Here is a 115,343-nt window from a genome sequence, read left to right on the forward strand (position 1 = left end):
GTTTGCTTTTCTAATATCGTTTGATGAATTGGTGGTCACTATTTTCTTGGCAGGACCAACAACCAAAACATTGCCTGTTAAGATGTGGGAAGATCTTCGAACCCAGGTGAATCCAACTATTGCAGCCATTTCATCTATTTTGATTATTAGTATAGTTACTATTTATATTCTTCAGGTATGGTTGTCAGAGCGGGCGACCAAAGCAAAAGCCCAATAGGGATAAAATAGAGATATAAATACTGGGAGTGAATTGATTGTTTAAAAAAGTAGTTTTGGCAGGAATTCTATCAACCTTAGCTATATTTACCGCTGCTTGTGGAAGTAGCGGAACGGAAAGCTCTGGAACAGAGGGTGGCAAGAAGGAGACACTGGTCGTTGTTGACTGGGGCGGGGCTGTAACAGAAGCAAGAAAAGATACCATTTTTAAACCGTTTGAAGAAAAGTTTGATGTAAAAATAGAAGTTGAGTCGCCTACCGATTATGGAAAATTTAAGGCAATGGTTGAAGGCGGAAATGTAAATTGGGACGTGGTAAACGTTGATACATTTTGGGGAGAGCAGGCAGGAAAACAGGGACTTGTTGAGCCGATTGATTACGAGGTTGTCGATAAAGAAGACATCCTCACAGAAATGGCCAATGAATATTCTGTCGGAGCTGAAATGTATTCATCTGTGATCGCCTACAGCACAGATGCCTTCTCAGAAGACAACCATCCTAAAACGTGGGAGGATTTTTGGAATGTAGATAAATTTCCAGGGGCTAGAGGGCTTTACAACTCAGCTTATGAAACTCTGGAAATTGCCTTGCTTGCAGATGGTGTAAAACCTGAAGACCTTTATCCTCTGGATGTCGATCGGGCATTTGAGAGCCTGGACAAATTGGCAGCCAAAACAGAAATAGTATGGTGGGATGCAGGAGCGCAGCCTGTTGAACTTCTTTCCACTGGAACCGTAACGATTTCCACGGCTTGGAATGGCCGAATTACAGAAGCCAAGAAAGATAACGCACCTGTAGATCTTCATTATAACCAGGCTACTTTGGCAAGTGAATCCTGGGCGGTTCCAAAAGGGAGCAAAAACAAAGACTTGGCAATGGAGTTCATCAATTTTGCCACTACCGCGGAGGTTCAGGCAGCTTTCTCCGAGACCATAGACTATTCGCCGGTAAACCAGAAAGCGATTGAATTATTGCCAACAGAAGTCCAGGAAAGGCTTGGCCAGTCTCCGGAATTAGCAAAAACTCAAGTAATTATGGACCCTGTATATTGGGCTGAACACTATGATGAAATCAGCGAAAGACTGCAGGAATGGCACCTTAAACAGTAATGGGCGGTTGTATAGAATCTCTTAGTCTGAACTCGTCTAGTTAAAGGGAGGTCAGGCTAACAGCTACATGTAGGGGGGATTTTTATGGATGCAGACGTGGGTGTAATTGGTTTGGGATCTATGGGCAGCATGGCTTTATGGCAGATTGCTAAGAAGGGTGTCTCTGTTATAGGGTTTGAGCAATTTGGAATTGGGCATGACTACTCTGCCGCAGGCGGTGAGTCCAGGATTTTTCGGACCGCATACGGAGAAGGAGCGGAATATGTACCCATCTTGAAGGAAGCCTATAGGCTGTGGAGAGAACTGGAACAGGAATCAGGAAACACTCTGCTCCATTTAACTGGTGCCTTGATGATAGGAGAACCCGACACTCCATTTATGTCTAATGTATTAAATAGTATTCAAACATTTGATTTAGAACATGAAATACTTAATGAAGAGCAATGGAAAAGGCGATACCCGCAACACCGTCTTCTTCCTGGCGAGATGATGATATTAGATAAGCTGGCAGGAGGGCTACGGCCCGAACTGGCGGTAGTATCTGCAGTTAAACGGGCAGAAGAGTTGGGAGCAAAGGTTTATAGCCATTGCCGAGTGGAGAGCATTAGTAATTCAGGAAGTACAGTAAAGGTCTTAGCAAACGGAAAGGAATATCAATTTGGAAAAGTGGTGATTGCTACAGGCCCGTGGACAGGTGTCTTCTTGTCAAATGACAAACGTCAGGTTCACGCTAAGAGATTAGTCATGGGGTGGTTCGCAGCCAAGGATATTAAGAGGTTTCAGCGAAATAACTTTCCCGTTTACATAAGAGAATCGGGAGAAGATAAATTTTATGGCACACCGACATTTGAGGGAAGTATGGTGAAAGCAGCTGTATACCATGATTTTGGCGCTGTTGACCATCCTGATGAGCTAGAGCGTAAAATGATGCCGGATGATCTCGGAATTTTGCGTGAAACTGTACAAAAATACCTGCCGGACCTTTATCCCGAGCCTGTCAGGATAGGCGTTTATATGGATGGTTTTACTGCGGATGAGCATGCTTTTGTTGGCAGTATTGATGAAGAAGACCGTGTGGTTCTTCTGGGAGGGTTTTCAGGGCATGGCTTTAAGATGGCATCCGCTATGGGGAAAATCGCTGCAGACTTATCGCAGGATGGGAAAACGGAATTTCAATTAGGCCATCTTTCCCCAAAAAGGTTTCTTAAAAAGAATCCTGTGTAAAGGTGAGTAAGAGTAAAAAAGAACCTATGGGCAACAAAGTTCATTATTTTTGTACTGAATAGGCAAGAGAAATGTCTGAGGAGCTTTAGCCCTGTTCTATGGGTTAAAGCTCTTTAATCAAGAAGCAGTCTGATCATTTGGACGGATGTTTACTCTAAAAGCGGGAGGAATTGGATTGGGTAAAAAATTATCATTAGAAGACTATGTTTATATTGAGTTAAAAAGAGCTATATTCAATAGGCAAATTCCGTTAAATACACAGCTAAATGAGGAGTTGCTATCAGAGGCCTTTAACGTTAGCAGGACACCCATTCGTTCAGTATTAAAAAGAATGCAGCACGAAAAAATTATCCAAATCATTCCCCGCAAAGGAGCATATATTAATCAGCCAACCTTTCAAGAAATAGAAAACGTCTTTCAATTAAGAATCCTTATAGAAAAAGAAGCTATTAAGATTGCATGCAGTGAAGCAACGGATAAGCAGTTGAATGCTTTAATAGAATTGACTTACGAGGAGGAAGAATTATTTAGAAGCGGTGAGTATGCGGATGGATTAAGGGTTACTTCAGAGTTTCATCAGAGTTTGATAAAACTTACAAAAAATGATTTAATGATCGAGTATAGCCAGGAATTAATCAATATAACGAATATTTATTTGGTTTTTCATGAAACCGCAAAAAAAGAGAGTCCTCGTTCTCCAGAAGAGCATAGAGAGATTGTTAGAGCGATTCAAATGAGAAATGAAAAAGAAGCGCTGAGATTGTTCGATCAGCATATTAAAAGTATCAAAGATAATCTTAATAGAAATAAAAGCGAAAATACCGTTGAATTTGATAAAATATTCAAGCCATACAGTAAACAACCATAGGCACTTGGATTGTTGAGCCTGTGCACGGGAATAATGAGCAAAATAAGGGGGGCCTCTTCATTTGAAGGTATCCTTGCAGACTGCCAATAACCCCTTTAAAAATGTGGTTATCTCCGTTTAACGTTCATCCTTTGATTTCCACATGCAGTAAAGAGGCATTGGCTATAGTAAATATTAAATTTATAAAAACCCCTGCATTTGCAGTAGCATTAAAGTTAGTCTAGTGTCTGTTTAAACGTTCTCCTAGAGTATTGCCTTTTGGAGGAATGTCCTTTGCTTCTGCTCTTTTATCGACTTTTTCAAGGCTGGATTGTACAAATCGTGCGCCGATCCAACGTAATGGCTCGGGTTCCCATTTCCTCGAGGTATGCTGGACCATTGGTAATTCCGTAAGGGGATTTCTCTTTTCATTAATAAGTTGGCTTAATATCCTTCCGGCCAGATTTGTGGTTGAAACCCCTTGCCCGCCATAGCCCCATGCACCGGCAATTTTTGTTTGTGTGTCGTATACAAAATTTGGTGTCCAATCGCGCGTAATCCCCAGCGGCCCTCCCCAGGAATGAGTGAATTTAATATTTGAAAGAGACGGAAACCATTTTTTCACCATCTCTTGTAACATGTCATGAGTCGGTTTGTAGAAGTCAAATTCATCTTTTATTTTGGAAGCATAACGATAAGGCTGACCCCTTCCACCAAAAAGAATTCTTCCATCCGCTGTCTTTTGTAAATAATCTACAGAAAGACGAGTAGATCCTACTGTCTCACGTCCTTCCCATCCTATTGATTGCCACTGTTCCTCAGTCAAAGGTTCCGTTAATGTAATTAATGAATACACAGGGATTAACTGACGGCGAAAATTTGAGATTTGGCTTAAATATGCTTCTCCGGCTAAAACTACTGCCACATTTGCCTTCACCGTTCCATTTGCTGTAACAAGTTCGGGTGATTTCCCCATGCTCCCTTTTTTAACTTGCAGTACTTCGGTCTGCTCAAAGATGTTTACTCCGCGATCCTCTAAAATTTTTGCTAAATGTCTTACGAGCTTTCCCGGATTTAAGACAGCTGAATTTTTAGTGAATACACTCCCTTTGGCTCCGGCAATACGAATTCGCTTCTCAGTTTCATCTTTATTTAAATACTCTAATTCGCTTTTTAACCCCAGATTTTCATATAAAGAAATTGTTTCTTCGAGTGCAGGGAGCCCATAATTGCCCAATGCAATTCCCAACGAGCCCCCTTTTTCCCAGTCGGCATCTATATTTTCTTTTAGAATAATATGCTCTACCTCCGAAACAGTATCTGACATAGCTTGGAACAACTCGCGCGTCTTATCCTTGCCATATCGTTCGATTGCAACGGCTGGGCTGATAGAAAGCTTGGGAGAACACCATCCACCATTTCGTCCGGATGCCCCGAAGCCAGATATCTCTTTTTCTAAGATAGTGATGGATAGTGATGGATTATTGTCCAATAAATAATATGCAGTCCACAGTCCGGTAAATCCAGCCCCAAGTATGGCCACGTCTGTTTTAATGGAGTCATTAAGCGAGGGACGAGGTGATAATCGCTCTTCACATGTCTCCAACCAATAACTTTTTGAATGATAATAGGGGGTTTTAGCATTCTCGTTCATAGGAACACCTCCATTAAATTTTAAAGTTCAATCAATAAAGTTATGAATCTAATTCTGTATCTCATGTGATGCTAGTTTTTCTTTGTATACATAAAATAAAAAATACAATGAATACACAAACCATTTTAAAGCGCTTTCACAAAAGTTGTCAATAATTTTAAAATTTTAAATCAAATCCTGTAAATCTTACAGTATCAACCCTTTTGACTTTAAATTTTCCAGTGTCAGTTCGCTCAACACTTCAAAATAAACACATGGAGGTTAATCGGAATATTGACATGAAGTATACCTTGTTGTTATTATGTAACCGTATACATGCTGAATATTCAAAAATATAAAAAGGAGAATTAAGGGAGGGAGTCTATGAAAGCCGCTGTGTTTTATGGACCAGGTATTCCGATAACGGTAGAAGATGTAGATATACGACCACCCGGACCTGGAGAAGTGCTTGTTAAAATCCATTATAGTGGAATATGTCACAGTGATTATCGTGTTTTGACAGGGGATTGGGAATATCCGATGCCGAAGGTCCTAGGACATGAAGGGGCAGGTACGATAGAAAAAATTGGGGCAAATGTGACAGATTTAAAAGTTGGAGACCACGTTATTTTATCCTGGATTCCAAGCTGTAAAAAATGTTACCACTGTGTTTCGGGAAGGCCCAATTTGTGTGAATCGTACAAAACTAAAATAGAGTCGCATATCTCGCTAAATGGCAAACCTGTTTATCCAGAGTTCCGAGTAGGATCTTTTGCTGAATATGCAGTTGTTCCGGAATCCGGAGCGATTAAAATACGCGACGATATGCCGCTGGATAAGGCCTGCCTAATTGGATGCAGTGTCATGACTGGGGTAGGATCGGTGATTAATACTGCAAAAGTGGAACCTGGTTCTTCTGTTCTTGTTGTCGGTTGTGGAGGTGTTGGACTTTCGATCGTTCAAGGGGCGGCCCTAACTTCTGCAGGCAAAATAATCGTTGCTGACCTAAATGAAGATAAGCTTGAGAAAGCGATTGAATTTGGAGCAACACACGCCATTCATTCAGGAAGACATGACTTGTTAACAGAAGTAATGAGAATAACTGATAATGTGGGCGTGGATTATGCTTTTGAAGCCATAGGCCATGTTAAAACAATTGAATTGGCATATGAGACGATTAGGACAGGCGGCACAGCGGTAATTGTTGGTCAGGCAGCTTCTGGACAGACGGTATCTATTGATCCGTTTGAAATGTCGGACCGCGAAAAAAAGTTAATTGGATGCAATTATGGTTCGGCAAGGCCAGAAATAGACTTCTCCAGGTTAGTTGACTTATACATGATGAGAAAATTGGATGTAGATTCAATGATCTCCCATGTCATTAGTTTGGGAGACATAAATGAAGCTTTTGAGAGAATGGGAAAGGGTGAAGGACTGCGCACAATTATTAAAATAGTGTGAAACTATAACTGGTAATCTATTAAAATCATAAAAAACATTTGCCGCTTTTAAAAAAAGTGATGTAGAAAAAGGTGAAAAAAATGACAATACAAACGAAAAGGCAATACAAAATTTATATCAACGGAGAATGGACGGAAAGTATAGAAGGCCAATACGGTAATGTAGTAAACCCCGCTACAGAAGAAATAATCGCGGACATCCCCCTATGTGGGGAGGGTGATGTAGATAAGGCAGTAGAGGCTGCAGGAAATGCATTTAAAACATGGAAGGATACAACTCCTAAAGAGAGAAGTTTAGTGCTATTAAAATTAGCAGAAGCAGTCGAAGAAAATATCGACCGCTTTGCTCTTTTAGAGTCAAAGAATGTTGGCAAACCCGTTGATGTCGCAAAAAGTGATGTAAATGGCTTTATTGATATTCTTCGCTTTTATTCAGGTGCAGCAAGGAACCTTCAGGGATTAAGCACAGGGGAATACCTTGAAAACCACACAAGCATGATTAGACGGGAGCCTGTTGGTGTAGTAGCTTCGATTACACCATGGAATTATCCGCTTGCCATGGCTGGGTGGAAGATTGGCCCCGCGCTTGCAGCAGGTAATACAGTAGTCTTGAAACCTTCTGAGCTCACGCCGTTAACAACCCTTTTATTAGCAGAAATAAGTGATGGGATTTTACCTCCTGGCGTATTGAACGTTGTTACGGGTTACGGTGAAATTGTTGGAGCTGCCTTATCCAAACATAAGAAGGTTCAAATGATCTCCCTGACAGGGAGTGTGCGGGCAGGTATGGCAGTTGCTCGTGAAGCAGCTCAAACGTTAAAGAAGGTACACTTGGAGCTTGGCGGTAAAGCCCCGGTTCTCATTTTTGATGATGCGGATATTTCAAAAGCAGCAGCTGGAATCAAAACTGGAGCCTTCTATAACAGCGGCCAAGATTGCACAGCAGCTACACGCTTGTATGTTTCGGAAAAAATATACGATCAATTTATTGATGAGCTTGTTTCATCCGTCCAGAACATTAATGTAGGAGACCCTATGGAACCAGGGGTGGAGATGGGGCCGCTAGTATCCAAAGCGCACCGCGAAAGGGTCCATGGATTTGTTGAACGTGCAAAGAAAAATCTTAATGTCCAAGTATTAACAGGGGGCGAAGAACTCAATCAACGGGGCTTTTATTATAAACCGACAGTGATTACGGGGGTTAAGCAGTCAGATGAAATTGTTCAGGAAGAAGTATTTGGTCCCATAATTACAGTGATACCATTCTCAAATGATGAAGAAGCAATCGAAAAGGCTAACGATTGTAAATATGGATTAGCAGCATCAGTTTGGACAAGCAGCATTGACCGGGCTATGAACATGACCAAACAATTGGACTTTGGAGCGGTATGGACAAATACCCATTTATCCATCGTTAGCGAAATGCCGCATGGAGGCTCAAAATTCTCAGGATACGGAAACGATCAATCCATATATTCCCTTGAAGAATATACAAATATTAAACATGCTATGATTAAATTTCAGTAATTGGATAAGGAATAATCTTAAACTTCCTTGTAATGAGGCTTAAATATCCATCGGCTGGGCATCAGCAAATAAGTCCGTTTGCAATATAGCCTTAACCGATGGACTTATTTTATGATCAATTAATTCATCTTTAAAATGGACGATGTGTTAATGTATATAGGCTGTTTTTTAACTATTTGTATAACTTTTCCCTTATCAACGAATGTTATAATGCAGATAAATTTATCTGAAAATATATTCTATTTAAAAAGTAGGGGGGTTAATTAACCTAATAGAGAAAAAGTAAGGTATATAATTCAGAGTGATCAAAAGTGTTTTCGCAAAATGCCTAATAACGAGATACAGAAATCTCATTAGAAAATTAAAGTGAAGGGGAGAATTCTATGCTTAGAAAAGGTTCCATTATTGGTTTATTCTTAATTATAGCATTAGTTTTATCAGCCTGCGCCGGTGGAGCAAGTGAATCTGGTGGAAAAAAGTCTTCAAATGACACCCTTGTTGTTGTTGACTGGGGAGGAGCTATTACCGAGGCAAGGAAGAAATCCATTTTTGAGCCTTTTGAAAAAGAGTTTGGCGTTAAAATCCAAGTCGAATCCCCGACAGACTATGGAAAGTTTAAAGCAATGGTTGAAGGTGGAAATGTAACATGGGATGTTGTAAATGTAGGTAACTTGTGGGGAGCACAAGCAATTGACCAAGACCTCTTTGAACCGATTGACTATGACATAGTCAATAAAGAAAATGTAAAAACTGAATTAGCAAAGGAATTCTATGTAGGAGCAGAAATGTATTCAACTGCTATTTCATACAGCACTGAACAGTTTTCAGAGAATGACCATCCTACAACGTGGGCAGACTTTTGGGATGTTGAAAAATACCCTGGTGCACGCGGGTTATGGAAAATGCCATATGAAGCCATGGAGGTAGCACTGCTGGCTGATGGTGTAAAACCGGAAGAACTGTATCCGCTTGATATAGACCGGGCCTTTAAGAGTCTTGAAAAATTAAAGGCAAAAACCGAGATTGTTTGGTGGGATGCGGGAGCACAGCCTGTTGAATTACTGTCCAGTGGTACTGTCACAGTCTCTACCGCGTGGAATGGAAGAATAACTACTGCAAAGAATGATGGGGCACCAGTGGACATTGAATATAATCAAGCTTTATTGAACAGTGAATCTTGGTCGGTGCCAAAAGGGGCTAAAAATAAGGAATTAGCCATGGAATTTATTAATTTTGCAACAAAGGCGGAGGTCCAGGCAGAGTTTTCTAAGTCCATTGATTACTCTCCTGTTAATGAAAAGGCGATTGAACTATTACCTGAAGATGTAAAAAATCGACTGGGCCAATCACCAGAACTTGCGGAAAAGCAAGTCTTAGTGAACGAAGAGTTTTGGGCTGAAAATTTTGATGAAGTCAATGAGAGATTTCAGGAGTGGCTGTTAAAACAATAACAATCTTGTTATTGAGGGAGACACCTAAAGTATTGAAAGGGAGTGGGAGGTTTCCCATTGATTGACTGTACTAATAAAGTTTAGGTATAGCTGATTGCATGAATCTGTTGTGCTTGATCGGAGACATAACTCCTCCATGGGATAGGATTGTCAAATGTTGACACTGGAAATAAACTGTTTAGGCCAGGTGTTTTAAGTCAATTAGAGAAAAGGTTTTTTGATAAGTTAAAAAGTAAGAGGCTAAATAAGGACATGATTGTTCCTTATTTAGCCTCTTTTTTTGTCCATGTGCTCTACCAGTATTCGATGAATATCTATTAAGTTACAGAGGATGCAATGCAAATACCAGATTAGACCACCAATAAACAGAAGAATTTAATAAAGTAAACATAGGTCATTATTTTTATTAGAAGTTCAAGAAGGTCTGCGTAAAACCTATATTTAAAATATCGTTCTTCAGAGATGATCTCTTTTAACACATAATCCACAAGGGACTTACTTTTATACAGTTTTTAACAGAGAAATATCCTAAAGTGGCTACTATTCCAGGTGCTTGAAAGGCTTCCCCAGGTCTCTGTTACCACCCCTTTGAGATGTCAGTGAATGTATGACACATCAAGATTTTAGGAAAATCCCAAAACGGATCTACCACTTGTTTCGTCCCCTCTGATCACCTTTAGATTAAGCAAACAGATTATTATACGACAAACAAATTGCAATTGTCAATCGTAAATTTGCAATAATTTAGATTATATGATACTCTATAGTTAGAACAGTTTTGAAACAGTATTTGATAACCGTGCACAATTTCTTTTGGATAGAATTTGAGTACGGTTTTTTTATGTGAAAACTTATTTTCGTTTTATTTGGTCAAAATGTTGATTGAAAGTGGAATAATAGGTATCAAAATAAATACCTAAATATTTTAAATAGGAGAGTGGGTTAGTGAATTTAATTAATAAAGAAGTAACTCATAAAGTCTTTGGTGAAGGAAATATCGTGGATCATAATGGAGCTGTCATCACCATTGATTTTAATGAGGATATAAAAAAATTCGTTTACCCTGATGCTTTTGGAAAATTTATCACACTAAATGACCGGAATGTTGCAAAATCTTTGAAGAAAATCCTTTTGAAAAGGGAAATGGAAGAAGAAGCACTTGAGAGGAAACGTAAAGAAGAAAAAGAGCGGCAGGTGCTTGAACAGCAGCGTAGGGAAAAGCTGAAGAACCATAGAATTCATGAAAGCTCACAAATTGTTTTCTGGCTGGACGAAGAAGAGCAGCAGAATGTATTTACCGACTGGCAAGTATTTACTGGCCAGGTTCAAAGCGGAAAAAATAAGGGTCAGCTAAACAGAGCAGCTCGTTTGCGTCCGAACAGCGCAGGTCTTCTGACTGCTAGAAAATCGGATCAACCAGAAACAGAAAGACAGATCCTCGGCCTCTATATGGTAAGTGAAACGTTTTCCGGCGATCTTAGCGATGATGGAATCGTCCCGGCCCATCCGGAATTTAGAATTGAGCTCACGGACCAAGAAGCAGAGAAAATGCTTTTCTGGAATTATTATTCCAATAAGAACTATCCTCATCGAACCACATGGAATACTGGTAAATATCGTTATTATGATAATGTTTGGACCGCTCAAATCCTAAAAGACATCATTGCATTAAAAACGGATGAAGAGGAAATCAAAGAAGCTAAAAACTTTCTGGAATACTTCTGCCAGATGAATGTCCTTGACATGGATAACATCCCAGAGGCGAACGGAGCTTTAAAGCAATAATAATCAGATGACATATAGGGCCAATTCACATGATCCGAAAACACAGATTTCCTTCTGCTTAGGAAATGATTAAACTTTTGTGTTGTTTGAACATCTCTATTTCACAATCTGGCCCGTTTGATGAAGAGCGCATCAACAATAATTTAAAAAGAAATCTTTTAATCACCATTCTTAAATTCAGCTCAGGGCAATTTTCTTATTCTGAGTTTTAACACACTTATTCAACTTTTGGGCGGTAGTTTTTATGTCTAAGGGATTTTATTTATAGAAAATTTTACAGCCCGGAAAATCAGCAAAAACTGATTTTCCGGGCTGTTTTTATTATTAAAGAAAGTTTGAAATTTGACTTGGACTTGTCGACTAAGGTTGCGCGCTTTGCGCTTTTCTTATGCCAGTCCTACTTTTTCACGCTTGGTGCTGCCTGGCAATGGTTCGTCAGAGATGAACTTCTTCAACACATTCTCCGTAAGCTTGGAGATGTTGTTGTCATAGTTGTTATGGGACAAGCTGCCGCAGTATGAGATGGAGCTGGTGGAGAAAACAGCGCCTCCGTTTGGTGTCGGATAATAAACCATGTCGGCTCTTACCCTTGGGTTTTCATCTCCGGCCATACCAGGAACGTTAAAGTACAGTTCTTCAGCTACCGGCATGTAGACGCTCGAATGGTCTTCTGAAGACGCAATGATAACGGCGTGCGGCGGAGTTCCGAGTTCATTGTCGTAGATGTCGAGTTCAAGCCCGGCAGCTCCGCCTCCGACTAGGCCGAAGTCGCCAATTTTCTCATCCTCAATGCCTTCAAAGATCCATGATACGCTCGGATCTTGGCTGTCTTCCGTCCTGCGGAAGTAAGAGGAAATTTCGAAGCCTTGGGCTACATAGCCTGTGCCGCCGATTTTTTGCGGGGCACGTCCTCTATGTTTCCAGATGGTGCCGAATTCACCTGTCAAACTTAAGTGTACTTCTCCCGGCCATGCTTTCCACGCATTGTTCCCGAAGTTTTTCCGAACTTCCATGATACTTGGATTGTTTGGATCAAATGTAACGATCCAGTAGAAACCATTAGACCCCATATACATGAAGCGTCCACCATTTGCCTGGAAGTCCTCGACAGCATCCATCATCGGTCCGGAATAGTATTCAGGATGGGATCCTGTTAGGGCAACATTATATTGGTTCAGTAAGTCTGCTCCCTCAAAATGTACATCCTGGTCCGTCACGACATCAAACTTGAAACCTTTTTCAGTTAGCCAGTCGACCAAGTGGAGGTCCGCGTTAAACTGCCACAATGACGGCGACAGCGTATGGCGGTATTTAGGCCTCATGTTCAAAATCGGACGCAGGTTGGAGGAGAAGCAGACACCGGTTCCATCGTTATGGAAATCGTATGTGGAAAGTCCGTATTCGGCGTGCTCTCCAAGGTACATGTCATCTTGTTGGACAACCGGAGCCCTTCCAAACATGACCTGCGCCAGCGGAACATCCTGGAATCGGTTATTTGCGTAGGCCAGGTAGCTTGCCGTTGGCATGATCAGTACAGCTTTTGCTGTCGGTTTTCCTTTTTTCGGTCGGACGAAGAATGTGATATAGTCCTCATCGTCACCGGAAACTACATGTGCAGCATATACGCCGCTCGGCAGGTCATCAGGAATCGTCCATTCAAAGTCCACATCCCAGCCGGCATCTGTCAGATCGTCGTCATGGAAGTGGATCGCTCCATATTGTTCAGGGGCATGGACAAAATTATGCTCCTCGGAGGTCCAGTTATATCCTGTTACTGCCCGAGTTGGCATATTGACTGTTTCCCCGTGGATCTGATTAGGGGACGTGTCAAAGACTCTCCTAATATCATCAAAGCCCTTTTTTGAGATGCCTTTGGAAAAATTCCAAGCTGCTGCAACGTTGGCACCGGAAGGATTTTCGATCCATGCTTCCATTTCCTCTTTGGACAATGCTGTGCTAGCTACTCTTGGTCTGTCGATTTTGCCGTTGTAGCGTTTGATCGCTTTGAACTTCCCGTCAACCTGTTTGTCAATCAAGCTGGCGATAATGAAGGGGGTACCATTGTCTGCCTCTGGCTCGATGTCAATTTGCTTTTCTACGCTGGCATTGTGCTCTTCAATTCCATAGGCAAGTGAAAACTTACCGTTTGTTTTTGTCACTCGCGCTTCTTGGAAAACAGTCACTTTCCTGGTCGCTGCATCAAAGGATGCGCCGACAAAGAACCATGCACCATAGATTAATGGTTTCCCCGTGCTGACCTTTTCCACATTGCCGTCCTGGTCCCCAATCCATAGAGAGATGCAGCCTTCCTTATCAATAAACAGCCCGTACCCTTTGTTTCCCTTAGGGTCCCATTTTGATAAAATTGCCTGTTCTCCGAGGTCTGGAGTGGTTGACAAAATCATCGCCTGCAATGAAAAGCTTTCAAGGCTCTGCAATGCAGGGTGATCGTCAAACTTTATGTACGATCCCATATGAATCTCTTGTTTTTTGCCATTATATTCTCTATTAACTTTCGCATTCACTTTTTCTACCTTAAATCCGGGGCCTTCCGGGTTTGTGTCCCCATGGATCAACCGAACGATCTCTGTCCGATATTTTCCGTTCTCACTGTTCACCATGAATTTTAGATTCTGTCCCGGCTGAACACTCATTTTATCCGTATAACCGTTAATAGCCATTAAGCATTACCCCCTAAAGCATTGTGATTTTCATCCACTAAACCAAATTTTCGCAGGCGTCTTAAAAATAGTGCATGCTCAGCGGCTTCCCGGCTGTCAAAAGTTTCATCATCAAAGACCTCATATTGGACGCCTCTGCCTCCTGGATGGCGGCCCAGGCACCACTTCTTATGTGGCTCCAGATTAATGATTAAATATTTGCCTTCAATTTCTTCATGATGCCTTCTAAGGTAATTAAGGACTTTGAGCAGGTGGGCGCTGTGTTTCCCCACGGGAGTACGTCGATGTTCCTCAATTAACTCCTCGGTGACAAGCGGCTTGATGTTGTTTTCAAGAATAAACTTGTCTTTCTCCAAATACACCTTCTGTGCTTGTTCATTGACAATCATTTAATGGCCTCCTTTAGAAATTTCTGACAAATTTGAGTTTATCATGTATTTTGTGGATGTCAGTAATGTATCGTCCCCTATTTTTCTTGTAGATTTTACATGATTTTCCATAAAAGTAAGTTTACTTCCTTAATTCGATAGAGAAAGAAGTATAAACATGATAGATCCGTTGGTAATATGTCATACAGTTTCTTTCAATTGGACCATTATTTTATATTTTATTGTGTGGGTAATAGGCTGGATTGAATGGAAATTCGAGGGGAATTTACAAGTTGGATGGAGAAAGCCTAGGAGAACATTCCATCCCATTATAAGAATTTGACGCTATAGTGATTGGCCAAAGGCTAGAGGAGAATTAATTTTAACGCAGCGATAAGTACTGAATTTTATAATCTTGACCCACTTGATAAAAGCGTTTTGATGGAATTTCAGGGAATTATTTAATTGAATATTTTATTAGATTTATAAATTTTAAAAATAAAAAAACAAAAAAGTATTGAAACTACAAAAAGAGTATAGTATATTAATCCTCATACCGGTTGAACTGGTTCCACCACTTCCACCACCTTAAGATTTCAAAATATAAATTTTTTGCAAGCGTTATCAATGAGTTGAAAAGCAACTAAGATTCAACAATTACAATAGACAAAGGTGATCATATGACAGGCGGTAACAGTCTTTTTAATAGCGTGATTTTGGATATTGAAGAAAAGATAAACAACGGAGAACTTAAAGAAGGTGATAAATTACCTTCGGAGAGAGAGTTAACACGGGCTTACGAAATTAGTAGACATGGAGTGAGACAAGCCTTAACAGTCCTCAAGGAAAAGGGGCTAATTAAGATCACACCTGGAAAAGGCGCCTATATTACTTCTTACAATGAAGATATTTTAACGGAGTCGTTCAAGAGAGTTGTTCAAAAATATGATTCTACTATTGAAGAGATTTTAGAGGTGAGAGAGGAACTTGAATTATCGGTAATCTCTAAAGCCATTTCAAAGGCAACACAAAAAGATATAGATGAGCTTATCGGAATTTGTAAAGAAATGGATCAGGTCATTGATGTAAGCGGATTCTTAGAGTCGGATTTAAAGTTCCATAAAGCTTTGGCTGATTCCACCCAAAATCGAATCCTTGCTGCGTTAGTTCATTCCTTTTTTGAAATGACTGAGGAATCCCCATTTTTATTAACGAAGTATACAAGCAACTTTTTGGATATCGTTACTACCGCACAGAAGCAGCACTGGATAATGATTGAAGCTTTAGAAACACGCAATTTGGATTTGGCTATACAAACAATGACAGAGCATATGGAATTGTTTAAAGAGGAAGTTGATCTTTTAAAGCTTAACAATATTAACTTTAAGGAGGTGAGGTAATCGCAGGCAAGAAACTGTTTTTATTCTAATGAAAGGAGGAACTTTTCGTAATGGAGAAAAAACTTCCTATATTTCATCCGGGTATACCGGCGGTCATTAGTATTATTTTTGCTTTAATAACTGGTATTGTTTGTGCAAAATGGCTCTCTACTATAATGAACCTGTAATTTGGAGGGATGGACGTGAAACCACCGTTAAAATTTGCCTTATATTCTACCTTGTACATTTCTGAAGAAGGAATTTGGGAATATGAGATTTATGAAAAATTAAAGGGGCATTATAACCCGCGAGCATTAAGTAAATTAAGATCAATCCTACTAGAATTACATAATAAGAGCTGGACAGATGAAGTTGATGCGGAGGTTTATGGAGAGACCATTTTTAGAAAATATAAATTACAAGAGCGACATAGGGAATTTGTAGAGTATCAATTATCACCTCTTAAAATCGTAAAGGAATTAGGGCTAGATTCCATCAATGAAAAAGGAGGGGTGAGTCATGAACGCGCATTCGCTAGATCAAATTAAATTAACACAAGAGTCCAGAAAAGTTAGAATCGGCATGGTTTATGCTGCGCTGGGTGCACCTATGCTTGGACTGGCTTTTGGGTTTGCTGGATTAGCTGGCGCCCTGCATCCCTTTGATATGGCATATCCGACAGGTCCGCTGACATTTCAATTTTTTGAGTATATGTTCGGGGTTTTGACGATTTTCATTTATTCATTTGTAGTGGGAACTGCAAAAGATAATTTCAGAATCTTTAGATCGAAAATTTCCTGGTATGGTGTTTTTATGGCAATGACAGGTATGATTGGAGACTTTTTGTTTTTCGCGTCTGCGGCAATTGTCGGTGGCGCAATAGCGGGCCCTCTAGCCGGGCTGTTCGGATTCTGGGGAGCGGTAGTCACATCCATCGTATATAGGGAAAAAATTATGCAAAAATGGACCTTGGTCGGGGTAGCCTTTATTGTCATTGGAATTTGGGTAGCTTCAGGGGGTATGTCGTTAGCAGCTCCTGCGGGTGTTTCATCTACGGCAATTCTTATTGGCGCAGGTATGGGACTGCTTGCAGCAATAATATATGGTATTGAAAGTTTTGCCATAGCGGCAGGTTCAGATATGATGCCTGAAGAAAGTTCCCTATTTTGGCGGGCAGGATGGGCGCTAGTTGGAGCAATCATTCTGAACTTTGCAATTATGCCAAAATTCACCGATATTGCAAGTGTTATGTTTAAAGATCCAATGTGGTGGTCATATGCGGCTGTTACTGGAGGAGCTTGGGGTATCTTTATGATAGTTTCCCTCTATATAGGTATTAATACGGCAGGCACTGTAGGCGGCGGTTTACTTGCGAGCACAGGATTTGTTTGGACAACTTTCCTATCCATGACTATTTATGGGGGTAAATGGAGTACATCTTTAATGCTTGGAAGTCTAATTTTATTCCTTGGGATTGGAGTAATGCTTTTAAGGCCAGCCAAACTAATTGCTAAATTACGAAGTTGAGTGTGTATAGAAAGGGGTCAAATAAATGGATCAATTAAAAGATGAATATTTACAGCTTACAAAAAGTGAGCATAAATATCTGGCTGTAGGAGTAATTCTAAGTTCCATGGTTTTTGTAATTCCCTTTATTATTATCATTGCAAATGGCTGGTGGGAACCACTAGGCTCAGATGCGGCCGGCTGGAAATGGGTAATTACTTCAATCATATTATTATCACTTATTTATGTTGCCTTGCTGTTTGATAAGTTTTATCGAAGGCATTGATAAATATATAGGATTGTTTGTATAAGAATATTTACTAGTTTATGAGGGAGGAACATCGATGAGTAATTATATCAGCGGTATTGATGTAGGGGGTACATTTACTGACTTTGTTTCATTTGATCAGGAAACAAAGGAAGTGAAGGTTTGGAAAAATTTAACGACTCCTGGCGAGCCAATCAATGGAGTTTTAACTGGTTTAGAAGAATTTGAAAATGTGCAGGATATTGAGCAAATCCGTCATGGTACAACAATCGCTACAAATGCCATTTTAGAAAGAAAAGGAGCAGAAATTGCTTATATAACCACAAAAGGCTTTAGAGACGTTCCTTTTATCCAACGGGCTAATAGAAAGTCGCATTATGATTTAAGCTGGATTAAGCCTAAACCGCTTGTGAAGCGCCGGAATTGCTTTGAGATTGATGAGCGTTTGACGCATAAAGGCGAAACGCTGGCCAAAATTGATGAGAATGAAGTCAAGCAAGTGGCCGAAGAGATCAAGGCAAGAGGAAATATAGAAGCTGTGGCTATTAGTACACTCTTTTCCTACGTAGACCCAAAACATGAAGAAAAGTTAAGGAGTTTGTTAGAGGAATACTTGCCTGGTATGCCAATCTCTATTTCATATGATGTACTTCCGAAGTGGAAGGAATATGAGAGAGCAAGTACTGTCATTGCAGATGCTTACATTAAACCAATTGTTTCATCCTATTTAAAGCAATTAAGTGAGCGCTTTCGAGAAAAAGACATTACCAATAATATCGGAATTATGAAGTCTAATGGAGGCATTATGACTTTAGCTGCTACTGGACAAGCACCGATAAATACCGCTGTATCCGGGCCTACAGGAGGTGTTGTAGGAGCAAAGAGAATTGCGGAACAATGCAATATTGATCATCTGGTTACCCTAGATATGGGGGGCACCAGTACGGATGTTGCCATCATCGAAAACGGAAATGAAGAGCTCACAACTAACTTTGAAATTGAATGGGGCGTTCCTATTCAGGTACCAATGATTGATATTAGAACGATTGGTGCAGGTGGAGGAAGTATCGCTTGGATAGATAATGGCGGCATGCTGAACGTTGGGCCGGAAAGTGCAGGTGCTGATCCTGGACCTGTTTGCTATGGAAGAGGTGGAGAAAATCCAACGGTTACTGATGCCAACCTTATTTTGGGAAGGCTAAGTCCGGATAACTTCCTTGGCGGATCGATGGAGATTGATTATGAAGCGGCATATCAAGCTTTGGAGAGATTGGGTAAGAAACTGAACATGTCGGCCGAAGAGACAGCGAGCGCTATTATCAAAATTGCCAACAACAGCATGGTGGGGGCACTAAGGATGGTATTGGTAGAAGAAGGTCATGATCCAAGGGACTTCACATTGATGAACTTTGGCGGCGCAGGCCCATTGCATGCATGTGATCTGATGGAAATTGCAGAAATACCAAAAGCTGTGATTCCTATGCATCCCGGACAATTTTCTGCCGTTGGCTTCATGTATTCGGATGCACGTGTTGATCTCCAGAGAACTGTTCAAATGACATCAAGCAAGTTTGATATAGACAGGGCGAATGAAGTATTCCAGCAGTTAAAGGAAACGGGAATTAACGACTTATCTTCCCAGGGTTATACAGATAACTATAATATTATTACTTCTATTGAGATGCGTTATCTTGGCCAAAACTATGAGTTGGATGTTCCGTTTAACGAAGAAGAGATTAATGAAGAGAACGTCCAGCAAATATGGAATACATTCCATGAAATGCACGACGAGAGATTCGGCTTCAAAATTGATGGTGAGGCAATGGAAGTTGTTACATTCAAGGTAACCATCATTTGTAAAACAGAGAAACCTGCAGGGAAGAATATTGAAAAAGCAAATGGCAGCCAAGCTGTACCAAAAGATGAGCGTCTGGTCCACTTTGATCAAGAGTCTCTTATGACGGCTATATACGACCGGGACACTCTTTTGGACGGGCATGAAATCTATGGACCGGCTATTGTTGAGGAAAATGCTTCTTCTACGATTGTAGGACCACAGCATAAATTAACGGTTGATTCGTTCGGAAATATGCACATCGAAAAAAGATAGGAGTGGCTAACAACATGGATGTAGTATCAGTCAATATCATTAACTCTTCAATGGTATCAATCTGCCGTGAGATGGGTATTACGCTAATGAAAACCTCGTATTCTACTATTTTTAATGAGGCGCTGGATTTCACTTGCGGGCTCGCCAATGCGAAAGGGGAACTTATCGCGGTTGCGGACTATTGTCCGGCAATGATCGGCGGTATGCCTACTTTGATAGAAAACTGTATTAAAGAAATTCCTGCAACAGAAATGAAACCAGGCGATGTTATTCTACATAACGACCCTTATAGAGGAGGGCTGCATCTTCCCGAACACACAGTGTTTAAGCCGATTTTTATTGATGGTGAAGTTGTTGCTTATGCTGTTGCAATCGGCCACTTGGCTGAAGTCGGCGGAATGACCCCTGGAGGATTTGCAGGAGAAGCAACAGAAATATTCCAGGAAGGCCTTAGATTGCCGCCTGTCAAGATCGTAGAACAAGGAAAAGATAACGAGGCAGTATGGAAAATTATGCTTGCCAACGTTAGAACACCTAGATATAACTTTGGAGATTTAAAAGCTCTTATCAGTGCTGCTAATCTGGGTGAGCAAAGGCTGGAAGCCCTGATCAATAAGTATGGAAAAGACTTCTTCATGAAAACAGTGGACGACCTAATGGATTATTCTGAGCGCCGCATGCGTGCAGAAATAAGAGAAATTCCAAACGGTTTATACCAATTCGAAGACTACGTTGAAAACGACGGGATCGAGGATAAAGTTTTTACCATCAAAGCGAATGTATATGTGGAAAATGAAGAAGTGGTCATTGATTATGAAGGGACCTCCCCTCAGGCAAGAGGTCCAATCAACGCAACATATGGAGTGGCCAAGTCAGCTGCCTATAACGCGATGTTGAACTTGACGGATGCTTCCATTCCGAAAAACTCCGGCTGTTTCAGACCCATTCATGTCGTGGCACCGCCGGGAACAGTCGTAAACGTAGACTATCCTGCACCAGAGGTAGGAGGAAATACGGAAACTCACCCAAGAATTGCATTTGCAGTGCTTGGAGCATTCTCTAAAGCTGTTCCGGAAAAGGTCATTGCCTGTGAAGGTGGTACTCATATTAACTTTGTTTTTGGCGGGTATCATGAGGATTATGAAGAATATTACGTATGTTACGACCTAGAAGCCGTTGGTTGGGGAGCTCGCCCTTATGCTGATGGGAACGATATGGTTGACTCGATCAATGGAAACTGCCGTACAACACCGGTAGAAGTATTTGAAACTAGATTCCCTTGGCTTATAGAATCGTTCCATCTAAATCAAGATTCCGGTGGTGCAGGGAAATTCCGTGGCGGCCTGGGTGCTGAGAAGATATTAAAGTGTAATGCGGACTTAATCACTGTAAGCCAAATGACAGATCGCCATCATATTGCTCCTTACGGATTATTTGAAGGAGAAGAAGGCGGGTTCGGAGCTACATTGATTAAGAAAAATGGAGAAGATGAGTGGAAAGATGTTGTTGAAGCTTATGGAAAGGTCTCCTCAAGTAAATTTTCAAATATCCCAATCAGACGTGGAGACAGAGTGAAAATTGTCACACCTGGCGGCGGTGGATACGGTTCACCGAGTGAGAGAGATAGAGACATGATCATGGAAGATGTACTGGATGGATTTATATCCAAGAAAGCAGCAGAAACAATCTATTAAAGATTTAGGAGGGCTGTTCTGATGAAGTTTTCAAGTAACGGTTATTATGTAGAGAAGTACGAAAAATGTTCTGTCTGTGGAAAACTTGTATATGAGGAACGAATTGAAAAATTAAACATAAAAGAGGAACTAGCATTATTCTGCTCAGATTGGTGTGTTGATTGGGAAAAGAAAAGAGAGAAAATTAAAGCGGAAGCTATTGCTCTGTCAAAATAGTTAAAAGTTATTTGAGAATACAAAAAAGCGAGGGTCTAGAGACTCTCGCTTTTTTGGGTTTTGGTTCCTTTTAATAAAAGGACCTGCAATATTCTTTGTGGGTCCCTGCGTTAAATCAGTTGGTTAAATACTTGATTGAACGGGAAAAACATTTCGCTCGGGTTGTTTTCTCAAATCAGCAAGTTAAATGTAGTCTCCATATATACTCATTGATCCATTAATCCTTACGCATAAGAATAGCATCTACCCGACTGGATAGATGCTATTATGATTATTCTTTATTCAATGGTATGTCCATAGTGTTTGCATACTCTTCTACTTCTGGTGACATCATCTCTACAACTGATGCTTCCATGACTACATCTGCCATTGGTTCATCATCATTAGGCTGAAATTTGCTAATGTCAACTTCGTACATCGCAATTTTTTTGTCATTCAAAATAATATTGATGCCGACTTTGTCAGCCCCTTTGATTGCAGGCTGGTGCAAAAAGTCATACGTTTGAGTTGTCGCATGCTGAAATGCCAGCCCAGGTTGTAGATTATCATTCATTCTAATGATCAGTGATACATAATTATTTATGTCAATAGCGTCCGTTACTTCCACACTCTTTGAGTACTCATACATACTGGTATCAATGCTCGAATCTTCTTCTTTGGGTCCATCTTTTGGTTGTTCCTTATCTTCCTTTTTTGGCTGCTCTTTCTCTTCTTGTTTTACATCTTCTTTAGGCTCTTCCTTCTCTGGTGCAGCTGTTTCATCACCGCATGCTGATAAAAAAAGCATAGCAGCTGCTAGTAATAAAAATAGCTTCTTCAAAATATATTCCCCCTAAAAAATAGTTGCAGGTAACATTGTCTAATATTTGGTAGTAGTTTTCAATAGAAAAGGTGCGCCACATTACAGCAACTCTATTTTTCTTAGTAGTTTTTTCATCCCGAAACTTAGAATAATAAGTAGAAGTGCAAAGCAATATCCAAGAAAGAGGAGAACTTGTAGAGCGTTTGTTGTGCCTGCCATTTCCATAAATAGATGGGGCGCACGTGCAGCAATCCTTTTTCAAAAGGTATGAAACCGCATGATTGTGAGATTCTAAATGATGGTTCAAACAGCATGGTTATATTAAAATCAAGCCATACGGTTAATCTTGAATAATTTAAAAGGAGTGAGGACTGTGCCTGATAAGAAAATTACGGAACCAGACCACACAGCAGTTCGAGTTGCGTTGTGGCGGGCTTTGCACGTTCAGGTCGATTCACCGCCGCATGTGCTGGAAGACGAGGTCGGCCTGCGGCTTGCGGATCTGGATGATGGCTGGCGCGAACGCCCGGACATGGACCCGGAGTTTACGAGTAGCTTTCGGGCTTCGATCGTGGCCCGTGCCCGTTTCATCGAGGATTTGGTTGTGGAGCAGGTCGGCCGTGGCGTCATGCAATATGTCATTCTTGGTGCCGGCCTCGACACCTTCGCCCAGCGCCGGCCGGAGGTTGCCTCCAATATGCAAATCTTTGAGGTTGACCAGCCCGGCACGCAGGCCTGGAAGCGGCAGCGGCTGATCGATCTTGGCTTTGACATCCCTCAGTGGCTGCATCTCGTCCCGGTCGATTTCGAGGCGGACGAGTCTTGGTTGGAACAGCTGAAGGCCGCCGGCTTTGATGCGGGGCGTCCGGCTGTCGTGGCTTCAACCGGTGTCACCCAGTATCTCACGAAAGATGCGGTCGCGGCCACTTTGCGAGAGGTGGCGGGACTCGCACCTGGCTCCACGCTGGCCATGACGTTCATTCTACCACCGGAGCTTGTTCAATCTGAGCTGCGTCCGGGAATGGAAGCGTCAAGGAAGGGAGCGAAAGAAGGCGGAACACCTTTCGTCAGCTTCTTCACGCCGCAGGAAATGCTAGATATGGCGCGGGAGGCAGGTTTTAAGGAGGCCCGGCATGTGTCCGCAGCGGATCTGAACAAGCGCTATTTCACTGGCCGGACAGATGGTCTGCGGCTGCTGAGCGGAGAGGAGTTCCTGGTAGCGACTACCTAAAAGTGCATACTTATGAACAAAGCGGCAGGCCAAGGCCTGCCGTTCCTATTTTAACAGCACCGAAAACATCTCCCGCTTAGTCGTCAAGTTCAATCCTCTTCACTCCACATACTTTTTACCGGCTTTTGGTTTAGATACGACTCAAATTTCGTTGCAAACATCGTCTTCGGTATTGTAAACATCACTGCTTGTTTTTAGATTTATTAATGGCAAAGACCCAACCAAATATGCCACCTACAGCAATTCCAAATATGATTTTTGAAGCCATATTATCAAACAAAAGAAAACCAACGATTGTCATCATTACAATAAATATAAAAAACCAATACCAATTTACTTTCCTCATTTACTCCGCCACATCCTTAATAAAACCAATACCCTTTATGATTTTTGACCAACTTTATTCAGCAATAGCGCCCGATTCTGGAATAAGTTCATGTGATTGCTCCCTAGTAGAATGACAGATAGAGCTCCCACGACGTTTAATGAAAGCCTGAAGGAGGTATTAGTAGAGTTCAACTAACGCCTTCAATCACTATTAGCATTTGACTCTTTCACAATTTGCTTTAAGTATCCTTTAGGAATAGATTCAGTCATTAAGATATTCCTCGTAACTGACTGATCCTCTGTTGTTCTAATTTCAAGCAGCATCATATCCTTTGAACTAAGTTTGTATGGCTCATGGATGATAATATCTACTGTACTTCCTTGCGTAAGTCTATGGGGGAAAAAAACTTCCCTATTATTTTGTTCGAAGGAAATCGTTGCTACACTATCATAATGACCAATTGAATCAATTGTTACATCTTTCTCGGATGTATACGTATAGCGAAGTGTATTGCCATTCTTTGTCGTATTAACTGCCTCGTTATTCATCATGAGAACAAGTATTGTTTCAATTGGGGAATAGTTATCAAATGAAATTTGTACAGGCAACGCACGACCTTCAAGGGAAAGAAAGTAAGCAAGTTGGTCATCTGTTAGTTCAACTACGTCTTCTCGTAGCTCATAGCCATTTTGTACTGCCAATACTTTTGTAAAATTAGTTTCCATATCCCAATTTCCGTTCGTTCGGGGGGGATAAAAACCTTTTGTGCCATGTCCAACTTCCATTACATACGTTTCATCATCTTGATCAACTATATATGAAACTGCTAGTGTTTTAGTTACTTCTTCAAATTGAACGGACATCACAATGGGTTTTTCTAACCTTGCTTTAGGCCAAACAAAATATATAACCACCCCAATTACAACCACTAAAGTAATTATCCATTTCTTCATCTGTTTTTTCATTCCCCCATTATTGTTTATATTTTATTCTGTTGTTCAATTATATGGCTCGCTAAAATTAGGGTGGTGTTCCTTCCGTTAAAGCGCCCTATTCTGGAAGAGGGTCTCAGAATAGCTTATTAAAGAAAATCCCTCAGTAGTTGAACAAAGATTTATTTCCTTTAAGAGAAAAAAAGTAAAAAACTCCACCGATCATCCAAAAAGGTTCCCAGAAAATTAACCTCCAAAAAGTTGCATATGAATCTAAATCAAAGTCTAAAATATTAAACTTACTTAATGTAATTGTAATGAAATTAAGAAATCCATATAAGAACAATAAGGAGCCTACGATTTTTGCAACGAAATAAAGAATTTTGGTTATTATAGGCTTCTTCCATTGAACAAGAAGTATTAACAATAATATTAACCCAAGTAATTTAATAAAACCGGTCAGCCAAACAATCATAATAAACGAGGGGGAAGGGTTTTGGGACATCTCATAAATAGACCCTCCTAGAGATCTAACACCAAGTAAGCCACCCATTGCCCAATAAAAGCTCATACCTGAAAAAATAATAGTCCAAACAATACCCAAAGCTATGAACCAATAATTCCTTTGCATTGGAAAACACTCCCCTAAATGGCTGTTAAACATAAAGAAAAGGCATAATTCCTGAATACCACAACTGGATTGAAGAAGAATATAATAAATTAAAAAAGGAGTTAAAAGCACTTAACGAAAAGAAGATTGATGAAGCGTTACAAATACTCGAAGAAAAGTTTAATCAAAATGTACCAGGAGATTCCTAAATATAGGAGTCTCTTTTTTACGGAATCACTCACTCGGAATGGAAAGGCCTTTTCTTAGACGGCACACATCAAGATGATTGGAACAATCACGTGCCATCTGCCGCCGAGGTTCTCGATATCCGCTCGTAAATGTTAGATACGGTTGAAGCCCAGCCTCGATTTGTCACTTGGCATGAAGGTATCTACCTCGGCATCATCGAATCATTGATCATTCCACTCAAGGAAAAGTAAATTTATCTAGAACAATGTCGTATATTCCTTTCTTATCGGAGCAAATGTTAGATGGCCTAAGTATAATATTCTCCTCTGCTTATATCATTTGTTGTACCACTAAACAGCTTCTTTAAATTAAGTATATTTCTTCACAATCTTATTAGATCTAACTTATTCCACAATTTGGCCCTAAAATGAAAAATAAGCGCTTATCCTTGTTCGAGGATAGCGCCCGATTGTTGAATATCGTTATTGAAGTAAAGCGCCCATTAGTGCAATAATTTTTTGTTTAAAAATATACCAAGATCGTCAATCTAAATATAAAGGAATCAGATAGCCTAAAATTTATTAATCACCATCTGGGATAACATAATGCTTGACTCCGCGCTCTTTTCCATTTGTAGCGATTGCACCTTCTGGAAGGGTTTTCCTAATGAAGACATCACTTGTAACAGGGGTACCATTTAAATCCGTTGTACCTTCAGGTAGAAAATCCATCTGTAAAAATGCGCCCTTTATAATCGGCTTACCATTTGGATTAACTTTTGCAGCTTCTAATTCTTCTAGAGTTACTGCTCCTGCACCACTTGGCTTTTTCTCAACATAACAATAATGCGCGAACGAGGGAGAAGCAAAAGATAAAAATAAAACAGAGGTTAATAATACTTTTTTAATCATTTAGCTCAGCTCCTAATATGGAAAATTTGCATTAACAAGTTAATTATAGTTCTTTCTAGGGAACGAAACAATGCTTAATAAAGAACAAATACCAACAGATTTTTAGTTTAAAAAGATTTCTAATGCCTTTCGGTCATTGATTTTCGTCCTTTACTTTATTAAGCAAATCTGCCAGTTAGTGACATAAGGATTTTTAAACAACATTATTATTTTTTAATGACTTTATTGTAAATTAAACAACTTTATTATCTCCGTACAATAGCGTCAGGAAAATTCCGAATTTACAACGTTAAGGGAGTTTCAATATTAAAAAACCTAATTTTTCAGCAAAAAATGAGAAATTAGGTTTTTCATTAATAGAAAAAGACTTATAAGTATTTATCACTAATCACTTTCATATGGTGTAACTCGTGCCCGACAATGCCATATGCAATGGTACCTACTGAAACTGGGCTGTTCATTACGGTTCCATTACGAACCCACGCTGCATCATCAATGGTTGAAATAAGGCTTAACGTGTTGGAGCGTACCGTGTCTAAACCAACTAGTAACTGCTCCCAGGATAATTTGTTGAAGTTTGCCGCAGAAACGTATTGATCCTGATCCATTGCTGGGAGTGGTGCACTTTCATTTCGTGCAATGGCAAGCATTCGATACGACATCACACGTTCCGAGTCGGTCATATGCCCAATCACTTCTTTTAAAGTCCATTTCCCTGGTGCGTACGCCTTCCTTGCTGACTCCTCTGATACGCTGCTTAAGAGGGTAATGGTCTTAGTTCGTTGCTTACTAAGTATTTCTTCAATATCTCCATCTGGCACAAGACTAACATACCTATCATGCTCTGGATTTTCAATAAATAATGGTCGTGGACGCACAAGAATCCTCCTCATCGGAATAGTTAAGTATGGTTCTAGGCTAATATTCGACTGTCAAAAAGATATTTCCTTTATTTTTGACATTTAATTTCATTACCGCAAAATAATTGCAAATTAAACAACTTTATTATCTCTGTACAACTGATTTATGCAGTTAACATAAGATAATAATGGATTAATTCATTTTTTATTCCACTAACCTGCCCGTTAGCTTAAGTACAGTTTTTCACAATCTCCACTTTCCTATAAAAAGTTATTGCATTAAATGGCCCGTTTGTTGAATCAGTATAATTTTAAAATTATGTTTGAATATTAGTGTATAATATGGTTTTTTTAAAAAAAGTGATTCATAAAAATTAATAAACATACTGCCAAAACATACATTACCTAAATGCTAGATACACTGATTCTCTAGATTCGTCTCCGTTAATAAGAATAAAGTTTCCAAGTAACGAAAAAGAACAGGATGCTCTAACCATCCTGTTCCGACTCTTTAATCATTAATATAAAAGATTCTCGTTTCCCTTGTAACTTTTCCGGCATTGTTTGCTGCTTCAAAGGTGACAACATGGAATCGTTCTTTTAAGCCTTCATTTAGCGCCAATGAAATAGTAGATGTTTCATGGTCAAAAGCAGGTGTATATGGGATGCCGTCAACAATTACTCTTAGGCTATTTTCATCAGCTTTTGCCCCATTATCTGCGGCAACCTTTGCTGTAAGGACCGGCGTTCTGTCCTGAATGATTTCACCCATTTCATATGTTGGAGTGATTGTAAGTCCTGTGCCGACATTCGCAGGATCATGCTCAGCTGCCTTCTCTACTTCCTTCAAGACACGGAGCATATTTTTTCCAAGGATTTTTTCTATGTCCTGCTTTGTGTAGCCTCTATTCACTAATTCCTCTGTTAATTTTGGCAAGTGGGATACATCCGGGAGATCCTCTGGCAGGGTGGCGCCGTCATAATCTGAACCGAGCCCGACATGATCGATGCCAATCAGTTTCACAACGTGGTCAATATGATCGACAACGTCTGCAATATAAGTGTTAGGTTTGTTTGTCAAAAATGCTGGATAGAATACGATGTTGATGACACCACCATTTTCTTTCAGAGCCTTCAATTGGTCATCTGAAAGGTTTCGCTGGTGGTCTTTTAAGGCTTTAACACCTGAATGGGAGGCTATAATAGGCGCGTCGGAAACTTGAATGACATCCCAAAATGTACCTTCGGCCATATGGGATACATCGATCACCATTCCCAAACGATTCATTTCCCTTGCAACGTTAGCTCCAAGCTCCGTTAAGCCGCCTTCTGAAGGGGTTCTGTTTGGATCATTGTATTGTCTGTTGGCTCCTTCACCAAGGGCATTGGAATAGTTCCAGTTAAAGCCGATCGATGTAACGCCCAGGTCCCGATATTGATGCAAAAGCTCAATCGCATTTTCTTCATCCATAGAATAGGCACCTTCTATTGTTGGGACAGCGGCTATTTTACCAGCATGGACTGTTTTTTCAATTTCCTTTAAAGAAGATGAAATTTTAAAGGTGTCAGGATTGTTTTTCTCCGTCCAATATAACGCATTGATTAAGGCAAGCGTCCGGCTGATGCTTCGAGGGGTATTATTATAGTATCCGGATGTATAGGCAGCAAAGAAAGGAACGTTTACACCTCCTGCCTGAAGTTTCGGTATGTCAACCTCAAAGGGTGTACCATTTCCGATATCCACCTTTGGAAGCCAAGTGCTAGAATCAACAACATTGCTCATGGTGTCGCTATGGCCGTCCGTGATGATAGAATTAAAATGTATTTCTTCTGGCGATGCGGGTTTAGCCAAGGCTGAAGTAGAGTAAGAGAGGACAAAAAGAACTGTCAGTACAAGGTAAAACAGTTTTTTCTTCAAAATAGTTCCTCCTTTTACATATATTACAAATAATTATACTATTCCGACTTAAGGTTTTATATAGGGCGAAATATTGGATTATTAAAATGATGTTAATAGTCGAAACGGATCAGGGACAGGAAGGATATTTTTCATAGTGGGGTGAGAATGTACCGGCATTCGTCAATCTTATGTAATTTAATAGGGGGTAATTTTTCATAGAGTTGGAGGAAAAAAAATAAATTGAATGATACTAGTTATAAGGACGTGTAAGAAACACTTTGCCTTTTACTGATTTTGCTTTGAAATTTGGGGCGAGGGAAGTGACCGCCAAGTCGTCATGTCCAGTCGCCACTGCCATGAAGGATTCTAAAAAGTGAAGGGGCTGAGTTCCGATCCTCAGCCCCTTTTTTACTCTCCTTTAAATGCTCTTTGATCAAATCTTCTTCAAAATCTTCTATTGTAAATTATCACCCGCAGCCTTTGAACACAGATCATGTGGCTTTTGCCGCAGGAAATTATGGAGCTGAGAGAGCAGGCCGAAAACAGTCATGAAGTGTGGGCTTTACAGCGTGTGGATGAGGGCTGGACATACGGTAAAAAACGGGATGACCAGCAAAAGCATCATCCGAATTTGCTTCCTTATTCACAATTAAAAGAAGATGAGAAAGACTATGTTAGAAATACAGCGATGGAAACATTAAAAACGGTCATATCATTGGGGTATGAGATTAGGAGAAGGTAGAAACATAGATGCATGACAAAGCCGCTTATTATTTTCAAAAAGATAGGTGACATGTCAGGGAGCATGCCATACAGAGGTTACCATTGTACAAGGCTTTCCAGAAAGTCAATTTTGACTGAATTTACGGAAAGCCTTTTTGGCTTATTCTAGAAGTAAACAATGTTGGAACCCTTAATATAGCACCCATTTGACCATTAGTATTCATCCTGTTTTGTCGGAAATTGCGTTCGGAATATTTTGCTAATTATCTAACGGTCTGTTACTCTTAAGAGGAGTTATTTTTGCTCTCTTTCGGATTGAGAAGAGTTTTTGGTTTTCGTCTAAGGTATTTGAGCAAGGTAAAGTTAAGTGGTTTAATGCTGACAAGGGTTTTGGATTTATCGAGCAGGAAGCGGGAGATGACGTATTCGTACATTTCTCAGCAATCCAAGGCGAAGGTTTCAAATCTTTAGACGAAGGTCAAAGTGTAACTTTTGATGTTGAACAAGGACAGCGTGGCCCGCAAGCTACAAACGTTCAAAAAGTTTACTGATTGAAACTGGCAGGCCCTGTTACGGGGTCTGTTTTTTTGTGCATCATTTTATCTATTTCGCCTAAACGAATCATTGAGAAAAACATAAACCCTTGACCTTCGATTCGGTCATCGTCTTTTTTCATATTATGGACCATCATCATTATTATTCAGCTAATCGGCAAATTGATTTCGCTCCGTAAACGATTTATCAATATTTTATTTTCTTCACCGATCCTATATCGGATAGAACGATTCCTACAATGGATTTCCTTTGTGAGATACTCATTTTAGGAAGCTATTTCAGGGTCTTGGGGTAGTAGAGTAGACCTTGAGACTCCGATAAACGCTTTTAGCTGGATTCAAACAGAATTAAGCAGCCCAAAAAACAACAAGTCTGATTTTTTGGGCTTGCATAAATGGAAAAAGTGATACTTCTTCGGCAGAATGTCCACTTTATAAAGTGACAATTTATTCTAGGAGCAAACTCAGTGAGTTGTATAGTTGTCTCTAGCGCTAAACCACTTTATTGGTACTTTGCTCCAAGGGCACATTCAATTTGTTTTCCGAAGTGTTGACGATCACAGCTGCTGAAGCATCGCCCGTAACGTTGACAGAAGTCCTGAACATATCCAAGAAACGGTCTACTCCGGCAATGAGGGCAATGCCTTCCAATGGAAGGTTAACAGCTGCTAGCACCATTGTTAGCATGACCAATCCGGCACCTGGTACCCCAGCAGTTCCAATCGATCCCAGGGTAGCGATAAGAATGACCAGAAGTATTTGCTCAAACGTTAATAACACGGAGTAAAATTGAGCGATAAATAGGGTTGCGACGCCCATGTAGATTGCGGTTCCGTCCATATTGATGGTTGCACCCAGCGGTAAGACGAAGCTGCTGACTTCATTGGAAACACCCAGGTTATCTTCGCAGCTTTTCATGGTCACAGGTAAAGTTCCCGAGCTGCTTTGTGTGCTAAAAGCTACCAGGCTGGCAGGCAAGATTCCTTTGAAAAATTTGATGGGACTCATTTTCCCAAAGGTTTTTACCGCAAGGGAATAGACGACCACTGCATGAAAAATGCAGGCGATTCCTACAGCTAGTACCAGCTTGATCAAAGGAAGCAAAACGGAAGCCCCGTATTCCCCGATAATGGGGGCCATTAAACCGAATATGCCGATGGGGGCAAACTTCATGATGATTCCGGTGATCTTGAGCATGACTTCGGACAGTCCAACAAAGAAATCCTGCAGTGGCTGCGCCTTTTTCCCCACCATTGTTATACCTAACCCGATGAAAATGGCGAAGAAGATAATTTGCAGGATGTTGCCCTCTGTCAAAGCGGCAATAGGGTTAGTCGGGATAATGTTTAATAAAATATTGATGACGCCTTCTGTCTCAGGGGGAGGTGCCGCCTCGGAGGGGACGGAAATATTGACCCCTTTTCCTGGAGAAAATATACTGCCAAGAATCAATCCGATAGAAACCGCGCCAAATGTAGTGATTAAGAAGTACGCGATGGTTTTGCTTCCTATTCTTCCTAATTTTTTAATATCACCTGTACTTGCCACTCCCATTACCAGAGTCGACAGGATGAGCGGTACAATAATGAACTTGATGAGTCGTAAAAACAGGTCGCCCAAAGGCTGAACAACATTGATAGCAGGTCCAAAAACAACCCCTAAAATGACAGCGATTACAAAAGCTATTAAAATTTGAGTTAATAGTCCTAATCTTGCAATCCTCCTCATCATATTTCCTCCTCATTCAATTTGTTCGTTCGGAGCAAAAAAGCATGACAGCCAAGCCTTCCTTACATAGCGAGTCAATTTCGACACTAGGATTTCAAGCAAAGGGAAACTGACTACTTAGTCCCGAAAACCTACTAAGAGCTTTTTGATTCTGTAAATTTCCGGAAATTCTCATGTTAAGACCTATAACCAAAGATTCACACTATTTTAACAACTCCTTTACAAATTTGTTTTTCCATTATAAAATCCGAACTACAGTAAGATACGAAAAGTAACAAAATGATCTTGGAATATTTTACATCTTAAAGAAATTGCCGAAAGGAGGAAGTGAACCAGCTTTGAGTCTATCGAAAAATAGAAATATGCAAATTTTTATTTTAATGTTAATCATCGTTCCGCTTGCTGGTGAACTAAAATTCTATCCTTTCAACAACACTTTTCGAGTAAGTTTTGGAATGCCGACATTTTTCTTTTTCATATTGATATTGCAGAGGTATCCGGCCATTTTATCGGGTGTTTTTGTTGGATTCTCTGTAGTGGCTTTTCGTACGTTAATAGATATTCAACATTTCCCCTATTCCTTTCAGGTTCATTATCCGACCTTTTTCTATTACTTTACCTTTGGGTGTTTATTTTACTTCTTAAAAGTTCACCGCTTTTATCGGCGCCCTTTGTTGATCGGATCTTTGGGTGTCTTGTTTGATATTTTAGCAAGCTGTGCCGAGCTGACTTCTCAATACATTGCTTTCCAATCACCTGTGACTTACGAGGACATTCGTAAAGTGAGTATCATCGCCGTTTTCCGGGGTTTTTTTACCGTGGGCTTTTTTAATTTAATCATGTTGTACGAAGCCCGATTGAGGAAAGAGGAGATGCAAAAACTGAATACCAAGCTGGTCATGATTATTTCCAACCTGTACGAGGAAGCGATTCACTTACATAAGACTTTGAAAAACAGTGAGAATGTCACGAAGGAAGCCTATAATTTATATCAGCTTTTAAAAGAAGTTGAAGCTAAACATACTTCCATGCCAATTGAAAGGCTTTGTCAAATTGCCCTCAAGATTGCGGGGGAGAGCCATGAAGTGAAAAAAGATAACCAAAGAATCTATTCGGGATTGTCAAAGCTCATATCAGATGAAGGCTTCTCGGAATATATGGATACACATGAACTGATGAGCATTACAGCGCAGGCTAACCAGAAATACGCGCAGTTGTTGGGGAAGAACATTGAAATTATTTATCATATTATTGGAGAACATCCGAAGTATCATGTGTATAAGGTTCTCTCCATCGTCAATAACCTTGTGATCAACTCGATAGAGGCGATTAAAGAGGAGGGAGCCATCCATATATATGTTTCCAAATATGAGGAAATGGTTGAATTTCAGATCAGGGATAACGGCCCTGGGATAGGCTCCAGACACAGACGGTTAATTTACAAACCGGGATTTACGACCAAATACGATGATGCTGGAAAATTGTCCACAGGGATTGGGCTTACCTATGTAAAAGAACTTGTTGAAAGCCTTGAAGGGGAAATTGCGATGCAAAGCAAGCCGGAGATTGATGGAACTTGTTTTAAAATACGCTTGCCCATTATGAGTCTAGTTCAATCAATGGATCATGCGGAAGACCAGTATGTGTACCTGCAAGAAGCCGTTGAATTAAAAGTGGAATCATAAGAGAAAAGCGTAAGTGCCTGTCTAGCGAAGTGGGGTCAGACCCCCAAAAAATCCCTCCATTCCAAAATGGAGGGATATTCTATTCCTAGCCACTATTTCCACTGGTTGATCAAATAATCTGCGTGTGCCTGCAATATATTGTAGGCTTTTTCGGAGATGAAGTTATTTGATCTATGGTTGTCCAGCAACACTTTGAATCCATTCATATGTTTATGGGCTTTTTCCGTTAATCCTTTTTCTTCGTAATGGCTTAGGGCGGTCAGATGCATTGACAAGGATTTGACAGCATTGTTATTTGAAAACTCCCCTTCATCCTGGAAATTTTCAATAAGCTTCTTCATACTAGCCGCACTTACTTCAAGCTTTACATCGACACTTCGTTCCTTCTCGACGTTGCCTTTAACGTCGACAGAAATCCAGCGGAACGTGGTATTCTCGTAAACTTTGATGATTTTACCAGGTTCACGGATATTTGCAGCCTCATAGGTTGGTGAATCTGTTGTTGGTGTACTGCCGTCAGTCGTAAAGTGAATGCTGGCCGGTTTATTTTGCGAGAATGTAATATTTACGGAACCATCCGGCTGTTTATCCTGTTCGATTTCTGTAGTGGCCGGCTCGTTATCACGCCCGTACTCCATTGCAATTTCAAACATTGTGATGACACCGCTGGCATATTCCTGGTACTGAAGGTTTCCTTCCTCCCATGCAGGCTGGAATCCACCTGGAGCCAGCCATCTCTGAGCGTCTGGATCCCACTGCTCGCCGCCGACTTCCCATCCGAATGCGAAGATGCCGTAATTGTTATACAGTTCCTCGCGAACATTACCTGCAGAGGAATAAAGTACATCCGAAGAGCCTCCGATGTTGCGCGGCTGAACAACAGAGTCACGCAAGCCTTTAACATTTGATAGGATTTGCTCGGCCATCTGCCAGTAGTACTGTTCGTCACGAAGTGGAGGGCGCGGTGTTGTAATTCGGCCGTCCGCTTTGTAAGAACCAGGCTGCCAGAACAATTGGCCACCATAGCTGTGCACGGTCATAAAAAACTTGATGTTTGAGAAGTTTTCTGCAAGCCAGACAACATTCTGAGCTTCCGGCTCAGATAACTTTCCAGGCCCGGCGTACGTATCGGATGTACATACAGTTGAACCTCCTGAAAACCCGTCGTAAACTGAACCGACTGAGAAATTACGGTTTAGGTCGACTCCCCAGTTATGCCGGCGTCCCGGGTCTCCATTTTCCGGACCGCAGTGGTTGGTCATAGTGCGTCGCTGTGCATTTCGGTCAAAGAAACTATAGTGGGAACCATCCGGGTTATTGGACGGAATGATGAAAATGTCTACGTTATCGACGATCTCTATTGTCTTTTTATCAGTTTTATAGTTTGCCAGAAGTCTTTCTGCTGACTCAAGTGCTACAAGGGGAGTTACCCATTCCCGTGCATGATCCTGTGCTTGAATCAGAACACCTGGCTTTGAGCCATCACTATGCTTGCCTATGCGAAGGGCTTTGATTGTATATGGCTCACGGGAAATCTCCTCCGGTGCACTCAAGAAGTCGGACAGCTTAGTTGCTGCATACTCTTTTACAATTCCACTGCCATTTCCGTTGCGATACAGATTTACGCTTACTAATGAGCTGGCTTTCGCGTCATCATTAATGGCATCAACTACTTCTTTTGCCGTCGTTCCAATTTTGCTTGGGTCATTTTTGTCGGCAGCCAGATGTACGGTGATTTCGTTCCCGTTGACTGACACCGAAGTGTTGTCCCCGTCTGACTGGCGATCCAGCGCTACGGAAACGTCATTGCCTCCTTCATGACCGTATTTTTTCGACGTGACATAGAAAGTACTGTTGAGATCTCCGTTTGCACCGCTTGTTCCATTACCAAATTGAGCCTGTGCGTGTCGGCGATAGCCGTTCGTCTTGTTCGGCAGCTCAATAATTTCGGTGATTTCGGGATGTTCCGCAGCCAGCTCTTCAATCCGTTTATACAGCTGTGTCGGATTTTTGTATTCATCGGCAAAGCCGCTCTTGTATCCGGAACGGTCAATATCGGCTTCTACAGGATAGAGCCAATCCCTTACCTCAGCGCTGCTCTCAGTGCCGAGCGAGCTGGAAACTTTGATCGTATCCGGCCGGGGCCCGTCGACTTTCGCAAGCACTCGGTGGTACATATAAACACCAGAATCTCTGTATAGTTCCATCCTCTGAGACTTGTCACCCCAATGCAGCGTCAGATTTGCTCCATCTTCTGCAGTCGTTTTTGCTTCCACTGACAAGAAACCTTGTCCTTTCGTGGTGAACCAGTCTACTCTCCCAATCGTGACTTTATCTTTAGCAGGTGTCGCTGCTAATGAACGCTGTGCTTGTTTGGGAGCTGCCCGTTTTGGATCATCTGCTAATAGGACGCCATATTCAGGCAGTGCTTTAAGTTGTTCTTTTGTCAGTAAGGCATCTACCTCAATGCCGTCGGGCACGCGCTTGACACCGCCAGCTAGATCATAACCCTTGTTTTGCAGAGTATCCAAGACATCGCTGCCAGGTGCTAAAATCCTTACAAGCTCTTCCTCTTCCAGTACAGTAGTGGCAGCAGGTTTAGGCTTTTCTTTGTTGTTGTCAGCTAATGAGCTGGTCGCGATGGAAATTAGGAGAATCATTGATAAAAAGGCAACCATTGTTCTTTTCATTCATTTCACTCCCAAAATTTTTTTAAAGTTACTCAACAATGATTCTTAAAGCCTGAATCCGTGATATAAATTGTTTAAACAGTAGAAATATGCTGCTGTTCCTATGATTCTGGAATGTCGTTCTGTTTCTTTGATTTGTTTTCTCAGGCTATTGTGTAAGTTTAAACGTTACTGTCAATGTTCCTGCACTACTCGCTGAGCTGAATGCGACAACAGCAGCCGGCTTCCCAATGTCGATGCTACGGACAAAATAATCCTGCTATAGTCAGCGACGGAGGTAGCGTGTTCCCAAGGAAATCCCCAGCTGAAAACCAGGTGGGGATTATTTGAGTGCCAGGGCAGCTGTGCTTAATTGCTAATCTCGCAAATCTATAAAACTATTTCTTTTTCCACCTTTCAAGTAGTGTGTTAGCATCGCTGTTGAGTCTGTTATATGCCTCTCGTTCGATCAGTTCTTTTTCCCTCTGTTTATCAAGAGCAACTTTAAATTGTTCCAGGTGCTTGACCATTTTCTCGCTATTCTTTTGCTTTTCATAAACTTCCAGATTCTTTAAGTCGTTCGCTAATGCACGGGAAAGGCCAGCGTTCTTTAATTGCCCCTCTTTTGTAAAGCGTTCCAAAACATCTCTCATGTCAGTGATGTTGTCTGTCCAATACCTTGGTACTTCAGTCAGAAATTCGTCGCCATTCAAATCATCGATAGAACCATCAGCCATGCGCGAAATCATACCCCATAATCCGTTTTCCACGCGATTAACCAGGTCTTGGTCATACCCAAATTGAGGCTGTTGTCCAGGCATTTCGAATAGGACCGTTGCTGATCCATTAAGAGCAAAGGCAGATCTGGCTTGTCCAGGATAATCACGTTCCTGGAAGTGAATATACTGAGATACACCAGGTTCCTCTTTATCTGAGAATTCCTTTACGCCAAGAGCTGCAGCCAGCGCGTAGCGTTTGGACTTATCCTGATCCAATAATGGCCAAGCATCATATTTTGTACTATCTTCTGGTCCTAATGGCGGGAAATCTATGGCAATTGTAACTTCCTCACCAGTTTTATTAAGTTTTGGAGTACCCATGTGATGAAGATCGACAAAAGCTTCGACTTTACCGAACTCCTTTTGCAAATCTACATAAAGATCTCTAAGGAGTTGGGCCTCTTTAGTTATGAAAAAACCAAAATCTAGAGTGGTTCCAGGTAAATCTTCCGGTACTACTTGATAGTTCAAATCAGCATGAAAATCACGATTGATGTCAAAGCCGCGATTCCTCGCATTGTAGTGCCAAGCTTGAGCTGCACCAGCAAGATGTGGGTAGACAGAAACAACCTCTTCCCACGGAAATATATTCTGTCTTTGCGGGATTTCGAGACCGTCAACGTTTAAACGCGGAATGGTAACGATCGTAACATTGTCACGGACAGACTGTGCGAAGGAGTCATCGCTCGTTCCAAGGTAGTCTAATATTTCCACAATTGCTTCGCCGCCACTCTTTTCGTTGCCGTGTATGCTGCTATTGATTAATAACACTTGGTCACCGGTACCCACACGGGCAGACATGATTTCAGTTCCTTGTGATGAATGGCCGGCGACGTCAACCTTAACCCTTCCGGAACTAGCCTTTTCAATATCGTCTAGTTTTTGGAGAAATTCTTCATTGGTCATCCAATCCCGGTCAACTGAATCTTTTTCAGCTTGAGCAGATATTTCACTTACCGGGACCAACATTAACAGTAAAGCCGCAGCAAAAAACATCAATTTTTTCCAAATATCCCTTTTCACAAAGGTTTTCATAATTATCCTCCTTAAATATGAATATACAATTTAAGACAAACTTCTAAATTGGCCTCAGTAATAGATCAAGAGGTTTTATGCTGAATCCCTATTTGCTAACTTCGACGCAATAAGTGTGGTTATATTGTAAATAATCAGAAAAGTGATGAGGTAGAAACTCAAATACATTATTTTTTTAGGTTTATCTCCTCCGTTTCGCTGTCCGTCTTTTTCCCCCGTTGGTCATGACAGGGGGCAGGCCATTAAAATATTCCCCTCACTTTCATTTGAATTTTAAGAATGTACCTGTTGCAAATATAAGTAATGATACATAGTGAACTACATGATGATACAGCAATCTACAATATATCAAGGTAATGCAGTCAATTGGTTATATTGGCGGGTATCTTAAGGATTACAGTGGGGATTGTCTGGAGTTGCTTAGGGTTTTTACAGTCAAAAACTAATGGGGAATAAAGGATTATGAAGAGAAGTGTCTAATATTATTAGTAATCTCTCAGGCAGGAGGGGTGCATATGCATTTTTATATCGTTGATGATGATGAAGCAATCCGTTCCATATTGGCAGAAATTATCGAAGATGAGGATTTGGGGGAAATGGTTGGGGAAGCAGAAAATGGCGCTCAAGTCGATATCCCCTTTTTACACGTGAAAAAGGTAGACATCGTACTGATTGATTTATTAATGCCTATGAGGGATGGGATAGAAACGATCCGCCAAATCGGCCCTTTGTTCCCGGGGAAATTTATCATGATTTCGCAGGTGGAAACGAAGGAATTAATAGCCGAGGCCTATTCTCTTGGAATAGAATACTATGTCATGAAGCCGATTAATAGGTTTGAAGTGCTGACAGTGATAAAAAAGGTGATCGAACGGATCCAATTAGAGAGATCCATTGCTAATATACATAAGTCATTAAGTAACGTTATGAACGTAGGGCCACGCTTACAATTACATGAAAAGAGAAGCGCTCAAAAGGAAGATAAACTTACTGATTCCGGTCGATTTCTTTTATCAGAATTAGGAGTGATTGGGGAAAACGGCTGTGAAGATTTATTGGAAATTTTAAACTTTTTACATGAAAGTGAAGAGAATGAAGGGTACAAGGCCGACCCTCCCTTACTCAAAGATATTTTTATTTTCCTTGCCCAAACAAAACTTGGTTCCACTGTATCCCATTCCAGAATCAGCAGGGAGGTCAAAGCTTCCCAGCAGCGTGTTCGAAGGATCGTTTACCAGTCATTGAATCACCTGGCTGCACTTGGGGTTACGGATTTTGCCAATCCGACGTTCCAGGACTACGCCTCCAAGTTCTTTGATTTCAAAGTTGTTCGACAAAGAATGATGGAAATAAAAAGCGGATCCACACCATCAACGTCTGGTACCCGAATTAATACGAAAAGATTTATCCAAGTGCTTTATTATGAAGCAAAGCGTCTAGCTTTTGAAGGCAGGTAAGGTAGGAGGCGAGTTAGAAATAGAAGCAGTATAGAAATGTTATTATGCCTGGGCTACAAAGATATAAGAAACTAAAAAAACCCGCAATTAGCTCTGCGGGTTAGATTAAATTTTAATCTTGCTCGTCCAATGGTTTTTTTGTACACGTGTAAAATCAACGTTAAGATGATTTAATAACTCAACATGTTCTGGAAGCATGAGGGGCAGCCCATTTTCCGTTGCCAATTAGGATGGAAGCCATCAGAGCGGAAATGAAAATGAGAACAAGTCCGCTTTTCCAGCCTCTCTTCAGGCGTACAAGCTTTTCGATATAACGGCGGTAAAAAGCCCAGACAACTGCCACCAGGATCATGAGGGTCACGATTTCCTGAAAAATCTTGAAGCCACCGTACAAGCTGCCGAGCGGCAGATGGGCAACAGGGACAATCCCTTTGATCATGAAATCAAGTGCGCGAACTGCACCAGGATAAAACCATAGAAAAACATCACATGGATGATTCCACTTTTCTTGTCTTTTAACAGCTTCTTTCGCCCGAATACATTCACAAGGATCAATGACATCATATGTATTCTTTTGGACCATCCTTGACTAGGAATATCTTTCTACATTCAATGGTCTAGCGGTAAAAGGAAGACAGGAATTAGTCAAACATCAATGGGCGTGCGATTTTGTTGATGGCTGCCCCGTCCACCATGAGCGTCTGGCCGCTGACATAAGAGGCTTCGTCCGAACACATGAACAGGCAGGCGTTGGCAATGTCGTCCACTGTTCCAATTCTCCCCATCGGCTGGAATCTGAGCGTTTCTTCAAACGCTGTTTCAGGATCCTCCAGGCTGGCGAATGTCTGATGCAACAGTGGAGTGTCAACTGAACTCGGGCATACTGCGTTTACGCGGATATTTAAAGGACCGCAGTCAAGGGACATCTGTCTTGTAAGGGCCGTCATTCCACCCTTGGAAGCTGCATAGGCTGCCAGTCTTGTGATCGTTTTCTCCGCATGCCAGGAAGCGATATTGACAATGGCTCCGCCGCCGCGCTTTTCCATCTCAGGGATTGCATATTTCGAGCAGAGGAAAGCTCCTGTCAAATTGACGCCGATCACTTTATTCCATTCTTCAAAAGAGGTGTCTACAGCTGATTTCCGGATATTGACTGCGGCATTATTGACGAGGAGGTCCAGACCGCCAAAATGTTCGGAAGCTGTGCTGATCAAGTTCTTTACATCCTCTTCGCTGCTGACATCCGTTTTGACGAAAAGACAGTCAATTTCTTCGTTTACAAACTGATCAATTGCTTGCTTACCTGTTTCTTCGTTCACATCGGCGATAACAATTTTTGCTCCATTCTTGCCGAACGTCCGGGCAATCCCTTCACCTATTCCTTGGCTTCCGCCGGTAATAATTGCTACCTTATCTTGTAATCTCATTCTGTAACCCTCCAGTTGTAAATGAATGTTTTCCGAAATGGCACATTCTTTCCTGTATTTGGACCTGGAAAACTTTTTCTCTGAATATGTTAAGGCAATTATAGTATCATTTTCTACCTTTTGCGAGCGCTTTATTGAAAAAATTAGGAGGTTGGAGGAAGTTGTCTGTGTAGGGTGTTGTGAGCTGAGTGGAATCGATCCCCAATCGTTTGTAAAGTGTTTGGTCCTTTACATCGCATGAAGAAAAGGGAGAGAAAAGTTTTTATGAAAGTTTCCGGGAAAAGTCTTTTATGAAATATTATAAATAAATTGAAATTAGAAAAAACGGTTGCTATACTGAATTCATAAATTGAAATGGTGGTTCGTATAGTGAAACAGTAAAGCGTCTTGCTCAAAGGATAATGTTAGGGTTATCATGTTTTTATTAAAAGGGGGATTCTCTCTTGAAATTTATCAAGTTGAACACACCGGTATCGGGGCCGAGTTCGCAGGCTTTGTTAAATCCGCGGCAGAAGGCTGTTCCGAATGGCCTCTCTACGAATATCCCGATTGGCACGCTGAAAGCTTCTGGCGCATTAGTGACGGATGTGGTTGAGAATGCCATCAAGATAGCCAGACGCTATACAGGACGTCCGAGGATCATCTCTTTTGATAGAGGTTTCCATGGCAGAACATATATGACGATGTACTTAACCGGCAAGGTGAAGAATTTCAAAGCGGGATTCGAACGCGCGAACTTCTATTAAGACGAAAAAGAGCTAGGGTGATAATCGATGATTTTTATATGTAAGCCAGCGGGTGACCAGGCTGTGCTGGTCGAGTTTGAAAATAAGATTGATCAAGAGACAAACGCAATGGTACGTCAGCTTGCCCATTTGGCGGAGAAGGAATCGGACAATGGTCTGGGCGAGGTCATTCTCGGTTATCGATCTTTGCTGATTCACTACAATCCTGTGAAGCTTTCCTTTGCGGAGGTGCAGGAAAAGCTGGAGGGATGGGGAAAGGATGCTTCGCCCGCCGGTTCATCCGGCGGGCGAGAGGTTCACATTCCTGTTTTATATGGCGGCGAATGGGGACCGGACTTGGAGGATGTGGCCGAACATAACGACCTAAGTCCGGAGGAGGTCATTTCCATCCATTCAGGAGGAGAATATCTGGTCTATTTTCTGGGTTTTACTCCGGGCTATCCGTTTATGGGAGGTATGTCGGAGAAAATTAGTACGCCGCGGCTGCCTTCCCCAAGGGTTTCCATTCCCGCAGGAAGTGTAGGGATCGCCAACAACCAGACTGGAATCTATCCTGTTCAGAGTCCCGGCGGCTGGCGGCTGATCGGACGTACGCCTTTGCGCTTGTACAACCCGGAGAAAGAGGATCCTTTCCTCCTGGAGTCGGGAGACAGGGTGTTTTTCGAGGCAATTACTGAAGAAGAGTTTAAAGAAATAGAAAAAAACAATGAAACCTGGAACATCACTCTTCCCATCGCATAAAGGGATGATGCAACAAGGGAAAGGAGGAGATTGTCATATTTGAAGTATTGAAGCCGGGGTTGTTGGCGACAATCCAAGACTTGGGAAGGCACGGCTATCAAAAATACGGATTGGCGGTATCGGGACCCGCTGACGGGTATTCCCACCGAATGGCCAATATTATAGTAGGAAACGATGAAAAGGCAGCACTGTTGGAAGTGACTCTCATGGGGCTGAAATTGCTCGTGAGAGAACCGGGAATCATTGCCATCACCGGCGGTGACCTCAGTCCGGATATAAACGGAAAAGAGGTGCCGATGTGGAAGTCTATCAAAGTAGAAGAGGGAGACGTAATCCAATTCAAGGGCGCACGCTCGGGATGCAGGTCATATCTGGCGGTGGCCGGAGGCTTTGATGTTCCACAGGTATTGGGAAGCAGGGCAACTGATCTTGTTGGAAAAATAGGTGGAATGGAAGGAAGGGCTTTGAAAAAAGGGGATATTCTCCGGGTCTTTCCGAAATCAAGTGACCGCCTGAAGGGTAGACGCCTGCCTGATGACCTTATCCCCGAGTATACAAGTGATATCCAGATCCGGGTAATTCTCGGACCGCAGGATGAATCTTTTACAGAAGAGGGAATTCAAACGTTCCTTTCCTCCACTTACAAGGTTACACAACAAGTGGACAGAATGGGATGCAGGCTGGAAGGCCCTGTTATTGAACATGTGGATTCGGCTGATATCATTTCGGAAGGTATTTTTTACGGGGCCATCCAGGTGCCCAAAAATGGACAGCCCATTATTTTTCTTGTCGGAAGGCAGAGTATCGGCGGCTACACCAAAATCGGGGGAGTAATTGCCGTTGACCTTCCGAAGCTTGGGCAGGTAAAGCCGGGGGATACCATCACTTTCTCTGAGATTCCAATAGAGGAAGCACAGGAAGAGCTAAGAAAGCAGGAACATGACTTTCGGATTTTACAAGCGACTTGTTAATAGGGAAGGGGAATTCTACTATGAAAAAAACGATTGATTTGAATTGTGATATGGGTGAAAGCTTCGGCCAGTACAAGCTGGGAAATGACGATGAAGTGATTCAATACATCTCTTCGGCCAATGTGGCCTGCGGCTTTCATGCGGGAGACCCGAATATTATGGATCATACCGTCAAAATCGCCAAAGAGCATGGTGTGGGAGTCGGAGCCCACCCCAGCTTCCCGGATCTGTCTGGATTTGGGAGAAGGAACATGGACATTCCTAGAGATGAACTGATGAACCTGATTATATATCAAATCGGCGCTCTGGATATTTTTTGTCAAAAATACGGGGTAAAAATGACGCATGTAAAGCCACATGGAAACTTGAACAACATGGCTGATTCCGACGAACAGCTGGCCATTAATATCGTTGATGCTATCCTATCTGTCAGACCCGATCTTCCGGTGTTTGTAAAGCCGCATTCTCAGCTTCACAAGGTGGCCGAGCGGAAGGGGCTTCCGTTTAAACTGGAAATATTCGCGGATCGTGCTTACCATAAGGACTTCTCGTTAGTATCCAGAAGAGAAGAAGGGGCCGTGATCTCCGATCCGGAGTTCGTAGCGGAACGGATTATCCGGATGGTCACAGAAGGAAAGGTAAAAGCAATCACAGGGGAAGAGATAGAAGTGAATGGGGAAACAATCTGTGTCCACGGAGATACGCCGACAGCATTGGAAATGATTAAAATTATAAAAAGCAGATTGAAAGAGGCTGGAATAGAAGTGAAATCGCCGTTTGCTTAAGCAATAAGAACCGAGGTGGTCATCAATGGAAGCTCACGCAGAAATTTGGCCTTATTTCTGCTGGAATTGACCCAATGATTCCAACATTAATAGTTACATGAATTAGCAAGCTGACAAAGCTGTCGAAAAAAATGATAGCAGTTTTCGAAAAAATGGGAAGCTAGAAATGAAATGTTGGCTTTTTATGGTTCCATTAAAAATATGCGAACAAAGAGGAATGTAGATGAATCAAAGTGTCATTAAAGCGCTGGAGCTTTTAAATTTTTTCACTGAAAATGAGGTTGACCTCACCCTGAGCGAGTTTGCGCAACGCTCAAAATTGCCAAAAGCGACTGCATTTCGGTTACTGTCGTCCCTGGAGTATATGGGTTTTGTTGTGAAATTAAGACATTCGGACCAGGACGTCCGCTACCGGCTTGGACTGAAGCTGATGGAACTGGGCAGCCTTGTGGCGGATCAGTTGGAATTGCGCAGGGTGGCCCAACCCTTGATGAAGCAACTTCAGTCGGAAATCAACGAGACCGTCCACCTTGTTATCCGGGAAGGAGATGAGGCGGTTTACATTGAGAAAGTGGAGAGCAATCATGCATTGCGGCTGTACACGAGAGTAGGGAGAAGGTCGCCGCTCTCGCTGGGTTCCGGTCCCCAACTCCTTCTTGCTTTCTTACCCGAGTCAGAGCAGCAAAGGATTATTTCGGGGATGACATTCCAGAAATTTACCGAGAACACCATAACAAGCAGCAGCGATTTGCTTGAAAAAATCCAAAGGACGAAAAAACAGGGCTTCGCCTTAAGTTATGGTGAACAGGATGAGGGGACAATCGGAATCTCTTACCCTGTTTTCGACCGGGATGCTCATGTGATTGCCGCGCTTAGCGTGAGTGGGCCTGATTCCCGCTTATCCGGCAAACACATGGCGTATGCCCAGCGCAGAACAGAAGAAATTGCCAATGAGATCTCCAAGAAGCTGGGGTATATCAAGGGAACATTCTCGGTATGAGGGTAACGGTAGTAAAAGTCGCTAATGAATGAAAGGGAGCATTTTCCATGTTAAAAGTATGGGGATGGAGGCAGGGCGGAATTGAAAAGAGGAGGAAAAAATAATAAAAACCCGCAATCAGCTCTGCGGGTTTCCTGCATTTAATCAGTTGACCTTAATACTTGGATTGAACGGGAAGAACATGCCGCTCGGGTTGTTTTTCCAAATCCAGACGTGCAGTGAATATTCCGGGATGGCGCCGGGAGGATCAAATTGCTGGCCGAAAAGTGTGTTTGGTGTTGTCGATATATACTCAACGCCCACCAGCTGCACACCACCGCCGTTTTTAGGAACATACAGCAAAACTTCAGGCTCCGATGCGGATACTTTTGAATCGATGAGGGAAGGGTTTACGTAATGTAATCCCATTACGCCCAGACCTGGAACGGCGACGAATTCATCTGTTGGTAAATATCCGTCTTGGAGGGCTTTTTCGACATTATGGTACTTGGCCGTTCCCTGACGGGCCTCCGCCAAGTCCGCCTGGCCTTGTGCCCCGGCAGCCGCAGCCATGCCAAACAGCAGGGCAACCCCTATGATGAAGCCTGTTAATTTCTTCACTAATTTCTCCTCCTTAGAGAATTTTCTTATGACACTTCAGTGTCAGCCAGTTCAGAAATGGAGTGGGAGGAATAGGGGATCACCTCCAGATAAGTGGATCTTAATAGACTGCATCCAACTTGAAGCAGTAACTTTTTACATAAAAGGTTATTTCTTAAGTATTGAGCGTATCGGCAAACTACGCAGGCATTAATGTTATTTGCATTCTCGATTCAGGATCAAAACTCAATTCAGCTTCTGATATTTCCTCCCCGAACTGCCTAGAGTCATTATACAGACAGTTATTTGATTTTTCTGTAATCTGAATCACACAAAGCTGCCTGGACCTCAATGATTTTTCTTTGGGGATTGCGGATAAACCCGTCTTTCTTTAATTTGTGAATATTAATAGAAGCAGCTTCCCGCGTAATGCCCAGCATATTCGCAATTTCCTGGTGAGACAATGGAAAAGGAATTTTGACATAGGCGGGTCCTTTGCATCCGTATGTATCGGCCATGCTTACCAGTAAATGTTTAATTTGCTCCCTGACATTTGCGGTAGCCATCATTTTGAGAAGTTGTTGCTTTTCATGTAGCCGGGCTGACAGAATTTCCATCGTTTTCAAGGTGATTTGCGGATAGGCCAGTTGGAGTTGCTCATAGTTATCTTCGGAGATGGAGCATAGCATTGTGTCGGTGATTGTGGCTATATAAATTCCCTCGGTTCCAAAAGATAATGGACGCATATACCCGAATATGCTATATGGCCCCAGAATACTGATGGTAAAGACCTTCCCGTTTTCAGTAATATCGTAGATTCTGACCGCGCCATCTTTTATAAAATATAGTTTTTCTTCTGAGCTTTCGGGGGTTTGAACAATGGTATTTTTTTTGATTTGTTGATAGTCGATGAGAGGAAAAACTTGTTGAATTTCTTCTTCTGTTAGAAAATCAAAAAAAAGCGATTTTCGATAGAAACCACATCTGATCTAAAGACTGGACGAGTTTCATGAACAAGCTCCTCCCCACACGCCTTTTTATACTTTATGATTACAAAAATAGCTAGAACACTAATTTATAGATACAATTACCTATTAAATTCTCACTTTCTGCTGGATTTCCTGCCTGAATAACCAGTTTTCTCGAAAAAAGGATTACCGGGTGATTGAGGGGTAAAAAGAAGGAGCCTTGACATGAAAGAGTTATCGCTCGAATCTAAGGAGTTTCAGAGAATTCTACATAACCTTTATCTTAAAAATCTTTCTTTGAGCCTAACGCTTCACAGAAAGGTGATTGACCAAGGAAGTGTTAGATGAGAGGAAAAAATAAAGCACCCAAGCCCTGAAAAATGGTTGCGGGAAAAGGGTGCTTTTATAGGTTGCTTCAACCGCGCAAATGGCAACGGAGATAGAGACTGTGACTGTCCTACGTTTTTAGTTACGCTTGCTAACAATACTAAGTGAGAATTTAAAGCTACATTTCACAGGTTTTAGATAAAGCAACATCCGGAACGAGAAAAACAGCTAATCGTTCCGGATGTTGCTATAGTCTTAAGTTTTATTCCTTCACATGAACTTCGATTGGCTCACCAACAACATTCCACTCCTGCCCCAACATGGAAAATGTATGCTTCACAAAGACTTGGGCAGTGCCAGGTGAGACAGCTTCGATTGTGTTTCCACTGACTTTGACCACATTGGTTTTTTCAGCAACGAATAACTCAGATTCGATGTTCTCTTTTTTGGCAGTACGGTAGTCTATGAAAGCTTTTGCCTGTACGGCAGAAGTTTTACCTGGTTTTAGGTTGATTTTTTTGATTGGCGTTTCCAGGCTGATTGGCGAGTCCGTCAGCCATTGCATGTAGTCTGTGATTGGCCCGATCAGTCCTTGTGCCAGTTTGTCACGGAAGGGTTCCTCGTTGCGGAATGTCCAATGCATTGTGAGCATTCCGCGCTGTCTCATGTATTGGATGAACTCTTTATAGGCGCTTCCGTAGCTTGCATTCAGTGTTACGTTGTAAGTTGTTCCATAGTCCATCATTTTTTGTGCGTTTTTGATCTTTGTGCTTGGTGTTCCTGGAACTGTCGCGGAATAGAGGTATCCGACTGGAATTTCGGGATTTAATTCGAAAGATTTTACCATGCTGCCAAGATTAAAGCTTTGAAGGACCACTTGGTCAACCATGCCTTCCTCTTCGATTTCCCCCATCACTTGTTCTTCAATGTCCACATCTTTTAATTCAACGAGAAGAATGACATCCTTTCCTTTGAATTCTTGTAAAAACTCCCGGAAGGTTGGAACCTTTTCACCAGCAAATTCCTCGCTGAACTTAATTCCGGCATCAAGCTGGCGGATTTCTTCCAAGGTAAGATCACGGACAGCCCCTGTACCGTTGGTTGTCCGGTTTACAGTGGTATCATGCATGATGACAATGTGTCCATCTTTTGTAATCTGCAAGTCTGTTTCTATTTGATCCGCACCCAGATCGTAAGCAAGTCGGTAACCAGCCATTGTATTTTCCGGAGCCATTGACGGAACTCCCCTATGTGCTGCAACAATTGGCCGTTGAACGATTGTATTTTTCGGGTATTTGTCCAGTGCCTCAACAGTGGCAGCCGGGTTGCTTGTGATGATTCCGTCCACACCCGTATGGATAAGCTCATGAGAATCATTCTCTGTTTCGGCTCCCAATCCCCACACCGCGACCATTCTTGTGTGCAGGTAGTGCACAGTTTCCAGCGTGAGTAATTTTTGCGGGATTACCGCAACTTTGGCATTACTTGAATGGACAGTCCTGACAAGTTGATTAAGGTCATGTTTGTTAAAGGAATTTTTAGTGTATACGATGCCGCCACGGGCTGTTGGCATCATGGTTGTAATTGCTTTTACTATGGTCGGGTTGGAAGAGACGATATGTACGTCTGTTGTCTGCGTTTCATTTAGAATATCAACAACTTCCTCTTCAAGTCCTTTCTGCTCAATTTGCAGGATTGGAATATGTTTATTTTGAACGGCAGTTAGTGTTTCCGAAAGCGGCAGACCGTTTGTCATTAACTTTCCTGCGCCATTCCGTTCAACTTCCAGAAGAACGGATGCTGTATTTGAATTCGATGCTTCTGAAAGAGAGCTGCCGATCAGTGTAGGTGCATTAATGATGTTTGTTTCAGTCTCTCCCGGGAGGAAAGCGCCTGAATTATCAATTGGCGGCAAGTCCTGGTCGAATGTCGATACTTTCACATTGTCGAAAAGGACAGTGGATCCGTTTGCCTGAAATCCGATGTCGCCATTGGACCAATTTGCTGCTTGGTCGGTATTGATGACAAGTTTGTTATTAATAAAGTGCTGTACGCGGTTTTTGCTTGCAATGATTTTGAGCCGGTACGGCTTATTGTACTCAAAATTTTCCGTGGAAAAGGTTGCTTCAGGGACAACCCATCTGTTTTGGGCGTTTCGTTCAGCAAATTCAACACCATTTAATGCGGTGGTTCCTCTTCGAATGGCAAATTGATAATACGGGTAGTTTTCAGATTGCACTCTATACATTAAAGATGCCCAGCGAGTGTCTTCGACAGCGGAGACAAATGTCATATCTGCTTCAAAAACGATGTTTCCATTTTTATCAGGGAGGGGTACTGCTACTCTAGCTGGCGATGAAGAAGAAGGTGAGGTTAATTTTAACTTTCCATTCTCAACCTTGGCTTGTCCTTCAATTGCTTTCCAGCCATTTGGCAAGTCGCCATCAACCTGATCAAAATTCTCTTCAAGCAGCACCGGTTGTTCTGCATGGACCGTATTGCTTGGGGTAGGGGGAAAGCTAGCAATTGTGATAAGCATAATCATTGCACCGATGGCTAGCTTCTTGAGTTTCTGATTTCCCATTCCAAATTCCTCCTTTTTTGATATAAAAATCCTAAACAGCAACCGATTAGAAGTATAAATGATTAATAATTTTCCGGATAGACTAAAATGGAAATATTTACAATAATTTTACATCTACTTTACAAAGGTAGTTCCTTTATGCTGGTGTGTGAGTCGCTTGGACTAAATATCTTATAGGGCTTAACGGATGGGTTGGAATTAATAGTGATCGCTACATTATTAAAACCCTTTTACGGTATTCGTAAGGTTTGGCAGTTAATTTGGAAAAAAAATGTCGTTGAGGGTTAGGAGATTTTTTAAAAGAAGACGAGGATGTAGAGGAAAAGTTGTTACATCTTATTGCGGCTAACTTGACGAATTCCTTCCAATTAATAACCTATTGGGTTTTATATCCTATTAGGAATTGGAGGAAGTCCAAGCTTCGTTTTTTATGCGCGTGCTGTTGAGCTGGTGCGTACAGATTTTAGATTAAGAAATAGCCAGTGGAAGACTTTATTTCCACTGGCTATATTGATTTTGATTATGAGTCAACTTACTTTAAATTTGGTGATAAAAATTTTAAATCCCCAACGCTTCCTCCGGCGTCACATACGGCCGGTTCTGCTTTCTGCCTGTTTCTTCTAAAGTCAATTTCCCTTCGTAGGTTGTAAGGCCTCTTCTTAAATATTTGTTATCCACCAACGCTTCCTCGACCCCTTTGTTTGCCATTTGCAGCAGGTAAGGGAGCGTCACGTTGCATAATGTGGTTGTCGCCGTCCACTTCATACACTGGATCGTCGTGAGTTGTGGATCTCGTCGTTTCAATGGCTCCGGCTTCGTCACAGGCGAAGTCGACGATTAGGGAGCCTTTTTTCATTAACCCAAGCATATCCCTTGAAACCAGGTGGTCTGTCCGCCATTTCGGCCACAGGATGCAGTTGATAAGTACGTCGGTTCTTTTCAGGCACATTTCCAGGTTGCTCTGGTTGGAGTAGAGGAATTCGACGTTTGGCGGCAATTGTTTTCTTGCCTTTTCTAGTTTGTCGCCATCGATGTCCAGAATGGTCACTTTGTTTCCGAAGGCGGCGGCCAGTTCGGCAGCGCCCAAACCGGAATTTCCCGCACCGATGATGGTGATCTCAGGTGTCCTTACGCCGTCCACCCGGGATAGGAGCACACCGTTTCCGCCATGGATTTTTTGGAAGAAGTTGAGTGCAGAGATGAATCCGCCTTTTCCTGCCAGGATGCTCATCGGTTTCAATAGCGGGAATTCTCCGTTAACATCGTCAACGTCTTCGTAAGCGATGCCTGTGATATTTTTCTCAAGCAACACGTCGGTCTGTTCCTTGTAGGCGTTGGAATGGATATAGGTGAACACGACCTGGTTCTCTTTTAGCAATGAGTATTCTTCCGGTAAGATTTCTTTGACTTTGTAGATCAAGTCCGCTTTTTCAAATACTTCTGCTGCTGTATCTACGAGCTGAGCTCCTTGTTCCGCATATTCTTGATATCTGTCACCTTGTCAAAAAATTTTACGCATGTTACCGAAGTTGGACCGTAAAAATCACGGTTCGGATTAAAGAGCGGCTAAGGCGATTATGATGTTTCGGATAGGGATAGACCTATATGTAGGCGGATTAAAATTGGAGATCCGATCATTCCGCGTAGGGTTATAATATACATGTCGAAAAAAACCGTCGTAAAATATTTTTTGAAATATCCGTCAAAAAAGTTTGCTATCTTAGGATATATCTGTTATTCTTAGGAAGAGTTATTTTTGCTCTCTTTCAGATTGAAGAGGTTTTGTTTTTCGTCTAAGGTATTTGAGCAAGGATAGTAACACAATGTGTGGATATCCGCACCAGGAGGCAATGTAATAATGGAACAAGGTACAGTTAAGTGGTTTAATGCAGACAAAGGTTTTGGATTCATCGAGCGTGAAGGTGGAGACGACGTATTCGTGCATTTCTCAGCGATCCAAGGTGAAGGTTTCAAATCTTTAGACGAAGGTCAAAGCGTAACTTTTGATGTTGAACAAGGACAACGTGGCCCACAAGCTACAAACGTTCAAAAAGCTTAATAACAACCAGTAACAGGCCCTGCTTATAGGGCCTGTTTTTTTTATGCGCACCGGACAGACCAAGTACCCTGTGCGCTTCTTAAATCAGTTCTGGTTTGCTTAAAGCACCTGTAAAAGCGTCTTTTCTGATCCGAAGAGGATGGGTTCGAATAAATTTTCCGGCAATGCAGCGCAGTTTTGTGCAACAAATCGCTTGATCTTTCTTTCATTCAATATTTCCATCATAATATGGATGGCGCTTGCTGTCCAAGTGAAGCGAGGGACATCCCGGTGAGGAATGTCCTTTTATTGTAGGCAGAGGAAGGAATTATGGAGCAAAATCAATCTGCCCGGTGATCAGCAGAATAATGATGATGAGCCAAAAGATGAAGAAAGACGATGACAGGATGAGTGAGATAAAAGGGAGTGTATTCCTTTCCGTTTTCTTCACCAATCCGATAACAGAAAGTACGATACCTATTCCAGTCAGCGCAAAGGTGATATAGTCTCCTATCAGGTTCCCGACATTGGCGATTCTGGTCGGAGTGACAAAGACAATGAAAAAGCAGATGATGCCGATTGCCAAGGCAGAAAAACTGATGATTCCATGTTTCTTCTGGGGCGTCGGTTTGTTGTTCAAAAAAGCACCACCTTTCCGAAGGCGATTCCTATTATTTTATTAATACGGCTGTTTGGGTATTTAGGTTTCAAAGATTGAACTAGGGATTATTTTTTTAAAAAAAGTGCATTTTTTCTGTGGAAGTAGCAACCTTTTAAAAACTAGGCTCAAAGCTAGAATGGTTGAACCGTTTCATTCTTGGATTCAGACTCGAAAACGGGCAATCAAATGAGGGTTAACATTGTTTTTCATAGGCAATCTCATTAGTAGATATTGCTAGATGAGGTGATAGATTATGAGAGCATTGATGACAAAGGAAGACTTTAACAAGAAAGCAGATTTACCAGAATGGCTACCGGAAAGCTATGCCACCTTTCATCAGACAGTGACGGATAAGACGTTTCCCTGCTATTTCGGCATGAGCGGTGAATTGAGGGGTGAGTTACGTTATGCATACATATCACAGGATGATTGGTCGAATTTGCCTGCTGCGCTGCTGGATTTCCTGAAGTTGTTTAAAGACCCGGACCATAAAAGGCATGGTTTGTTCGTTTTTGTAGAGCCTTTTGAGAGGGAAGGAGATTTGGAAGAATACCGCAGGCAGTTCTGGGACATTTTACAGTATTTGCATGATATTGATGAAGTCGAATGGCCTTCAGATCGGCCGCGCAATCCAAATCACTACTTATGGGATTTCCATTTTGATGGCGAACCGATTTTTGTGTTCGGCAATGCTCCCGCGTATAAACAGCGTAAAACGAGGGACTTGGGGCAATCAATGGTTCTTGGCTTCCAGCCTAGGCGCATTTTCGAGGGGCTGAAAGGCACGGAAAAAGACGGAATCATGTCAAGGGAAAAAGTGCGCCAGCGTGTAGAGGTTTGGGACCAATTGCCAAAGCATCCGGATATCAGCCATTTCGGTGACCCTACTCATAACGAATGGAAGCAATTTTTCATTGGGGACGACGCTGAACCAATCACTACAAAATGTCCGTTTACCCATAAAGAGATGAAGACAATATAAAATTCGGTGTAGCGGTTTCGAGTACATCTGGAAACTAATGCGCTACTCGTTTTAAAAATTAATTTATTCTAGGCATTCCGTTAAGGAATGCTTTTTTTATTAGGCCGGATATTTTTTCAGCAGTTCTAACAGACTATGCTTTTCCAATCCTCCCGGATTCTTCGTTTATATTTTTCTGTTAGTGGATAATTTCATCAGTAAAAAACACCCTAAATAAGCAATGCAAGTAACCCCGAACAAAGCAAAGACTCCCGGCGTGAAGACTAAGTATAAACTGAACGGCAATGACCATACGAATGCGATCATCATTAGCGATTGCTTAGATGTTAAGGATGAAATGACCGCTAAACAGGCAGGAAGAAATAGCATAAGAAATGAGATTACGATTGTATCAGTCCCCGTAATGTTTGAATGAGGGTTAAAAAAGTTGAGCACAGCCCACAAGGTGATGGTGGCTAATCCGCTTATTACCCCTATATATTTTGCCGCTTTTTGCATTGCGATCACCTCCGATTTTAAATTAAGTTTTATATACTATGAAGTCTTCTTTCCGTTATTTTCCTATATACTATAAAAAAAGAGAAGTTATTAAGAGGGGAATAATATGAAGATCGGAAAACGGATATTGATTTTTTCGTTTGTGGCTATTGTTGTGGGTATCGCAGCTTGGATTACCGTCGCTTTTAATGGCTTGCCGTGGAAGGAAAAGGCGGTTGCTGCCAAACTTGAAAACTATTTAGAGGAAAAATATGATCAGGAGTTCACTTTGAAAGAGTCCTTCTATAATTTCAAGGATGGAAGTTATGGTGCATGGTTTTATCCTACTGAGGATCCAAAGCTCGAGTTTTACGCTGAGGAAGGATTTGCGGAGTATACATATGTTGATATTTATCCCGAAGTATTGTGGGCCCGCCAATTGAAGGAGGTGGTCCAGCCAATAGCCAAGGAAGTTTATCCAGAGATTGAAAAAGTTGATACGGGTTACGTCACCTATGAAAGCTTGGACATTGTAAAAGGACCAGATATCCCTCCTTTCGATAAAGCAGGAGCCATGCTAAGTGTTCGACTTGAAGTGGAGGGAGCCTTTTCGGAATCGGATGAGCAATGGAGTAAGGTAGCCGATTTGGTTGAAATAGTGCAGGGGCTGTCACCCGCAATTGATGCTTCGTTCGATTTTATTGATAAAAAAGAAGGTATTGAAACTTTTATTACGTGCCCGGCCAAGACGGAGGCTGAGATAGGATCAGTTCAGCAAGCGAAGAAATCTTGTTCGCTAAGCAAATATAATATGGAGACGGATATGGCTTTGGACGACTAACTCTGTAACTTTTTTCAAGTTGAACCGTCTAATTAAGAAAGGCGTAAGGCGCCCGCCTATCGGCGACAAGCACAAGGCGAATTGCGAGGAGGCAGCTCCTCAGCCACCACAGCAATTTGACTTGTGACCTCGAGCCGATGGCGCCTGGAGCTAGACATTTATAGAAAGGGGGATCAATGGATGAAAAAGAGATGCTTGAATTGTTTGCTTGCTGCCTTTCTTCTCATCTTTTTGGGTGCGTGCAGCTCAGGTAGTTCCGAAGAATCAAAGTCAACCAACGAAATGGCCAAGATGGATTCGACGGCCGGTTCGAATGAGATTGCGATGAACCAAGAGGAGATGTCTACCTCAGAAGATAAGGCTGTTGATCAGCCGGAAAAGATGCTGGACGAAAGAATGATCATCCACCGCGCAAACCTGGATGTTCGGGTGAAGAGTCTGGAAAAAGCCCAGCAGAATATCGAGAGAAAAGTGAAGGAATATGGCGGCTACGTCGTGGAAGCTAATGAATATCGAGATGAAAATGAACTGATGAGCGGCCATATGATCGTCCGGATTCCGGAAAAACATTTTCAGGCATTTTTGAAAAACGCAGAGGAAGCCGCTGCTGAAGTTTTGAGCAGAAATGTCTCTGGGCAGGACGTAACGGAGGAATACGTGGATTTGGAGTCGCGCTTGAGATCGAAGCGGGCCGTGGAGGAACGGCTGCTTGATTTTATGAAGGAAGCGCAAAAGACCGAGGATCTTTTGAAAATTTCCAGTGACTTGGCGAAAGTACAGGAAGACATTGAAGTCCTTGTCGGGAAAATGAAATATCTTGAAAATCAGACGGCCTTTTCAACTGTGGAAATATTCGCGAATGAAAGCAAGGTCGTTATTCCTGGCGTGGGCGACGGTGACCTGGATACATGGGAGAAAACGAAAAAGCAATTGGCTGTCAGCCTGAACTTTTTGCTTGCTACAGCATCAGGGGTGGTTGTGTTTTTTGTGGGGAACCTGCCGATCATTCTTCTTTTGGGATTGATTGGAGTGGGAGTTTATTATTTAGTGCGAAGGAAAAGAAAGAATCCGAAGGAATGAGGCTTGAAAATTTATAATTTTGCGTTAAAACAGGGTGAGTATACATCTATAAAAGCGGGGTGGGCAGCGGCCGCTCTCGAGGAGAAGGGCTGTGGGCAAACTGTTTAGATGACTGGATCTATGCCCCACGGGAAGTTATGTTTTACCCCGGCTATCGTTATGATAAAACCATAAAAAAAGGTCAACCAGAAATATTTTCTTTTCTGGCTGACCTTACAATAGGAACGAAGCAGCTCAGTTGAAGAGTGTTGTTTAACTTTATTAAAACAATCGGCCCTTTTTAATGGAAGTCTCTGTTAAACTACAAGGTTGATAATTGGTCAAAAGGAATGGGAAACCCTATGGATATAGGGTTTTCCATTCCTTTTACTAACAAATTTGTTCGTTACAGTGGTGGGTTTTCCACGCCTAAATGAATCCAATCTTCTTTTGGTGGTCCATAAACACCAAAAGGTTTTATTCCTGCTTGACGCATAAGAATTGTAGCTTGTCCACGATGATGAACAATGTGCTTGATTAGTCCCATTAAAATTTGAGCATTAGTTTCTTCCCTGCCAAATGCAGTTTGCACTTCCTTCAAAGAGTCGTCTGTCCATTGTTCTTCGATTACTTTGATCGCAGAAGAACTTATGTGTTTAAAGGTTTCAGCAATTTCTTTAGCCGAGTTAGGGACATTTTCTGCATTTTCTACTTCATCTACTTTCAACCCGAAGTGAGCTAAATATTCTGGAATATTTGTTGTGAAATGCCAAACAATTCTTCCCAAAGTACGCCCTTCTGAGTAAACTTTTTGTTTCAATGAATCATCAGTTAAACCATCCAAAACCTTTTGAGTTAGCGTTGCCTCCCAATTCCATTCTCTAATAAAATCTGCAATCGTTACATACATATTATTTATAATCCCTCCATAATCCACATTTCTATGATTTTTCCGGAAGAAATATTATAAAACATTCGTTTGTGTTTTTCGACTCTCCTTCCTTACGATCTTTCGTTAGTTCGGTAATTGCTGCACATTGAGTTTTCACAGTCGCAAACTGCCATATGTGCTTTCATTTCAAATAAAAATGATGTTAATACAAATTCTTTAATATGCTGATTGATGCTTTCGTTACTATGACTATCAACAAATATAAACCAAGTAAGATAATTATAGTATTATCTTATTATTTTCCTGGCTTTTAATAAGAATACAAAAAGAAATGACTCTCCCTTGCTTAGACCGGCGAGGAGAGTCATTTCTTCTTATCAGGTAACTGCACTTCTTACAATGTAGCTCATATGCCGGGATGCCAGCAGCAGCTGGCGTCCCTTTTTTATTTTATGATGGTACCTTCTAAAGTAGAACTATCAGGTTTGTTTTTCCCTAAGAATAAATAATGGTTTGAACAGTGCCTTGTATTGTATGCAACACTGAAAAGGAATGAAAGAAAACGCTGTACTTAAAAGTGATCTTAATGAGTGGAGCACTGAAAGGTGTCAATGGAAAATTAAGTTTTTACCTCAATAATTTTTATCATTTAAACCGATACTACATGCTGAGGTGAGAACATGTATAAGCTGTTGACTCATAATGATCTGGACGGAGTTGGATGCGGTATTTTGGCGAAACTCGCTTTTAGAAAAGATGTCAAGGTCCGTTACAGTTCCGGGGCGGGACTCGCTCGCGAAGTTGAATGGTTTTTTGAAAATGATGATCGTGATACCTTTTTGTTTATTACGGATTTGTCCGTAAATGAAGAAAATGAAGAAAGACTTCAAACATTTCATGAGGCGGGTGGGAAGGTACGGCTCCTTGATCATCATAAAACGGCATTGCATTTTAACGATTATGAATGGGGCCAGGTCAAAGTCGAAGACGATGAAGGAAAGTTAACCTCTGCGACTTCTTTATTTTATAAATATCTCGTTGATCATAACCTCTTGGAGCCGACCGAGGTTGTAGCTGAATTTGTCGAGCTTGTCAGACAGTATGATACCTGGGAATGGGAGAAAAACGGCAATCACCAGGCCCATCGATTGAACGCGCTCTTTTTTTTGGTGTCGATTGAGGAATTTGAAGAGAAAATGATCGGCAGGCTGAAAACAAGCGCTCACTTTGATTTTGATGAGTTTGAAAAGAAGATTTTGGACATGGATGAGCATAAAATGGATCGCTATATCCGGCGAAAAAAGCATGAGCTTGTTCAGACACAAGTGGGCGGCCTTTTTGCCGGAGTCGTTTATGCGGAATCATATCATTCGGAACTTGGAAATGAACTCGGTAAAGAATACCCACATCTTGATTACATCGCTATTTTAAATATGGGTGGAAAAAGGATGGGTTTTCGAACGATCCACGATCATGTGGACGTCTCTGAGGTTGCAGGACATTTTGGAGGCGGCGGTCACGCGAAAGCCGCTGGCTGCTCCTTAAATGAAGAAGCCTATAGACAGTTTGTCGTGGAAACTTTTCATATAGAGCCATTACGGGAGGATGCTAAAAGGAATCGCTATAACTTGAAACACTCCTTATTCGGCTCCTTGTACAAAAACTCGAAAGAGGAGGTCTTTCTCCTATATCCATTAAATGAAACCGACTGGGCCATCGATCACTATAACAATAGGTTGGATAAGACCTTTTCCAGTTTCGATGAAGCAGAAGTTTTTCTAAAAAGAAATTATGGCGTATGGCTTGTAAGAGATGAGACATTTGTTAATTACCTAATGGAAGAGGTAAAGGCGAGCAGGGGGAGTGAGTAGACCAGGTTTGCTGTGGAAACATAACAACTAGAAATCTGAGGTCAGGTGTTTTATATGAAAAAATTAGCGTTGTTCATCTTTGTCCTTTTTATCTCATTCCTGCCATCGCCAGCATTTGCAGAACAGCAAATACCTATCTTGATCTATCACTCAATCGATGAGTACAAGGGAGTCGGTGCGAAAGAATTGTATGTAACCCCGGAAAATTTCGAGAAACAAATGATGTATTTGCGGGACCATGGATTCACATTATTAACATTTGAACGTTGGAGGGACATTCATAAAGTAAACAAACCGATCTTTATTACGTTTGATGATGGCTACAAGAATAATTTACATGTCTTTTCGACTTTTAAAAAGCTGGAGACCGAAAGTTTTAAGCCTGCGGGAACTCTTTTTGTCATCTCTGACTTTATTGGCCGATCGAATCGATTATCAAAAACGGATCTAAAAATGATGGCAGATTCAGGCTTGCTCTCCATCCAGTCCCATACGGCTACACATCCAGATTTAACAAATATAAAAAATTTCGATTATGAACTGGGAGTGTCCAAAGAAAAGATTCAAAAAATAACGGGCAAACCGGTCATTGCACTTGCGTACCCGTACGGAAAATTTAATGACAAGGTCATATCGGAAACGAAGAAGTACTATAAGTTCGGAATTGCAACAATCCCTGAGCCATTTTCCGAAAAAGGCACGAAGAATGAGCTTTACAAATTACCGCGAATATATATTAAGTATTCAACAACGATGGACGAATTTGCGGAGATTGTTGAGAGGAAGTAAAGGCGGGTCAATTTCGGATGACAATATATTGGATAATTTTAAGCTACCAAATCCATGCGGTTTTTTTGAAAAAAATGACCGTATGGATTTTCTTCTTCGTACAGGGAGCCCACTAGCAGAGAGGGGCAGCGGGTCTATTGTGGAATGGACCTGCCACAGCCCTTTCTACATTTGAAATGGTGAACATACTTCAGGCGACATGCCTGCAAAATCCGAAAAGTTGTTTGTTGGGTAACCGAGAGAGGTTCATAGTGATTGAGAAAGCGAAAAAATTGTTGGTAGGGTACTCCCCCTAAGTGACAGCCGTACCGGAAAAAAAGCTGACAGGGCCACTAAGAAGGGGTCTAAGTGACCGACGTGTGCGAAAAAAAACTGATACGGTCACTAAGAAGGAGCCTAAGTGACCGCCGTGTGCGAAAAAAAGCTGACACGGTCACTAAGAAGGGGTCTAAGTGACCGACGTTTGCGAAAAAAGCTGACACGGTCACTAAGAAGGGGTCTAAGTGACCGCCGCGCCAGAAAAAAAGCTGACACGGTCACTAAGAAGGGGTCTAAGTGACCGCCGCGCCAGATAAAAAGCTGCCACGGTCACTAAGAAAGGCTCTAAGTGACCGACGTTTGCGAAAAAAAGCTGATACGGTCACTAAGAAGGAGTCTTAGTGACCGCCGCGCCGGAAAAAAAGCCGATACGGTCACTAAGAATGAGCCTAAGTGACCGACGCACCGGAAAAAAGCTGATACGGTCACTAAGAAGAGCTGTGAAGAGTTCATAGTGACCGAGAAATCGAACAAATCGATTTTGGGGTAACCAAGAAATAAATTGTACGTTGTGCCCCCTATAGGTATTGCACGGTTCTAAAACACCGAAATCAATTGTTTCTAATTAAAAAGTCCAAACCACTTCGAAAGGCCCGCAGCTAGTTATTCTGATCAAGTCCGTCAGATTTTCTACACGAAAATTCGATTAGGCCCAAGCTTTGTCAGATTAATAAAACATTGTTGACTCAATGAGTTACAATTAATATTCAGGACGCATCTAAATCTAATGGACAAGAGGTGCCGCACTATGAACATGGAAAAAGTTTTTGAAGAGAGATTGAAGAAGTACAAGCTGATTGCTGCCATTAAAGAGCCCAAGTCAATTGAGAAGGTAATTAAGTACAAAGATAACATTTCTGCTGTCATTTTGATGACGGGAAATATTTTAAACGTGAAACAGTATGTGGATGTGCTTCAAAGTGAGGGGCTTCCTGTCATTTTGCATGTCGAGAAGATTGGCGGATTGCAGGTGGATCAATATGGAATTGATTTTATTATCGATTATATTAAGCCGTTTGGGATTGTCACGACAAAATCTGGAATTATTAAACGGGCTAAATCAAGAGGGATGTTTGTTGTTCAAAGGATTTTTTTAATAGATACAGAGGTTTACGAGCATTTGCTGAACAGTTTGGAACACCTGCAGGCAGATATCGTAGAAATCATGCCGAGCCGGGCGCCGGATTTTCTGGACAAGCTGTCAGGCGCTTCTCCTGTCCCTGTCATCACGGGAGGGTTGCTTTCCACAGTTAACCATGCAAAAGAGGCTTTGGAACATGGAGCCGCTGCAGTTACAACCTCCAATACGGAAATGTGGAAACTGGATATGAACAATCTTTAAGTAATCTTTACAATACATTTATAACAAATAAACAATAGTCTAGTATATTGATAATTGAAAAGTACATAGCAAACAGGCGCAATGAGAGAGGCCGCAAATATCTGTTGTTGAAGAACAGTATATTTGCGGTCTCTTTTTGTTGGAAAGGGGGATTTTAAAAGACGGCAATAAAAAGCTCCAATTTTACTAGGACAATAACTTACTTTGAAAGAGGTTGAAAATCATTGAAGAAAACTCCAATATTTCTTGCACTCCTTCTGTTTGTTTTTAGTCTGTTAAGCGCATGCGGCATCTCTTCGAGTTCTAATGCTGACAGCGACAAATCAGGTGATTCCAAATCCGGTGAATCCAATGGAACGATTGACTTAACCTGGTACTACCCGGTTAACGTCGGCGGCGAAATTACGAAAGTGATTGACGGATATGCCGAGGAGTTCAACAAAGAAGGAATCGAAGTGAATGGAAAAAAAGTCACGGTTAAACCGGTCTACAGCGGAAACTATGATGAGTCCATGACAAAGGTTCAGACGGCTGTTAAAAACAAAAAATCTCCGGATATGGCGGTGCTCTTGTCCGTAGATTTATTCCAATTGAAAGACTCCATCATTCCTTTGGACGACATGATTGCAAAAGATCCGGAAGCTAAAAAAATGATGGATGATTTTTTCCCTGGATTCATGCTGAATTCACAGGCAGAAGGAAAAACATGGTCTGTCCCGTTCCAACGTAGTACGGTCTTGCTTTACTACAACAAGGATATGTTCAAGGAAGCAGGTCTTGATCCTGAGAAGGCTCCTGTCAACTGGGATGAGGTCGTTGACTACGGTAAAAAGCTCTCTACAGATGGCAAGTGGGGAATTGAGTTGCCGGCTACAATCAGTGGCTATTGGATTTATCAGGCATTGGCCCTTCAAGCTGGCGAAGGAAACTTGATGAGTGATGACGGTAAAGAAGTTTATTTTAACTCAGATGCGGCCAAAGAGGCTCTTCATTACTGGGTTGACTTGTCCAAAAAACACAAAGTGATGCCTGAGGGAGTACTTGACTGGAATACTGTTCCTGCCGATTTCATTGAAGGAAAAACGGCCATGATGCTCTCAACTACAGGGAACCTGACGAATGTTAAAAACAATGCTGATTTTGAATTTGGTGTAGCCTATTTGCCGGAAAATGAGCGGGCAGCCACTCCGACAGGCGGCGGGAACTTCTACATCTTCAAGGACATTTCCGAAGAGCGACAGCTCGCTTCTATGGAATTCATCAAATGGATTGCGGATTCGGAGCGTGCGGCCCAGTGGAGCATTGACACAGGATATATTGCAACCCGTCAGTCAAGCTATGAAACTACTGCGCTAAAAGAGTACACAGATTCTTTCCCGCAAGCGTTGACTGCTAAGCAGCAGCTGGAAAATGCCCATAAGGAAATTTCCGTTTACGAGCAAGGGAAGATCATCAAGATTTTATCCGATGCCATCCAGGCGGCCATTGATGGGGCAGACGTGGATGAAACTTTGGAAAAAGCGCAAAAAGACGCTGAGGCGCTGCTAAAACCATACAAGTAAAACGTCGTCTCAGCTGCGCAGTGAGATTCTAAAGTTCTGAAAGTCAGTAATCGTTCGATGAGGTGAAGGAATTGGGGAAAAGCAAACAATTGAAAGAAAATGCAGCAGCCTGGCTTTTTCTCCTTCCGTCCCTCATATTCCTCATTATGTTTACGTTATATCCGATGATCAAGACGCTGATCATGAGCTTTTTTCAATCGGACTTATCAACGGCAGATCCGGTTTATATCGGTTCGGGTAATTTTAAAATGATGTGGGAAGATGAGGTATTTCGGAAGGCTTTTATCAATAATCTATGGTTCGCTATAGGAACTGTTCCAACGAGCGTGCTGATCGGGATGGGCCTTGCTATGCTGGTCAATCGCTCAATAAAGGGAAGTGGTCTGGCACGGACGTTTTTCTTTTATCCCGTTGTCATACCAATGGTGACCGCAGCGTTTATCTGGCTGTTTTTCTATACGCCCGAGTACGGGATGGTCAATAGCCTGTTAAAGGTTTTTGGTGCAGGGGAAATGAATCTGCTCGGAAACTCGACTACGGCGCTCATTGCCATCATGGTGATGGTGATCTGGAAAGAAGCTGGGTTCTTCATGGTCTTCTATCTGGCCGCCCTTCAAAATATTCCGAAGGAATTGCTGGAAGCATCCTATATGGATGGGGCATCCAAGTGGGTCCAATTTCGAAAGATCATCTTTCCATTGCTGATGCCGACGACCTTGTTCTCTTTTATCATCGCAACAACGAATGCGTTCAAAACCGTAGACCAGTTGGTAGTGATGACGCAAGGCGGGCCGAACAACGCCAGCAACCTGCTGCTCTATTATATCTATGAAAGTACTTTCCGTTTCATGGACTATGGAAAAGCAGCGACTGCGACAGTAGTTGTATTAATTTTGATGCTTGTGGTCGCCTCCATCCAGTTCTTTGGGGCGGATCGGAAAATTCATTACAGTTAAGGTGGTATACAGTTGAATCGCCTCATCAGTATTTCGACATATGTTTTAGCTCTACTTTGGGCCCTTCCACTGTTTGGAATCATCTATATGGCCTTTAAAGATGTAAAAGCAGATGGGTACTCGTTTACACTTAACAATTTTGCCGAAGCTTGGAAGACAGCTCCCTTTGCACAATATTATTTGAATACAATCATTATCGTTGTAGTGATCTTGGCTGTGCAGCTTGTCACGATGACGCTTGCTGCCTATGCGTTTGCCCGGATGAATTTCATCGGGCAGGGGATTATGTTCCTGCTGTATCTCGTGCAAATCATGATTCCGATCGAGCTATTGATTTATCCTAATTCAAATACGATTGCCCAGCTCGGAATCTACGATACTAAGTTAGCAATCATGGTCCCGTATTTCATTTCCGCTTTTGGGATTTTCTTACTGAGGCAGACATTTAAAGGAATTCCGTATGAATTAGAAGAAGCTGCAAAAATGGAAGGCTGCAGCAGACTTCAGACGATATGGCATGTGTATGTTCCATTGGCTAAACCGACGTACATTGCCTTCGGCCTGATCTCGGTGTGCCACCAGTGGAGCAACTTCTTATGGCCGCTGATTATCACGGATTCGGATATGAACCGTCCATTGACAGTCGGACTTTCCATGTTTGCCAAAGCGTCTGATTCCGGAGCCCAGTGGGGAGTCGTTGGCGCTGCAACTTTGTTTGTTGCCTTGCCGCTGCTCATGGCCTTCTTCATCTTTCAAAAACAGTTCATTTCAAGCTTCATGCATTCAGGAATCAAGTGAACAAAGGGGGAAGCAGATTGCGTTACTCTATTTCGACTTATACATTATTCGCATTGCCCATTGAGCCGGCTATTGAAGCCCTTATTCTAAAAGGGGGCTGGAAGTCGATTGAAATCATGGGGGAAGGAAAGTATCATGGCAGGCTTCTGCTGAATATGGAAAGGTCAGAAATTGAAAATATGGCAAGGCATGCAAAAGAGAACGGTGTTTCTTTCGGATTTCATTTGCCCATTGAAGGGTTTAATCCCGCGTCTCCAGATGAGGAGACGGAACAGATTTGGAAGAAATGTTTGTTGATAGCTGAAATATTGGAAGTGGAGTATGTATTATTCCATTTGGGCAGCAATCCGTCAATTGTTGCCGGACTGAAATCCGCGGCCGATTTTTCAAAAAAAATGCTTCAGGAATTGCCTGAAAAAACAAGGCTTGTGATTGAAAATGTTCCTGATGCGGAAAATGCCGTTGGTGCTTCTATTGATGATCTCGTTTCAGTCATCGAAATGATCAATGATCCGCGTGCAGGCATCATGCTTGATACAGGGCACTGCTACATGAATGAGGGTGAACAGTTTTTAGATGAATGCCAAAAAGCTTTTCCGCATTTGTACGGCCTGCATATCAATGACAACCATGGTGAAATGGATGAACACTTGCAAATCGGTGAAGGAACGATTCCTTTCCAACCTGTGCTCTCAGCTTTAAACGGCAAGCCGCTCAAGTATGTGTTTGAAACTAATACTGTGGAACGTGCCGAACATTCGATGAATCAGGTGAAAATGAATCAATGGGGGTTGCAGGATGTCAAAAATTAAGCTGAGAAACGTGTGTAAACAATATCCTGGCAGCAACGATTATTCTGTGGAGAACTTCAATTTGGATATTCAAGAAAAGGAGTTTATCGTGCTTGTCGGTCCTTCTGGCTGTGGAAAATCAACATCTTTAAGGATGATTGCGGGTCTGGAAGATATTTCTGAAGGGGATTTATTCATTGACGGTAAAAGAGCTAATGAGGTGGAACCGAAAAACCGGGGGATTTCCATGGTTTTTCAGAACTATGCGCTCTATCCTCACATGACCGTTTTTGAGAATATGGCTTTTGGATTGAGGCGTCAAAAAGTGCCGAAAGATCAAGTGAAGGCGAAAGTAGAAGAAGCGGCCAAGATACTGGAGTTAACCGGCTTGCTTAAAAGGAAACCAAAAGGACTTTCCGGAGGGCAAAGGCAGAGGGTTGCCTTGGGCAGGGCGATTGTCCGGGACTCCGACATTTTTTTGATGGATGAACCGCTCTCCAATTTGGACGCAAAACTTCGTGTTCATATGCGGGCGGAGATTATCAGGCTACACCGTCAACTGGGGAAAACGACAATTTATGTAACGCATGACCAGACGGAAGCGATGACGATGGCAACAAGAATTGTCATTATGAAGGACGGGCTGATTCAGCAGATCGGAACTCCTTCCGAGGTCTACAGAACTCCCCATAATGTATTCGTGGCTGAGTTTATCGGGCAGCCGGGGATGAATATATTGAATGGCAGGGTTCAAGGAAACCGATTTATCATCGGTTTGGGCGAAGCGGTCTATCAGTTATCAAAAAATGAGGAAAAGCTTATTAAGCAAAATAATGGTGATGGTGTCATTGTGGGAATCAGGCCGGAGGATATTACGATCTCCGCTCGAGAAACCACTCTCAAAGGAAGCGTCGAATTAATAGAAAGAAACGGAGCAGAGATGCTTGTTCATACACGCCTGGCCAACCAAGAAATTGTAATTAAATGTAAAACGGACGATCATTTACAAAGTGGAGACAAAGTTTTTCTTACATTTAATGAAAATGCAATCCACTTATTCGACAAAAGCTCAGAGAAACGGTTAAAGAATATGGAAGTTCGTCGCGAGGCTTTACTTACTTCTTGTTGAAATTGGAGGAGGCACTGGATGTATATAAATGACTTTGAGGCGTATTGTTTTGATTTGGACGGGACGATTTATTTGGGAAATGAAATATTGCCCGGTGCAAAAGAGACGCTCGAAATGTTAAGAATGAATGATAAGAAGGTCATGTTTATTACCAACTCGCCCACCAGGACACGGGAAGAGTGCAGGGAAAAATTGGAGGAATTTGGAATCGCGGTAAATCAAGATGAGATACTTACAGGCCCGTTCATCTCGGCACTGTATTTTTCGGAGAATTTTCCCGACGCACTCATTTATGTTGTCGGCGAAGAAGCAATCAAGACTGAATTTGATCATTTTTCATTGAAAATGACGGATGACCCTTTGGAAGCGACACATGTCCTCGTTGGGCTTGACCGTTCTTTTACTTATGAAAAATTGAACTTGGCCATGCATGCTGTCAGAAACGGTGCAAAAATCATTGTGACCAATCCGGATCCGACCTGTCCGGTTCCAGGAGGGGTCGTTTCCGATACCTATGCCATCGCCAGGGCCATTGAAGTCGCTTCGGGCCAGTCAATCTTCCAGGTGACAGGGAAGCCTTCCGCTTTTTACGGGGAGCGAATACTTAAGGAATTGAATGTTGCCAGGGATCGGTGCTTGATTATTGGAGACCGTCTGGAAACCGATATTCTTTTGGGGAAATTTAATAAAATCAGTACCTGTCTTGTTTTGACAGGAGTGACAAAGCAAGAGGATGTTGATAAAGCGAAGATTTACCCGGATTATATTGTCAATGACCTCAACTCGTTATTTTTCAACGTAAAACAACCTTGTTGAGGAATCAGAAAAGGTCAAAGAGAAGGCAAAAAGAGCGGCGATTAGTCACTCTTTTTTTATTATCCAATTTCCGGTAAGTAAATGTTGAGTTTCCAGTTAATTGAATCGACACTTCGCTTCTGAACAGATTCCTTTGCAAAGACAAACGACCATGGCATGGCTGAATCGGCTTCTATATGCAGGTCCGGTGCGAAGCTTTCTGTGGCAATAACTTCATTTTCATGATCTGTTATTTCCACTTTTACACACTTGATGTCCAATGGTTCGTGAGAGCTGTTCCTCAATAACACAGTTGCGACCACGCCGCCGTTCTTCTTATACTTTCCCCTGACTGGCACTGCCTCCAGGTCGATCTCCGATGGGGGCAATGAATTCAATATCTCCATGAATTCCTTTTTTTGTTCGTTGGTCAATTTATGTTCCCAAACGGGATGAAAAGATAATTTGCTCATGTACATCCTACCTTCCTTATTTTAAAAAGGGAAAAAAATATTCCAAAAGCAAGATAATGATGATAATAGCTCCAGCTTCAAAAATGGAAGTATAAATAGGAACATTTTTCTTGTCTTCAAATAAAGACGTATGATTTTTTATAAAAACGACAAGTGAAATGACGACAGTCAATTGAATGGGATCGATGAAACTTCCCTCCTCATAATGTACCCATATTCTAAGTGATTGTTTTCAAGTTGTACAGGGGTCAAAAACAGAGGAGGGATTTCGACATATTTCCCGAGAAATAATTCCCTTGATCCTCATATTTCCTGTCAATTCAATGAGGATTTTCCCTAGAATATCTTTAAATTCCCCCACCTGTTAGGCTAGGGTTTATCACCAACGAAAATTGATTGCGCTAAATGTTTATTATGTGGTTGGCATCTCTCGGACAAGCCCTTTTTTGATTAGTTCCAACTCCATCTTGAGATTCTCCAGTGACTCCTGATGTGACAAGTCATGAGCGAATGCCTCGACTAAATTACGAAACGTGATCGACGTGATAATCTGTAAGACGTGAAAAAGCTCCTTCTCGCTGGAGATGTTCAGTCTGCTTCTATCAATCAATGCGGCAGTTGCTCTGAAGTTTTCGCTGTTTTTACTATTGTCGCTGATTCTTCGCGCAAAGGAGCTTTCTATTTTTTGCGTCATGTTCAAGAAGGCATTTTTCAAGAAGTGGAAATGCTCCTCCTCATTGCACAGGCGTATAAAAAACTCCATGGCTGTCTCAAACAGGTCGCCATCATACATGCGCAGGATAGATAGGAAGTTGTATCTTTCCTGTTCCGCCAGTTCATTGAGTATAAAGAAGTAGGCATCGTCTTTGTCCTCGAAATATTGATAAAAACTTCCCCGTGGGATGCCAGCTTCCTTCACAATGTTGGAAATGGAAGCCTCAAACAGTGGTACTCTCGAAAATTCCCTTTTGAGCGCTTGAATCAATATTTCTTTTTTTTCATCCGGTAAATTGTAAAAAGTCAATTTTGGCATGATTTTTACTTCATCCTTTAATGCTATTTTCCCTGTTTTCTGCTTCCAAGAATTTCACAAAGTGGTTGATTGCCAGGCCCGGAGTCTCTTTTACCAGAGAGGTATATTTCCTTTTGAGGGAAGCGGGAGCGATATCACTTTTTTCAATTCGGCTGATGACATAATCCGCGCTGATTTTGTGAATTTCTTTCCGGTGGTGCTTCGCTTCCCTGGACAATGCCATACCGAGTGCCCCGAGCACAGCGTATAGAATGATGGTCAGTACCATGTTTTGTCTGTCAGGAATGAAAAACAAAATGGTCACCAGGTTGAAAACGGAAATCAAAATTAAAGGCAGTGCCCAAAATCCGTATCTGGACGATTTTTTTAATAAAGGCTGTATGAGTTCACTTAGATTTTCAAGCTCCCTCTGTATAAAAGGTGGGAGATTTGCCATTGGAAACATTGCTGTTTCACTCCTCTTTTGTTATTTAATGTAAAAGCTCATCCTATAATTGTAGCCCCGTCGAATAGATGGCTTTTTTCACTTTCATCATGCTTCTTGATCCGGCTCACCTGCTCGTGGATCTTTTCCATTTTTTCATCCAGCTTTAGTGCTGAAAACGCAGCTTCCGTCAATTCGTCTTTCAGCTCGATGGGTATATCGCCATCATATTTATAGTAGATTTTATGTTCAAGACTTGCCCAAAAATCCATGGCGATTGTACGTATCTGCACTTCTACATACACATGATCTTCTCTGTCGGACATAAAGACAGGAATCTGAATGATCATATGCAGGCTGCGATATCCATTGGGCTTGGGGTTCGTCACATAATCCTTTGTTTCAATCAATTTGATATCTTTTTGGCTTTGCAGCATATGGCTTATTTTATAAATGTCGGAAATGAACGAGCATGTGATTCGAACTCCAGCAATATCCCGGATGTTTTCCCTGATTGCCGGCAACGCCAGATCACTCCCTTTTCTATAAGCCTTGCTTATGATGCTGTCAGGTGATTTGAGCCGGGATGTGACGTGTTCAATCGGATTGTAATCGTCAATGTATTGAAATTCCTGTTTCAAAATATTAATTTTGGTATTCACTTCATCCATGGCAAATTTATAAGACATCATAAAGCGGACCAACGAATCTTTAAGGTTTTTCATATTGGCGAGGTCATTTGCTGCTATCGGTTCCATAAAACTGGCTCCTTTTGTGACACGTTGTCATATTCATTTTATATGACAACGTGTCACTCGTCAATTTTTTATGTAAATGAGTTGTTTCAAACAATAGAGTGACAGAATTGTAAAATTAAGGAAACAGCCAAGCCGAATGAACTATTTGTATGTGTTTGTCCAGTTAGGCCGTTCGTTTCGTTTTCGCTGAAACGGCTCCGAGAACACTTTGTAAATGCTATGATACTTTTGAAACTAAATTGTAAAAAAAGGGGACAATGGAATGAAACTTAAAAAGTTTGCCATGTTTATATTGGCGGTCCTTTTGCTTGGAGCATGCGGAAGCAAGGCCGATGATAAAAAAGAAGAGGCGAAACCGGCTGCAACAGAAGAAAAAACAGACAAAACTGAAGCTGTAGAAACGAATGCTGAGCAAAGAGATGGGGAAGAGGGATCTGCCGAAAAGGAAGACGATGGCTCGGTGTTGAATCCATATATCGCTGAGGATCTGGGCGCAGATGTTGAAGTTATTTTTACAAATAAAAACCCAGGATTGAAACATAAGTTCAGTGATGATGTAATCATTGAAATTGATGAGTACCAAATTGTCCATGTATCAAATATGAACGAATCAAGCAAGACGAACTTCGATGATGAGGGTGAAGGCTATGTCCTTACATATAAAATGACATTGGATAACAAATCCAAGGAAGACGTTTATTATGCAGGAGGGGTGTCCCTGTTGTCGGATGACGGAGCGGATTACATCATCCCTAGACGGCATCTTGTCGACCGAGATCAGTGGCTGAAGGATGACGATTCAGAAGATGTTTCACAATTCTCTAAAGGAAAGAGCTTTACTGGAATGAACGCCCATTCCATGACAAAAGCACAGTTTGATAAATTGAGCTCACCAACATTGAAAATTGATGCCTTATTCTTAAATAACGACACGTCCAAACGATTGGGCGAAGATGCTGTCTTTAAATTGCCGTTTAATGATAAGGGAGCTGAAAAAGCCGCAGCATCAGGAGAACAGTATCAGGATAAAATGGTGACAGACAATATTGCGGACAAGGAAATCTTTTTTGAGAAAACCGAGATCAATGAAACAAAAGAAATTGATGGTGTTAAAATTACGCTAGACGGCGTCCAATATGCAAACGTGACTCCAACAGATGGCCATGCGGAAAGATTTTCAAATTTTGGCGACAGCGGCCTGGTGGCAATCACTCTTAAAACAACAATCGAAAACGGCAGCGACACTCCTTTTGATAAATATTTGATCGATAGAAAATTAACAATTGATGAAAACCGTGGAACGATGTTCAACCAGGGAATGCTTGAGCCGAACTACTCCGGAACATTCAACCCTGAGGACAAAGATGAATTGCTCACAGTATTCCTGTTCAGAAAAGACGAGTTCGACATCTTTAAAAAGTTTGAATTACAAGTCGGACCGCTTAAAGATGAAAACGCAAAGGCGCTGTTTAAAGAAAAAACAGTCACATTCGAATTGCCAGTGAAGAAGTAGTCGGAAATGTAATCCGGTCCAAAGTGATCAAATCATTTTGGACCGGATTTTTTTGTGAAAAAGGGCTTGGACAAGGGTGGAGCGTGAAGAAGGTGTGAAAGGAGATAGGTGGGAGGAGCTATAGGCGATGATCGAGATTATGGTTTGAACGTGCATGTCCGGAATTGAATGTATGAACTCTCTTGTTCAATATTTGAATCCTGTCTTTTAAAAGTGCGAGCCTCGCAGTTCAACGTGCAAAGCCTATGTTTTATGTGTGAGCACCGTGGTTTACGTGCGAAATATCGGTATCAATGTTAGCCCCGCTGTGGAAAATGTAATGCCCGTTTTTAGCCATTAGAAGCCCGGACTCCAAGCGCTTAAACTAACTGCTCGGGTGTTCCACTACGATTCAACCTCTTGCAAAGTTCTCGATGGATGCATGATAATATTACTAGGGTTTTATTTACTTGAATTAGTAGCCGGAGAGGATTTGATCACGTGAGTATACCTAGAGCATTATCAATCGCAGGTTCTGCTGCAAGGGGAGGCGCAGGAATCCAGGCGGACTTAAAGACGTTCCAGGAGATGGACGTGTTTGGGCTTAGTTCTATCACGGCAATTGTTGCGACCCATCCACGCATGGATCAGGGCGTTTTCCCGTTAAAATTGGATGCAATTGAAGCGCAGGTGTACACGGCGCTGCGCGATATTGGAGCGGATGCGATAAAAACGGGGATGCTTTTTACAGAGGAAATTATCACACATGTGGCCAAGTGGATTGAGGAATCGGATACGTCTAATATCGTTGTGGACCCGGTCATGATCGGTAAAATGGGTTCGGCGTTGTTAAAAGACGATGCCATTGAGGCTGTAAAAACCAAATTGATACCATTAGCCACAATCATTACGCCAAATATGCCGGAGGCTGCGCGACTGATGGAAACGGATCAGCAGCTCAATTCGGTTGATGACTTGAAGCAAGCGGCGGAAGAGTTGCAAAAACTTGGTCCCAAGTATGTTCTTGTAAAAGGCGGCCGTCTGGAAGGACCGGCGGTTGATGTATTATTTGATGGGAACGAATTCCGTATTCTTGAAGCTCCGCGGATTGATACCATCCATACAAATGGAGCGGGATGCAGCTATTCCGCAGCCATTACGGCCCAATTGGCGAAAGGCAAAACAGTCCCTGAAGCCGTAGAAGAGGCAAAGAAATTCATTACAGCCGCCATTCGCCACTCCATCACATTCAGGCGCGGCGTCGGTCCCACCTACCATGCCGCCTATCAGAAGTACGGAGAAACAGGTGTCAATGTCACGGTGGAATAATAAACGAAGGAAGCCAGTTCCAATTTTGGAGCTGGCTTTTTATGATGAAAAATTATTGATGTCTCTACGATTGAATCGACGGTTCTCCAGTGCCCTAACTCGTGTCAGCTGAAAAAAGCAACAGGTCCCTCATAGTCTATACTTGTCCCCTAATTGGCCAACCTGCCTTCGTCATCAATGCTCAAAATGATTTAGACCAAAAACTGGGTCATCGCCCCCGGCGCGGCTGCTTATTTCATTTTTCCCCGCTGGTTATACAGAACAAAAAGCAGCAAAAGCATCACGATATCCAGCCTTGCAGCAAATGCAAACTTCATAAATCCCTCTGAATACAACGGAATTTTTGTTAACATCAACGCCGCCACCATGATTCCCATTAATGGAATTGTGGCAAGCCTTGCTCCCTTGTTCATTAAAATTAAAATGCCGCATACGATTTCCACCACAGCGACCACCATAATCAGCTGTTTGGGAAACGGCAGCCTTAGTTGGATGAACGTGTTTGCAAGGTCTGGACTCAAGAATTTCATGGCACCGGAAGTGATGAAGACATAGGCGACCGCCCATCTTACCAAAGTGGTCATTTGCATCCCCCCTCATAATTTATATGTTCAGGGCCGGACAAACATTGCAAAAAGAGCTAATCCACATTTTTGGACAACTAATTTGCAAAAATTGATGAATTTAGCGTCCCTCCTTTATGCCGATTTGCATAAGCTAATACATGTATTAAAAGCAAGGGGTGTGAAAGAAGAATGGGGTTATACTTCAATGAAGAGGAACACCCGTATATTTATCAAAGTAACGAAGATATCGATGAGCCCAACCAATCAGTTGCTAACATAGATGAATGGTCCGAATTCATGGAGGCACAGAAAAAAGCCAATTACATTTTGCAGAAATCCTTTATGGATTTAAATAGATTAGTTGAACATCAGGAAAAGGTGCGAAAGAATCAATGGAAGAAAATCTCCTATCAGTTGAAAGATTTGAGAAGATATGACAGAAAACAAGATGAAGTCCATGAAAATGTAAAGGAGCATCTAACGGGGATTGATGAAAAAAACCGCAGACTGGAAGAAATGCTGGAACAGGAAACTCTTTTTAAAAAAGAAGTCATGGAACAGCTTTTACAGGTAGGCGGAACGAATGAGGAAATTGAAAAGCGCTTGAAATCCGTGGAAGCCGCCAATGCAGAGCTTTTAACGAAATTGAATGATCAGCAAGAATTTCAAAGGGAGATGACTGAACAAATTTCGAAACAGGAGGAAAGGCACCAGGAAGTGATTGGCCGATTGGATAACCAAGAAGCGATCACTGAAAAAATCCTGAGGCAAGTGATAAATATCCGGTCCATCCTGTTCGAAAGGGCCAATTATCTTGCTGAAAAAATTGAAAACAGCTACCAGCTCACTTCCTCTTATGTTTACAAACTTATGACCGGCTCTGTAGAGCCGTTGCAGCTTTTTCTGCTTAAACAAAAAGAGAAAAGGAAGGAAAAGGAAGAAAGTAATGACTAAAAAAATAAAATGAAATCTCGAATATTGGATATAAATAGATCCGGTATTCGATTTTTTTGTGTTTTCTTTTGAAGTTTCTCATTTATAATAAAATGCTTAGGATATTCAAGTGGTTGGAAAAAGTTGAATATTGATTTTTATATTTGATTAATTCTTAATTTTAGTACAGGGGAGGTTTTGGTTTTTATGAAATCTAGAGTCGTTAAGGATTTTATGGAAAGGTACGAATGCATGTTAAAAGCCGATATGTCTTATGCCGAAGCTGTCTCTATACTGGCAGAAAAGGGGATTGATTATGCACCTGTGATCAATGATGAAAAACAATATGCAGGTATATTTGCAACGACAGCAAAGACCGCTGTCCAATCAAAATCAAAGCAGACGGTAAAGGACCTCATGTATACGGATTTGCCGGCATTATCCCCATTTGCTTTTATAGAAGAAGTTCAATTTCGGCAGTTTCCTTTGCCTGTCTTACCTGTAGTGGAAAGCAATGTCCTGTTGGGGGTCATTACAGAAAAAAGTATGAATGAGCAGCTTTCATTTCTTTTAACTCATGAGAGGAATAAAGCAAATCAACTAAACTCAGAAATTATGCTTCTGCAGAAAAGTTTTAATGAATTAAACGAAATGCTTGAACACTCCTATGACGGGTTTGCGATTACAAACAATGAGGGCATTACGATCAGGGTCAATAAGGCATGGGACAGGCTTACTGGATTGAAGCGGGAGGATGTTATCGGGATTCCGCTGGAGCATCTTGTGGAAACAGGGTATTTCAGTGATTCGGTGACAATGAAAGTGATTCAGACGAAAAAGCCGACGACTATTATTCAAAAGATGAAATCCGGCAAGCAGGCGATGATGACAGGTAGCCCTGTCTTCGATGAAAATGGGCAATTATATCAAGTCATTATTAATATTCGGGATATAACTGAGCTTCATCAATTAAAAGAAAGTCTTGAAAGCAAAGAGAAGCTTGCTGAAAGATATCAACATGAAATTTCTCAAATCAGATTGAAACAGACAAATGAAGACAGCATCATTGCAGAAAGCAGAGTAATGCAAGACTTGCTGGATCTGGCCTCGCGTGTAGCAAGGGTGGAAAGTACGGTTTTATTAACAGGTGAGTCTGGTGTAGGTAAAGGGGTAATTGCAAGATTTATCCACCAAAACAGCCTAAGAGGGCCCGATCAGCCTTTTATTATAGTAAACTGCGGTGCTATCCCGCAGGAATTATTGGAGTCGGAGCTGTTTGGGTATGTAGGTGGGGCATTCACTGGTGCCAACAGAAACGGAAAGCCGGGCATGTTTGAACTGGCTGATGGCGGGACATTGTTTTTAGATGAAATTGCTGAACTTCCGCTTAAACTGCAAGTGAAACTTTTGCACGTCATTCAAGAGAAGGAAGTGACGAGAGTGGGAGGAACCAAACCAATCAAGTTGAATGTCCGTCTTATTTCTGCAACAAATAAAGATTTATTGAGACTGATTGATGAAGAGAAATTCAGGGAGGATCTATATTACCGCCTGAATGTTGTTCCGCTTTCCATTCCTCCGCTGCGGGCTAGAGTAGAAGACATTCTTCCGCTTTCGGCGCATTATCTGAATTTATACAATAAAAAATACTCGCTCAATAAAATTATTTCGAATGAGTTGATGGACATTTTACTGACATATAAGTGGCCCGGCAATATTCGGGAACTGGCAAATGTAATCGAGCGAATGGTCGTTACGGCCAGCGCTGACATTTTGACTCCAGAAAGATTTCCGAATAATTCCAATCATCGTGCTGTTGGATTAAAGAATCATCCTATGAAAGAAAATAATCAGCCTTTACCTTCACTCCAGCAAGCGAACGATCAAATGGAGTTTGAATTGATCAGCCGGGCATTGGAAATTGGAAAAACACAGGCAAAGGCGGCAGACCTATTGGGAATCAGCTTGAGAACTTTAATTAGAAAAATGAAAAGGCTTAACTTCAAATAAGTGTCATTTGTGACATGCCACATTTGTCATATGCGTCAAATGTGGCATATGATTTTTGAGGAAAATTTGTATTTTACCGCTTTTTGATAGAGTAAGAAAATATTAAATCAGACGAAATATTTTGTTCGAATTAAGAATTATTATGTCTAGCTCCGACGTACAGAAAGTGCTAGTGCCACCGAAGCGACAGGACAAGGAAAGCTTCGGCAGCGTTACATCGCACGAAGAAAAAGCGTAGCTTTTTCGAGGATGTCGCGGTCTGAGGCGGCCAGGCGCCATCGGCTCGAGGTCACAAGTAGCAAGGAAGTTTATTCAGGAAGAATGTGCTCCTGCGGCACAGCTTATTCGAGGAAGCGTATGCTTCCCTCGTCGCAAAGCCGCTTGAAGCATATTCATGGAGGCTTCACATGAGGTATTAAAAGTTAGTAGCTTTGCTGTGGTGGCTGAGGAACTCCCTCATCAAAATTCGCCTTGTGCTTGTCGCCGATAGGCGGGCGCCTTCTGCTTTTCTTATAGTTGGCATCATTCTTGCAATTAACTTATTTGCAAGACGAACAAACAGGAGGGTAGTGGAATGACAAAAAATTATTGGGATTGGAAGCCCGTTTTTCATATGGATCCATATAAAAGTGCTTTACTCGTTATCGATATGCAAAATGCTTTTTTGGAAAAAGGATCCCCATTGGAAGTGCCGATGGCTCGAGAGCAGGTCCCTGTTTTTAAAAAAATGCTCTCTTATTGCCGAGAGCAGGGCATTCCCGTCATATATACAGAGTTTTGCATAGGACCCGATTTTCATTATAAGTTTTATTGGAAAAATGCGGAACAAAGAGGTCTGAGAGTCGAAGCGCCATATTGCGAGTTGTGGGATGGAAAGTATGAAACAGAAATTTACCATGAGTTAAAACCGCTTCCAAGTGAAAAGGTTATCAAAAAGTTTGGGTATGATTGTTTTGCTGAAACAGATCTGGACTCGGTCCTGAAAAGCCTAGGTGTCTCCAACTTGATTGTGACAGGAACGGTTTTGAATTGGTGTGTGGACAGTACAGTCCGCGCTGCCTATCACAAACACTATGATGTCACTGTTATTTCAGATGCGGTCAGTTCTTATGATCATGCGGGAGGCACGGCAGAAGATTGGTGCAAGATGGAGCTTAATCTTATTGCCGAGGCATTCGGAAGAGTGGTTTCTTCCGATGATGCTATCGAAGAAATGAACAGCTTTCAACAACAGGAAGCCAGAAGTATTTAATTTTAATACTTATAAAATGGAGGTGCCATGCTGATGACAATTACAGCTTTGACAAATATCGGCACAATTGTAAGTGGTGATATTCATCATCCAATCATCGAAGGAGACACAATTATCGTCCAGGATGGAGTAATAGAGGCTGCCGGGACAGTTGACATTTTAGAAAGCTACCAAGTGGACGTATGGATTGATGTCCAGGGAGCGACAGTCATTCCCGGTTTGATCGATAGCCATACACACCCTGTGCTTGGTGACTACACACCGAGGCAAAACAGCTTCAACTTTCTTGAAGGCTCGGTGCATGGCGGTGTCACATCTATTATTTCGGCTGGTGAAGTGCACACTCCGGGAAGGCCGACAGATCCTGCAGGCGTAAAGGCCCTTGCAGTTCTTACACATAAATCTTTTACTAAATTCCGTCCAAAGGGCATAAAAGTCCATGCGGGTGCCCTTATCCTCGAAAAAGGATTGGTTGAAGAAGACTTTAAAGAATTGGCTGATGAAGGGCTTTGGCTTGTTGGTGAAGTGGGCCTTGGAAGTATAAAAGAGGCCCACGATGCGGTACCAATGGTGGAATGGGCTAAAAAATACGGTATGAAGGTCGCTATGCATACTGGCGGCATCTCGATTCCAGGAAGTTCAATCGTGACAGCGGAAATGGTCATGAACGTGTCACCGACATTGTCTTCGCATACAAATGGCGGGCCAACAGCGATCTCTATCGAAGAAATCGACAAGCTGATCGATGAAAGTGACATGCCACTGGAAATCGTCCAGTGCGGCAATATGAAAGCGGCAGATCATATTGCCCGGAGCTTAAAGGAAAAAGGCCAGCTTGACCGCCTTATCCTCGGAACGGATGCACCTTCTGGAAGCGGAGTCATGCCGCTTGGCATGTTAAGGACCATCGTTCAAACAGCAGCCCTTTCAGACATCCCTGGAGAGCAGGTGATTGCCTGTGCTACAGGGAACACAGCCAAAGTTTTTGAATTGAATACTTCCATGATTGCTGCTGGAAGAGAGGCTGACCTTGTAGTTATTGACTCGCCAATCGGTTCATCAGGCGAAGATGCTTTGTCCGCAATTGAATGCGGTGATATTCCTGCGGTCTCCATGGTAATGATTGATGGAGAAGTCCGCGTCAACAAAAGCAGGAACACTCCGCCGTCAGCAAGGCAGCCAATCTATGAAACAGGAAGAGCACTAACCAATTAAACAACTGTAATTGACTAAAAAGGAGATAGTGAAAATGGAAATCAGAAAAATCTATACAATGGTTGAAGAAATATATAGTGATCAAGGACAAAAGGTTGATACTCCGTTAAGAAAGGTAGCAGTCGTGGCAGTTGTAAAAAATCCGTATGCAGGGATGTATCAAGAGGATTTAAGCTATCTCATTGAGGAAAGTAAAGAAATCGGACGAAAAATCAGCGTGATGGCTGTTGAAGCAATGGGAGATTACCCTGTAGAAAGCTATGGTAAAGGTGCTTTAGTAGGGCTTGCCGGCGAGCAGGAACATGGTGTAGCGATGTTGACTAATATTTTTGGTGAAGAGCTGCGTGATGCAGTAGGAGGCGGAGTTGCCTGGATTCCATCAATGAAAAAGAAAGGTGCCGCAGGGGCAATGATTGATGTGCCGCTTGCTCATAAAGACGCATTATATGTCCGTTCCCATCTGGATGGTATGACTCTTACTTTAAGTGATGCTCCACTGGATGATGAAATTGCAATCATCTCTGTCATTGCAAATGGAGGCCGCCCTAACTCAAGACTTGGCGGGCTGTTAAAAGAAGATATCGAAGGAAAAGATGGCTTAAGATAATTGATCTGATTTTGTGACTGAGTGCTGGATACAGGCTGCTTGAATATCTCTAATCGAGAGATAAGTAGCCTGCCAGTATCAAAAAAATAAATGGGGGTGTAGTTTATGAAAGAGAAAGTTGAATCAATCCCACAGGATCCGGCTTTTGAATATGCTTTTGAGAAAGTGCCTGAGGATAAAAGAAAGAATTTGCTGAGTTTAACAGTTGTTTTAGCTGGTTTTCCAATCGCATTATCCAACTTTATCATCGGCGGGATTGTAGCCTCTCAATTACCATTCGCCAAAGCTATGCTGGCATTGGTAGTAGGTAATCTTGTTTTGATGGCAGTTGTAATATTTATGGGAATGTTGGCTTCAAAAGAAGGACTTTCAAGTACATTTTTGTCCAGGAATGCTTTTGGAAAAATTGGCTCGTATATATTTTCCGTACTGCTATTTTTGTCAGCGCTCACATGGATTTCCATGAATGGTGATATATTTTCTCGATTAGTCAGCTCTCTGTTTTCCTGGTGGCCGATACCAATTCCGCTGACAGCAGCAATCGTAGTGTTCTTATGGCTTTTATCAGCCATGAGGGGATATAAAGGGTTAGCATTAATGAGCAACATCGGAGTGCCTGCTGCTATATTGCTATCCATATTCGGAGTAGTATTTGTTGCATCTTCTGAAGGCGGCTTATCAAGTGTTGTCAACTACGTTCCTGAAAACTCAATGACATTTACAGCGGCTACTGCTGCGATTGTAGGCGGATGGATTTATGGCGCAACAATTACAGCGGATGTGACCCGCTTTGCCAAAAGGAAAACTCACGTTGTCATTGCGGGGATTATTGCTTTCTCTATTGGGTGCTTAGGATTTCAGATCGCCGGAGCTGTTGTTGCTATCAGTACTGGTGAAACAGACTTTATTCAGGCAATGATCCAGTCTGGACTTGGGTTTATCGCATTTATCACAGCGGTATTCTGTTTGTGGACGACTGAAGACAAAGAAATTTATACAGGAAGCTTGGCGCTTCAAAATATCATCAAAGAGACTAAGCTCCATGGGAAAGTGAAGCATAAGCATACAGCAACAATTGTAGCGACAGCTGCTGCCGTTTTTGCGGCAGGAGGTATCTTCGCATACATCATGCCGATCATTCAATTCTTATCCATATTAATCCCGCCAATCCCAGGAATTATCATTGCCGAAGGGTTTTTTATAAAAAAATCCAAAAGTGAATCGTGGATTAATAAAAGCGCATTATTCGCTTGGATCATCGGGGGAATTTTAAGTTATATTTCATTGAAGACAAACTTCTTCATCTCACCGCTTGTAGGGCTGCTGTCCGCGGGAATGTTCTATATCTTGTTTGAAAAAATGAAAAATTATAAGGCTGGTTCTGAAATAAAAGTTCAAGATAAAGCAAGCTAGTAATTTATTCAAATTATTAATGGAATATTCCGATTTTTAAAAGACGATATGCGTAAAGCGTATCGTCTTTTTCATTAAAAAATACATAAATGATTCATGCTGTGTCCGGGACGGGGCATGCTAAATTTGAAGTATACACTTGAAGGAGGAAATTCAAAATGAAAAGGCTCACTACATATGTTCTTGCAGCAATCGTTGCCCTTGGGCTCATTGTCGGCATGGGAGCTGCCGTGTCCGCAGAAATGCATGACACGGAGTGGGGAGAACGGCAATTTAAAAACGACCCGGAAATGACGAAGAAGTATGCGGAAATGCTGGGGATTGATACGGAAGGCAAGGATACGGAAACACTGAATAAGGAAATCCGCGAAGTTTATATCAAGAAGCATGCGGAAGGATTGGGCATTTCGACTAAAGGAAAAAGCACCGATCAGCTGGAGAAAGAGGTTGAAAAGGTTTGGGTGACAAGGATAGCACAGCAATATGGAATCAGTACCCAGGGCAAGGACATCAAGACCCTTAAGAAAGAAATCAAAGAGGTCAAGGTGAAAAAAGAAGCCGCTGACCTGGGTATTTCCAGTGAAGGCAAAACAGTGAAAGAGCTGACCTACGAGGTACGAAAAACGCAGATACTAAAGTATGCAAAACAATTTGGGATTGAAACCGAGGGAAGGGATCTTCGCGAGGTGGCAATAGACGTAAGAAAAGCGATGATCCACAATGCCGCGAAGAAACTGGGCGTCGATACAGATGGAAAAACTGACCAGGAAATTTTCCATGAAATTATGATCAACCATGGGGAAAAAGCGAGGGAAATGAAATTGTTCCCATTTAAGGAAGAAATGATCATGCCGAAGGGTCACCCAGGCATGTAAAAGCTGCTTGCAAGTGGGGCCTCGAACAGGCCGGTGACCGTTCGTGATACCCGGCATAATACGACTATAAAGGCGGTCCGTCAAACGGATCGCCTTTAAAATTTGATAGTAATTATGTTCAATTTCCAGTAAACTGAATAGGTAATATAGTTTATATAGATGGAAGGAAATTACATTGAAAGAATCATATATTATTCGTTTGCCGGAAAATAACCGCGAAATTATGCCTAACTACTATGATTACGGTGTGGCTCTGGATAAGGTCCACGGATTTATTTTAAAACAGACCGGACTCATTCTGAAAATGTATCTGGATAATGAAAATGTAGAAGAAATGTGGAATGTGCTGGAAGAGGATTTGGCTTCCGGTAAAGCAGAGCTTCTATCATATATTTACGACCATGTGGAAACTGGATGTATCAACTACGAACAAAGCGTTGATCATCATGGTTTTGTTATTAAGCCATCCATTAACAATGCCGTTTATTTTTACCCGGATTTTGAAATTGCTTTGGTGAAGCTGCCGATTTTTCAAAGCTTTACAGATTATCAGCACGAATTTATTTATGCCAAAGATGATGAGAGCCTGCTCGCATTTTTGCAGTACGTTTACGACCGCCAAAAGGAAATCATGAGAGATTGCGTCAGCGTCTTCACTGATACTGAGGATGGCGTGGAACGGGAAAAAGAGAAGGTGACTTCGCTTGTTAGCAGGGAAGATGTGCTGTTGGAAGAAGGATTGAAGTCGGAAATTTACCGTTCTATTGATGAGTTTTTCAACGAAAGCGGAGAATTTTTCAAAACATATAATATCCCGTACAAGCGTGGGATTCTGCTTTATGGCCAGCCCGGAAATGGAAAAACTACGCTTGTAAAATCCATTGCAGGCAGTATTGATGCTCCAGTCGCTTATTGGCAGATCACAGAATATACGACGAGCTATTCAATAAAAGAGGTCTTTTCGATTGTAGCGAAGATGGCACCGATGGTTTTGGTGATCGAGGACATCGACTCCATGCCCGAATCTTCGAGATCCGTGTTTTTGAATACATTGGATGGGGCGACATCGAAGGAAGGCATCTTCTTAATCGGTACGACCAACTATCCGGAAAAAATTGATCCCGCATTGATCAACCGTGCCGGCAGATTTGACCGTGCGTACGAAATTAAGCGTCCTGATGTCGATCTTCGTCTTCAATATCTGCTTAAAATAAAAGAGATGGAGCGCTTCATGTCCAAAGCGGATATTCTCTACATTGCCGAACAGACGGAGAAATTCTCTATTGCTCAGTTAAATGAACTGTACACATCCGCTGCTCTCCAATGGCATTACGATCAGGCTGTTGATATCGCCGGTATCATCGGCAATTTAGAAGCAGCCAATGAAAAAGTCCGTACCCATGAGTGGGACGAAGAGGATTTATCGAAGGTCGGGTTTGGGATATAGACTTATAGTAATTCGAAATGAGTAAGTGCCGGACTAAAAAATAACATTGACGGAACCGCTTATTTTTTGTCGACATTATACGGGGTGCTGTACGACTAGGAAAAAATATCCCGCTGCCTCTGTATTATCATTGACAGTAAGACTTTGCCGAATGCCATTATACGAACACCCAAAGAATAAATTACCCAAGGGATGAAAAATGGTAGGATATTGGACTTGTTTTTAAGAGGCTGTTGTAGGACATGATTAATATTTTTTTAAGCCTTTGAGCAGGTTAAAGTGCTCAAGGGCTTTTCTCGTTCTATAACGCATCACTTAGGACTAAGGTCTCTGGAGTACTGTAAGGTGACAGGAATTGCTGAAGTGCTAAAGTCAGAGTTTCGATCAATTGGAAGGGTATTTGTATGACCAAAAAAAAAGAGGCCTCCTGCCCTTTACCACTGCTATGCTTATTAATTTGGTGGCATGATATGAGGCGGCGTGAAGATTAGTAGATACCATACTAATCGGTGGGTGATAAGTACCCGTCTCAATTAAAAAGAGGCATATGGCTAAATTATGTTATTGCACTAATTTTAATTAAGGATGTCATACTTTTTACCTAAATAGGTCTTGTCTGTCTATGTCGAATTTAGTATATTACCATTAGGTAAATGTCAAAATAGAGCAATTTATCCTTAAATTTCATACGAGGGAGAAGGAGCAATCTTGTTGGAATTACCAAGATTTTTTAAAAAGAAAGGCAACTATCAACCAGTTGACCCTTCAAATAATTTTTTATTTGATGCTTATCCAAATCCTGTATACATATTGGATAAGGATTTACGGATAACAGCTATTAATAAGGCGTTCAAAAAACAATTGGCTTTCCAGCCGAAAGAATTAAATGATATCCTCAATACTCTCCGCCCGTTACGGCAAATGTATAAAGTAAAACAACACTATGTTGACGCATTAAAAGGAAAGCCCCTCATTTTTGAAACTAAGAATATTTTAAAGATCAACCAGCTTGTAGATTTTAAAAACCATCTTATTCCTTTCGGTAATAAAAATGTAACCGGGTTAATGGGAATAATGAAAGACATAACAGCGGTGAAACAGCAAAATGACGAGCTGATGAAACTGCAAAAGAATATTGAGGCAAGTGAAAAGTTAATGGATATGGGTATTTGGGACTATGACATAATAGAAGACAGGATTACCTGGTCTGATAAAATGTATGAAATCTTTGGGGTAAACCGAAAGGTGGTCCCCACTTCTACCAATATGTTGCAATATATCCACCCAGAGGATTTAGACTTTTTTAAAAAGTCATTTCAACGCTCGATTGAGGAAGGCATCCCTTGGAAGATGCAATATCGGATTATACGGTCTGACGGGGAAGAAGAGTTGGTGCACCAGTATGCCGACATCGTGTTGGATGACAATAAAAAGCCGGTAAGGTTAATTGGTTCTGCCTATGTAATCCCTCAACAGGAAGAGCAAGAAGATAGATTTGAGGAAGATCAGCTGTATCAACATTTGGAAGCTTGTGCATGGGCTGTAGATTATCGAACCAACCAGTATATCTACTGTTCCCAAGGAATCGAATCGTTGACAGGTTATACGGTAAAGGAGTTTTTAAACAAGGAAGTTACGTGGAACGAATTAATTGTCGAGGACGATTTTCCTGCCTATCATGCGTTGCGTTATGACATAAAAGAGCCGGGTTTTGTTTTGGAATACCGGATCAGGGATAAAGCGGGAACAATAAAGTGGGTTCAAGATAAAACGATTGCACTTCCTGACTCATCAGGGAAGCTTACCCGGCTGGATGGAATAATCATAGATATAACTGAGCAGAAAAAGGTTTATGAGAAGATGAGGTATATAGTCAATCACGATTTTTTGACTAAGCTGCCGAACAGGAGAAAGTTCGATGCGGAATTGGAACGCTGCTTGAAAAGGACGGATTCCGAGTTCGCATTGATGACGATTGACATTGACGGCTTTAAACGAATTAACGGTGCGTTAGATTATGATATAGGTGACCAGTTATTGGTTGAAGTCGCTTCAAGGATAACGAAATTCGTCACTACCTATGATATTGCCGCGCGAATGGGAGGGGATGAGTTTTCAATTCTTTTTACAAGAATTGTAGGGGTTCATGAAATTAAAGATATTGCCGAACGCTTAATACATCACTTAAACAGACCATACTATGTAGGCGAACATGAAGTTCACATCACAGCAAGTATTGGTATTGCGCATTATCCGGATGATGGCTTTGATGCCGATACCCTATTGAAAAGATCGCAAATGGCATTGCATCATTCGAAATCCAGAGGCAAGTCCACTTATTTGATATATACCCCATCGATGGATATAGAATCCTTTAAGGCCTTTGAATTGGAGAGAGATTTGCGAAAAGCCATTAAGCAAAATGAATTAAGCTTATATTTTCAACCGATCGTTCAATTGGAGACAAATCAAATGGTTAGAGCTGAAGCGTTGCTTAGATGGAACCACCCGGACTGGAAGCTTGTGTCTCCGAATGAGTTTATTCCAATTGCAGAAGAAAATGGATTTATCCATAATTTAACAGACTGGACCTTGTGGTCTGTTTGTACCACGCTTTCGAGATGGAAAGAACAGGCACTGCCGCTCATCCCAATTTCGATCAATGTATCTCCGAAGAGATTTCTCATGGGAGACTGGGCGGATGCTTTTATTAGAATCATGGAAGAAACAAAGGTGGATCCGGCCCTGATTGAACTTGAAATAACGGAAAGCGTCCTTATCCAAAACGAAGAAGGGTTTCAACGGAATATAGAAAAGTTGAAAACGTTAGGGGTCAAGCTGTCTTTGGATGACTTTGGAACAGGATACTCCTCTCTCCTTTATTTAAAGAAATACAATGTAGATAATGTAAAAATTGATCGGAGTTTTATTAACGAGCAAATGTCCAAAAAGGATTGCACGATTACAAAGGCAATTATTCGTTTGACACACGAACTCGGGATGGAAGTTATTGCTGAAGGTGTAGAGACGAAGGAACAGCTCCAACTGCTAAAAAAAAGCGGATGCGATCAGGTCCAAGGCTACTTGTTCAGTAAACCTCTTCTTAAAGAGCATTTCGAGAAACTGTTGGTCCAACCGGTGTTAACAATAAAAGAAAAACCTAAAAACGAAATGAAGGAAGAGCGAAGGCAATCAAGCAGGAGCAGTCTTTCTTATCCTATTTCCGCTCAAATGACCATTTCTAAAATAAACGAGAAAATCATTCGTGTTGGGAAAACGGAAGTGTTCATTCAAAACTTCAGCTGGGGAGGTCTCTGTATTTTGACCGATCTTAAACTCCCTGTTTCAAAGGATTTTCTGTTGAAGTTGGAGGTCGAGTCTTCCGGAAAGACTTTTACTCTCTATGGAAGTATTGTCTGGAAAGAAGAGAGGAAGAAAGGGTATTTTAAATATGGTATGAGGTTTGCAGAAGAAACAGCAGCTATGCCCTATATATCGGAATTGGTCAACTCCCTGGAATCATTGAAAAAATAAAAACATCCCTTCTAAAAATATCCTCTACAACAATAAACGAGATAAAATTAAACAAATGCCGATTTAACCACTGGAACATATAGAAAGCCAAAATCGTTGGTTTTTCAAGCGTTTTTGGCTTGATTTGTTATTCACATCAGCTTAACTTCTGTTGTTATAAGCTTCAATTATTATTTTATATGTATTTCATAGCTATATAGACTGCTTGTACTGCTTTTGAAACATCAGCATTCTCATAGCTCCCTTTTTTAAAAAACTTGTTAAAGCAGTTTTATTCTCAAGTGACATAATATTTAAACAAAGTGAAAGAGTAGCTAATTCAACACCGGCGGTTTATTTATACAATCCGCCAGTATATAATGCTGTCAAATTTTCCGCAACGGCGTCAAGGTCTTGCTCGATTTCCCCTAACACTAACTGCCACATCATCTGCTCATTCATGTAAAACCAGCCTTTGGCAATCAAAGTTGCGTCAAAATTCTTCTTTGCCAAGCCGGATTTCTGAACAAATTCAATATCCTTTGTGATCCCAGCGATAAAACGTGCACGGATGCTGTTCCACTTATCTTCCACGATTGCGGATACGCCAATCGCCTCTTTGACCACTTTCATCACTTCTTTTTCTTCAAGGGCCGATTGCATAAAGAGTCGTGTCTGCTCAAGGATCTGTGCTAAGGCTTCTTCTTTTGTCCGGGGCTTGAAAGGAAGAGCCGCTACTTTATACATTTTCTGCATGATTGTTTCCATCAATTCTGTAAAAAGATCGTCCTTGTTCTTGAAATAGACGTATGCCGTTCCGTATCCCGTATGGGCGAGCTTATTGATTTGTGTCATGGTCGCTTTTTGAAACCCGTTTTCCAAAAAGACCGTACGTCCCGCATTCAACAGATTTTCTCTTGTCTGCAGTGCTTGGAGCTGCCGCTTGGACAATTGTTCAGATCCGTCCATTGTATTTGTCCTTTCTATGGTGTTTTAGCCTATTTTACCGTGTTCAAAGTACATAGGCAATCAAACGAATGATATAATGTCATTGACATAATGTCATTGACTACTGACAAGCTATCAGGGTATAGTAAATTTATACTGAAAATTCATGGGCGAAGGAGTAGGTAATATGGCTGAGAAATTATCAAGAGAGTATGCGCAGCAGTTGGATCAGCAAGATGAACTGAAGCGGTACCGCGATGAATTTTATATCCAACCTGGAACGATTTACTTTGATGGGAATTCGCTTGGGCTGTTGTCAAAGAGGGCGGAAGAATCACTTTTGTCCATGCTTGATTCATGGAAGAAGTTCGGAATTGACGGCTGGTTAAAAGGTGACAACCCATGGTTTTATTTTTCGGAAAAACTGGGTGAAAAGAGCGCAAGCTTAATCGGAGCCGATCCAAAGGAAGTAATTGTAACCGGATCCACGACGGTCAATCTGCATCAGATTCTATCGACTTTTTACAAGCCGGAAGGGAAAAGGACGAAAATTTTAGCGGACGAATTGAATTTCCCTACAGATATTTATGCGATCAAAAGCCAGCTTCGAATCCATGGGCTTGATCCCGAGGAGCATTTGATCCAGGTGAAGAGCCGGGACGGACAGACGCTTGATGAAAATGACATCATCGATGCCATGACAGACGATGTGGCTATGGTTGTTTTGGCGGGTGTTTTATATAGAAGCGGCCAAATTCTGGATATGGAAGGTTTGACGAAAGCGGCGCGTGAACGCGGGATTTTGATAGCTTTTGACCTTTGCCACTCGATCGGTTCCATCCCTCATTCGTTGAGCGACTGGGATGTTGATTTCGCTTTCTGGTGCACTTATAAGCATTTGAATGGCGGACCTGGAGCGGTTGCCGGCATGTATGTGAATAAGAGACATTTTGGCACAAGTCCAGGGCTTGCGGGCTGGTTCAGCTCTGATAAAAATAAGCAGTTTGATATGGAGCATGAATTGACGGCGGCACCAGATGCTGGCGCGATGCAAATGGGAACTCCGCATCTGCTCAGCGCGGCTCCGCTGTTGGGCTCGCTGGAGATATTTGAAGAAGCGGGAATTGAAAGAGTTCGTGAGAAATCATTGAAAATGACAGACTACATGATGACATTGATCGATGATGAGTTGAGTGAGTTCGATTTTACTGTGGCAAATCCTCGGGATGATGAAAAAAGAGGCGGCCATATTTTCCTCGAGCATCCAGAAGCAGCAAGGATTTGTAAAGCATTAAAGGAAAACAATGTCATTCCGGATTTCCGAACACCAAACGGAATCCGTCTGGCGCCGGTCGCTCTTTATAATACGTTTGAAGAAGTGTGGCAGGTTGTCCGGATACTGAAAAAGATTATGACAGATGAGGAATACAAGAAGTTTGAGAATAAACGTGATGTTGTCGCATAAACAGGGATTGGGGCCGTTGCGCGGGGGCCCCTGCTTTTTCAGAATAAATGAAAGCGCAAACATAAAAAGGAGGAGACGACATTGTCAAAGTCCATATCAGAGCTGTATAAAAAGCTCGAAAGCGAAAAGGGAATCCATACAGATTTTAAAAACAACATGACTTACGGAGATTATTTAAACCTGGATAAAATTTTAACAAGCCAGAAGCGGCTGTCGGATCATCATGATGAAATGCTGTTCATCATTATCCATCAGGTGAGCGAACTGTGGATGAAGCTGATCCTGCATGAGGTGACGGCTGCTATCAAAGCAATTGATGAAGGGGAAATGCATGCCGCAGCAAAAATGCTGGCGCGTGTATCCAAAACGCAGACGCAAATCATTCAGGCGTGGGATGTGCTGTCAACACTGACTCCTGCCGAATATTTGGAGTTCCGCGATTCCCTTGGCCAGGCATCCGGCTTCCAGTCGTATCAATACAGGATGCTTGAATTTGCGCTCGGTTATAAATCAACCCATATACTAAAAATTTACGAGAAAGATCCTGCTGTGCATGAGGCGCTTCAGCTTGCCTTCAAAGCTCCGAGTATTTACGATGTTGCCATCAAAGCCTTGGCCCGTGTCGGATTTGACATCAATCCGGAATTGCTGGACCGTGATTTTTCCAAAGTATACGCGGGTGACCCGACGGTAGCGGCGGCTTGGAAAGAGGTGTACCGCAATGTGGACAAATATTGGAGTCTCTATGAGCTGGCAGAAAAGCTTGTCGACATTGAAGACTGGCTGCAGCAGTGGCGGTTCCGCCATATGAAAACAGTTGAAAGAATCATCGGCTTCAAAAAGGGAACCGGAGGATCTTCAGGAGTCAATTACTTGAAGCAAGTACTGGATCACCGATTTTTCCCAGAGCTTTGGGATTTGCGGACTGAATTATAAAGCGGTTTTACCCCATCATCAGGTGCCTGTCACTTCCCAAGTTTTGTCGAATAAAGGCAGGCTGATGATGGCATTACATAAATAAGATGGATAAAATGAAGAGTGGGAGGATGAGTTATGGAGGAGAGAAAGGATCAATGGTCATCCAAGCTGGGCTTTATTTTGGCCTCAGCTGGTGCAGCCATCGGGCTAGGCGCAATTTGGAAATTTCCGTATGTCACGGGAATGAGCGGGGGAGGGGCTTTTTTCCTCATTTTCGTTGCATTTACTTTGTTGATAGGCATGCCGATGCTTATTTCTGAGTTTATTATTGGGCGGGGGTCAGGCGTTGAAGCCATCAGCGCATATAAAAAGCTGGCTCCGGACAGTTTTTGGGTGTGGGTCGGAAGGCTTGGCGTTCTAGGTTGTTTTCTACTGCTTTCTTTTTACAGCGTTGTCGGCGGCTGGGTATTGATTTATACCGGAATGTCTGTTGTTGGCAAAGTGATTGGCGATGGGGCCAATTATCCGGAACTGTTCGGCTCTGTTATCGGAAGCCCGGGGATGACACTTTTAGGATTACTGCTATTTTCTTTGATTAATATTTTAGTCATTTCCATGGGTGTCCAAAACGGGATTGAAAAAGCGAATAAATATATGATGCCGCTACTGTTCGTATTTTTTATCATCTTGGTCGTACGCGCATTGACGCTGGATGGTGCGATGGAAGGGGTCAAGTTTTTCCTGTCTCCGGACTTTTCCAATATAACGGGCGAATCCCTGCTTTATGCATTGGGGCAGTCGTTCTTCTCGCTTGCGGTAGGATTTTCATGTATGGTCACGTACAGTTCTTATTTAAAAAAGGATGTCAGTTTGACATCTTCCGCGGGGTCCGTTGTAGGGATGAATATTTTCGTTTCCTTGCTTGCAGGGTTGGCAATTTTTCCGGTCGTATTTGCGTTTGGGTATGAGCCTGCTGAGGGACCGGGATTATTGTTTATCGTATTGCCGTCGGTTTTTGCGCAAATGCCATTTGGTGAATTGTTCTTAAGTTTATTCCTGATTTTATTTTTATTTGCGACATTGACTTCATCATTCAGTCTATATGAAATTATCGTCGCTGCATTCACCGCGGACGGAAAGCGTTCAAGGAAGCCGGTCACCTGGATTGCCGGACTGGTCATCATTATTGCGGCAATTCCTGCAGCTTTGTCGTCAAGCACTTTGGCGGAATTCACGTTTTTTGGAAGAAGCGTATTCGACGTGACCGACTATCTCGTCAGCAACATCATGCTGCCGTTTGGAAGTCTGTTAATTGCAATATTTATTATTCATCGAATGGATAAAGCTCTTGTAAAAGAAGAGTTCCAATTGAATGGGTCTGGTTCCCTCGGTCTGTATTCATCGTGGCGGGTGTTAATGACATGGGTGGTGCCGCTAACGATTGTGGTAGTGTTTTTGAACATGTTAGGGTTTATTTAGGTGCCTGTCACTTCCCGGAACATATCGAACAATAGCCAATTTTAAAAATGGTGGTGAGAATTTTGGACGAGCATAAGTTGATTGATATTTCACAGCCTTTGACTAATGATATCGGTGTCTGGCCCGGCGATACTCCGTTTAATTTTAAATTAAGTTTTACGAAGGAGCAGACGGGCTCCGTCAACATCGGCCAAATCACAACAAGCGTTCATACAGGAACACATATTGATGCGCCGTACCATTTTGATGAGCACGGGGAGAAAGTGCACGAACTGGATGTCAATATTTATGTGGGCCCTGCGCGAGTTGTTGATGTCACTGGTTGTGAAATGGTTGGAAGAGAAGAACTGGAACGATTTGACCTGGAAGGCGTGGAGCGGCTGCTTCTTAAGACTTCGGATGGGAGAGACCTTAGCCAGTTTCCGGAAAAGTTTACGACCTTTCGTGAAAACATCGGTCCATTTTTGAAAGAAAAAGGTATTCGGCTCCTTGGAACGGACGGCCCGTCCGTTGATGCTGTGGATAGTAAAACGATGGACGCCCACCATTCGCTGAATGATAACGGTGTATATATATTGGAAAACATTGTGTTAAGCGAAGTGGAGCCGGGCGACTATGAATTAATCGCTCTGCCGCTTGCTATTGAAGGAGCGGATGGGAGTCCGGTAAGGGCGGTTTTGCGGCAACTAGGTTAATGGTTGGGGGCATTGCCATGAGTGCAGTGCCTTCTTTGATGATGCCTGATTTTTAAAACATTGTACAACATCCTTTTATGTAGTGGAGGAATCGCCTATTTAGATTCCGGTCAATGATTAGAATTTATGGATGGCCTTTGCTTGGAGACGCTGTGGCTTCAAGGAGGAAGGGAGGTTTGGGCTGCCAATAACGAATATGACTGTCCTATCGTCAATATTAAAACCTACCTTGGTAATTAAATCGTAACCGAATCCTTTTTCGGAATTTGGCCGGATATCCCGTCAATTCCAATGTTTCCGTAATAAATATCTAATCCGTCTTTACTTTCAATCAAAGCGACAGGATATGAATCGTTATGAGCGATTAAATCTTCAAACTCATCCGGGGAGCTGTCGATCTCAATTTCATGGCCTATGAACGAATAGGCAAATGGTATTGTTTCATATATGGCTGTTAACGTTGCGACCATGTGATTCCTGATTTTTGCAACATCCACTTCCTTTGAAAATAAACTATCCCATTCAATACCAAACAAAAATCCAAAATAACCATCGTCTTTTTCGATGGACAGATGTATCCTTTCTGTATTTAATCCCAAAGAAGATCGGGAAAGTTCGAGCTCAGGATAATATCCGGTCAAAAAGGATTCATCTAACGAGTTATCTTTAATATCTAGCTGTATCCAGTTTTCGCCGTCCATATCTTTGCTATATTTCAGTTTTTTGAACTGGCCACCATTTTTGATGATATAACTTTTCATTTTACTCCATGTTACGAAAATACCCTTTTCCTCAGTGAATACCATTCCAATATTTACATCTCCGCCTGAACTCATTGAGTTCACCTCTTTATAATAATTTTACCTATCCGTCTGAAGTTACTATTATACGTGCGGTATTGCGACCGTAAAACTAATAGTAAAAAGGCATTGTTTTTGGGAAAAGCCTTCCCTGTTTGCCAATATTTGGATATAATTGCAAAATAAGAAGAGCTAACTCTACTTTTCCAGATTGAGCATGTTAAAAACTTTCATCTATCTTTTTTTATTAGAAAAAAGTTTGCTTCGTCTATATAAATTGAATTAGATATTGTGCACTCATCAAGCAGGAGCCCGAGGCACCATATAGAAATCAACAGTGGCTCTCATGCGAAATTATTTATTTTCACTTATATAGCCCCCACCGGATAATGACTTTTCTGAATTTGAGAAATAGTGTATCATGATTTCTAGTCAGCAGTAAAGATATGGAGGATTACATATGAATAACTTCGAAGAGATTTGCTCCTTAATTGGGAAGGATAAGGCCACGATGAACGAAACGGTTTTATTGAACCACAGTAAAGATGAATCTGATCATGAAGCAGTAGAGCCGGACATTGTTGTCTTTCCAGAATCAAAAGAAGATGTTGTGAAAATTGTTCAATATGCTAATAAAAATCAAATTCCAGTCGTTCCTTTTGGTGCAGGCTCCGGCTTGGAAGGACAGGCGATCCCGGTACATAAAGGAATCTCGGTTAATTTTGAGCGAATGAATAGAATTGTAGAAGTAAGAGCGGATGATTTAGTTGTAATCGTACAGCCAGGTATTACACATATGCAATTAAATGAGCAATTAAAAAAGCATGGATTGTTTTTTCCAGTTGATCCGGGGGCAGATGCAACGATTGGCGGGATGGCCTCAACAAATGCCAGTGGGACACTGACCGTCCGCTATGGAGGTATGCGGAATCAAATTTTAAACTTGGAAACGGTGCTTGCCGATGGCCGCATCATTCAAACTGGAAGTCTGGCGAAAAAGTCCTCATCTGGTTACCATTTAAACGGTTTGTTCGTTGGATCTGAAGGAACTCTCGGTTTATTTACTGAAATTTCGTTAAAGTTGCACGGGATTCCGGAAAACATTGTCGCGGCCCGCTGTTTTTTCAAGACGGTTCGAGATAGTGTGGATGCAGCAGCAGCCATATTAACTGCTGGTATTCCGATTGCTCGCATAGAATTGGTGGATTCCCGCAGTATTAAGGCAGTGAATGACTATGAGGGGACAGATTATCCAGAGGAGCCGACCCTTTTTCTAGAATTCCATGGAAATGAGTCGGGGAATAAGGAAGATATTGACCTAATCAAAGCAATTGCAGAAGAGGCAGGCTGCCTGGAGTTTTTATTTGAAACTGATTCACTTAAACGAGCGACTTTGTGGAAGGCCCGCCATGGAATGAATTATGCACTCAGGCACGGAAGTCCGGGGCTTGCGAGTTTAACGACAGATGTTTGTGTTCCAATCTCTACCTTGCCGGATAACGTTGAATTTGCCGATAGCCAATTGGATGCTCTTGGCCTGAAGGGTGGCATAGTTGGCCATGTTGGTGATGGAAACTTCCATGTAATGATCTTGTTTGATCCGGCATCCCACGAACAAATCGCCAAAGCGAAGGAATTAGAACATCAAATTGTGGAATTTGCTTTGAAATCCGGAGGAACGTGTACTGGTGAGCATGGTGTCGGAATTGGGAAGCGTCAATTCCAAAGACAAGAACATGGGGATGCCTTGGATGTCATGATTGATATCAAAAAATTATTGGATCCTAACAATATTTTAAATCCGGGGAAAGTCCTGCCGGCGGGAATAGAACAAAAAATATAAAAGCGCTTTTGCCAATGTCCGAAAGTAATTGAATGATAGTCTAGGGCCCGAAACTTGGCTGGGGAAGGGATCCAGTGGTTTTTACGATATTCAACAACGGCTAAAGCTGTTGAAAAATATATCAATAAGGAGAGAGCTATCATGGGTATAATTTTAAGAGAGAAAATTCAAGGGCCATCAGCTTGGAAGGGGGCTGAGCTGTCCAAAGATGATTCGTGGATCTACTATTTGTCCGATAAAACAATTGCATCTCTTGAAAATGCCATGGAGCATGTTCAGCAAAAGGGGTTAAAAGCGCCTGATTTTACAAAAGAGGATTTCCCGATTGAAGATCTGGCATACGAGATTGCCTACTTTGCGGACGAGCTGGAAGACGGAAGAGGCTTCCTGTTGCTTCGCGGATTGCCAATCGAAAGGTATACAGATGAAGAAGCGAGCATCATTTACTATGGCCTTGGTCTCCATATGGGTATCCCGGTAACGCAAAATGCGAAGGGAGACCTGTTGGGCCATGTCAAAAACATTGGTGCCAAAGATACTAAGAACGTGCGCGTATATCAGACCAATACGCATCTTCCTTATCATTCAGATCTTTCTGATGTTGTCGGGCTATTGTCACTCCGAAAGGCGAAGTCGGGCGGATTGAGCAGTCTCGTCAGTACTGCAACCCTTTATAATGAATTATTGGAAAAGCATCCGGAGTATATCGGGCTTCTCTACCGCCCGTACTATTTTGATCATCTGGGTGAAGAAGGCTCACAGGGTCTGTCGCCGCTTTTCAGCTATTACGACGGTAAACTAAGCTGCAGGTACATGCGCGAGTATATTGAGTCCGGACAGGAAAAAAGAGGTTTTCCGTTGTCGAAAGTGGAGTTGGAAGCATTTGACCTGATCGACTCTATTCTTCATGATGAAAACATTCGTATGGATATGATGCTGGAACCAGGTGATATCCAGTTCGCTAACAATAACATTGTTCTTCATTCACGGACATTATTTGAAGATTATGATGAGCCTGAGCGTCGTCGCCATTTATTAAGATTGTGGCTCACCATGCCGAATAGCCGCGAACTTGCACCTGATTTTTCTACACGCAAGGGAATTGCAAAGCGTGAAGCAACAACTGTGGAGTAATGGATTCAAAGAGCACCTTTTAAGGCTTACTTAAAAGGTGCTCTTAATTTTGAGATGTTTATGATCCGCTAGGAAGGAATATATGACATAAGAGTAAAATATCTAGTTTTCACCGGGTGTTATTCGTATGATTCGTCCATGACAACAGTGGCTTCAATTTCTATTAAAAATTCCGGTAAAGCCAAGCTGGTAACCCCGATCAATGTCTGCGCTGGTGGAGGAGCCTCCCCGAAAACTCTGCTGTAGCTAATTTTCCTTCATCTGATTTTTATCGGAGGAATCAATATTAATTACTGTCTTTATCTCCATATTTCACAGTCTGAAATTCAGCCGGTTATTTTATATAGGAAGCTGATAAAGTTAAAGCAAGTATTTTAAATGATAATAATTCGCAAAAGAGTTGATGGTTGATGACAAGCTTGTATAGGGCAAATGCTGGCCGGCAGCCTTGGAAAATGCTTGGATGGCTACTTCTTATCCAAATCCTAGTGGCTTTTGTAGGAAGAAGCCTCGCTCCATTAGGTGTAGTGATAGGTGCTGACTTGTCTTTAACGAAAGCGCAAATAGGGTTGCTTCCCGCAGCCCTATTTTTGGGGCAGTCATTGGTATCCATGCCAGCTGGCCTGCTTGCAGATAAAATTGGATCAAGGAAGCTGCTCATGTTGTTGGCTGTTTGTCTGGGAGCAAGCTTTTTTTTCATGACTTTCACTTCTTCACTCATCCCGCTGCTGGCGGTTGTAGTGATAGGTGGCATTGGCTATGGTGCATCCCACCCAGCTACGAATCGTGGAATCATGTTTTGGTTCCCAGCTGACAAAAGGGGAACGGCCATGGGAATTAAGCAAATGGGCGTTACGTTTGGATCCGCCATGGCAGCCTTGGTGTTACTGCCTTTGGCTGGATATTGGGGATGGCGTCCGGCTGTTTTAATGGCGAGTGTCATTTTACTTGCAGCGGGAGTGCTGACTTATTTTTCATACAAAGAGCCTGAGGAGAAAAAAGCCAATCTCTCAACTAAGAAGAAAAACAATACTCTACTGAACTTTAAAAATTTGCTAAAGAATAAGCCCTTGGTATTTGTAAGTGTCAGTGCATTGATTTTAAGCGGATCACAAATGATTTTAAACACCTATTTAGTGTTGTTTTCCTATGAAAGACTCGGCATCAGTCTTTTTCTTTCAGGAACATTGCTCGTTATTTCCGAAGTAGGCGGCTCTTTCGGCAGAATTAGCTGGGGAGTGATTAGCGATCGCCTATTTAAAGGGGAAAGGATTGTTGTATTGTTCATCATCTCTTTGCTGGCGGCTTGTGTGTCAGTTTTGGTAGCGTTCCTTCCGGCAAGCACTTCTTATTGGATGATGATTCCTATCGCATTTTTGTTTGGCTTCAGTATCTCCGGATTTAATGGTATCTGGATGAACGCGACAACAGAACTTGTTCCGCCTGATCAGTCTGGTTTGGCTACTGGTTTTAGTATTACTGTTGGTTCATGGGGAGTTATGATCGGTCCTCCATTATTCGGTCTGATTTTGGATATGACAGGCTCCTTTAGGATGGGATGGCTTTTCGTTACTTCTATCATGATGATCGTTATGTTCCTTTTGTTTAGTGTCATGTCTTTATTGCAAAAAAAGAGAAACATGCAAGCAGGACTTTTTTTAAAAAAATTTAAATAATTCATAAAGTTTCACTATTTTAAACTCAATACTTGTGAGATACTCATTTTGTCATTATAGTTATGTGTAATATTTTATTTTTTCTAAATAATGATAACGCTTTCTCGGATGAGGGGTGGTATGTATAGAACTTTATACTTATTAAGCAGATTAGTTGCCGATCTGAAAAATAAAAAGGGAGTGGTCAGTATGATTGCTTCGGTCAAGAGAGCTTGTGCGATTTTAAACTGTTTTACACGCGACGAGCCAGTCTTGGGAAATGCAGAAATAGCTGAGAAACTTGGGTTAAGCAGGAGTACTACGCACCACCTGATAACAACACTATGCAATGAAGGCGTCCTGATGAGAGATGTTGACAGGAAATATAGATTGGGATGGAAGCTGCTGGAATGGAATAATAGTGTCATGTTCCAACAGGATTTTTATAATAAAGCGATGCCTTTGGTTAAAGAGTTGACTGATAGATTCAGAGGGACAGCTCATATTGGCATGTTCGATCAAGGAGATGTCGTCTTTGTTTTGAGAATTACTTCGGAGGATGCCGATTCGGTTCCCACCTATCTAGGTGCGAGAAAACCGGCATATTGTACAAGCGCAGGCAAAGCCCTGCTTGCGTTTAACGATTCTTATTTACAAGAAACGATTGAAAAAGGATTGTCCCAGCAAGGGCCGAATACGATCACAGATATCAGAATACTTAAAAAAGACTTGGAGTCCGTGAGAGAACAGGGGTATTCTGTCAGCAACAATGAAAATGACACGTGTACTTATGCCATTGCCGCTCCAATCATGTCGTATGCTGGAGAAACGATCGCCTCTGTGAATTTAGTAGGGCCGACAAGTTATATGAAAAGTCTTCATAGAAGCCACATCATTCAAAGTGTAGTGAAAACGGCAAAAGCGATTTCGCGCGAACTGGGTTATATCGAGGTAAAAGGGGCAGATAGTGGGAATTCCAAGAGACTGAAATACTCTTAACATTCACTAGGATGCAACAATGATATTTACATAAATAAAAAACTTAATCAGGGGGTAATAGGTGATGAAATATTTCAACATTCGCATGATGATCATGGCAATCATCGCTGTTTTAGTTTTATCTGCGTGCGGCAGCGGAGGAGGAAGCGGAGACTCGGAAAAAGCGTCCGGAGATGGCGATGGAGAGGGTGGGGGACAGACGTATGAATTTAAACTGGGGCATATTGCACCACCTGACCATATTTGGAATGAAGCCGCACAAAAGCTGGCTGACGAGCTTGAAGAGCGTTCCGATGGAAGAATGAAGATGGAGTTATATCCGGGCGGACAGCTTGGAAGTGATTCCGATATGGTACAGCAGCTGGAAACAGGTTCCTTACAATTTGCTTTCATTACAAATGCTTTCTTGACCTCCAAGTCTGATGCATTTAGTGCATGGTTCGCTCCTTATCTCTTTGAATCTTATGAAGAAACATTGGAAGCAAGTAAAAGCGATGTGGCCAAAAAAATTCTGGCTACCCTGGATGACCAAGGATTAAAAGCGTTGGATTATTTCTTCTCAGGCAACCGTACGATGATGTTCAGGGAGAAGGTGGAGAAACCGGAAGATATGGATGGGCTAGCACTGCGTGTAACCCCAAGCCCTGCTTTAGAAGACTTTTACCGTTCACTGGGAGTCAGCCCTGAGTCCATTTCATTGCCTGATGTCTATCAATCCGCCCAAACGGGTGTCATTGACGGAATGGATATGGATTTGGATGCAGCGATCACTTCCAACTATAACGAAGTAACGGGTTATGGAGCTGTGACAAACCATATGGTATGGCCTTCTGTGATGATTATTAACAAAGAGCTATACGAAGGAATGTCAGAGGAAGATCAGAAGATCGTGGAAGACTCCATGTCGGCTGCTTCTGAATTCGCTACGATGAAGCGTGCTTCCCAGGAAGAGGAATTTAAAAAGACTCTCGAGGAAAGAGGAATGGAGCTTTACGAAATTGATCCTGCTTTATTCGAAAAATACACAAAAGAATTTGATGAAAAATATAAAGCAATGGATCCTCTGATCGCAGAATTTATTGACACGTTCCGTAAGTAGGGGAGGCTATTCTATGAAGACATTGAGCAACTGGGTTGAAAGGATTGAAAAAGTCGCTGCAATTATCTTGATGGCCGCTATAACCCTAGTGCTGTTTACGGCAGTGGTTTATAGATACTTTTTAAATGCGCCGCTTTTTTGGGCGAATGAAGCTAGTATTTTTATGATGACCTGGCTGACTTTTCTGGGAGGGAGTTTGGGACTTAAATACAAGTCCCAAGCTTCTATTACTTTTTTGGTTGAGCGCTTTTCAGACAGTGGAAAAAGAATTCTTTTGATCATTACCCACATCATCATTTTGGCGACGTTGGCTCTTTTAATGTATTTAAGCTATGAGTGGATATTAAACTTGTCGCCACAAAAATCAAGTTCCATGCGTATTCCCATGTGGATTCCATATCTGTCTGTTCCGGTGGGGCTGACTTTTGCTTTTATCCACCTGTTGGATTACATGATTGATCTGATAAAACAAACGCCAAAGAGTAGTGGTGATGCCTTATGACATTCGGATTAATAGCAACCATAGTCGTCTTTATTCTCCTGTTAATTATTGGAATCCCGATTTCACTCGTTTTGGCGATCACATCGCTTTCTTATTTGTTTCTGACTGACAATCTCACATTGTTGGCGACAGTCCCGCAAAAAATGTTTTCAGGGATGGATAATTTTGGACTGCTGGCCATTCCCCTATTTATGCTTGCAGGTGAACTGATGAATTTCGGGGGGATTACAAGCCGGCTGATCCAATTTGCAAAAGTGCTGATTGGTCATTTTAGAGGCGGATTAGCCTATGTATCCATCATAGCGAATATGTTTCTAGCCTCCATATTGGGCTCGGCGAATGCGCAAGCTGCGATGATGAGTAAAGTCATGGTGCCCGAGATGGAAAAGGAAGGATATACACGTGAATTTTCTGCTGCTTTAACTTTGGCATCATCTGTAGTGGCCCCGGTGATCCCGCCAAGTATGCTGTTTATCATTTACGGGACGCTGACAGGAGCGTCCATTGGCGATTTGTTTATTGCGGGGATCATTCCGGGAATTCTACTGGGCATAGGGTTTATCATCGTAATCGGCTTCATGAATGTCAAAGAGAATTTCCCTCGAAGTGAGCGGGGAACACTACCGGAAATTTTTAAAAGCTTTTTGAATGTGTTGCCGGCGTTGCTGATCCCTTTCATTATTATTTATGGGATACTAGGTGGGATTTTTACACCCACTGAATCTGCTGCTGTTGCCTGTATCATAGCCGTCATTATCGGGTTTGCCTATAAACAGTTAAAAGCAAAATATCTACCGGAAATCTTATTGAATACCGTCGTAAATACGGCAACGATTACGTTTTTAATTGTGACAGCCAATCTATTTGGTTATATCATCGCTTATGAGCGAATTCCGCAACTCATGGCAGAATCAATGTTAAGCATTTCCGAAAATCCGATAGTGTTCCTTTTATTAGTTAACATATTACTGCTTTTGTTGGGATGCATCTTGGATGGGATTGCAGCTTTGATCATTCTTGTTCCTGTTCTGGCACCACTGCTGACTACATACCAAATCGACCCAGTTCATTTTGGTGTCATCATCACGATCAACTTAACCATTGGTTTATTGACTCCGCCCGTGGGCACAGGCCTATTTATCGTTTCCTCCGTAGCGAAAGTCAAAATAGAGTCTCTTGTAAAGGCCATTATGCCATTCCTGATCACAACTATCATTCTATTAATGATTATCACTTATTGGGAAGATGCTGTATTGTGGCTTCCGAGCCTTTACAAATAAAAAATATCATATGTATTATTTGAAAATTAAAGAAAGTATAAAATTAGATCAAGTTTTCTATTCAAAAAAGTATAAGTTATGTCTAGCTCCAGGCGCCTTGCGCTTTTCTTTAAGTGATCTATCAGGATCACTTTTTTTATGGAAAAATATAGCCCGCATTGGTCTGAAACTCTTATTTTCCTTAAAATAATCGAAAAACTTTTTTGACGATTTCATCATGAGAAATCCTGAGATTGAGCGTTGATAGCGTTTTCAATATATTGATAATACAAACGTTACGATTGGAGGAAGCAACCTAATGGATGTCAGAGAGTTACGAAATTGCTTTGGCTGTTTTGCAACTGGTGTCACAGTGGTTACCTGGGTGAATGATGAGGGACAAAGAAGAGGAATTACTGTCAACTCCTTTACTTCCGTATCCTTGGATCCGCCGCTTTTGCTTGTTTCAATTGATAAAAAAACAAAAGCCTTTGAGGAATTAAAGAACAGGTCATTCGTAATCAACATTTTATCGGCAGATCAGTCGGTTTATGCAATGCAGTTTGCAGGCCGTCCTCAGGAAAACCTGATTGTGCAGTGGGAAGAAGATGCAGAAAAAGGGCCAAGGATAAAAGGGGCTTCTGCTCATTTTCAATGTTCACCGTGGGAGGAATATGAAGGTGGCGACCATCTGCTGTTTGTGGGGAAAGTAGACGATTTCTACTACGATGACAGTGAGAGTCTACTGTTTTACAGAGGAAAGTTTTTTGAAACAGAGCATAAATCTCTTTTAGCAGGCAGTTAATATATTTTAAGAAAGTGGAGGGAAGAACATGAGTATCAGAACAGGAGCAGATTATATTAAAGGAGTAAAGTCACGCCAGCCGGAAGTGTGGCTTCGCGGTGAAAAGGTGACGGATGTATACAACCATCCGGTTTTCACACAGCCGATTAAAGAGATGGCCAAGTTATATGATATGCAGCATGACCCTGAGTATCAGGATCAGATTACCCATATTTGTGAGGAAACAGGAAAGAGAGTAAACAATGCATTTCTGATTCCCAGAGACGGCGAGGACCTGCAGGCACGCAGGCGGGTGTTTGAAGTATGGGCGGAAGCCACTTTCGGCCTGATGGGCAGGACTCCGGACTTCCTGAATGTCGTACTAACATCTTTTGCGACGAATGATTGGTTTTTCAGACAATACGGGGGAGATCGGTATGGAGACAATATCATTAACTATTACAGATATGTGAGAGACAATGATCTATTCCTTACCCATGCAATCGTGAATCCGCAAAATGACCGGAGCAAATCTTCGCATGAACAGGACTCCGAGTATTCCCACCTTGGCGTAGTGAGGGAGACGGAAGATGGCTTGATTGTGCGCGGATCGAAAATGTTGGCAACACTTGCACCAATCACAGATGAAGTCATCATATACTCCTATCCGAGTTTTAAGCCGGGTGATGAGAAGTTTGCCATTTCGTTTGCGTTGCCGATTGACACGCCTGGTCTTAAAATCTATTGCCGCGAAGAAACGCAGGATGGAAAGCGTTCCACTTGGGATCATCCGCTTGCATCAAGATTTGAGGAAATGGACGCTGTATTGGTGTTTGATGACGTGCTAGTTCCTTGGGACCGTGTATTCATAAACCAAAATGTAGAAGCCGGCAACCTGCTATATCCAAAAACAGGCGCCAACCTGCAGCCTTCCCACCAGTCAGCGGTAAGGGGATTGGCTAAGATCTCTTTTGTAACAGATGTGACATGCTCCATTGCCGACTCCATCGGAGTGGATGGGTTCCTGAACGTTCAAAATCAATTATCTGAATTGATCCAGGGCGTGGAGACGATCAGGGCATTGGTACGTACAGCTGAACGGGAATATACCATTACGGAACAAGGGGAGGCGCTTCCCAACATAGTGCCGCTTGAAACGATCCGAGGACTGCTTCCAAATATGTATCCAAGAGCGATTGAGATTCTACAGACTATCGGAGCGGGCGGTCTCTTGATGTCTCCAACGGGAGCGGATTTCATCAATCCGGAAATCTCTGAAGACATGAACAAGTATTACTCCGGCCGTGCAGGTGTCCCATCCGAAAAGAGGGTCCGCCTGTTCAAACTCGCCTGGGATCTGTGTGGAGAAGCATTTGGACAAAGACTTGTACAATATGAAAGATATTATTCAGGTGATCCGGTTCGCAAAATGGGTATGTTCTACAACGTGCATAAGAGAAATCATCCTTCTTATCCTCGCGTGGAGCGTGCCTTGGAGGAGTCGCTGTTGATGTCTGACGAATATCAAAAAAGTGCCAAGGAATTAAGTAAATAAATCTGAAATGAGGGAGTCAGTTGAGAGTTCACCAGACTGAAAGTCTTACATTGGCCGGGTCGGTTGCCGCTATCGGAGCATTCGATGGAGTACATCGCGGACACCAAACCGTTATCCGTGAAATGGTAAGAAAAAGCCGTTCAGAGGGAGTTCCCAGTGTGGTTTACACTTTTAATCCACCTCCCCGGGCGTACTTTCAAGGTGCTCAAACACTGACCAATCCGGATGAAAAAGTTCAGCTGCTTAAGGATTTAGGTGTTGATTATGTCGTGATGGCAAAATTTGATGAAGCTTACCTTCAACGAACACCGAATAATTTTATTAAGGAATTATCAATGATTAATCCAAAATCTGTTATTGTAGGCGACGATTTCAGATTTGGAAATAAACGTGCCGGTGATGTGGCTTTACTGAGAAGACATTTCCCGGTCCGGTTAATGAATCCTGTTTGTTGTGCTGAAGGAGAAAGAATATCTTCTACCAGGATAAGAGAACTCATTTTACAAGGGAAGCAGGAGCAGGCATTGCCGCTCCTCGGGTGGACATAATAGTCTGATTGGAAGCGTGTAGGAAGTACCCTGCACGCTCTAAGTGTATAAGAAAGAGTTTACGAAAGGTCAATTGTTAGGGGGAGAGATAATTGAAAAGAGATGATCAAATTCAAGACATTATAGATAGAGAAAAGGGATTGAGCAAAAAGCTGACAACAGGCCAGCTTACGATGATTGCAATAGGAGGAGCAATTGGAACGGGCTTGTTCTTGGGCAGTGGATTCGCGATCAGCACAGCTGGGCCAAGCGTAATCATCAGTTATGCCATCGGTGCGTTGATTGCTTTGCTATTAATGGGGGCTCTGTCTGAAATGACTGTGGCTCATCCAACCTCCGGTTCGTTTGGAGCTTATGCGGAGCGGTATTTAAACCCGTGGGCGGGCTTCACGGTACGTTATTCTTATTGGTTTTGCCTAGTTTGCGCGGTTGGAACGGAAGTAACTGCAATCGCGATTTATATGAAATATTGGTTTCCGACAGTGCCGGGAATTGTTTGGATTCTTCTTTTTGCCGGACTGCTTATTTTTGTAAACGCAACTAGTGTAAATATGTTTGGTACGGTTGAATATTGGCTTTCTTTAATTAAAATAGCAGCCATCACGGGCTTTATCATTTTAGCGGTCTACGTAATAGTTGGAGCGGACAGCGGCTCCGGCATTGGTGTACAAAACTACACGAATGATGGAGGATTTTTTCCAAATGGACTTTGGGGAATGTGGATTGCCATATTTATCTCACTTTTTAGTTATTTAAGCATTGAGATGATAGCAGTGAGTGCCGGTGAAGCGAAGGATCCGGAAAAGGCGGTCCCCCTTGCATTAAGGTCGGCGGTTGTAAGGCTCATTTTGTTCTATATATTAACTTTGTCTCTTATGCTGATGATTGTTCCTTGGGGTGCAGCGGGAATTGAAAAAAGTCCATTTGTAAAAGTGATGGAAATCTTGAACATCCCGGGTGCCGCTGGAATTGTAAACTTTGTTGTTCTAGTCGCCGCGCTGTCAGCCATGAATAGCCAGCTATATGTGTCCACCCGCATGATGTTTTCTTTGTCCCGGGCAGGCTATGCTCCCAAGAGGTTTGGGGTGTTAAATAAAAAGTCAGTCCCGGCTGCTGCATTGGCAACCTCTGCTGTTGGGATTGGAATTGCAACTATATATACGGTTGTTTCGCCCGATACAGCTTTTGCGACAATGATATCAATTTCAAGTTTTGGGGCTATGTACACTTGGTTTATGATCTTCGTTACCCATCTTGCATTTAGAAAAACATGGCGTGAGATAGGTGGCAGGAAACTGCCGGTAAAGATGATCGGTTATCCTTATACAACGATTTTAGGTGCTGTATTGCTATTCCTGGTCGTACTATCCACCTGGTTCTCGGCTGATTTTAAAGAAACGATGATCCTCGGAATACCGTGGCTGATTTTGATAACCATCGCCTATTTTGTTTGGAAAAAGAAAAATGACAGTGATGTTGAAATGAAGCCTGGGAATAAGAGTGATGCTCTGTGAATGTTTGTTGGATGAAGTACTTACTTAACAAATAGGATTTCCCTGTACCGTGTTGCCTTTTATTTCTGTAGAGAAAATCAGCATTTTGGTGAAGGAAGGATTAACCATAATCAATAAAATAAAAAATGGGAAATTTTCGCCTATTTCATATGGTGAAATAACTAAGGCGTATAAAAAACACAATTTCATTATACTCATCTTAAATAGAAGACTCCTAGTTTGGTAAGCGCTTACTATATGGAGTGCGCTTTATTTAGGAGAATTTTGAATGGAGGTATAAGATGATGTCAAAAGACACGATCAGGACTTTTCAAGCGTCTAGTCTGAAGGGATGGATCGAAGAGAACAAGGACCAGCTGCAGCCGCCGGTTAATAATAAGGAGATGTTTCCGGGTTCCAATATGATAGTAATGATGGTAGGGGGTCCGAACAGACGGCGTGATTTCCATATTAGTCCGGCAGAAGAGTTTTTTTATCAAATCAAGGGTGACTGCTTTGTTGAGATCATCAATGATGAAGGAAAAAGAGAAGTAGTTACAGTTAAAGAGGGAGAAGTATTTTTGCTTCCTGCAAATGTCCCTCATTCCCCGCACCGTGTGGCTGATACGATCGGAATGGTTATTGAAGAGCCGCGCGGCAAAGGGGTCGAAGAGCACATGGTATGGTACTGTGATCATTGCGATCATGAGATGCACCGGGTCACACTCGAACTGACAGATATTGCTGTGCAATTAAAGGCAGCCATTGAAGAATTTGACAGCAGCAAAGACCTTCGTACTTGCGAAAAGTGCGGGCATGTGATGCCTGAGGAAGCAGGGTTATGGAAATGAGAGTAGATTTTCATACGCATATCATTCCTGAAGATATACCTGACTTTGCGGAAAAATATGGCGGCCGCTGGCCAGTGTTGGAAAAAACTTGTTCGTGCGGTGCCAATATCATGGTTTCCGGAAAGAATTTTCGTGTAGTCACCGATCAGGTCTGGAGTCCGGAAAAACGCATTGAAGACATGGATAAAGAAGGCGTAGACATTCAGGTACTGTCGCCTATTCCAGTCACTTTCTCCTACTGGGCCGACCCGGCTCAGGCTGAGGAATTTTCTAAAATCCAAAATGATTTTATCGCAGAAACAGTAAAAGAATATCCAGAACGATTCATCGGACTTGGAACTGTTCCAATGCAGGATGCCGATACAGCGGTCCGTGAGATGAAGCGGTGTATCTTTGAGCTAGGCTTAAAAGGAATTGAAATCGGTACCAACGTTAACGGAAACAATTTGGACGATCCATCTTTCGCTGAGTTTTTTGAAATGGCGGAGAAATGGGAGGTTCCACTGTTTGTCCATCCATGGGAAACCCTGGGCCGGGAACGCTTTCCGCGCCATAATTTCATGTATACAGTCGGAATGCCGAGCGAGACGGCTTTGGCTGCAGCCAGTTTGATCAACGGGGCAGTCATGGAGAAGCACCCGAACCTGAAAGTCTGTTTCGCCCATGGAGGCGGATCTTTCCCTTATATCCTGCCCCGATTGGATCAAGGGTGGAATGTTTGGCCACACATCCGCAAAATTGAAAAGCCGCCGAGCTTTTATGCAAAGAAGTTCTACTTTGACTCGTTGAACTATGATCCTACGAATCTACAATATTTAATTGATCGTTTCGGTTATGAAAAGATTGTCATGGGATCGGACTATCCTTTCTTGCTGCGCGAGATTCCGCCAGGAAAAGTGATTGACGATACTCCGCAGCTGACAGAAGAACAAAGGAAAGCTATCCTGGGCGAAAACGCGTTGAGATTCTTAAATATCAATGTAAAGGAAGAGTTGCTGAAATGACGAATCAGACTGAAAATATTGCAGATGTTGCCAAAACACCTGAAGAAATACTGGAGCAGCTGGGTCTGGAACTTCCATCCCTTAGGCCCGCCGTCGGCAGTTATGTAAGCTGTGTCCGGACAGGGAACCTGCTGTTTACTGCCGGACAGGGTGTGGATCAGTACCACGGAAAGCTTGGCAGAGACCTGACAACAGAAGAAGGCTATCAGGCCGCCCAGCAGTCGATGCTTAACTTGTTAAGCGTAGTCAAGAACGAACTTGGCGAATTAAGCAAAGTAAAACAGATTGTTAAAGTGTTGGGGATGGTGAACAGTACCGAAGACTTTACTGAACAGCCGGTTGTGATGAACGGGGCATCTGATCTTCTGGGAAAAGTATTCGGGGACAAAGGCAAACATGGGCGTTCTGCCGTAGGAATGGCACAACTACCGAACAACACAGCGATTGAAATTGAAATGATCCTTGAAGTGGAGGAAGAGAGGGAAGCAAAGTGACGAAGCAGGAAATTTTGGGAAAAGCAAGAATCCAGGACGCGAAACTGTTTATAGACGGCCAGTATGTGGAGTCCCATTCCGGGTCCACTTTTGATTCCCTCAATCCGGCGAACAACCAAAAGCTGGCTTCAGTGGCCAATGCGGATGAAATTGATACGAAGCGTGCTATCGATGTGGCCCAGCGTACTTTTGCCAGCGGTGTATGGAGCAAGATGGCGGTTGAAGAACGGTCACGCATCCTGTGCAAAATGTCGGATCTCATTTTAAAAAAGGTGGATGAGCTGGCATATGTAGAAACGCTCGATGTCGGCAAGCCGATAAAAGAGAGCCGGGATTTTGATATCCCGCGTGCGGCTGCAAACTTCCGCTTTTTCGCAGAAATGGCCAAGTATATGGCGCATGAACATTATGATATGAAAAACCACATTTCGTATACCCAATATGCTCCGGCAGGAGTCACTAGCTTGATTATCCCTTGGAATCTGCCATTTATGCAGATGACCTGGAAAGCCTCGGCCGCTTTGGCATCAGGAAACACAATTGTCGTCAAGCCTGCTTCTTACACACCGCTGAGCGCTGTCATGCTTGGAGAGATCGCCAATGAAGCCGGTTTGCCTCCCGGTGTGTTGAATATCGTAACGGGACCGGGCAGTACGGTGGGCACGGTCATGTCAACTCATCCTTCTGTACGCCGTCTGTCCTTTGTAGGAGAGTCCGAAACAGGAAAAACAGTCATGGCAAATGCCTCGAAGAGCCTCATTCCTGTTTCACTGGAGCTTGGCGGAAAATCGGCCAATATCGTATTTGAAGATGCAGATTTGGATGAGGCCGTGGCCGGCTCAATAGAAGCGATTTTCCGTAATCAGGGAGAAATCTGCCTGGCTGGTTCTAGAATCCTCGTTCAGGAAAGTGTGTATGACAAGTTTATGGATAAATTCGTCGAGGCTGTCCGTAACATCAAGGTGGGAGATCCGCTGGATGAGTCTACGGATATGGGGGCGCTTGTTTCCCGCAACCATTTGGAAACAGTGGACAAGTATGTACAGATTGGTCTTGAAGAAGGAGCCAAGCTGGCCTATGGCGGTAAAAGAGTGGAAGGGCTTGAGGAAGGAAACTTTTATATGCCCACTGTTTTATACGATGTTGATAACAAAATGCGGGTGGCACAGGAAGAAATCTTTGGGCCGGTGCCGGTAATTATTCCTTTTAAAACAGAGGAGGAAGCAGTTGCTATTGCCAATGACTCCATCTATGGCCTGGCTGGAGTGGTATGGACAAATAATTTGAGAAGAGCACAGAGGGTTTCTTCTTCCATCAATTCCGGGCTCCTTTGGGTGAACTGCTGGTATGTTCGTGATTTAAGAACTCCATTTGGCGGTTCGAAAGCAAGCGGCATCGGAAGAGAAGGCGGAAGGCACAGCTTTGATTTTTATACGGAAGCGAAGACCATCACAATTAAAAAGTGATATCACAAAAGAAAGGTGATTTCCTGTCACCTTTCCTTTGTTTAATTTTAAGAAAGTATGAAATCAGATTAAATACTTTGTTCGAATTAAGATTTTATATGTCTAGCTCAGGCGCCATCGGATCGAGGTCACAAGTTGCGAGGAAGCTAATTCAGGATGAATGTGCTCCTGCGCCATAGCATATTCGAGGAAGCCTTGTTCAGCTCGTCGCAAAGCAGCAAGATGTAATTTCGATGATGTTACTCACGATGTGATTGATATCAGCTGCTTTGCTGTGGTGGCTGAGGAACTGCCTCCCGCAATTCGCCTTGTGCTTGTCGCCTAAGGCTACGCGCCTTGCGCTTTTCTTATATACTTGTAGGAGGGATAAACAGTGACCACAATGATAGCAGATTATGCAAAAGAACTTTTAAATGCGGAAGAAACACGTAAGGAAGTGTCTCCTCTCACGGAGCGGGACCCATCATTAACGGTTAAAGATGCATATCAGATCCAGTTGGAGACAGTCAAATTAAAAAACGAACAGGGAAAAACAGTCATCGGTAAAAAAGTCGGATTAACAAGTGTAGCCATGCAGAAGATGCTGAATGTCGATGAGCCGGATTACGGACACTTGTTTGATGATATGCAGGTTGAAAACGGCAGCACGGTTGATACAGCTGAAATGATTGCTCCGAAGGTGGAGGCAGAAATTGGCTTTATGCTGAGTGAAGACTTGGTCGGCCCGAATGTAACATATTTGGATGTACTAATGGCCACCAAATATGTTGTCCCTACACTTGAAATTATCGACAGTCGTATTGAGGACTGGAGGATTAAACTGATTGATACCGTGGCTGACAACGGTTCTTCAGCCAAAGTCGTGCTGGGAGACCGTCAAACTGGGTTGGAAAATACAGATTTGCGGGCTGCGGGTATGGCACTTTATAAAAACGATGAGCTAATTGCCACAGGATCAGGGGCCGCTGCACTTGGGCATCCAGCGGAAGCCATTGCCTGGTTGGCCAATAAATTGCATGAGTTCGGAATCACCTTGAAAAAGGGTGAATTGATTTTACCAGGTGCCCTCTCTGCTGCCATGGCGGTAGAAGCCGGCGACACTGTAAAAGCCGACTTCGGCCCATTGGGTTCTGCCAGTGTGACATTTAAATAGATGAAAGGAGATTGGTTATGGGGAAGGTAAAAGCCGCCATCATTGGATCCGGAAATATTGGCACAGACCTCATGTATAAGCTAGAAAACAGTGAAGTCATCGAATTGACGGCTGTTATCGGCATAGAAGAGCATTCCGAAGGTTTGAAAAGGGCGCAGGATAAGGGATATAAAACATTTTTTAACGGAATACAGGCGCTTATTGAAAATCCTGAGCTTGCGGAGATTGTGTTTGATGCTACATCGGCCAAGGCCCATCTAAGCCATGCGAAAATTCTAAAAGAGCTGGGGAAAAAGGTGGTGGACCTTACACCAGCAGCAGTCGGTCCTTTTTTCAGTCCGGCAGTAGGCACCCGGTTCGGAGATGCACCTGCGGATAATGTCAACATGATTACCTGCGGAGGACAAGCAACCATTCCGATAGTGAGAGCTGTGAATGATGTTGCGGATGTGGCATATGCGGAAATTGTGGCTACCATATCCAGCAAAAGCGCCGGGCCTGGGACACGCGCCAATATCGATGAATTCACCATTACGACCCGGCGCGGCATTGAGGAAGTCGGCGGAGCGGACAAAGGAAAAGCGCTGATCATCTTGAACCCGGCAGACCCTCCAATTTTGATGAGAAATACTATTTATTGCGAAGGCAAAAATATGGAAGAGCAGGTCGTTCGCGAATCAATCTATGCAATGGTCAAAAAAGTCCAGGAATACGTGCCCGGCTACCGGCTGAAGCAGGAACCATTATTTGATGGCAACATTGTCACCATTTTCCTTGAAGTGGAAGGCGCTGGCGACTACTTCCCGCCATACGCAGGAAATTTGGATATTATGACCGCTGCTGCAGCCCGAGTCGGGGAAGATATTGCACGTAGTGTGAGCGTTTTATCTTAATACGACATCAACTTAGCAGAAAGGAGCATATCCTTCATGAATCAATCTGGTAAGGATATTAAAATCACAGAAGTCTGCCTGCGTGATGGAAGCCACGCCGTAGCTCACCAGTTTACCGAACAGCAGGTGCGCGATGTTACTCGTGCCCTTGACGAAGCAGGCATGCACTATATCGAGGTCAGCCATGGTGACGGACTTGGCGGGTCTACGATCCAGTATGGACGTTCCCTTGTGGATGAGATGAAACTGATCGAAGCTGCCGTTGAGGAGGCAAAGCAATCTAAGATCGCCGTGTTGTTATTGCCTGGCATTGGTACGGTGCATGAATTAAAAGAGGCCAGCAAGCGTGGCGCCCAATTGGTAAGAGTGGCGACCCATGTAACGGAAGCGGATGTTTCGGCCCAGCATATTAACATGGCCCGTGAACTGGGAATGGAAGCTTTGGGGTTCTTAATGATGGCGCACTCTGCACCAGTGGAAGTGCTGGTGGAACAGGCCAAACTGATGGAAAGCTACGGAGCAGAAGCAGTCTATGTAACTGACTCTGCTGGAGCGTTGCTTCCTCATGAAGTTCGGGAAAGGGTAAAGGCTCTTCGCGATAATCTTGAAATTGAAGTGGGATTCCACGGACACAACAACTTGTCAGTAGCAGTGGCTAATACTCTCGCTGCGATTGAAGAGGGAGCCACCCGGATTGACGGCAGTGTCCGCTGCCTTGGAGCAGGCGCCGGTAATACACAGACGGAAGTGCTTTTAGCGGTAATGGACCGCATGGGCTATGATATCGGCATAGATTTATATAAAATGATGGATCTGGCCGAAGAAGTGGTTGGACCACTGATTCCCGGTTCCCAAGAAATCAAAAAGGGAAGTCTGGTTCTAGGCTACGCCGGAGTATACTCCAGCTTCTTGCTTCATGCCGAACGGGCAGCAAGTAAGTTTGGTATCGACCCTCGGGATATTTTAATTGAGCTCGGTAAAATGAAGGTCGTCGGCGGGCAGGAGGATATGATTTTGGATGTGGCAGCCAACTTGGCAAAAAAAGATAAAGTGGAGGCGGGAACATGATACTGAAAACGAAAGGCGACCAAGAAATCATTGAGTATCTGTTGACGGCTGAACGGGAGGTTCGGGAAGTAGTCAAAATTACTGATACCTACCCGGATTTAACAATTGAAAAAGCCTACGAATTGCAGGATGGGCTGCTTGCCCGAAGATTGGAAGAAAACCAAACAAAAACAGTCGGAATCAAATTGGGTTTGACCAGTAAAGCCAAACAGGAAATGATGGGAGTCAATGAAGCCATTTACGGCTACCTGCATGCGGATATGCTCGCCTATGAGTGGGAGCCGATGAAAAGATCAGAACTGATCCATCCGAAAGCTGAACCAGAGATCGCCTTTTTCCTGGACAAGGATTTGAAAGGAGAAAATATAACGGAAGAAGACGTTCTCGCGGCAACTAAGTATGTGGCACCTGCATTGGAAGTAATCGACAGCCGTTATAAGGATTTCCGCTTCACTCTTACAGATGTCGTTGCGGACAATTGCTCTTCAATCAAGTTTGTTATCGGCAGCCAATTAGTCAGTCCGAAAAACTTGGATCTTGGTAACGTCGGCATGGTGATGTCCAAAAATGGAAAAGTGGAACAGACCGGCTCCAGTGCGGCTGTTCTCGGTCACCCGGCAACAGCTATTGCTTGGGCAGCCAAGCAGCTCAGCAAACGAGGCAGAGGTTTTAAAAAGGGTGAGATCATCCTGAGCGGTGCTATGTCCGAAGCCATTTCTTTTGATTCCGGAGATACGATAGTAGCCCAATTTAATGAGTTGGGCAGTGTCTCTTTCTATTGCGAATAAGGATGTTGATATTATGCCGATTTTTCAAGTGCAAGTGTTAAAAGGAAGAAGCCGTGAACAGATAAAGGGCTTAATCGCAGATGTTACGGAAGCTGCAGTAAAGAATCTTGCCGTCAAACCTGAACAGGTTCGGGTCCTGGTAACGGAAATCGACCACAGTCATTGGGGGACCGGTGGCCTTCCAATGGAAGAAATCAGGAGGCAGGGGAATCCGAAATAGTCATCGTGAAAGTTTTAACGGTAAAAGTCATTTTCAGAGAAATTCTTATTTAGATCAGTGGTCCCTAAACAGTAGTATTTTTGTAATCGTCAGTAGTTCTTTATGGACGAGAACATCAAATCGGCTGTTGTGCTGAAGAAGACAAACGAGTTGACACTGCCGGGGACGGGGCTAATGATGGACATTGAAAAAATAAAGAAAAGAAGTCCAGAAAAGGCTCCCATCTCGTCATGATCGGAGCGATAAAGATGAAGAGACATTGCATGGAAGCAGTGTCTCTTTTTGATTAGCCGTTCATTCAAAAGAGCAAGGTGTATCTGAATTAATATAAAAGTCTGATATAATAATAGTAGATATGGTATAGTGCACGTACAAATCAGTCTTAGGGGTGTGTTCAGATGCTTGTTCAACAAAAGAGTATCAATGATTTTATCGAGCAAAATGAAAATGAAATTTTTAACTTGCTTAAGAAAATTGTCAACACGGACAGCTATTCCAGGGATAGGGAAGGGGTAAACCGGGTTGCAGCGTTATTGAAGCAGGGGCTTGATGAGTTCAGCATTCCATATGTGACGCGGGAGCAGGAACAATTTGGAGACCACATCATTGCGACGTTAAAAGGGACACGGCCGGGAAAAATTTTATTGATGGGGCATATGGACACGGTACATACTCCTGGAACCGTCAAAGACCGTCCCTATACCGAAAATGGGAATATTGCATTTGGTCCAGGGCTTTCCGATATGAAGGCGGGTTTGGTTAGTATTTTATATGCCGCGGGGGCGGTAAAAAATGCAAGTCTAGATCTTCCCGACATTGAAATTCTCTATACGCCGGATGAGGAAATCGGATCGCCGACATCGCGGGCCATCATTGAGGAGCGAGCGAAAGATGCAATGGCTGTGTTCAATTTGGAGTCCGGCCGGGCAGATGGTTCGGTGGTGACCGCAAGGAAAGGGTCGGCGCATTTGAGTTTTGAAATAGAGGGGAAGGCATCTCATTCAGGCCTCTTCATTGAGGAAGGAATCAGCGCCAACGATGAACTAGCCTGTAAAATGGTAGAGCTGCGGAAGTTGATGGACATGGAAAGGGGCATCACCATCAATGTTGGTACCATCAGCGGCGGTGTAAATACAAATGTCGTTTCCCCGCATGCCTCTGCCACCTTGCACGTCGGTTTCTGGAGAATAGAAGATTACAAGGAAACTGAAGAGAAAATCAAGAAGATTATCGATACTAGCTATATAAAAGGAACAAAAGCAACGTTGAGCGGAAGCATCAGTTTTCAGCCGATGGAAAAGCATGAAGGCGTCGCTGCTATGTATGATTTGGTTAAAAAGGCAGGGGAGAGCCTGGGGATTGAAGTGACGGAAGAAGCCACAAAAGGAGCGGCAGATGCAGGTTTTCCGGCAGCGCTTGGAATTCCTACAATTTGCGGAATGGGTCCTGTTGGCGGAAAGTGGCATAGCAAGGATGAATATATGGAGATCGATTCATATATTCCTCGGATTCAGTTGCTTGCAAACAGTATCGTTTTGGCGGCGGATCATTTTTCTGATTCAAAGTAAGATAAGCCCGGAAAAAACCAAAAAGG

At 42.4% G+C, this 115,343-nt stretch carries 102 protein-coding genes and 4 pseudogenes (1 of these 106 cut by a window edge); 74 read left to right on the forward strand and 32 right to left on the reverse strand.

All coding sequences use genetic code 11. The annotated features are described in order from the left end of the window. From D4T97_RS02045 to D4T97_RS02060, 4 genes are all read left to right on the forward strand, one after another. Window positions 1-217 carry the 3' end of an ABC transporter permease gene (locus D4T97_RS02045; protein ID WP_126047159.1) on the forward strand. The gene continues 560 nt to the left of window position 1, outside the view, so only the last 217 of its 777 coding nucleotides appear in the window; the start codon falls outside the window, past its left edge; it ends in the stop codon at window positions 215-217. Between the two features lie 37 nt (window positions 218-254). Beyond that, window positions 255-1,325 carry an ABC transporter substrate-binding protein gene (locus D4T97_RS02050; protein ID WP_126047161.1) on the forward strand — a complete coding sequence of 357 codons (1,071 nt, stop codon included), beginning with the start codon at window positions 255-257 and terminating at the stop codon, window positions 1,323-1,325. A gap of 84 nt (window positions 1,326-1,409) precedes the next feature. After that, window positions 1,410-2,549, forward strand: coding sequence for an N-methyl-L-tryptophan oxidase (solA, locus tag D4T97_RS02055; RefSeq protein ID WP_126047163.1), 1,140 nt, complete (start codon window positions 1,410-1,412; stop codon window positions 2,547-2,549). A 175-nt stretch (window positions 2,550-2,724) separates the two neighbouring features. Continuing rightward, window positions 2,725-3,417 carry a GntR family transcriptional regulator gene (locus D4T97_RS02060; protein ID WP_164525438.1) on the forward strand — a complete coding sequence of 231 codons (693 nt, stop codon included), beginning with the start codon at window positions 2,725-2,727 and terminating at the stop codon, window positions 3,415-3,417. Between the two features lie 220 nt (window positions 3,418-3,637). Here the strand turns inward: D4T97_RS02060 and D4T97_RS02065 are convergent, their stop codons facing one another. Beyond that, window positions 3,638-5,050, reverse strand: a complete 1,413-nt coding sequence (locus D4T97_RS02065; protein ID WP_126047167.1) for an NAD(P)/FAD-dependent oxidoreductase — start codon at window positions 5,048-5,050, stop codon at window positions 3,638-3,640. Window positions 5,051-5,413: 363 nt separating this feature from the next. Here D4T97_RS02065 and D4T97_RS02070 point away from each other — a divergent pair, with 363 nt between their 5' ends. From D4T97_RS02070 to D4T97_RS02085, 4 genes are all read left to right on the forward strand, one after another. Beyond that, complete coding sequence (locus D4T97_RS02070; RefSeq protein ID WP_126047169.1) at window positions 5,414-6,490, forward strand: Zn-dependent alcohol dehydrogenase; 1,077 nt, start codon at window positions 5,414-5,416, stop codon at window positions 6,488-6,490. Between the two features lie 80 nt (window positions 6,491-6,570). Next, window positions 6,571-8,016, forward strand: coding sequence for a gamma-aminobutyraldehyde dehydrogenase (locus tag D4T97_RS02075; RefSeq protein ID WP_126048024.1), 1,446 nt, complete (start codon window positions 6,571-6,573; stop codon window positions 8,014-8,016). 383 nt (window positions 8,017-8,399) lie between these two features. Continuing rightward, a complete protein-coding gene (locus tag D4T97_RS02080) occupies window positions 8,400-9,467 on the forward strand; it encodes an ABC transporter substrate-binding protein (protein WP_126047171.1) in 1,068 nt (355 codons plus the stop codon). Between the two features lie 945 nt (window positions 9,468-10,412). Then, the gene (locus tag D4T97_RS02085) at window positions 10,413-11,252 is read left to right on the forward strand and encodes a malate synthase (protein ID WP_126047173.1); all 840 of its coding nucleotides are present in this window, start codon (window positions 10,413-10,415) and stop codon (window positions 11,250-11,252) included. Between the two features lie 386 nt (window positions 11,253-11,638). Here the strand turns inward: D4T97_RS02085 and D4T97_RS02090 are convergent, their stop codons facing one another. Together D4T97_RS02090 and D4T97_RS02095 are read right to left on the reverse strand one after the other, a co-directional pair. After that, on the reverse strand, window positions 11,639-13,933 hold the full coding sequence (locus tag D4T97_RS02090) for a N,N-dimethylformamidase beta subunit family domain-containing protein (RefSeq protein WP_126047175.1): 2,295 nt from the start codon (window positions 13,931-13,933) through the stop codon (window positions 11,639-11,641). Beyond that, a complete protein-coding gene (locus D4T97_RS02095) occupies window positions 13,933-14,322 on the reverse strand; it encodes an inner-membrane translocator (protein WP_126047177.1) in 390 nt (129 codons plus the stop codon). Before D4T97_RS02095 ends, D4T97_RS02090 begins: the two co-directional genes overlap by 1 nt. A 659-nt stretch (window positions 14,323-14,981) precedes the next feature. On the opposite strand from D4T97_RS02095, the gene D4T97_RS02100 reads away from it, so the two are divergent. The 7 genes from D4T97_RS02100 to D4T97_RS02130 all read left to right on the forward strand — a co-directional run bounded on the left by D4T97_RS02100 (window position 14,982) and on the right by D4T97_RS02130 (window position 21,474). Beyond that, window positions 14,982-15,701: a FadR/GntR family transcriptional regulator gene (locus tag D4T97_RS02100; RefSeq protein ID WP_126047179.1), complete on the forward strand. Its 720-nt coding sequence runs from the start codon at window positions 14,982-14,984 to the stop codon at window positions 15,699-15,701. Between the two features lie 182 nt (window positions 15,702-15,883). Further along, window positions 15,884-16,228, forward strand: a complete 345-nt coding sequence (locus D4T97_RS02105) for a hypothetical protein (RefSeq protein ID WP_126047181.1) — start codon at window positions 15,884-15,886, stop codon at window positions 16,226-16,228. Next, window positions 16,200-17,207 (forward strand): DMT family transporter, encoded by a 1,008-nt coding sequence (locus tag D4T97_RS02110; RefSeq protein ID WP_126047183.1) that lies wholly within the window; start codon window positions 16,200-16,202, stop codon window positions 17,205-17,207. Before D4T97_RS02105 ends, D4T97_RS02110 begins: the two co-directional genes overlap by 29 nt. 25 nt (window positions 17,208-17,232) lie before the next feature. Next, window positions 17,233-17,472 (forward strand): hypothetical protein, encoded by a 240-nt coding sequence (locus D4T97_RS02115; protein WP_126047185.1) that lies wholly within the window; start codon window positions 17,233-17,235, stop codon window positions 17,470-17,472. A 58-nt stretch (window positions 17,473-17,530) separates the two neighbouring features. Beyond that, window positions 17,531-19,564: a hydantoinase/oxoprolinase family protein gene (locus D4T97_RS02120; RefSeq protein ID WP_126047187.1), complete on the forward strand. Its 2,034-nt coding sequence runs from the start codon at window positions 17,531-17,533 to the stop codon at window positions 19,562-19,564. Between the two features lie 14 nt (window positions 19,565-19,578). Then, entirely contained in the window at window positions 19,579-21,258 is a 1,680-nt protein-coding gene (locus D4T97_RS02125; RefSeq protein ID WP_126047188.1) for a hydantoinase B/oxoprolinase family protein, read from the forward strand. A 21-nt stretch (window positions 21,259-21,279) separates the two neighbouring features. Further along, on the forward strand, window positions 21,280-21,474 hold the full coding sequence (locus tag D4T97_RS02130) for a hypothetical protein (RefSeq protein WP_126047190.1): 195 nt from the start codon (window positions 21,280-21,282) through the stop codon (window positions 21,472-21,474). Window positions 21,475-21,745: 271 nt separating this feature from the next. On the opposite strand, the gene D4T97_RS02135 is transcribed toward D4T97_RS02130, so the two are convergent. Continuing rightward, complete coding sequence (locus tag D4T97_RS02135) at window positions 21,746-22,294, reverse strand: hypothetical protein (protein WP_126047192.1); 549 nt, start codon at window positions 22,292-22,294, stop codon at window positions 21,746-21,748. Between the two features lie 355 nt (window positions 22,295-22,649). Between D4T97_RS02135 and D4T97_RS02140 the strand changes: the two genes are divergently transcribed. Further along, window positions 22,650-23,507, forward strand: a complete 858-nt coding sequence (locus D4T97_RS02140; protein WP_126047193.1) for a class I SAM-dependent methyltransferase — start codon at window positions 22,650-22,652, stop codon at window positions 23,505-23,507. 181 nt (window positions 23,508-23,688) lie between these two features. On the opposite strand, the gene D4T97_RS20370 is transcribed toward D4T97_RS02140, so the two are convergent. From D4T97_RS20370 to D4T97_RS02165, 6 genes are all read right to left on the reverse strand, one after another. After that, window positions 23,689-23,853 carry a hypothetical protein gene (locus tag D4T97_RS20370; protein WP_164525439.1) on the reverse strand — a complete coding sequence of 55 codons (165 nt, stop codon included), beginning with the start codon at window positions 23,851-23,853 and terminating at the stop codon, window positions 23,689-23,691. 182 nt (window positions 23,854-24,035) lie between these two features. Then, window positions 24,036-24,800: a hypothetical protein gene (locus D4T97_RS02145; RefSeq protein ID WP_126047195.1), complete on the reverse strand. Its 765-nt coding sequence runs from the start codon at window positions 24,798-24,800 to the stop codon at window positions 24,036-24,038. A 130-nt stretch (window positions 24,801-24,930) separates the two neighbouring features. Beyond that, window positions 24,931-25,398, reverse strand: coding sequence for a DUF3995 domain-containing protein (locus D4T97_RS02150; protein ID WP_126047197.1), 468 nt, complete (start codon window positions 25,396-25,398; stop codon window positions 24,931-24,933). A 749-nt stretch (window positions 25,399-26,147) separates the two neighbouring features. Further along, entirely contained in the window at window positions 26,148-26,477 is a 330-nt protein-coding gene (locus D4T97_RS02155; RefSeq protein ID WP_126047199.1) for a hypothetical protein, read from the reverse strand. A 368-nt stretch (window positions 26,478-26,845) separates the two neighbouring features. Further along, the gene (locus D4T97_RS02160) at window positions 26,846-27,355 is read right to left on the reverse strand and encodes a DinB family protein (RefSeq protein ID WP_126047201.1); all 510 of its coding nucleotides are present in this window, start codon (window positions 27,353-27,355) and stop codon (window positions 26,846-26,848) included. 493 nt (window positions 27,356-27,848) lie between these two features. Then, window positions 27,849-29,255: a dipeptidase gene (locus D4T97_RS02165; RefSeq protein ID WP_126047203.1), complete on the reverse strand. Its 1,407-nt coding sequence runs from the start codon at window positions 29,253-29,255 to the stop codon at window positions 27,849-27,851. Between the two features lie 475 nt (window positions 29,256-29,730). Between D4T97_RS02165 and D4T97_RS02170 the strand changes: the two genes are divergently transcribed. Then, the gene (locus D4T97_RS02170; RefSeq protein WP_408021582.1) at window positions 29,731-29,979 is read left to right on the forward strand and encodes a RyR domain-containing protein; all 249 of its coding nucleotides are present in this window, start codon (window positions 29,731-29,733) and stop codon (window positions 29,977-29,979) included. Window positions 29,980-30,274: 295 nt separating this feature from the next. Then, window positions 30,275-30,511, forward strand: a complete 237-nt coding sequence (locus D4T97_RS02175) for a cold-shock protein (protein ID WP_126048026.1) — start codon at window positions 30,275-30,277, stop codon at window positions 30,509-30,511. Here the strand turns inward: D4T97_RS02175 and D4T97_RS20865 are convergent. Further along, window positions 30,505-30,636, reverse strand: coding sequence for a hypothetical protein (locus D4T97_RS20865; RefSeq protein ID WP_268920388.1), 132 nt, complete (start codon window positions 30,634-30,636; stop codon window positions 30,505-30,507). The two genes, D4T97_RS02175 and D4T97_RS20865, sit on opposite strands and share 7 nt — an antisense overlap. A gap of 370 nt (window positions 30,637-31,006) precedes the next feature. Further along, window positions 31,007-32,242, reverse strand: a complete 1,236-nt coding sequence (locus D4T97_RS02180; protein WP_126047207.1) for a dicarboxylate/amino acid:cation symporter — start codon at window positions 32,240-32,242, stop codon at window positions 31,007-31,009. Window positions 32,243-32,580: 338 nt separating this feature from the next. Between D4T97_RS02180 and D4T97_RS02185 the strand changes: the two genes are divergently transcribed. Further along, window positions 32,581-33,927 carry an ATP-binding protein gene (locus D4T97_RS02185; protein ID WP_126047209.1) on the forward strand — a complete coding sequence of 449 codons (1,347 nt, stop codon included), beginning with the start codon at window positions 32,581-32,583 and terminating at the stop codon, window positions 33,925-33,927. Window positions 33,928-34,019: 92 nt separating this feature from the next. On the opposite strand, the gene D4T97_RS02190 is transcribed toward D4T97_RS02185, so the two are convergent. Further along, window positions 34,020-36,617, reverse strand: coding sequence for a M14 family metallopeptidase (locus D4T97_RS02190; protein ID WP_126047212.1), 2,598 nt, complete (start codon window positions 36,615-36,617; stop codon window positions 34,020-34,022). Window positions 36,618-36,994: 377 nt separating this feature from the next. Beyond that, window positions 36,995-38,410 carry an FIMAH domain-containing protein gene (locus D4T97_RS02200; protein WP_126047214.1) on the reverse strand — a complete coding sequence of 472 codons (1,416 nt, stop codon included), beginning with the start codon at window positions 38,408-38,410 and terminating at the stop codon, window positions 36,995-36,997. A 515-nt stretch (window positions 38,411-38,925) separates the two neighbouring features. Between D4T97_RS02200 and D4T97_RS02205 the strand changes: the two genes are divergently transcribed. Then, entirely contained in the window at window positions 38,926-39,867 is a 942-nt protein-coding gene (locus D4T97_RS02205) for a response regulator (RefSeq protein WP_126047216.1), read from the forward strand. Between the two features lie 190 nt (window positions 39,868-40,057). Here D4T97_RS02205 and D4T97_RS02210 read toward each other — a convergent pair. Both D4T97_RS02210 and D4T97_RS02215 read right to left on the reverse strand, forming a co-directional pair. Next, window positions 40,058-40,431: pseudogene (locus D4T97_RS02210) on the reverse strand (hypothetical protein); the annotation flags it as partial. Window positions 40,432-40,508: 77 nt separating this feature from the next. After that, window positions 40,509-41,294 carry an SDR family NAD(P)-dependent oxidoreductase gene (locus D4T97_RS02215; RefSeq protein ID WP_126047218.1) on the reverse strand — a complete coding sequence of 262 codons (786 nt, stop codon included), beginning with the start codon at window positions 41,292-41,294 and terminating at the stop codon, window positions 40,509-40,511. A 443-nt stretch (window positions 41,295-41,737) separates the two neighbouring features. Between D4T97_RS02215 and D4T97_RS02220 the strand changes: the two are divergent. The 5 genes and pseudogenes from D4T97_RS02220 to D4T97_RS02240 form a co-directional block, all read left to right on the forward strand. Further along, window positions 41,738-42,019 (forward strand): annotated as a pseudogene (locus tag D4T97_RS02220) (aminotransferase class III-fold pyridoxal phosphate-dependent enzyme); the annotation flags it as partial. Window positions 42,020-42,067: 48 nt separating this feature from the next. Next, window positions 42,068-42,781 (forward strand): 5-oxoprolinase subunit PxpB, encoded by a 714-nt coding sequence (gene pxpB, locus D4T97_RS02225; RefSeq protein ID WP_164525440.1) that lies wholly within the window; start codon window positions 42,068-42,070, stop codon window positions 42,779-42,781. Between the two features lie 47 nt (window positions 42,782-42,828). Further along, window positions 42,829-43,752, forward strand: a complete 924-nt coding sequence (locus D4T97_RS02230) for a 5-oxoprolinase subunit C family protein (protein ID WP_126047222.1) — start codon at window positions 42,829-42,831, stop codon at window positions 43,750-43,752. A 20-nt stretch (window positions 43,753-43,772) separates the two neighbouring features. Further along, window positions 43,773-44,537 carry a LamB/YcsF family protein gene (locus tag D4T97_RS02235; RefSeq protein ID WP_126047224.1) on the forward strand — a complete coding sequence of 255 codons (765 nt, stop codon included), beginning with the start codon at window positions 43,773-43,775 and terminating at the stop codon, window positions 44,535-44,537. 223 nt (window positions 44,538-44,760) lie between these two features. Continuing rightward, a complete protein-coding gene (locus tag D4T97_RS02240; RefSeq protein WP_126047226.1) occupies window positions 44,761-45,537 on the forward strand; it encodes an IclR family transcriptional regulator in 777 nt (258 codons plus the stop codon). Window positions 45,538-45,681: 144 nt separating this feature from the next. Here the strand turns inward: D4T97_RS02240 and D4T97_RS02245 are convergent, their stop codons facing one another. The 4 genes and pseudogenes from D4T97_RS02245 to D4T97_RS02265 all read right to left on the reverse strand — a co-directional run. Further along, window positions 45,682-46,137, reverse strand: a complete 456-nt coding sequence (locus D4T97_RS02245) for a hypothetical protein (RefSeq protein WP_126047228.1) — start codon at window positions 46,135-46,137, stop codon at window positions 45,682-45,684. 281 nt (window positions 46,138-46,418) lie between these two features. Next, entirely contained in the window at window positions 46,419-47,105 is a 687-nt protein-coding gene (locus D4T97_RS02250) for a Crp/Fnr family transcriptional regulator (protein WP_328588757.1), read from the reverse strand. A gap of 568 nt (window positions 47,106-47,673) precedes the next feature. Next, window positions 47,674-49,995 (reverse strand): glycerophosphodiester phosphodiesterase family protein, encoded by a 2,322-nt coding sequence (locus D4T97_RS02255; RefSeq protein WP_126047232.1) that lies wholly within the window; start codon window positions 49,993-49,995, stop codon window positions 47,674-47,676. 684 nt (window positions 49,996-50,679) lie between these two features. Beyond that, window positions 50,680-51,469 (reverse strand): annotated as a pseudogene (locus D4T97_RS02265) (alanine dehydrogenase); the annotation flags it as partial. A 384-nt stretch (window positions 51,470-51,853) separates the two neighbouring features. Between D4T97_RS02265 and D4T97_RS02270 the strand changes: the two are divergent. After that, window positions 51,854-52,054, forward strand: coding sequence for a cold-shock protein (locus D4T97_RS02270; RefSeq protein WP_126047238.1), 201 nt, complete (start codon window positions 51,854-51,856; stop codon window positions 52,052-52,054). A gap of 99 nt (window positions 52,055-52,153) precedes the next feature. Here D4T97_RS02270 and D4T97_RS20955 read toward each other — a convergent pair whose 3' ends face one another. Together D4T97_RS20955 and D4T97_RS02280 are read right to left on the reverse strand one after the other, a co-directional pair. Continuing rightward, a complete protein-coding gene (locus D4T97_RS20955) occupies window positions 52,154-52,279 on the reverse strand; it encodes a sigma 54-interacting transcriptional regulator (protein WP_328588749.1) in 126 nt (41 codons plus the stop codon). A gap of 82 nt (window positions 52,280-52,361) precedes the next feature. Beyond that, window positions 52,362-52,673, reverse strand: a complete 312-nt coding sequence (locus D4T97_RS02280) for a hypothetical protein (protein WP_126047240.1) — start codon at window positions 52,671-52,673, stop codon at window positions 52,362-52,364. Between the two features lie 274 nt (window positions 52,674-52,947). Here D4T97_RS02280 and D4T97_RS02285 point away from each other — a divergent pair, with 274 nt between their 5' ends. After that, window positions 52,948-53,676 carry a YqcI/YcgG family protein gene (locus D4T97_RS02285; protein ID WP_126047242.1) on the forward strand — a complete coding sequence of 243 codons (729 nt, stop codon included), beginning with the start codon at window positions 52,948-52,950 and terminating at the stop codon, window positions 53,674-53,676. 165 nt (window positions 53,677-53,841) lie between these two features. Here D4T97_RS02285 and D4T97_RS02290 read toward each other — a convergent pair whose 3' ends face one another. Beyond that, window positions 53,842-54,174, reverse strand: coding sequence for a hypothetical protein (locus tag D4T97_RS02290; RefSeq protein ID WP_126047244.1), 333 nt, complete (start codon window positions 54,172-54,174; stop codon window positions 53,842-53,844). Window positions 54,175-54,280: 106 nt separating this feature from the next. On the opposite strand from D4T97_RS02290, the gene D4T97_RS02295 reads away from it, so the two are divergent. Together D4T97_RS02295 and D4T97_RS02300 are read left to right on the forward strand one after the other, a co-directional pair. Continuing rightward, window positions 54,281-54,994: a YfjL-like protein gene (locus tag D4T97_RS02295; protein WP_126047246.1), complete on the forward strand. Its 714-nt coding sequence runs from the start codon at window positions 54,281-54,283 to the stop codon at window positions 54,992-54,994. Window positions 54,995-55,174: 180 nt separating this feature from the next. Next, window positions 55,175-56,074, forward strand: a complete 900-nt coding sequence (locus tag D4T97_RS02300; protein WP_126047248.1) for a DUF4349 domain-containing protein — start codon at window positions 55,175-55,177, stop codon at window positions 56,072-56,074. Between the two features lie 385 nt (window positions 56,075-56,459). Here D4T97_RS02300 and D4T97_RS02305 read toward each other — a convergent pair whose 3' ends face one another. Next, entirely contained in the window at window positions 56,460-56,963 is a 504-nt protein-coding gene (locus D4T97_RS02305) for a DinB family protein (RefSeq protein WP_126048028.1), read from the reverse strand. Window positions 56,964-57,098: 135 nt separating this feature from the next. Further along, window positions 57,099-57,226, reverse strand: a pseudogene (locus tag D4T97_RS02310) (IS1595 family transposase); the annotation flags it as partial. Between the two features lie 399 nt (window positions 57,227-57,625). On the opposite strand from D4T97_RS02310, the gene D4T97_RS02315 reads away from it, so the two are divergent. The 9 genes from D4T97_RS02315 (at window position 57,626) to D4T97_RS02355 (ending at window position 67,317) form a co-directional block, all read left to right on the forward strand. After that, the gene (locus tag D4T97_RS02315; protein ID WP_126047250.1) at window positions 57,626-58,816 is read left to right on the forward strand and encodes a DHH family phosphoesterase; all 1,191 of its coding nucleotides are present in this window, start codon (window positions 57,626-57,628) and stop codon (window positions 58,814-58,816) included. Between the two features lie 54 nt (window positions 58,817-58,870). Next, window positions 58,871-59,605, forward strand: coding sequence for a polysaccharide deacetylase family protein (locus tag D4T97_RS02320; RefSeq protein ID WP_126047252.1), 735 nt, complete (start codon window positions 58,871-58,873; stop codon window positions 59,603-59,605). Window positions 59,606-60,671: 1,066 nt separating this feature from the next. Beyond that, entirely contained in the window at window positions 60,672-61,265 is a 594-nt protein-coding gene (locus D4T97_RS02325; RefSeq protein WP_235872129.1) for a glycerol-3-phosphate responsive antiterminator, read from the forward strand. Between the two features lie 224 nt (window positions 61,266-61,489). Then, window positions 61,490-62,827 carry an ABC transporter substrate-binding protein gene (locus tag D4T97_RS02330; protein WP_126047254.1) on the forward strand — a complete coding sequence of 446 codons (1,338 nt, stop codon included), beginning with the start codon at window positions 61,490-61,492 and terminating at the stop codon, window positions 62,825-62,827. 71 nt (window positions 62,828-62,898) lie between these two features. Next, window positions 62,899-63,783 carry a carbohydrate ABC transporter permease gene (locus D4T97_RS02335; protein WP_126047256.1) on the forward strand — a complete coding sequence of 295 codons (885 nt, stop codon included), beginning with the start codon at window positions 62,899-62,901 and terminating at the stop codon, window positions 63,781-63,783. A 12-nt stretch (window positions 63,784-63,795) separates the two neighbouring features. Beyond that, complete coding sequence (locus D4T97_RS02340; protein WP_126047258.1) at window positions 63,796-64,581, forward strand: carbohydrate ABC transporter permease; 786 nt, start codon at window positions 63,796-63,798, stop codon at window positions 64,579-64,581. Between the two features lie 17 nt (window positions 64,582-64,598). Further along, window positions 64,599-65,393 carry a sugar phosphate isomerase/epimerase family protein gene (locus D4T97_RS02345; protein ID WP_126047260.1) on the forward strand — a complete coding sequence of 265 codons (795 nt, stop codon included), beginning with the start codon at window positions 64,599-64,601 and terminating at the stop codon, window positions 65,391-65,393. Beyond that, complete coding sequence (locus D4T97_RS02350) at window positions 65,380-66,501, forward strand: ABC transporter ATP-binding protein (RefSeq protein ID WP_126047262.1); 1,122 nt, start codon at window positions 65,380-65,382, stop codon at window positions 66,499-66,501. The genes D4T97_RS02345 and D4T97_RS02350 overlap by 14 nt, the downstream gene beginning before the upstream one ends. Before the next feature lie 18 nt (window positions 66,502-66,519). Then, a complete protein-coding gene (locus tag D4T97_RS02355) occupies window positions 66,520-67,317 on the forward strand; it encodes an HAD-IIA family hydrolase (RefSeq protein WP_126047264.1) in 798 nt (265 codons plus the stop codon). A gap of 59 nt (window positions 67,318-67,376) precedes the next feature. Here the strand turns inward: D4T97_RS02355 and D4T97_RS02360 are convergent, their stop codons facing one another. From D4T97_RS02360 to D4T97_RS02375, 4 genes are all read right to left on the reverse strand, one after another. After that, the gene (locus tag D4T97_RS02360; protein WP_164525442.1) at window positions 67,377-67,769 is read right to left on the reverse strand and encodes an SLAP domain-containing protein; all 393 of its coding nucleotides are present in this window, start codon (window positions 67,767-67,769) and stop codon (window positions 67,377-67,379) included. A 412-nt stretch (window positions 67,770-68,181) separates the two neighbouring features. After that, window positions 68,182-68,802, reverse strand: coding sequence for a TetR/AcrR family transcriptional regulator (locus D4T97_RS02365; RefSeq protein ID WP_126047266.1), 621 nt, complete (start codon window positions 68,800-68,802; stop codon window positions 68,182-68,184). Window positions 68,803-68,812: 10 nt separating this feature from the next. Continuing rightward, window positions 68,813-69,247 carry a DUF5392 family protein gene (locus D4T97_RS02370; RefSeq protein WP_126047268.1) on the reverse strand — a complete coding sequence of 145 codons (435 nt, stop codon included), beginning with the start codon at window positions 69,245-69,247 and terminating at the stop codon, window positions 68,813-68,815. A 38-nt stretch (window positions 69,248-69,285) separates the two neighbouring features. Beyond that, window positions 69,286-69,984, reverse strand: coding sequence for a GTP pyrophosphokinase (locus D4T97_RS02375; RefSeq protein WP_126047269.1), 699 nt, complete (start codon window positions 69,982-69,984; stop codon window positions 69,286-69,288). A 262-nt stretch (window positions 69,985-70,246) separates the two neighbouring features. Between D4T97_RS02375 and D4T97_RS02380 the strand changes: the two genes are divergently transcribed. Together D4T97_RS02380 and thiD are read left to right on the forward strand one after the other, a co-directional pair. Beyond that, on the forward strand, window positions 70,247-71,497 hold the full coding sequence (locus D4T97_RS02380; RefSeq protein ID WP_126047270.1) for a DUF5068 domain-containing protein: 1,251 nt from the start codon (window positions 70,247-70,249) through the stop codon (window positions 71,495-71,497). A gap of 480 nt (window positions 71,498-71,977) precedes the next feature. Next, window positions 71,978-72,805, forward strand: a complete 828-nt coding sequence (gene thiD, locus D4T97_RS02385; RefSeq protein ID WP_126047271.1) for a bifunctional hydroxymethylpyrimidine kinase/phosphomethylpyrimidine kinase — start codon at window positions 71,978-71,980, stop codon at window positions 72,803-72,805. Between the two features lie 230 nt (window positions 72,806-73,035). Here thiD and D4T97_RS02390 read toward each other — a convergent pair whose 3' ends face one another. Next, window positions 73,036-73,389: a DoxX family protein gene (locus D4T97_RS02390; RefSeq protein ID WP_126047272.1), complete on the reverse strand. Its 354-nt coding sequence runs from the start codon at window positions 73,387-73,389 to the stop codon at window positions 73,036-73,038. A gap of 171 nt (window positions 73,390-73,560) precedes the next feature. Here D4T97_RS02390 and D4T97_RS02395 point away from each other — a divergent pair, with 171 nt between their 5' ends. The 9 genes from D4T97_RS02395 to D4T97_RS02435 all read left to right on the forward strand — a co-directional run bounded on the left by D4T97_RS02395 (window position 73,561) and on the right by D4T97_RS02435 (window position 86,657). Further along, window positions 73,561-74,325, forward strand: coding sequence for a hypothetical protein (locus D4T97_RS02395; RefSeq protein WP_126047273.1), 765 nt, complete (start codon window positions 73,561-73,563; stop codon window positions 74,323-74,325). Window positions 74,326-74,511: 186 nt separating this feature from the next. Next, a complete protein-coding gene (locus D4T97_RS02400; RefSeq protein WP_126047274.1) occupies window positions 74,512-76,314 on the forward strand; it encodes a sigma 54-interacting transcriptional regulator in 1,803 nt (600 codons plus the stop codon). A gap of 574 nt (window positions 76,315-76,888) precedes the next feature. Continuing rightward, the gene (locus D4T97_RS02405) at window positions 76,889-77,566 is read left to right on the forward strand and encodes a cysteine hydrolase family protein (protein WP_126047275.1); all 678 of its coding nucleotides are present in this window, start codon (window positions 76,889-76,891) and stop codon (window positions 77,564-77,566) included. A 33-nt stretch (window positions 77,567-77,599) separates the two neighbouring features. Further along, window positions 77,600-78,781 carry an amidohydrolase family protein gene (locus D4T97_RS02410; protein WP_126047276.1) on the forward strand — a complete coding sequence of 394 codons (1,182 nt, stop codon included), beginning with the start codon at window positions 77,600-77,602 and terminating at the stop codon, window positions 78,779-78,781. A 34-nt stretch (window positions 78,782-78,815) separates the two neighbouring features. Continuing rightward, window positions 78,816-79,388, forward strand: a complete 573-nt coding sequence (locus D4T97_RS02415) for an amino acid synthesis family protein (RefSeq protein ID WP_126047278.1) — start codon at window positions 78,816-78,818, stop codon at window positions 79,386-79,388. Between the two features lie 105 nt (window positions 79,389-79,493). Further along, window positions 79,494-80,801: a purine-cytosine permease family protein gene (locus D4T97_RS02420; RefSeq protein ID WP_126047280.1), complete on the forward strand. Its 1,308-nt coding sequence runs from the start codon at window positions 79,494-79,496 to the stop codon at window positions 80,799-80,801. 158 nt (window positions 80,802-80,959) lie between these two features. Next, window positions 80,960-81,676 (forward strand): hypothetical protein, encoded by a 717-nt coding sequence (locus D4T97_RS02425; protein ID WP_126047282.1) that lies wholly within the window; start codon window positions 80,960-80,962, stop codon window positions 81,674-81,676. Window positions 81,677-81,851: 175 nt separating this feature from the next. After that, window positions 81,852-83,123 carry an ATP-binding protein gene (locus tag D4T97_RS02430; protein WP_235872130.1) on the forward strand — a complete coding sequence of 424 codons (1,272 nt, stop codon included), beginning with the start codon at window positions 81,852-81,854 and terminating at the stop codon, window positions 83,121-83,123. A gap of 711 nt (window positions 83,124-83,834) precedes the next feature. After that, window positions 83,835-86,657, forward strand: a complete 2,823-nt coding sequence (locus tag D4T97_RS02435) for an EAL domain-containing protein (protein WP_126047286.1) — start codon at window positions 83,835-83,837, stop codon at window positions 86,655-86,657. Between the two features lie 333 nt (window positions 86,658-86,990). On the opposite strand, the gene D4T97_RS02440 is transcribed toward D4T97_RS02435, so the two are convergent. Continuing rightward, the gene (locus tag D4T97_RS02440; RefSeq protein WP_126047288.1) at window positions 86,991-87,605 is read right to left on the reverse strand and encodes a TetR/AcrR family transcriptional regulator; all 615 of its coding nucleotides are present in this window, start codon (window positions 87,603-87,605) and stop codon (window positions 86,991-86,993) included. Between the two features lie 166 nt (window positions 87,606-87,771). Here D4T97_RS02440 and kynU point away from each other — a divergent pair, with 166 nt between their 5' ends. The 4 genes from kynU to kynB all read left to right on the forward strand — a co-directional run bounded on the left by kynU (window position 87,772) and on the right by kynB (window position 92,141). Beyond that, complete coding sequence (kynU, locus tag D4T97_RS02445) at window positions 87,772-89,049, forward strand: kynureninase (protein ID WP_126047290.1); 1,278 nt, start codon at window positions 87,772-87,774, stop codon at window positions 89,047-89,049. Between the two features lie 156 nt (window positions 89,050-89,205). Continuing rightward, window positions 89,206-89,985 carry a tryptophan 2,3-dioxygenase gene (gene kynA / locus D4T97_RS02450; RefSeq protein WP_235872150.1) on the forward strand — a complete coding sequence of 260 codons (780 nt, stop codon included), beginning with the start codon at window positions 89,206-89,208 and terminating at the stop codon, window positions 89,983-89,985. 117 nt (window positions 89,986-90,102) lie between these two features. Continuing rightward, window positions 90,103-91,446 carry a sodium-dependent transporter gene (locus D4T97_RS02455; protein WP_126047294.1) on the forward strand — a complete coding sequence of 448 codons (1,344 nt, stop codon included), beginning with the start codon at window positions 90,103-90,105 and terminating at the stop codon, window positions 91,444-91,446. Between the two features lie 62 nt (window positions 91,447-91,508). After that, window positions 91,509-92,141: an arylformamidase gene (kynB, locus tag D4T97_RS02460; protein ID WP_235872131.1), complete on the forward strand. Its 633-nt coding sequence runs from the start codon at window positions 91,509-91,511 to the stop codon at window positions 92,139-92,141. 236 nt (window positions 92,142-92,377) lie between these two features. Here kynB and D4T97_RS02465 read toward each other — a convergent pair whose 3' ends face one another. Continuing rightward, window positions 92,378-92,977, reverse strand: coding sequence for an Imm64 family immunity protein (locus D4T97_RS02465; RefSeq protein WP_126047298.1), 600 nt, complete (start codon window positions 92,975-92,977; stop codon window positions 92,378-92,380). Between the two features lie 424 nt (window positions 92,978-93,401). Between D4T97_RS02465 and D4T97_RS02470 the strand changes: the two genes are divergently transcribed. The 21 genes from D4T97_RS02470 (at window position 93,402) to D4T97_RS02570 (ending at window position 115,317) form a co-directional block, all read left to right on the forward strand. Then, window positions 93,402-94,784, forward strand: coding sequence for an FAD-binding oxidoreductase (locus D4T97_RS02470; RefSeq protein WP_126047300.1), 1,383 nt, complete (start codon window positions 93,402-93,404; stop codon window positions 94,782-94,784). Between the two features lie 141 nt (window positions 94,785-94,925). After that, window positions 94,926-95,918: a TauD/TfdA family dioxygenase gene (locus tag D4T97_RS02475; protein WP_126047302.1), complete on the forward strand. Its 993-nt coding sequence runs from the start codon at window positions 94,926-94,928 to the stop codon at window positions 95,916-95,918. Between the two features lie 410 nt (window positions 95,919-96,328). Next, window positions 96,329-97,594: an MFS transporter gene (locus D4T97_RS02480; protein WP_126047304.1), complete on the forward strand. Its 1,266-nt coding sequence runs from the start codon at window positions 96,329-96,331 to the stop codon at window positions 97,592-97,594. Between the two features lie 189 nt (window positions 97,595-97,783). After that, on the forward strand, window positions 97,784-98,572 hold the full coding sequence (locus tag D4T97_RS02485; protein WP_126048032.1) for an IclR family transcriptional regulator: 789 nt from the start codon (window positions 97,784-97,786) through the stop codon (window positions 98,570-98,572). Between the two features lie 64 nt (window positions 98,573-98,636). Further along, window positions 98,637-99,671, forward strand: coding sequence for a TRAP transporter substrate-binding protein (locus D4T97_RS02490; RefSeq protein ID WP_126047306.1), 1,035 nt, complete (start codon window positions 98,637-98,639; stop codon window positions 99,669-99,671). A gap of 13 nt (window positions 99,672-99,684) precedes the next feature. Next, window positions 99,685-100,173, forward strand: coding sequence for a TRAP transporter small permease (locus D4T97_RS02495; RefSeq protein WP_126047308.1), 489 nt, complete (start codon window positions 99,685-99,687; stop codon window positions 100,171-100,173). Beyond that, complete coding sequence (locus D4T97_RS02500) at window positions 100,170-101,453, forward strand: TRAP transporter large permease (RefSeq protein ID WP_126047310.1); 1,284 nt, start codon at window positions 100,170-100,172, stop codon at window positions 101,451-101,453. Before D4T97_RS02495 ends, D4T97_RS02500 begins: the two co-directional genes overlap by 4 nt. A 298-nt stretch (window positions 101,454-101,751) precedes the next feature. Beyond that, window positions 101,752-102,237 (forward strand): flavin reductase family protein, encoded by a 486-nt coding sequence (locus D4T97_RS02505; RefSeq protein WP_126047312.1) that lies wholly within the window; start codon window positions 101,752-101,754, stop codon window positions 102,235-102,237. 28 nt (window positions 102,238-102,265) lie between these two features. Next, on the forward strand, window positions 102,266-103,771 hold the full coding sequence (locus D4T97_RS02510; protein ID WP_126047314.1) for a 4-hydroxyphenylacetate 3-hydroxylase family protein: 1,506 nt from the start codon (window positions 102,266-102,268) through the stop codon (window positions 103,769-103,771). Window positions 103,772-103,791: 20 nt separating this feature from the next. Continuing rightward, window positions 103,792-104,319, forward strand: coding sequence for an FAD synthetase (locus tag D4T97_RS02515; RefSeq protein WP_126047316.1), 528 nt, complete (start codon window positions 103,792-103,794; stop codon window positions 104,317-104,319). A 92-nt stretch (window positions 104,320-104,411) separates the two neighbouring features. Continuing rightward, window positions 104,412-105,833: an amino acid permease gene (locus D4T97_RS02520; protein ID WP_126047318.1), complete on the forward strand. Its 1,422-nt coding sequence runs from the start codon at window positions 104,412-104,414 to the stop codon at window positions 105,831-105,833. A 284-nt stretch (window positions 105,834-106,117) separates the two neighbouring features. Then, window positions 106,118-106,663 carry a 3-hydroxyanthranilate 3,4-dioxygenase gene (locus D4T97_RS02525; protein WP_126047320.1) on the forward strand — a complete coding sequence of 182 codons (546 nt, stop codon included), beginning with the start codon at window positions 106,118-106,120 and terminating at the stop codon, window positions 106,661-106,663. After that, a complete protein-coding gene (locus tag D4T97_RS02530; RefSeq protein ID WP_126048034.1) occupies window positions 106,660-107,667 on the forward strand; it encodes an amidohydrolase family protein in 1,008 nt (335 codons plus the stop codon). Before D4T97_RS02525 ends, D4T97_RS02530 begins: the two co-directional genes overlap by 4 nt. Then, the gene (locus D4T97_RS02535) at window positions 107,664-108,161 is read left to right on the forward strand and encodes a RidA family protein (protein WP_126047322.1); all 498 of its coding nucleotides are present in this window, start codon (window positions 107,664-107,666) and stop codon (window positions 108,159-108,161) included. Before D4T97_RS02530 ends, D4T97_RS02535 begins: the two co-directional genes overlap by 4 nt. Next, the gene (locus D4T97_RS02540; protein ID WP_126047324.1) at window positions 108,158-109,627 is read left to right on the forward strand and encodes an aldehyde dehydrogenase; all 1,470 of its coding nucleotides are present in this window, start codon (window positions 108,158-108,160) and stop codon (window positions 109,625-109,627) included. Before D4T97_RS02535 ends, D4T97_RS02540 begins: the two co-directional genes overlap by 4 nt. 382 nt (window positions 109,628-110,009) lie before the next feature. Continuing rightward, window positions 110,010-110,780, forward strand: a complete 771-nt coding sequence (locus tag D4T97_RS02545; RefSeq protein ID WP_206435531.1) for a 2-keto-4-pentenoate hydratase — start codon at window positions 110,010-110,012, stop codon at window positions 110,778-110,780. A 17-nt stretch (window positions 110,781-110,797) separates the two neighbouring features. Next, window positions 110,798-111,673 (forward strand): acetaldehyde dehydrogenase (acetylating), encoded by an 876-nt coding sequence (locus tag D4T97_RS02550; RefSeq protein WP_126047328.1) that lies wholly within the window; start codon window positions 110,798-110,800, stop codon window positions 111,671-111,673. Between the two features lie 36 nt (window positions 111,674-111,709). Beyond that, entirely contained in the window at window positions 111,710-112,741 is a 1,032-nt protein-coding gene (gene dmpG / locus D4T97_RS02555; RefSeq protein WP_126047330.1) for a 4-hydroxy-2-oxovalerate aldolase, read from the forward strand. Then, entirely contained in the window at window positions 112,738-113,529 is a 792-nt protein-coding gene (locus tag D4T97_RS02560; protein ID WP_126047332.1) for a 2-keto-4-pentenoate hydratase, read from the forward strand. Before dmpG ends, D4T97_RS02560 begins: the two co-directional genes overlap by 4 nt. A gap of 13 nt (window positions 113,530-113,542) precedes the next feature. Further along, a complete protein-coding gene (locus tag D4T97_RS02565; RefSeq protein ID WP_126047334.1) occupies window positions 113,543-113,749 on the forward strand; it encodes a 4-oxalocrotonate tautomerase in 207 nt (68 codons plus the stop codon). Window positions 113,750-114,147: 398 nt separating this feature from the next. Continuing rightward, a complete protein-coding gene (locus D4T97_RS02570) occupies window positions 114,148-115,317 on the forward strand; it encodes a M20 family metallopeptidase (protein ID WP_126047336.1) in 1,170 nt (389 codons plus the stop codon). The last annotated feature ends 26 nt before the right edge of the window (window positions 115,318-115,343 follow it).

This window comes from Siminovitchia acidinfaciens, assembly GCF_003605385.1.
Classification (GTDB): Bacteria; Bacillota; Bacilli; order Bacillales; family Bacillaceae_C; genus Siminovitchia; species Siminovitchia acidinfaciens.

Coding starts and splice junctions, on each gene's coding strand:
- solA (WP_126047163.1), top strand. CDS start 1,410: ATGGATGCAGACGTGGGTGTAATTGGTTTGGGATCTATGGGCAGCATG.
- D4T97_RS02065 (WP_126047167.1), bottom strand. CDS start 5,050: ATGAACGAGAATGCTAAAACCCCCTATTATCATTCAAAAAGTTATTGG.
- D4T97_RS02070 (WP_126047169.1), top strand. CDS start 5,414: ATGAAAGCCGCTGTGTTTTATGGACCAGGTATTCCGATAACGGTAGAA.
- D4T97_RS02075 (WP_126048024.1), top strand. CDS start 6,571: ATGACAATACAAACGAAAAGGCAATACAAAATTTATATCAACGGAGAA.
- D4T97_RS02080 (WP_126047171.1), top strand. CDS start 8,400: ATGCTTAGAAAAGGTTCCATTATTGGTTTATTCTTAATTATAGCATTA.
- D4T97_RS02090 (WP_126047175.1), bottom strand. CDS start 13,933: ATGGCTATTAACGGTTATACGGATAAAATGAGTGTTCAGCCGGGACAG.
- D4T97_RS02095 (WP_126047177.1), bottom strand. CDS start 14,322: ATGATTGTCAATGAACAAGCACAGAAGGTGTATTTGGAGAAAGACAAG.
- D4T97_RS02100 (WP_126047179.1), top strand. CDS start 14,982: ATGACAGGCGGTAACAGTCTTTTTAATAGCGTGATTTTGGATATTGAA.
- D4T97_RS02110 (WP_126047183.1), top strand. CDS start 16,200: ATGAACGCGCATTCGCTAGATCAAATTAAATTAACACAAGAGTCCAGA.
- D4T97_RS02115 (WP_126047185.1), top strand. CDS start 17,233: ATGGATCAATTAAAAGATGAATATTTACAGCTTACAAAAAGTGAGCAT.
- D4T97_RS02120 (WP_126047187.1), top strand. CDS start 17,531: ATGAGTAATTATATCAGCGGTATTGATGTAGGGGGTACATTTACTGAC.
- D4T97_RS02125 (WP_126047188.1), top strand. CDS start 19,579: ATGGATGTAGTATCAGTCAATATCATTAACTCTTCAATGGTATCAATC.
- D4T97_RS02130 (WP_126047190.1), top strand. CDS start 21,280: ATGAAGTTTTCAAGTAACGGTTATTATGTAGAGAAGTACGAAAAATGT.
- D4T97_RS20370 (WP_164525439.1), bottom strand. CDS start 23,853: ATGAGGAAAGTAAATTGGTATTGGTTTTTTATATTTATTGTAATGATG.
- D4T97_RS02145 (WP_126047195.1), bottom strand. CDS start 24,800: ATGAAAAAACAGATGAAGAAATGGATAATTACTTTAGTGGTTGTAATT.
- D4T97_RS02150 (WP_126047197.1), bottom strand. CDS start 25,398: ATGCAAAGGAATTATTGGTTCATAGCTTTGGGTATTGTTTGGACTATT.
- D4T97_RS02155 (WP_126047199.1), bottom strand. CDS start 26,477: ATGATTAAAAAAGTATTATTAACCTCTGTTTTATTTTTATCTTTTGCT.
- D4T97_RS02170 (WP_408021582.1), top strand. CDS start 29,731: ATGTGGCTTTTGCCGCAGGAAATTATGGAGCTGAGAGAGCAGGCCGAA.
- D4T97_RS20865 (WP_268920388.1), bottom strand. CDS start 30,636: ATGAAAAAAGACGATGACCGAATCGAAGGTCAAGGGTTTATGTTTTTC.
- D4T97_RS02180 (WP_126047207.1), bottom strand. CDS start 32,242: ATGAGGAGGATTGCAAGATTAGGACTATTAACTCAAATTTTAATAGCT.
- D4T97_RS02190 (WP_126047212.1), bottom strand. CDS start 36,617: ATGAAAAGAACAATGGTTGCCTTTTTATCAATGATTCTCCTAATTTCC.
- D4T97_RS02200 (WP_126047214.1), bottom strand. CDS start 38,410: ATGAAAACCTTTGTGAAAAGGGATATTTGGAAAAAATTGATGTTTTTT.
- D4T97_RS02205 (WP_126047216.1), top strand. CDS start 38,926: ATGCATTTTTATATCGTTGATGATGATGAAGCAATCCGTTCCATATTG.
- D4T97_RS02215 (WP_126047218.1), bottom strand. CDS start 41,294: ATGAGATTACAAGATAAGGTAGCAATTATTACCGGCGGAAGCCAAGGA.
- pxpB (WP_164525440.1), top strand. CDS start 42,068: ATGATTTTTATATGTAAGCCAGCGGGTGACCAGGCTGTGCTGGTCGAG.
- D4T97_RS02235 (WP_126047224.1), top strand. CDS start 43,773: ATGAAAAAAACGATTGATTTGAATTGTGATATGGGTGAAAGCTTCGGC.
- D4T97_RS02240 (WP_126047226.1), top strand. CDS start 44,761: ATGAATCAAAGTGTCATTAAAGCGCTGGAGCTTTTAAATTTTTTCACT.
- D4T97_RS02255 (WP_126047232.1), bottom strand. CDS start 49,995: ATGGGAAATCAGAAACTCAAGAAGCTAGCCATCGGTGCAATGATTATG.
- D4T97_RS02270 (WP_126047238.1), top strand. CDS start 51,854: ATGGAACAAGGTACAGTTAAGTGGTTTAATGCAGACAAAGGTTTTGGA.
- D4T97_RS20955 (WP_328588749.1), bottom strand. CDS start 52,279: ATGATGGAAATATTGAATGAAAGAAAGATCAAGCGATTTGTTGCACAA.
- D4T97_RS02285 (WP_126047242.1), top strand. CDS start 52,948: ATGAGAGCATTGATGACAAAGGAAGACTTTAACAAGAAAGCAGATTTA.
- D4T97_RS02290 (WP_126047244.1), bottom strand. CDS start 54,174: ATGCAAAAAGCGGCAAAATATATAGGGGTAATAAGCGGATTAGCCACC.
- D4T97_RS02295 (WP_126047246.1), top strand. CDS start 54,281: ATGAAGATCGGAAAACGGATATTGATTTTTTCGTTTGTGGCTATTGTT.
- D4T97_RS02300 (WP_126047248.1), top strand. CDS start 55,175: ATGAAAAAGAGATGCTTGAATTGTTTGCTTGCTGCCTTTCTTCTCATC.
- D4T97_RS02305 (WP_126048028.1), bottom strand. CDS start 56,963: ATGTATGTAACGATTGCAGATTTTATTAGAGAATGGAATTGGGAGGCA.
- D4T97_RS02315 (WP_126047250.1), top strand. CDS start 57,626: ATGTATAAGCTGTTGACTCATAATGATCTGGACGGAGTTGGATGCGGT.
- D4T97_RS02320 (WP_126047252.1), top strand. CDS start 58,871: ATGAAAAAATTAGCGTTGTTCATCTTTGTCCTTTTTATCTCATTCCTG.
- D4T97_RS02325 (WP_235872129.1), top strand. CDS start 60,672: ATGAACATGGAAAAAGTTTTTGAAGAGAGATTGAAGAAGTACAAGCTG.
- D4T97_RS02350 (WP_126047262.1), top strand. CDS start 65,380: ATGTCAAAAATTAAGCTGAGAAACGTGTGTAAACAATATCCTGGCAGC.
- D4T97_RS02355 (WP_126047264.1), top strand. CDS start 66,520: ATGTATATAAATGACTTTGAGGCGTATTGTTTTGATTTGGACGGGACG.
- D4T97_RS02360 (WP_164525442.1), bottom strand. CDS start 67,769: ATGAGCAAATTATCTTTTCATCCCGTTTGGGAACATAAATTGACCAAC.
- D4T97_RS02365 (WP_126047266.1), bottom strand. CDS start 68,802: ATGCCAAAATTGACTTTTTACAATTTACCGGATGAAAAAAAAGAAATA.
- D4T97_RS02370 (WP_126047268.1), bottom strand. CDS start 69,247: ATGTTTCCAATGGCAAATCTCCCACCTTTTATACAGAGGGAGCTTGAA.
- D4T97_RS02375 (WP_126047269.1), bottom strand. CDS start 69,984: ATGGAACCGATAGCAGCAAATGACCTCGCCAATATGAAAAACCTTAAA.
- D4T97_RS02380 (WP_126047270.1), top strand. CDS start 70,247: ATGAAACTTAAAAAGTTTGCCATGTTTATATTGGCGGTCCTTTTGCTT.
- D4T97_RS02390 (WP_126047272.1), bottom strand. CDS start 73,389: ATGACCACTTTGGTAAGATGGGCGGTCGCCTATGTCTTCATCACTTCC.
- D4T97_RS02395 (WP_126047273.1), top strand. CDS start 73,561: ATGGGGTTATACTTCAATGAAGAGGAACACCCGTATATTTATCAAAGT.
- D4T97_RS02400 (WP_126047274.1), top strand. CDS start 74,512: ATGAAATCTAGAGTCGTTAAGGATTTTATGGAAAGGTACGAATGCATG.
- D4T97_RS02405 (WP_126047275.1), top strand. CDS start 76,889: ATGACAAAAAATTATTGGGATTGGAAGCCCGTTTTTCATATGGATCCA.
- D4T97_RS02410 (WP_126047276.1), top strand. CDS start 77,600: ATGACAATTACAGCTTTGACAAATATCGGCACAATTGTAAGTGGTGAT.
- D4T97_RS02415 (WP_126047278.1), top strand. CDS start 78,816: ATGGAAATCAGAAAAATCTATACAATGGTTGAAGAAATATATAGTGAT.
- D4T97_RS02420 (WP_126047280.1), top strand. CDS start 79,494: ATGAAAGAGAAAGTTGAATCAATCCCACAGGATCCGGCTTTTGAATAT.
- D4T97_RS02425 (WP_126047282.1), top strand. CDS start 80,960: ATGAAAAGGCTCACTACATATGTTCTTGCAGCAATCGTTGCCCTTGGG.
- D4T97_RS02440 (WP_126047288.1), bottom strand. CDS start 87,605: ATGGACGGATCTGAACAATTGTCCAAGCGGCAGCTCCAAGCACTGCAG.
- kynU (WP_126047290.1), top strand. CDS start 87,772: ATGGCTGAGAAATTATCAAGAGAGTATGCGCAGCAGTTGGATCAGCAA.
- kynA (WP_235872150.1), top strand. CDS start 89,206: ATGACTTACGGAGATTATTTAAACCTGGATAAAATTTTAACAAGCCAG.
- D4T97_RS02455 (WP_126047294.1), top strand. CDS start 90,103: ATGGAGGAGAGAAAGGATCAATGGTCATCCAAGCTGGGCTTTATTTTG.
- D4T97_RS02465 (WP_126047298.1), bottom strand. CDS start 92,977: ATGAGTTCAGGCGGAGATGTAAATATTGGAATGGTATTCACTGAGGAA.
- D4T97_RS02470 (WP_126047300.1), top strand. CDS start 93,402: ATGAATAACTTCGAAGAGATTTGCTCCTTAATTGGGAAGGATAAGGCC.
- D4T97_RS02475 (WP_126047302.1), top strand. CDS start 94,926: ATGGGTATAATTTTAAGAGAGAAAATTCAAGGGCCATCAGCTTGGAAG.
- D4T97_RS02480 (WP_126047304.1), top strand. CDS start 96,329: ATGACAAGCTTGTATAGGGCAAATGCTGGCCGGCAGCCTTGGAAAATG.
- D4T97_RS02485 (WP_126048032.1), top strand. CDS start 97,784: ATGATTGCTTCGGTCAAGAGAGCTTGTGCGATTTTAAACTGTTTTACA.
- D4T97_RS02490 (WP_126047306.1), top strand. CDS start 98,637: ATGAAATATTTCAACATTCGCATGATGATCATGGCAATCATCGCTGTT.
- D4T97_RS02495 (WP_126047308.1), top strand. CDS start 99,685: ATGAAGACATTGAGCAACTGGGTTGAAAGGATTGAAAAAGTCGCTGCA.
- D4T97_RS02500 (WP_126047310.1), top strand. CDS start 100,170: ATGACATTCGGATTAATAGCAACCATAGTCGTCTTTATTCTCCTGTTA.
- D4T97_RS02505 (WP_126047312.1), top strand. CDS start 101,752: ATGGATGTCAGAGAGTTACGAAATTGCTTTGGCTGTTTTGCAACTGGT.
- D4T97_RS02510 (WP_126047314.1), top strand. CDS start 102,266: ATGAGTATCAGAACAGGAGCAGATTATATTAAAGGAGTAAAGTCACGC.
- D4T97_RS02525 (WP_126047320.1), top strand. CDS start 106,118: ATGTCAAAAGACACGATCAGGACTTTTCAAGCGTCTAGTCTGAAGGGA.
- D4T97_RS02530 (WP_126048034.1), top strand. CDS start 106,660: ATGAGAGTAGATTTTCATACGCATATCATTCCTGAAGATATACCTGAC.
- D4T97_RS02535 (WP_126047322.1), top strand. CDS start 107,664: ATGACGAATCAGACTGAAAATATTGCAGATGTTGCCAAAACACCTGAA.
- D4T97_RS02545 (WP_206435531.1), top strand. CDS start 110,010: ATGATAGCAGATTATGCAAAAGAACTTTTAAATGCGGAAGAAACACGT.
- D4T97_RS02550 (WP_126047328.1), top strand. CDS start 110,798: ATGGGGAAGGTAAAAGCCGCCATCATTGGATCCGGAAATATTGGCACA.
- dmpG (WP_126047330.1), top strand. CDS start 111,710: ATGAATCAATCTGGTAAGGATATTAAAATCACAGAAGTCTGCCTGCGT.
- D4T97_RS02560 (WP_126047332.1), top strand. CDS start 112,738: ATGATACTGAAAACGAAAGGCGACCAAGAAATCATTGAGTATCTGTTG.
- D4T97_RS02565 (WP_126047334.1), top strand. CDS start 113,543: ATGCCGATTTTTCAAGTGCAAGTGTTAAAAGGAAGAAGCCGTGAACAG.
- D4T97_RS02570 (WP_126047336.1), top strand. CDS start 114,148: ATGCTTGTTCAACAAAAGAGTATCAATGATTTTATCGAGCAAAATGAA.